Origin of the sequence: Novosphingobium aquae (genome assembly GCF_037572715.1) — a bacterium.
Taxonomy (GTDB): domain Bacteria; phylum Pseudomonadota; class Alphaproteobacteria; order Sphingomonadales; family Sphingomonadaceae; genus Novosphingobium; species Novosphingobium aquae.
Genome location: NZ_JBBHJY010000012.1, coordinates 1 through 115343, shown reverse-complemented (window position 1 = coordinate 115343; position 115343 = coordinate 1). Strand labels below are relative to the sequence as shown.

General features: G+C 64.9%; 97 protein-coding genes (1 of these 97 running past the window's edge). 64 read left to right on the top strand and 33 right to left on the bottom strand.

Annotated elements, in window-relative coordinates:
• Positions 1-1974, top strand: the 3' portion of a protein-coding gene (locus WG900_RS19115) for a PKD domain-containing protein (RefSeq protein ID WP_339969808.1). 138 nt of this gene lie to the left of the window's left edge; the window shows 1974 of its 2112 coding nt (coding positions 139-2112); the start codon falls outside the window, past its left edge; it ends in the stop codon at positions 1972-1974.
• A 6-nt stretch (positions 1975-1980) separates the two neighbouring features.
• Here WG900_RS19115 and pbpC read toward each other — a convergent pair whose 3' ends face one another.
• The 3 genes from pbpC to WG900_RS19100 all read right to left on the bottom strand — a co-directional run bounded on the left by pbpC (position 1981) and on the right by WG900_RS19100 (position 10383).
• Positions 1981-4212 (bottom strand): penicillin-binding protein 1C, encoded by a 2232-nt coding sequence (pbpC, locus tag WG900_RS19110; RefSeq protein ID WP_339969806.1) that lies wholly within the window; start codon positions 4210-4212, stop codon positions 1981-1983.
• A gap of 43 nt (positions 4213-4255) precedes the next feature.
• Positions 4256-10000, bottom strand: coding sequence for an alpha-2-macroglobulin family protein (locus WG900_RS19105; protein ID WP_339969804.1), 5745 nt, complete (start codon positions 9998-10000; stop codon positions 4256-4258).
• A 137-nt stretch (positions 10001-10137) separates the two neighbouring features.
• Positions 10138-10383, bottom strand: a complete 246-nt coding sequence (locus WG900_RS19100; protein WP_339969802.1) for a GlsB/YeaQ/YmgE family stress response membrane protein — start codon at positions 10381-10383, stop codon at positions 10138-10140.
• A gap of 728 nt (positions 10384-11111) precedes the next feature.
• Here WG900_RS19100 and WG900_RS19095 point away from each other — a divergent pair.
• From WG900_RS19095 to WG900_RS19080, 4 genes are all read left to right on the top strand, one after another.
• Positions 11112-13040 (top strand): ribonucleoside-diphosphate reductase subunit alpha, encoded by a 1929-nt coding sequence (locus tag WG900_RS19095; protein WP_339969800.1) that lies wholly within the window; start codon positions 11112-11114, stop codon positions 13038-13040.
• Between the two features lie 275 nt (positions 13041-13315).
• Positions 13316-13711, top strand: coding sequence for a PepSY-associated TM helix domain-containing protein (locus WG900_RS19090; RefSeq protein ID WP_339969798.1), 396 nt, complete (start codon positions 13316-13318; stop codon positions 13709-13711).
• On the top strand, positions 13708-14154 hold the full coding sequence (locus tag WG900_RS19085) for a cupin domain-containing protein (protein WP_339969797.1): 447 nt from the start codon (positions 13708-13710) through the stop codon (positions 14152-14154). Before WG900_RS19090 ends, WG900_RS19085 begins: the two co-directional genes overlap by 4 nt.
• Positions 14151-14603 (top strand): cupin domain-containing protein, encoded by a 453-nt coding sequence (locus WG900_RS19080; protein ID WP_339969795.1) that lies wholly within the window; start codon positions 14151-14153, stop codon positions 14601-14603. Before WG900_RS19085 ends, WG900_RS19080 begins: the two co-directional genes overlap by 4 nt.
• A 108-nt stretch (positions 14604-14711) precedes the next feature.
• Here WG900_RS19080 and WG900_RS19075 read toward each other — a convergent pair whose 3' ends face one another.
• Positions 14712-15131 (bottom strand): DUF2171 domain-containing protein, encoded by a 420-nt coding sequence (locus WG900_RS19075; protein ID WP_339969793.1) that lies wholly within the window; start codon positions 15129-15131, stop codon positions 14712-14714.
• Positions 15132-15449: 318 nt separating this feature from the next.
• Here WG900_RS19075 and WG900_RS19070 point away from each other — a divergent pair, with 318 nt between their 5' ends.
• The 3 genes from WG900_RS19070 to WG900_RS19060 all read left to right on the top strand — a co-directional run bounded on the left by WG900_RS19070 (position 15450) and on the right by WG900_RS19060 (position 17713).
• Positions 15450-16520 carry a ribonucleotide-diphosphate reductase subunit beta gene (locus WG900_RS19070; RefSeq protein ID WP_339969791.1) on the top strand — a complete coding sequence of 357 codons (1071 nt, stop codon included), beginning with the start codon at positions 15450-15452 and terminating at the stop codon, positions 16518-16520.
• A gap of 352 nt (positions 16521-16872) precedes the next feature.
• Entirely contained in the window at positions 16873-17385 is a 513-nt protein-coding gene (locus WG900_RS19065) for a DUF1993 domain-containing protein (protein WP_339969789.1), read from the top strand.
• Between the two features lie 82 nt (positions 17386-17467).
• On the top strand, positions 17468-17713 hold the full coding sequence (locus tag WG900_RS19060; protein WP_339969787.1) for a DUF1294 domain-containing protein: 246 nt from the start codon (positions 17468-17470) through the stop codon (positions 17711-17713).
• A 25-nt stretch (positions 17714-17738) separates the two neighbouring features.
• Here WG900_RS19060 and WG900_RS19055 read toward each other — a convergent pair whose 3' ends face one another.
• Positions 17739-18140 carry a hypothetical protein gene (locus WG900_RS19055; protein ID WP_339969785.1) on the bottom strand — a complete coding sequence of 134 codons (402 nt, stop codon included), beginning with the start codon at positions 18138-18140 and terminating at the stop codon, positions 17739-17741.
• Positions 18141-18243: 103 nt separating this feature from the next.
• Here WG900_RS19055 and WG900_RS19050 point away from each other — a divergent pair, with 103 nt between their 5' ends.
• On the top strand, positions 18244-18558 hold the full coding sequence (locus tag WG900_RS19050) for a TFIIB-type zinc ribbon-containing protein (RefSeq protein ID WP_339969783.1): 315 nt from the start codon (positions 18244-18246) through the stop codon (positions 18556-18558).
• 296 nt (positions 18559-18854) lie between these two features.
• Complete coding sequence (locus WG900_RS19045; RefSeq protein ID WP_339969781.1) at positions 18855-19337, top strand: PA2169 family four-helix-bundle protein; 483 nt, start codon at positions 18855-18857, stop codon at positions 19335-19337.
• Positions 19338-19391: 54 nt separating this feature from the next.
• On the opposite strand, the gene WG900_RS19040 is transcribed toward WG900_RS19045, so the two are convergent.
• Positions 19392-19778, bottom strand: coding sequence for a hypothetical protein (locus WG900_RS19040; protein WP_339969779.1), 387 nt, complete (start codon positions 19776-19778; stop codon positions 19392-19394).
• 101 nt (positions 19779-19879) lie between these two features.
• On the opposite strand from WG900_RS19040, the gene WG900_RS19035 reads away from it, so the two are divergent.
• The 4 genes from WG900_RS19035 (at position 19880) to WG900_RS19020 (ending at position 23128) form a co-directional block, all read left to right on the top strand.
• Positions 19880-20185 carry a TFIIB-type zinc ribbon-containing protein gene (locus WG900_RS19035; protein WP_339969777.1) on the top strand — a complete coding sequence of 102 codons (306 nt, stop codon included), beginning with the start codon at positions 19880-19882 and terminating at the stop codon, positions 20183-20185.
• Positions 20186-20267: 82 nt separating this feature from the next.
• Positions 20268-21515, top strand: coding sequence for an MFS transporter (locus tag WG900_RS19030; RefSeq protein WP_339969775.1), 1248 nt, complete (start codon positions 20268-20270; stop codon positions 21513-21515).
• Between the two features lie 109 nt (positions 21516-21624).
• Positions 21625-21939, top strand: coding sequence for a hypothetical protein (locus WG900_RS19025; protein ID WP_339969774.1), 315 nt, complete (start codon positions 21625-21627; stop codon positions 21937-21939).
• 250 nt (positions 21940-22189) lie between these two features.
• Positions 22190-23128 (top strand): ribose-phosphate pyrophosphokinase, encoded by a 939-nt coding sequence (locus WG900_RS19020; protein ID WP_339969772.1) that lies wholly within the window; start codon positions 22190-22192, stop codon positions 23126-23128.
• 41 nt (positions 23129-23169) lie between these two features.
• Here WG900_RS19020 and WG900_RS19015 read toward each other — a convergent pair whose 3' ends face one another.
• Positions 23170-24114: a helix-turn-helix domain-containing protein gene (locus WG900_RS19015; protein WP_339969770.1), complete on the bottom strand. Its 945-nt coding sequence runs from the start codon at positions 24112-24114 to the stop codon at positions 23170-23172.
• A gap of 159 nt (positions 24115-24273) precedes the next feature.
• On the opposite strand from WG900_RS19015, the gene WG900_RS19010 reads away from it, so the two are divergent.
• The 9 genes from WG900_RS19010 (at position 24274) to WG900_RS18970 (ending at position 33348) form a co-directional block, all read left to right on the top strand.
• The gene (locus tag WG900_RS19010; protein WP_339969768.1) at positions 24274-25056 is read left to right on the top strand and encodes an inositol monophosphatase family protein; all 783 of its coding nucleotides are present in this window, start codon (positions 24274-24276) and stop codon (positions 25054-25056) included.
• Positions 25057-25078: 22 nt separating this feature from the next.
• On the top strand, positions 25079-25600 hold the full coding sequence (locus tag WG900_RS19005) for a DUF1993 domain-containing protein (RefSeq protein WP_339969766.1): 522 nt from the start codon (positions 25079-25081) through the stop codon (positions 25598-25600).
• A gap of 258 nt (positions 25601-25858) precedes the next feature.
• Complete coding sequence (gene rpmI, locus WG900_RS19000; RefSeq protein ID WP_310533579.1) at positions 25859-26062, top strand: 50S ribosomal protein L35; 204 nt, start codon at positions 25859-25861, stop codon at positions 26060-26062.
• A 13-nt stretch (positions 26063-26075) separates the two neighbouring features.
• Positions 26076-26435, top strand: a complete 360-nt coding sequence (gene rplT / locus WG900_RS18995; RefSeq protein WP_339969764.1) for a 50S ribosomal protein L20 — start codon at positions 26076-26078, stop codon at positions 26433-26435.
• A gap of 258 nt (positions 26436-26693) precedes the next feature.
• Entirely contained in the window at positions 26694-27485 is a 792-nt protein-coding gene (locus WG900_RS18990; RefSeq protein WP_339969762.1) for a helix-turn-helix domain-containing protein, read from the top strand.
• 104 nt (positions 27486-27589) lie between these two features.
• Complete coding sequence (gene pheS, locus WG900_RS18985) at positions 27590-28687, top strand: phenylalanine--tRNA ligase subunit alpha (protein WP_339969760.1); 1098 nt, start codon at positions 27590-27592, stop codon at positions 28685-28687.
• On the top strand, positions 28684-31080 hold the full coding sequence (gene pheT / locus WG900_RS18980; RefSeq protein ID WP_339969758.1) for a phenylalanine--tRNA ligase subunit beta: 2397 nt from the start codon (positions 28684-28686) through the stop codon (positions 31078-31080). The genes pheS and pheT overlap by 4 nt, the downstream gene beginning before the upstream one ends.
• Positions 31077-31811 carry an SDR family NAD(P)-dependent oxidoreductase gene (locus WG900_RS18975; protein ID WP_339969756.1) on the top strand — a complete coding sequence of 245 codons (735 nt, stop codon included), beginning with the start codon at positions 31077-31079 and terminating at the stop codon, positions 31809-31811. The genes pheT and WG900_RS18975 overlap by 4 nt, the downstream gene beginning before the upstream one ends.
• Before the next feature lie 16 nt (positions 31812-31827).
• Complete coding sequence (locus WG900_RS18970; RefSeq protein ID WP_339969754.1) at positions 31828-33348, top strand: peptide chain release factor 3; 1521 nt, start codon at positions 31828-31830, stop codon at positions 33346-33348.
• An 88-nt stretch (positions 33349-33436) separates the two neighbouring features.
• On the opposite strand, the gene WG900_RS18965 is transcribed toward WG900_RS18970, so the two are convergent.
• From WG900_RS18965 to WG900_RS18955, 3 genes are read right to left on the bottom strand one after another with little or no spacing between them, the layout of a single operon-like run.
• The gene (locus WG900_RS18965) at positions 33437-34030 is read right to left on the bottom strand and encodes a hypothetical protein (protein WP_339969752.1); all 594 of its coding nucleotides are present in this window, start codon (positions 34028-34030) and stop codon (positions 33437-33439) included.
• Positions 34027-35397: a sensor histidine kinase gene (locus tag WG900_RS18960; protein WP_339969750.1), complete on the bottom strand. Its 1371-nt coding sequence runs from the start codon at positions 35395-35397 to the stop codon at positions 34027-34029. The genes WG900_RS18965 and WG900_RS18960 overlap by 4 nt, the downstream gene beginning before the upstream one ends.
• 4 nt (positions 35398-35401) lie before the next feature.
• Positions 35402-36088: a response regulator transcription factor gene (locus WG900_RS18955; RefSeq protein WP_339969748.1), complete on the bottom strand. Its 687-nt coding sequence runs from the start codon at positions 36086-36088 to the stop codon at positions 35402-35404.
• Between the two features lie 616 nt (positions 36089-36704).
• On the opposite strand from WG900_RS18955, the gene zwf reads away from it, so the two are divergent.
• The 5 genes from zwf to WG900_RS18930 are packed head-to-tail and all read left to right on the top strand — an operon-like array spanning position 36705 to position 44336.
• A complete protein-coding gene (gene zwf / locus WG900_RS18950) occupies positions 36705-38144 on the top strand; it encodes a glucose-6-phosphate dehydrogenase (protein WP_339969746.1) in 1440 nt (479 codons plus the stop codon).
• Positions 38137-39951 (top strand): phosphogluconate dehydratase, encoded by a 1815-nt coding sequence (gene edd / locus WG900_RS18945; protein WP_339969744.1) that lies wholly within the window; start codon positions 38137-38139, stop codon positions 39949-39951. Before zwf ends, edd begins: the two co-directional genes overlap by 8 nt.
• Positions 39952-39955: 4 nt before the next feature.
• Complete coding sequence (locus WG900_RS18940) at positions 39956-40930, top strand: glucokinase (protein WP_339969742.1); 975 nt, start codon at positions 39956-39958, stop codon at positions 40928-40930.
• A complete protein-coding gene (gene eda, locus WG900_RS18935) occupies positions 40927-41541 on the top strand; it encodes a bifunctional 4-hydroxy-2-oxoglutarate aldolase/2-dehydro-3-deoxy-phosphogluconate aldolase (protein WP_339969740.1) in 615 nt (204 codons plus the stop codon). Before WG900_RS18940 ends, eda begins: the two co-directional genes overlap by 4 nt.
• The gene (locus WG900_RS18930; protein ID WP_339969738.1) at positions 41538-44336 is read left to right on the top strand and encodes a phosphoenolpyruvate carboxylase; all 2799 of its coding nucleotides are present in this window, start codon (positions 41538-41540) and stop codon (positions 44334-44336) included. Before eda ends, WG900_RS18930 begins: the two co-directional genes overlap by 4 nt.
• 1 nt (position 44337) lies before the next feature.
• On the opposite strand, the gene WG900_RS18925 is transcribed toward WG900_RS18930, so the two are convergent.
• Entirely contained in the window at positions 44338-45441 is a 1104-nt protein-coding gene (locus WG900_RS18925) for a phospholipase D-like domain-containing protein (RefSeq protein ID WP_339969736.1), read from the bottom strand.
• 195 nt (positions 45442-45636) lie between these two features.
• Between WG900_RS18925 and WG900_RS18920 the strand changes: the two genes are divergently transcribed.
• Positions 45637-46266, top strand: coding sequence for a L,D-transpeptidase family protein (locus WG900_RS18920; RefSeq protein WP_339969734.1), 630 nt, complete (start codon positions 45637-45639; stop codon positions 46264-46266).
• On the opposite strand, the gene tilS is transcribed toward WG900_RS18920, so the two are convergent.
• From tilS to WG900_RS18895, 5 genes are all read right to left on the bottom strand, one after another.
• Positions 46267-47217, bottom strand: coding sequence for a tRNA lysidine(34) synthetase TilS (tilS, locus tag WG900_RS18915; protein ID WP_339969732.1), 951 nt, complete (start codon positions 47215-47217; stop codon positions 46267-46269).
• Complete coding sequence (locus tag WG900_RS18910; protein ID WP_339969731.1) at positions 47208-48248, bottom strand: tetratricopeptide repeat protein; 1041 nt, start codon at positions 48246-48248, stop codon at positions 47208-47210. The genes tilS and WG900_RS18910 overlap by 10 nt, the downstream gene beginning before the upstream one ends.
• Positions 48249-48354: 106 nt before the next feature.
• Positions 48355-49080 (bottom strand): helix-turn-helix domain-containing protein, encoded by a 726-nt coding sequence (locus WG900_RS18905; RefSeq protein WP_339969730.1) that lies wholly within the window; start codon positions 49078-49080, stop codon positions 48355-48357.
• A 170-nt stretch (positions 49081-49250) separates the two neighbouring features.
• Positions 49251-51524, bottom strand: coding sequence for a phosphoenolpyruvate--protein phosphotransferase (gene ptsP / locus WG900_RS18900; RefSeq protein ID WP_339969728.1), 2274 nt, complete (start codon positions 51522-51524; stop codon positions 49251-49253).
• Between the two features lie 102 nt (positions 51525-51626).
• Complete coding sequence (locus WG900_RS18895) at positions 51627-51779, bottom strand: YdcH family protein (protein ID WP_339969726.1); 153 nt, start codon at positions 51777-51779, stop codon at positions 51627-51629.
• 234 nt (positions 51780-52013) lie between these two features.
• Here WG900_RS18895 and WG900_RS18890 point away from each other — a divergent pair, with 234 nt between their 5' ends.
• Together WG900_RS18890 and WG900_RS18885 are read left to right on the top strand one after the other, a co-directional pair.
• On the top strand, positions 52014-52211 hold the full coding sequence (locus WG900_RS18890; protein ID WP_339969724.1) for a YdcH family protein: 198 nt from the start codon (positions 52014-52016) through the stop codon (positions 52209-52211).
• A gap of 326 nt (positions 52212-52537) precedes the next feature.
• The gene (locus tag WG900_RS18885) at positions 52538-52993 is read left to right on the top strand and encodes a DUF1465 family protein (RefSeq protein ID WP_339969722.1); all 456 of its coding nucleotides are present in this window, start codon (positions 52538-52540) and stop codon (positions 52991-52993) included.
• A 50-nt stretch (positions 52994-53043) separates the two neighbouring features.
• Here the strand turns inward: WG900_RS18885 and glpK are convergent, their stop codons facing one another.
• Positions 53044-54519, bottom strand: a complete 1476-nt coding sequence (gene glpK, locus WG900_RS18880) for a glycerol kinase GlpK (RefSeq protein ID WP_339969721.1) — start codon at positions 54517-54519, stop codon at positions 53044-53046.
• A 63-nt stretch (positions 54520-54582) separates the two neighbouring features.
• Between glpK and WG900_RS18875 the strand changes: the two genes are divergently transcribed.
• The 3 genes from WG900_RS18875 to nadA all read left to right on the top strand — a co-directional run bounded on the left by WG900_RS18875 (position 54583) and on the right by nadA (position 57301).
• Positions 54583-55458: an MBL fold metallo-hydrolase gene (locus WG900_RS18875; RefSeq protein WP_339969719.1), complete on the top strand. Its 876-nt coding sequence runs from the start codon at positions 54583-54585 to the stop codon at positions 55456-55458.
• A gap of 72 nt (positions 55459-55530) precedes the next feature.
• Entirely contained in the window at positions 55531-56253 is a 723-nt protein-coding gene (locus tag WG900_RS18870) for an adenylate cyclase (RefSeq protein ID WP_339969717.1), read from the top strand.
• Between the two features lie 61 nt (positions 56254-56314).
• Complete coding sequence (nadA, locus tag WG900_RS18865) at positions 56315-57301, top strand: quinolinate synthase NadA (protein WP_339969716.1); 987 nt, start codon at positions 56315-56317, stop codon at positions 57299-57301.
• Here nadA and WG900_RS18860 read toward each other — a convergent pair.
• Genes WG900_RS18860 through WG900_RS18850 form a run of 3 tightly spaced genes read right to left on the bottom strand, consistent with a single transcriptional unit; the run spans position 57298 to position 59523 of the window.
• On the bottom strand, positions 57298-57489 hold the full coding sequence (locus WG900_RS18860) for a hypothetical protein (RefSeq protein WP_339969714.1): 192 nt from the start codon (positions 57487-57489) through the stop codon (positions 57298-57300). The two genes, nadA and WG900_RS18860, sit on opposite strands and share 4 nt — an antisense overlap.
• A gap of 16 nt (positions 57490-57505) precedes the next feature.
• Complete coding sequence (locus WG900_RS18855) at positions 57506-58426, bottom strand: prephenate/arogenate dehydrogenase family protein (protein ID WP_339969712.1); 921 nt, start codon at positions 58424-58426, stop codon at positions 57506-57508.
• Positions 58423-59523 (bottom strand): pyridoxal phosphate-dependent aminotransferase, encoded by a 1101-nt coding sequence (locus tag WG900_RS18850; protein WP_339969710.1) that lies wholly within the window; start codon positions 59521-59523, stop codon positions 58423-58425. Before WG900_RS18850 ends, WG900_RS18855 begins: the two co-directional genes overlap by 4 nt.
• A 77-nt stretch (positions 59524-59600) precedes the next feature.
• Between WG900_RS18850 and metX the strand changes: the two genes are divergently transcribed.
• The 7 genes from metX to WG900_RS18815 all read left to right on the top strand — a co-directional run bounded on the left by metX (position 59601) and on the right by WG900_RS18815 (position 65716).
• The gene (gene metX / locus WG900_RS18845) at positions 59601-60710 is read left to right on the top strand and encodes a homoserine O-acetyltransferase MetX (protein WP_339969708.1); all 1110 of its coding nucleotides are present in this window, start codon (positions 59601-59603) and stop codon (positions 60708-60710) included.
• Complete coding sequence (locus tag WG900_RS18840; RefSeq protein WP_339969706.1) at positions 60707-61138, top strand: GNAT family N-acetyltransferase; 432 nt, start codon at positions 60707-60709, stop codon at positions 61136-61138. Before metX ends, WG900_RS18840 begins: the two co-directional genes overlap by 4 nt.
• Positions 61135-61725 carry a methionine biosynthesis protein MetW gene (metW, locus tag WG900_RS18835; RefSeq protein ID WP_339969704.1) on the top strand — a complete coding sequence of 197 codons (591 nt, stop codon included), beginning with the start codon at positions 61135-61137 and terminating at the stop codon, positions 61723-61725. The genes WG900_RS18840 and metW overlap by 4 nt, the downstream gene beginning before the upstream one ends.
• A gap of 41 nt (positions 61726-61766) precedes the next feature.
• The gene (locus tag WG900_RS18830; protein ID WP_339969702.1) at positions 61767-62180 is read left to right on the top strand and encodes a hypothetical protein; all 414 of its coding nucleotides are present in this window, start codon (positions 61767-61769) and stop codon (positions 62178-62180) included.
• A 113-nt stretch (positions 62181-62293) separates the two neighbouring features.
• Complete coding sequence (locus WG900_RS18825) at positions 62294-64366, top strand: TonB-dependent receptor (protein ID WP_339969700.1); 2073 nt, start codon at positions 62294-62296, stop codon at positions 64364-64366.
• A gap of 123 nt (positions 64367-64489) precedes the next feature.
• Positions 64490-64960, top strand: coding sequence for a hypothetical protein (locus WG900_RS18820; protein WP_339969698.1), 471 nt, complete (start codon positions 64490-64492; stop codon positions 64958-64960).
• An 84-nt stretch (positions 64961-65044) separates the two neighbouring features.
• Positions 65045-65716 carry a glutathione S-transferase family protein gene (locus WG900_RS18815; protein WP_339969696.1) on the top strand — a complete coding sequence of 224 codons (672 nt, stop codon included), beginning with the start codon at positions 65045-65047 and terminating at the stop codon, positions 65714-65716.
• A gap of 64 nt (positions 65717-65780) precedes the next feature.
• Here WG900_RS18815 and WG900_RS18810 read toward each other — a convergent pair whose 3' ends face one another.
• Positions 65781-66737, bottom strand: coding sequence for a complex I NDUFA9 subunit family protein (locus WG900_RS18810; RefSeq protein ID WP_339969694.1), 957 nt, complete (start codon positions 66735-66737; stop codon positions 65781-65783).
• 148 nt (positions 66738-66885) lie between these two features.
• Here WG900_RS18810 and WG900_RS18805 point away from each other — a divergent pair, with 148 nt between their 5' ends.
• Positions 66886-67281 (top strand): ribonuclease HI, encoded by a 396-nt coding sequence (locus WG900_RS18805; RefSeq protein ID WP_339969692.1) that lies wholly within the window; start codon positions 66886-66888, stop codon positions 67279-67281.
• A 13-nt stretch (positions 67282-67294) separates the two neighbouring features.
• Here WG900_RS18805 and WG900_RS18800 read toward each other — a convergent pair whose 3' ends face one another.
• Positions 67295-68944 (bottom strand): M20/M25/M40 family metallo-hydrolase, encoded by a 1650-nt coding sequence (locus WG900_RS18800; RefSeq protein WP_417598536.1) that lies wholly within the window; start codon positions 68942-68944, stop codon positions 67295-67297.
• Positions 68945-69169: 225 nt separating this feature from the next.
• Between WG900_RS18800 and WG900_RS18795 the strand changes: the two genes are divergently transcribed.
• The 11 genes from WG900_RS18795 to WG900_RS18745 all read left to right on the top strand — a co-directional run bounded on the left by WG900_RS18795 (position 69170) and on the right by WG900_RS18745 (position 85256).
• Complete coding sequence (locus tag WG900_RS18795) at positions 69170-72118, top strand: TonB-dependent receptor (protein WP_339969690.1); 2949 nt, start codon at positions 69170-69172, stop codon at positions 72116-72118.
• A gap of 103 nt (positions 72119-72221) precedes the next feature.
• Positions 72222-73766, top strand: coding sequence for a tryptophan halogenase family protein (locus tag WG900_RS18790; RefSeq protein WP_339969688.1), 1545 nt, complete (start codon positions 72222-72224; stop codon positions 73764-73766).
• Positions 73763-74482: a SapC family protein gene (locus WG900_RS18785; RefSeq protein ID WP_339969686.1), complete on the top strand. Its 720-nt coding sequence runs from the start codon at positions 73763-73765 to the stop codon at positions 74480-74482. Before WG900_RS18790 ends, WG900_RS18785 begins: the two co-directional genes overlap by 4 nt.
• On the top strand, positions 74475-75506 hold the full coding sequence (locus WG900_RS18780) for a cupin-like domain-containing protein (protein ID WP_339969684.1): 1032 nt from the start codon (positions 74475-74477) through the stop codon (positions 75504-75506). Before WG900_RS18785 ends, WG900_RS18780 begins: the two co-directional genes overlap by 8 nt.
• A complete protein-coding gene (locus tag WG900_RS18775) occupies positions 75506-77005 on the top strand; it encodes a tryptophan halogenase family protein (RefSeq protein WP_339969682.1) in 1500 nt (499 codons plus the stop codon). Before WG900_RS18780 ends, WG900_RS18775 begins: the two co-directional genes overlap by 1 nt.
• 32 nt (positions 77006-77037) lie before the next feature.
• Positions 77038-77946: a glycoside hydrolase family 16 protein gene (locus tag WG900_RS18770; RefSeq protein ID WP_339969680.1), complete on the top strand. Its 909-nt coding sequence runs from the start codon at positions 77038-77040 to the stop codon at positions 77944-77946.
• 3 nt (positions 77947-77949) lie between these two features.
• A complete protein-coding gene (locus WG900_RS18765; protein ID WP_339969678.1) occupies positions 77950-79014 on the top strand; it encodes a LacI family DNA-binding transcriptional regulator in 1065 nt (354 codons plus the stop codon).
• Entirely contained in the window at positions 79007-80209 is a 1203-nt protein-coding gene (locus WG900_RS18760) for an MFS transporter (RefSeq protein ID WP_339969676.1), read from the top strand. Before WG900_RS18765 ends, WG900_RS18760 begins: the two co-directional genes overlap by 8 nt.
• 79 nt (positions 80210-80288) lie before the next feature.
• Positions 80289-82721, top strand: coding sequence for a glycoside hydrolase family 3 protein (locus tag WG900_RS18755; RefSeq protein WP_339969674.1), 2433 nt, complete (start codon positions 80289-80291; stop codon positions 82719-82721).
• A 17-nt stretch (positions 82722-82738) separates the two neighbouring features.
• Entirely contained in the window at positions 82739-84037 is a 1299-nt protein-coding gene (locus tag WG900_RS18750) for a sugar MFS transporter (RefSeq protein WP_339969672.1), read from the top strand.
• Positions 84038-84047: 10 nt separating this feature from the next.
• A complete protein-coding gene (locus tag WG900_RS18745) occupies positions 84048-85256 on the top strand; it encodes a cation:proton antiporter (protein WP_339969670.1) in 1209 nt (402 codons plus the stop codon).
• A gap of 7 nt (positions 85257-85263) precedes the next feature.
• On the opposite strand, the gene WG900_RS18740 is transcribed toward WG900_RS18745, so the two are convergent.
• Entirely contained in the window at positions 85264-85734 is a 471-nt protein-coding gene (locus WG900_RS18740; RefSeq protein WP_339969668.1) for an Lrp/AsnC family transcriptional regulator, read from the bottom strand.
• A 98-nt stretch (positions 85735-85832) separates the two neighbouring features.
• Between WG900_RS18740 and putA the strand changes: the two genes are divergently transcribed.
• A complete protein-coding gene (gene putA / locus WG900_RS18735; RefSeq protein WP_339969666.1) occupies positions 85833-89441 on the top strand; it encodes a trifunctional transcriptional regulator/proline dehydrogenase/L-glutamate gamma-semialdehyde dehydrogenase in 3609 nt (1202 codons plus the stop codon).
• Between the two features lie 105 nt (positions 89442-89546).
• Here the strand turns inward: putA and WG900_RS18730 are convergent, their stop codons facing one another.
• Both WG900_RS18730 and WG900_RS18725 read right to left on the bottom strand, forming a co-directional pair.
• Positions 89547-90569, bottom strand: a complete 1023-nt coding sequence (locus WG900_RS18730) for a LacI family DNA-binding transcriptional regulator (RefSeq protein ID WP_339969664.1) — start codon at positions 90567-90569, stop codon at positions 89547-89549.
• 229 nt (positions 90570-90798) lie between these two features.
• Positions 90799-91695 (bottom strand): ROK family protein, encoded by an 897-nt coding sequence (locus tag WG900_RS18725; RefSeq protein WP_339969662.1) that lies wholly within the window; start codon positions 91693-91695, stop codon positions 90799-90801.
• Positions 91696-91800: 105 nt separating this feature from the next.
• On the opposite strand from WG900_RS18725, the gene WG900_RS18720 reads away from it, so the two are divergent.
• Both WG900_RS18720 and fghA read left to right on the top strand, forming a co-directional pair.
• A complete protein-coding gene (locus WG900_RS18720; RefSeq protein WP_339969660.1) occupies positions 91801-92055 on the top strand; it encodes a hypothetical protein in 255 nt (84 codons plus the stop codon).
• Positions 92055-92912: an S-formylglutathione hydrolase gene (gene fghA / locus WG900_RS18715; RefSeq protein WP_339969658.1), complete on the top strand. Its 858-nt coding sequence runs from the start codon at positions 92055-92057 to the stop codon at positions 92910-92912. The genes WG900_RS18720 and fghA overlap by 1 nt, the downstream gene beginning before the upstream one ends.
• On the opposite strand, the gene WG900_RS18710 is transcribed toward fghA, so the two are convergent.
• Positions 92883-93569 (bottom strand): pentapeptide repeat-containing protein, encoded by a 687-nt coding sequence (locus tag WG900_RS18710; RefSeq protein ID WP_339969656.1) that lies wholly within the window; start codon positions 93567-93569, stop codon positions 92883-92885. The genes fghA and WG900_RS18710 overlap by 30 nt on opposite strands.
• Before the next feature lie 60 nt (positions 93570-93629).
• Entirely contained in the window at positions 93630-94514 is an 885-nt protein-coding gene (locus WG900_RS18705; RefSeq protein ID WP_339969654.1) for a LysR family transcriptional regulator, read from the bottom strand.
• Positions 94515-94610: 96 nt separating this feature from the next.
• On the opposite strand from WG900_RS18705, the gene WG900_RS18700 reads away from it, so the two are divergent.
• From WG900_RS18700 to WG900_RS18680, 5 genes are all read left to right on the top strand, one after another.
• Positions 94611-96932, top strand: a complete 2322-nt coding sequence (locus WG900_RS18700) for an arylsulfatase (RefSeq protein ID WP_339969652.1) — start codon at positions 94611-94613, stop codon at positions 96930-96932.
• A gap of 142 nt (positions 96933-97074) precedes the next feature.
• A complete protein-coding gene (locus tag WG900_RS18695; RefSeq protein WP_339969650.1) occupies positions 97075-98229 on the top strand; it encodes an alpha-hydroxy acid oxidase in 1155 nt (384 codons plus the stop codon).
• Between the two features lie 150 nt (positions 98230-98379).
• Positions 98380-99420 carry an efflux RND transporter periplasmic adaptor subunit gene (locus WG900_RS18690; protein WP_339969648.1) on the top strand — a complete coding sequence of 347 codons (1041 nt, stop codon included), beginning with the start codon at positions 98380-98382 and terminating at the stop codon, positions 99418-99420.
• The gene (locus tag WG900_RS18685) at positions 99417-100622 is read left to right on the top strand and encodes an ABC transporter permease (protein WP_339969646.1); all 1206 of its coding nucleotides are present in this window, start codon (positions 99417-99419) and stop codon (positions 100620-100622) included. Before WG900_RS18690 ends, WG900_RS18685 begins: the two co-directional genes overlap by 4 nt.
• Positions 100619-101305, top strand: a complete 687-nt coding sequence (locus WG900_RS18680; RefSeq protein ID WP_339969644.1) for an ABC transporter ATP-binding protein — start codon at positions 100619-100621, stop codon at positions 101303-101305. Before WG900_RS18685 ends, WG900_RS18680 begins: the two co-directional genes overlap by 4 nt.
• 105 nt (positions 101306-101410) lie before the next feature.
• On the opposite strand, the gene WG900_RS18675 is transcribed toward WG900_RS18680, so the two are convergent.
• The 4 genes from WG900_RS18675 to WG900_RS18660 all read right to left on the bottom strand — a co-directional run bounded on the left by WG900_RS18675 (position 101411) and on the right by WG900_RS18660 (position 107089).
• Positions 101411-103285, bottom strand: coding sequence for an AMP-binding protein (locus tag WG900_RS18675; protein WP_339969642.1), 1875 nt, complete (start codon positions 103283-103285; stop codon positions 101411-101413).
• 15 nt (positions 103286-103300) lie between these two features.
• Positions 103301-103810 (bottom strand): GNAT family N-acetyltransferase, encoded by a 510-nt coding sequence (locus WG900_RS18670; protein WP_339969640.1) that lies wholly within the window; start codon positions 103808-103810, stop codon positions 103301-103303.
• Between the two features lie 98 nt (positions 103811-103908).
• On the bottom strand, positions 103909-105642 hold the full coding sequence (locus tag WG900_RS18665) for an MFS transporter (protein ID WP_339969638.1): 1734 nt from the start codon (positions 105640-105642) through the stop codon (positions 103909-103911).
• 28 nt (positions 105643-105670) lie between these two features.
• The gene (locus tag WG900_RS18660) at positions 105671-107089 is read right to left on the bottom strand and encodes a DcaP family trimeric outer membrane transporter (protein ID WP_339969636.1); all 1419 of its coding nucleotides are present in this window, start codon (positions 107087-107089) and stop codon (positions 105671-105673) included.
• A 184-nt stretch (positions 107090-107273) separates the two neighbouring features.
• On the opposite strand from WG900_RS18660, the gene acs reads away from it, so the two are divergent.
• The gene (gene acs, locus WG900_RS18655; protein ID WP_339969635.1) at positions 107274-109223 is read left to right on the top strand and encodes an acetate--CoA ligase; all 1950 of its coding nucleotides are present in this window, start codon (positions 107274-107276) and stop codon (positions 109221-109223) included.
• Positions 109220-109852, top strand: a complete 633-nt coding sequence (locus WG900_RS18650; protein WP_339969634.1) for a response regulator transcription factor — start codon at positions 109220-109222, stop codon at positions 109850-109852. The genes acs and WG900_RS18650 overlap by 4 nt, the downstream gene beginning before the upstream one ends.
• Here the strand turns inward: WG900_RS18650 and WG900_RS18645 are convergent.
• Positions 109835-113176 (bottom strand): hybrid sensor histidine kinase/response regulator, encoded by a 3342-nt coding sequence (locus tag WG900_RS18645; protein WP_339969632.1) that lies wholly within the window; start codon positions 113174-113176, stop codon positions 109835-109837. The two genes, WG900_RS18650 and WG900_RS18645, sit on opposite strands and share 18 nt — an antisense overlap.
• An 18-nt stretch (positions 113177-113194) precedes the next feature.
• The gene (locus tag WG900_RS18640; RefSeq protein WP_339969630.1) at positions 113195-113788 is read right to left on the bottom strand and encodes an IS110 family transposase; all 594 of its coding nucleotides are present in this window, start codon (positions 113786-113788) and stop codon (positions 113195-113197) included.
• 369 nt (positions 113789-114157) lie between these two features.
• Here WG900_RS18640 and WG900_RS18635 point away from each other — a divergent pair, with 369 nt between their 5' ends.
• Positions 114158-115309, top strand: a complete 1152-nt coding sequence (locus WG900_RS18635) for a cupin domain-containing protein (protein WP_339969628.1) — start codon at positions 114158-114160, stop codon at positions 115307-115309.
• Positions 115310-115343: the final 34 nt, after the last annotated feature.

Below are 115343 nucleotides of genomic sequence, written 5' to 3'. Positions count from 1 at the left end.
TATGTCGATATCGACGAATGGCGCGACAAGCCGGTGCGGCACCGCTACGTCCACGGCGGCTTCAAGGGCACCGAAGCGCGGTTTTCGCTTTATATGCCGCCCAAGGAAAAGTTCGAGCGGCGCTTCTTCCAGTATGTCACCCCGGTGCCGGATAGCGAAAATCTCGCGCCCACGAATGGCCTCGACCAGATCGGCTTCTCGATCGATTCCGGCGGCTATTTCGTCGAGACCAACAGCGGCGGCACCAATGCCACGGCCGGGCCAGCGTTCAACACCGATCCCAAGATTGCCGCCTTCCGCGCCAATGCCGCCGCCGCGCAATATTCGCGGGTGATCGCCAGCGAAATGTACGGCGCGGGCAAGATCTATGGCTATCTCTACGGCGGATCGGGCGGCGGTTACCGCACGCTCGGATCGATGGAAAACACCAAGGGCGTGTGGGACGGGGCCGTGCCTTTCGTGCTCGGATCGCCGATGGCCGCGCCCAACAGCTTCACCATCCGCATGCACGCCATGCGCATCCTGAACGCCAAGTTCCCGCAGATCATCGACGCGGTGGATGCGGGCGGCAGCGGCGATCCCTACAAGGGACTGAATGCCGAGGAGGCCGCCGCGCTGAAGGAAGCGACCGCCATGGGCTTCCCGCTGAAGGCCTGGTTCAATTACGACAAGTTCGGCGTCCACGCCTTCACCGCGCTCTATCAGGGCATGGTGATGGCCGACCCCACCTATTTCGAGGATTTCTGGACCAAGCCCGGCTACCTCGGCTTCAATCCGCCGGAATCGCTGAAGAAGGCGCGGCTGCAGTTTGTCACCAAGATCCGTGATCCGCTCGACGAGGATGAGGCGACTGCCAAGGGCATGCCCGACCTGCGCATCCCCGGCACTTCGCGCGGAACGGCAGAAGACGCCTGGCGCATCGCGGTGAACGATGGATCGAAGCGCACGGTCGCTTTTGAACTCGAAGGCACGCCGCCCGACGTCGGCTTTCTGGGCGGCGATCTTGTTGTTCTTTCGGGCGAGGCCAAGGGCGCGAAGATCGCTATCCGCCTGCTCAAGGGCAATATTGCCACTCTCGGCGTCACCCGGCTGGGGACCGTGGCCAAGATCAAGCCGGGCGACGAGGTGCGGGTCGACAATTCGAACTTCCTTGCCGCGCAGACATTCCACCGCCACCAGGTGCCCGACGCCAGCTACAAGGTTTACGACCAGTTCCGCGGTCCCGATGGTAAGCCGCTATACCCGCAGCGCAAAATGTTGCTTGGGCCGATGTTCGCGCAAGGGGCGGCGGGAACCGTGCCGACCGGGCGATTCAACGGCAAGATCATCACCGTCAATTCGCTACTCGACCGTGAAGCCGTGCCCTGGCATTCGGACTGGTATCGCCGCAAGTTCGACGAGCACTACGGTGCGGATGCCGTCAACCGCTACCGCATCTGGTACACCGAAAACGCGCTCCACGGCGCGCAGCAGTTCTCCGAAGATCCGACCCGGGTGATCAATTACAACCCGATGCTCGAACAGGCGCTGCGCGACGTTGCCGCCTGGGTGGAAAAGGGCGTAAGTCCGCCGCAGAGCACGAATTACAAGGTCATAGACGGACAGGTTATTCCTGCAGCAACGGCGGCCACGCGAGGCAGTGTCCAGCCGGTCGTGACGCTAAAAGTCAACGGCGCGGCAAGGGCCGTGGTCAAGGCTGGGCAGCGGGTGAATTTCGTCACGACCATTTCCGTGCCGCCGGGCACCGGCAAGGTGGTCGGCGTGGAATGGGACTTCGATAGTTCGGGCAAATTCGCCGAAAAGGCCTTGCTCAAGGCGGCGGCGCAGACGGTGACGCTCACCGCCAGCCATGCCTTCGCCAAGCCGGGGACGTACTTCGTGGCGATGCGGGCCTTCTCGCACCGGACTGGCAACATGACCACGCCCTATGCGCGGATTCCCAACCTCGGGCGGGTGCGGGTGGTGGTGAAGTAAGCGCCGCTATCGCACGGTAAAGCGCACCTGGTCGACCTTCTTCCCGCCCTCGTCATGCAGGGCGAGGAGGTGGCTGCCGGGCAGCATCGGCAATTGCAGTCCATCCGGGCTGCCCTGAATAATGCGCCCGTCAAGCGACAGGGTGTAGCCCGTCACCGCGCCGCTGACCTGTACGCCGAGCGACTGGCGATCGGGCGGGATATCGGGGTCATAGGCATAGACCGATCCCGACGCCGGGTTGGTGATGCGCGGGCGGCGCGAGAACTCGGGTGCAGGGGCGAGCGTCGCCTGCCCAGTCCCGGCGATGAACCATTCGCTGCGCGCCGGTTCGCCCGCGCTGGCGAAGGTCACGCGCAGCGGCTCCACCCCTTTGGGTCGGGCCGGAGCTGCGCCGGGCTTGCCCGCGTGGAGCGCCAGCATCACATCGCGCCACACCGGCGCCGCGCCGCTGGTTCCGGACACTGAGCGCATCGAATCCCCCTCGAGGTTCCCCACCCAGACCGCCACCGTGTAGCGGTCCGAATAACCGACGCACCAGTTGTCGCGCATGCCCTTTGACGTGCCGGTCTTCGCCGCCGCCCAGAACGGCAGGCGCAGCGCGGAATCGACGCCGAACGTGCCGGCGCGGGCCGAAGGGTCGGAGAGGATGTCGCCGATAATCCACGCCGCCGCCGGGTCGATCACCTGCCGGGTGTCGCTGCCGGCCTCCCCGGCGCGCAGCTTCAGTGCCGACCAGCGCCCGCCGTTGGCCAGCGTGCGATAGGCATTGGCCTGTTCGAGTAGCGTCACCTCCGCCGATCCCAGCGCGAGGCTGAATCCATAGTACGCCCCGTCGCCCTCCAGCCCGTTGTAGCCAAGGTCCCACAGCCGGTCGCGGAAGTCCTGCACCCCGTCGAGCAGCAGCGCGCGCACGGCGGGGACGTTGAGCGAGTTGGCCAGCGCGCGGCGCACAGACACCGGGCCTAGGAAGGCATTATCGTAATTGCGCGGCACGTAGAGGCCCGATGCCGTATCGAGCTGCACCGGAGAATCGTCGAGGATCGAGGCGGCGGTGAGCCACTTGCGCTCGATCAGCTGGGCGAACAGGAACGGCTTGAGCGTCGATCCCGCCTGCCGTGCTGCGTCCGCCCCGTCGACATCGCTGGCGGTCGAGCCCAGCCCCACGCCGCCGACATAGGCGAGCACTTCGCCGCTGGCATTGTCGACCACGACCACCGCCCCGTCGCGCACGCGGGTCGGGCCGAGGCCCTGCAACTGGTGGCGCAGCGCCTGCGTGGCGGCAAGCTGCGCGCGCGGGTCTATCGTGGTCTTCACCCGCATCCCCGGTTCGCTGAGCAGTTTGCCGGCAAGGTGCGGGGCAAGATCGGGGTCCTGCGCCTTCATCCGCCCACGCGCGGCAATGTTGGCGGCCAGCGCCTCAATTGTCGTGCAGTCAGCCTCGCCCAGTTGGCGGCAGGCGCGCGCGGCCACCCGCTGCGGGCTGGCGGCGGGATCGGGCAGCAGCGCCGCCATCACCGCCGCCTCGCGCGGGGCGAGCTTTGCAGGCGGCTTGCCGAACAGCATCACCGCGCCCGCTGGCACCCCCTGCGCCTCGCCGCGAAACGGCGCGAGGTTGAGGTAGGCCTCAAGGATTTCGTCCTTTTCCCACTTGCTTTCCAGCGCCCAGGCAGCGCGCATCTGGCGCAGCTTGTCTCGCCAGCCGCGCGCGCCGGGGCGAGCGATTTCGGGCGCGAGGAAGGCGGCGAGCTGCATGGTGATGGTCGACGCCCCGCGCGCCCGCCCGCCTTCGATCCGGGTGCGGAGCAATGATCCCAGCGCCAGCAGGTCCACCCCTCCGTGGCTCGCAAACCGGCGGTCCTCGGCATGGATCACCGCCGCGCGCAGCGGCTCGCCCATCTGGTCCAGCGGCATCCACGCGAGCCGCCGCATCGTGAAATCGACACGCACTTCGTCCAGCAGCGCGCCTGTGCGGTCATAGAGCCAGGCGTCGCTGGCCTTCCATTCGGCCTTGAGGTCGTCGAAGTCTGGCGGCGAAGGCGGCAGGGTGGCGAAGTATAGCCATGCCAGTGCGACTAGTGGCAACGCCAGAAGCCCACGTTTCCAGCCGATTGCCCGAAGTTTCGGCCAGAGCCAGTCGCACACGCCCCGCAGCCTCGCCACCATGCGCCGCACGTGGGGCCACAGCGCATCCTCGGTGCGCGCGACCCATGCGGTGAAGCGGGAGAAGAGGCGTTTCACGTTCCATAGCCCCTCCCCTGTAGAGGAGGGGTGAATGTCCGCGTCACCCACCCCACACCGTCATCGCCGGCACCGGCAGTTGCGCCCGGATTGCAGGCGCGTACATCGCCTCGACCCGCGCCGGGGGCAGGGTGAACTGGCCTGAACCGTTGAGCCGCACGGTATATTCCACCGTGGTCGTGCCGCGCGGCAGCCAGTCGAAATAGGCGCGCCAGCTGTCTTTGGCGTTCTCGACATAGGCCGGCCATGCCCCTTCGCTGGCGGCACCTTCACCGCCGCGCAGCATGGAGGACTGGCCGCCAAGGCCGGACATGACCGTCGCCCCGGGCGGCAGCGGATCGGCGAGGACCACCCATGTGCGGTCAGCCGTGGCGGTGACCGTCAGCTTCACCCGCACGACATCGCCCGCGGTGAGCTTGCCCTTTTCGCGTGCCGAAACGACCGTGACTTCGCGGGCAAGGCGGTATCCAGCCATCAATGGCTCGCGCAGCGGCACGGCGGCGTGGACGCTAACTGTCGCCCAAGGGCCCGCCCCGCCGGCCTGCGACAGGGTCATCGGCCCCGCCACCAGCGGCAACTGCAATGGTACTGCAACGTCCTTGCGCGGCCATTGTACCGCCAGCGATTTGCCGCCAAGCGCCAGCGTGGTCGTGCCCGCGATCGCGCTTGCCGGATAGAGCTTGGCAAAGCGCCGGACCACGACCGCGCCCCAGGCATTGGCGGGGGTGGTATCCCAGTGGCCGCGTTGCTGGCGGCTGGCGATGCCGACCATCAGTTTCGGCGCCTCGGCCTGCCAGTCGGCTTTGCCGAGCGAGGCGTCGAGGACCTTGATCGCCATTTCGTCGGCGCTGACCATCATCCACCATGGTGCCCTATTGGCGTCGGACAGATCGAGCCGGGTGCCTTCATAGACCAGCCGCTTGCGCAGTTCGCCCTCGGCAGCGGCCTTGAGCATGGCGGCGCGGGGGGCCTTGGGCAGGCGGTCGAGCGTTACGATCCAGTCGGCCAGCGTGCCGGTGGGCATCTGCGCCGGCACCATGTCGACACGGGCGACGAGGCCCGGATCGGCAGCCCCGGCGCGGGCGAGCGCGGAGAGGGCAGCGACGCGGACCAGTCGCTCATCGGCAGCGAAGGGCCGGTCACGATTGACGCGTCCCTCGACCACACCCTTGAGCGCGGCGACCATCTTGGCGCGCGATTCCTCAGGAATCTTGAGGCCTGATGCGGAGCTGATCGCCAATGTATAGGCGGTCAGCTCGGTCGATCCGCGCATGTTGGCGACGGGCCAGTACCGCAGCAGTCCATCACCATCGAGGTAGGTCGGGATTGCGGCGGAAAGCGCTTCCCACGCGGCCAGATTGTCGGTGGCGACAATGCGCGACAGCTGTTGTTCGAAGCAATTGTAGGCATAGGCCTGCATGTAATCGCGCACGCCGCCGAGCGGCGGGGCAAGGCTGTCGCTGAGCGCAATGTCGACGAACCCGCCCGGCAATGCGCCCTGCGGCACCATGATCGACGGCGGTGTGCCCTCACCAACGCGGTACAGGCTGGCGGCCCAGACCTCGACCGGCACGGCGGGGGCAACCTCCTGCATGGCGACCACGGAATCGCGGTATTTGCCGTCCTTGCTCTTCGCTTCGACCGTCCACTTGAGCGTGCCGGGGACTTCCGGCGCCTTGACCGACCAGCGCACGCGGGTGGCGCCGCCGGCCGGGATCGTCACCGTCTGCGCCTCCCCGACCTTGATCCCACCTTCGACCTGCGGCCGGGCGGTGACCTTCATCGGCTTGTCCTGCCCGTTGCGCAGGGTGAACACCGCATCATAGGTGTCGCCGGTGCGCACCAGCGGCGGCAGACCGGGATAGACGGCCAGCTCCTGCCGGGTGCGGATCGTGCTTTCGCCGGTGCCGAACAGCTGCGCGCCGTCCGTCGCAATCGCCACCAGCCGGAAGCGGCTGAGCGCGTCGGACAGCGGCACTTCGACCACCGCCTCGCCCTTGGCATCGAGCGCAACGCGGCCCTTCCACAGCAGCACCGGCTGGAAATTCTCGCGGTTGACGCCCGAGGCATCGCCGCCGCCGCCGCCCGCTGCCACGGCCTTCTTGCCGTAGTGCCGCTTGCCGACGACCTGCATCTGCGCGGTCGATGTCGCCACCTCAAGGCTGCGCTCGCCCATCATCGCGTCGAGCAACTTCCAGGAATCGTTGGGCATCAGTTGCAGCAGCGCTTCGTCAACCGCGACGAAAGCGAGGTCGGCGCTGGGCGCGGGCTTGCCCGAGGGATCGCGCACGGTGACCTTGACCTGCGCCTTTTCGCGTACGCCGTAAGCCTCTTTGTCCGCCTTTACGTCGATGTTCAGCTTGTGGCCTTCCCAGCCCACCTTGAGCTCGGTCATGCCGATGCGGTAACTCGGCTTGGCAAGGTCAACGGCGGCTGTCGGCGGCAGACCTTCGCTGGTGAAGGGCAGGCCCAGCTTCTGCGCCATTTCGGTCAGCCACGGCCGCGCGCCGGTCACCCGCCCGCGCACCGCCATCACCGAGACATAGACGTTCGGCGCATAGGCGGCGGGCATTTTCACTTCGACGACCGGGTCCTTGCCCGACAGTTCGGTGACATAGCTCGAAAGCACGCCCTCGCGCTCGACCGTGACCAGTGCGGTCGCCTCGCGGTAAGGCATGCGCACCTGCAGCCGCGCGGTTTCACCGGCGGCATAAGCGGTCTTTTCGGGGACCACGTCCATGCGGTCGCCATTATCGCCGCCGAACCACCATTCGTCCGCACCGGCCAGCCAGACCGAGCGGGAGGAGCGCGCCACGCGGCCTTCTCGGTCGGTCGTTGTGGCGACCACGGTGACCTCGCCCGAAACGCCCGCGTCGATCACGCAGTCGGCCTTGCCCTGGGCATTGGTCGATGCCGTGCAGCCGGCAGCGATCCGCTCGACCTTCTGCTGATTGTCATAGGCGTAGAAGCCGCCGATCAGCCGGCGGCGTGCGGTGATGGTCTGCTTGGAGAACAGCTCCACTTTCACCATCTGGCCCGAGAGCGGCTTGTTCGTAAGGTCAAGCGCGGCAAAGTTGAGCCGCAGTTCGCTTGACCGCATCAGCCAGCCATCGGTCTTCATGCCCAGCTGCACCGCGCTGGGATACAGCGTCACGCGGCGGCCCGCGGTGAGCGTTTCGCCATTGGCGTCGGGATAGTCCATTTCGACCATCAGGGAGATGGTCTGGTTGATCGCGGCGCTGACATCGACCGCCGTCTTGGCCGTGCCATCGGCGCCGAGCGTGGCGGGGAGCGTCTGCGAATAGGGCAGCGGTTCGGACACTTCGCCGTCACCCTCGATCGAGAGCGGGCGCACGCCTTCCTTCACCAGCGCGCCGCCGAATTCATAGGCCTCCCAGCCCTTGGGCGCACGGCCCCAGCTGTTGAATTCGGTGCGCAATGTCACTGGCACCGCGCCCGCGCCCCCTCCCGAAAGGTAGCCGACGAACAGCGACAGCGGCACGGATTTTGGCTGCACCAGTGCCTGCTCTGGCCCGGTCACGCTCGCGCGCATGGTCGGCAGGCGGTATTCGTCCACCCGCACGTCCTGGCTGGAATAGATCGTCCGGCCATCGACCTCGAAGCGCAGCGAATAGGTGCCGAGCGGCGCGCCCTGCGGCACGGTCCACTCGTTCTCGCCCGATCCCATGCCATCGATCGTCACCGGCTGGCTGAATTCGGTTTCCGAACCGTTGTGGCGCAGCACGAACGTGCCGGTGAAGCCATTGGCATAGGTGAAGCCGGGGCCAATGGGCTTGCGCAGCACGTGCTTGAAGTGAACCGCCTCGCCCACCCGAACCAGCGAGCGGTCCATGATCGTATGGATGGTCTCGTTGCTGGCATTGACGCCGAATGACAGGTCGAAGTCATATGGCGAGATGCCGTTGTTCCACGTGGTCAGCGTGAAGCTCATGTCGCCACCCGCGCGGGCGGAGACCATCAGCGGATGGCTCTCATCCTCGCCGCAGCCGCCGCTGGTTTCTGGTTCGGGCAGGCCTTGGCGGGCGAACAATGCGCCTGCCTTGTCGGTCGTCCCGCTGGCGAGCAATTTGCCCGAGCAGGAATCGCTGATCCGCACGCTGGCGCCTTCGACCGGCTTGCCGGTGGACAGGCTCGTCACCCAGACAAAGCTGGACTCGCGCCCCCACTTGAAATGCACCGCCATGTCGGTGACTAGCGCGGCGGCGGGGACATAGCGCGGCACGTTGCGGCCCAGCAGCGCGCGGCCGAGCGCGGGACTGGCGAATTCGACGACGTGGAAGCCCTTGGCTTTCACCGGCACGCCGATCACTTCGAAGTCCTTGCCCTTGCCGGGCAGCGGCAGTTTTAGCGCGGTGCCCTCGGCGGGCTTCAGCAGCGGCTTTTCGCCGGTGTGGTTGATCGCTTTCGAGGTGCCGTCCTTGAGCTCGATCCACTCGTAATCGCGCCGTGTTGCCTTATCGAGCCGGCGCAGCCAGTCGGCGATCACCCGGTCATCGTCGGCGATCCGGGCGGAGCGGCCATCGATTGTGGTCGCCTTGCCGATCAGGTCGGGCTCGACTGCGCGCACGGTGACGGGGAGCAGGCCCTCGCTTGCCTCGACAATGCCGAACTGCGCGGCGAACTTGACCAGCGGCGGCATGGCGTCAAAGCGCACGGCCAGCGGGAAGCGCGCTGCGTTGGAAAGGGTGCGACCCGACAGGTCCTGCACGCCCGCCGGCAGGATCACCTGCGCCGCCGTCGCGGCGGGGAAGGGGCCGGGGAATTCAAGGTCGGACAGCTCGCTATTGCCGCGCGTGTCGGGATCTAGTTTTGGCGCAATCATGGTGCCGTCGGCCATGCGCAGGCGCACCGCCATCGCCTTGTCGCGCGCGATCGGCGCGGTGAAGCGGACATAGGCGGGGGTGACCGGGTTGCAGCCGGCGCTGGCGTTGACCCGGCCGCAATCGAAGCTGGCGGCAAAGGCCTTGCGCACGGTAAAATCAAAGCGCTGGTCGGTGCCGGCGAGCTTGCCGCCTGCACCGGAAATCGTCTTGGGCCAGACCAGCGCCATGTCACGTTCGGGCGGCAAGGGGCGGCGGCATTTCAGTGCCATGACATTGCCCAGCGCCGCGGCGCGCGAGGCCGCATCGGCAGGGAGTTTCGCCGGCAGCCCGGCATCTTCCATGAAGCTGCGCCGCGCCCATGTATCCTCGCCCATGCCTTCGAGCACGCGGCCCACGGTGTCGGTGGGCAGTACGTCGATGGCCGCCGCTTCACCAATGCCGTCAACCGCGCAGCTGGCCTTGGCTGCGACCGAGGCCGGATCGGCGCGAACATTGGTGGCGACGAGGAACACCTGATCCTCGTCGATGTCACCGTCGCTGCCGGGGGCGAGCACGGCGCGCACCGAAGGGCCGCCGGTTTCGATCGGGAAGCTGGTGCTGCCGCCCACACTGACGCCGCGCAGGGTCGCCAGCTTGTCACGCAAAGTGACCTTGCAGCTCAGTCCGCCCGGGAGGGGCCTCGCAAAGTCGAGCACGAAGGTCTGCTGGTCGACCCAGCGTCCGGTGGCGGGAACAGGGCAATCGCTGGTCGCAGCTGGCGCGGCGCGCGGATCTCCGAGCGGCACCATGCTTTCGGAAAAGCGCAGAGTGAAGCGCTCAACCGCGCCGCCCGCTCCGCCGCCGGTGCCCGTGGTGGCCATGATGACCTGCGGCGTGGTGTCGCTCTGCGCGGCGAAGGGCAGGGCAGCGACGGCCAGCAGCGAAACAATCCAGCGCGCGCGCATATTATGTGCCCCCCATCCCGAGGTGATTCGTGGCCGCAGCTTCTCCTAAAGAGGCTGCGCTGTCCACGCCCGGGGCTGGGGGGCAGGTGACTTATTCTGTTAGGTTTTTCAAGTCGGCCCTGAGTTTCAAAATGAGGTCAGGCGCCAAGATTGAGCATCCGGCCCAGGAAGATCAGCACGATCGCGCCCAGGATCGAGGCAAGGATGCCCGCCCGGTTGAGCCCCGGCTTGCCGCGATTGGTGACCATGCCCGCCAGCAGCGAACCGGCGATGCCGAGGATCATCGTCCACAGCAGGCCCATATTGACCTCGCCGGGGTAGAAAAAGCGCCCGAGCGCACCGACGATGATGCCGACGATGGCGTAGGAAATGATGTTCATCATGGAATTGTACTCCCGTCCTTGTTGGGCAGGGCCTGAGCCTGCCCGATGACCAAGGGCTAACCCGCAAGGCGCCCATCGGCAACGGCAATCGCTGCGTTGCGCCAGTCATAACGCGAGTAGCACCGACAAGTGCCGATTCAACTGGGCGCAAGCAGGACTCGCTTCGTCGATGTGGAGAAAAAAAGTTGGTGGCCGCACTTTGACTCTTGCGCGGCGCACCAGCCTTGGATTTCCCGCGCGTCGCTGCGCCGCAAAAATCTTTGCGGGCCGCACCGGACCAGCCCCGAACGGGTTAGGCCAGCATTTACCCTCTTGCGCGCGATTCAGGATGAGGCACTATCAGTAGTGGTTCGACACTCGGGGGTACCCACAAGACCTAGATTTCACCGCAAGCCGCCAAATTCGGCGTGAACGGGTGGATTCGGTCCGGGTCAAGGGCGGAACGGCGCAGCTTGGGTGCGCAACGGGGGACAAGGCTGGGGAAAAACTTTCCCTTTTTGTTCTCCCAAAGATTGGGCGAGGCTGGTAGAAGGGGGTTTGCCCTTCGATTCGGTCCGCAAGCAGTGGACTTGGTTTGCCGCGTGTGTCGCGGCCGAACGGTTTGAACAGGGGCAGGCATAGTGGATTTCAGAAACGGGGACGCGTCCGTGTCGGACAATGATGTGATGGAAAACGTGGATCTGTCCGAAACGACGTCCGAACTCAGGGAGGCTCAACCGGCTTTGCCCATGACAGAAAAAAGCGATGCTGGAAGCGCGGCGCTGGTCGACAAGCTCGGCGCGGAGGCGCTGGCTGGCGCCCTGACTCAAGTTGCCAAGGCAGCAAAGAAGCCCAAGGAAGATTCGCATTCCATCCAGGCGCGCCGCTTCACCATCGTGACGGAAACGTCGCGCGATGCCCTGCTGACCGATTTCGGCAAGGACACGCTCGACGATCGCTACCTGCTGCCCGGCGAAAAGTACCAGGACCTCTTCGCCCGCGTCGCCGATGCCTATTCGGACGATCAGGACCACGCCCAGCGCATTTACGACTACATCTCGAAGCTGTGGTTCATGCCGGCAACCCCGGTGCTGTCGAACGGCGGCACGGGACGCGGCCTGCCGATCTCGTGCTACCTCAACTCGGTCGATGACAGCCTTGAAGGCATCGTCAACACCTGGAACGAGAATGTCTGGCTGGCCAGCAAGGGCGGCGGCATCGGCACCTATTGGGGCAATGTCCGCGGCATTGGCGAGCCGGTCGGCCTCAACGGCAAGACCAGCGGCATCATTCCTTTCGTGCGCGTGATGGACAGCCTGACGCTGGCGATTTCGCAAGGCTCGCTGCGCCGCGGTTCGGCCGCCTGCTACCTTGACGTGTCGCACCCGGAAATCGAGGAATTCCTCGAAATCCGTAAACCTTCGGGCGATTTCAACCGCAAGGCATTGAACCTGCACCACGGCGTGCTGCTCACTGACGAATTCATGGAAGCCGTGCGCGATGGCGCCGAATTCCACCTGCGCAGCCCGAAGGACGGTTCGATCCGTTCGACGATCGATGCGCGCAGCCTTTTCCAGAAGCTGGTCGAAAACCGCCTCGCCACGGGTGAGCCGTACATCGTCTTCTCCGACACCGTGAACCGCATGATGCCCAAGCATCACCGCGATCTCGGGCTCAAGGTCTCGACCTCGAACCTGTGTTCGGAAATCACCCTGCCCACCGGCCGCGACCACCTCGGCAATGACCGCACGGCGGTCTGCTGCCTGTCGTCGCTCAACCTGGAAACCTGGGAAGAGTGGAGCGGCGACGAGCGCTTCATCGAAGACGTGCTGCGCTTCCTCGACAACGTACTGCAGGACTATATCGACCGCGCCCCCGAAGAAATGGCCCGCGCCAAGTATTCGGCGATGCGCGAACGCTCGGTCGGCATGGGGGTCATGGGCTTCCACTCGTACCTGCAGATGAAGGGCGTGGCGTTTGAAAGCGCGATGGCCAAGGCGCTGAACTTCAAGATGTTCAAGCACATCGCCTCACGCGCCGACGAGGCATCGCTGATGCTCGCGCAGGAACGCGGCGCTTGCCCCGATGCGGCGGACATGGGCGTGATGCAGCGCTTTTCGTGCAAGATGGCGATCGCGCCGACCGCGTCGATCAGCATCATCTGCGGCGGCACGTCTGCCTGCATCGAGCCGATCCCGGCGAACATCTACACCCACAAGACGCTGTCGGGCTCGTTCGTCGTCAAGAACCCGTATCTTGAGAAGCTGTTCCAGTCGAAGTCGAAGGATTCCACCAACGTGTGGAATTCGATCCTCGAAAACGCCGGGTCGGTGCAGCACCTCGATTTCCTCAGCCCCGAGGAAAAGGCCGTCTACAAGACCAGCTTCGAGATCGACCAGCGCTGGCTGCTCGAATTCGCAGCGGACCGCACGCCCTACATCGATCAGGCGCAGAGCCTGAACCTCTACATCCCCGCCGATGTCGACAAGTGGGACCTGATGATGCTGCACTTCCAGGCATGGGAAAAGGGCATCAAGTCGCTCTACTACCTGCGCTCGAAGTCCGTGCAGCGCGCGGGCTTTGCCGGCGGAGTGGAGGCGGACAACACCGCCGATGCGCCGAAGATCGAACTCAGCGCCGGCCCGACCGACTACGAGGAATGCCTCGCCTGCCAGTAAGGCAGGCCGGGGCGCGTGATGCCGACCGGGCCAGTCGTACTTTGCATGGCGACCGTTCTGTTGGCGCTCGGGCAGCGGTCCAAAAGGCGCAGTGGAACGGGGCGGCCTTCTGGTCCTCACGGTTTTGATGACCCTGCAGGATGGGCGTACCGGACGGCTCTCCGCCGGCGGGCCGATCTGCCGTCCGGGTGCAACTTGCGACAATTTGCGCCTTGCGGGAGCGGCCGACTTCGGGTGGTTGCGGGTCGCTCTCAAATAACAGGGAATTCAATTCAATGCGTAAATGGCATCGCTGGCTTTCGGTCTTCTTCGGCGTCTTCCTCCTGTGGATCTCGGTGACGGGCGTCCTCAGCCAGATCCCGCTGTGGCAGGAGCAGTTCGGTGCCAAGGACCTGGCGGCTGAGGCCGCGCAGAAGGCCGCAATTCCGGCCGGTTTCAAGTGCCCCGAAACCATGATGTGCCGCCCCAAGCCAACGCAGACCAGCGGCCTCAACGTCGGCCTGCTGCATCACCTGCACTCGGGCGAAACCTTCGGCCCGTTCGGCACGATCATTGCCACGCTTTCGGGTCTCGCCATGGTGTTCTTCAGCTTTTCCGGCCTGTGGCTCTACATCCAGATGTGGCGCAACCGTAAGGATCGCGCGCTCAAGCCCGGCTGGTTCTGGAAGTGAGCGGCCGGCGCATCCTCACCGGGCTGGGCGAAGACGGCAAGTCGGCGATCCTGATCGACGAGCCACTGGACCATTCCGCAGGCGGCGCGGCCATGGTGTGGAGCGCGCCTGCGCTCCCCATCGACAATGCCCTGCCCGCCGATGCGCCGTTCCCGGTGTTCTCGTTCGACCAGATGCACGCCGGTGGTGCCAGCTTCATGGTGATGGAATACCCGGCCGAGATGGGCGAATTCTGGCACGCCACCGATACGGTGGAATGCGTCGCCATGCTCTCGGGCGAGATCGTGTTCATGACCGAGACCGGCGAGGTTACCCTGCGTGCCGGCGACACGCTGGTCGATCGCGGCATTGTCCACTGCTGGCGCAATGACACCGACCAGCCCGCGCGCGCCGCAATCGTCATGATGCCCGCGCACCCGGTGGGCAAGGGTCGCACAGTTTGAACCAGCCGCCCGTCCGGCGCGTGGTCACCGGGCTGGACGGGGCGGGCCGCTCCTGCGCGGTGATCGACGGACCAGTGCGCGCTTTCGATGGCGGCGGTTACGCATGGCGGACAGCCTCAGTCCCGGCAGACAATTCGGGCCGCGAAGACGCCGCGCCGGCCGCGTTTTCCTATGACTTGTTCCACGACGGCGGCTGCAATTTCTTCGTCATCGACCTCGCCCCCGGCGAGCGATCGAGCACGCACGCCACCGACACCATCGACTACATCGTGATGATGGCCGGCGAAGTAACGCTCGAACTGGAAGCGGGCGAAGTGCGCCTTGTTGCCGGGGATCTCGTCACCGATCGCGGCGTCGTTCACGCCTGGCGAAATGACGGCCCGCAGCCGGCGCGCTATGCCGTCGTCACCGTGCCCGCCCATCCCGTCGGCGCTGGCCGCACGGTCTGACCCACACGCAGAAACGCCCCTTCCGGCTGGGAAGGGGCGTTCCGCTCCGCCGGTCACCGCCTCAGGCGCGGGTCGGCAGGAGTGACGACTGTCTGGCTGCCCGAGCGGTCAGTTGTTCCAGTTGTCCGCCGCGTTCGAATCGGCGTCACCGGCCTGGCTCGTCGAATTGAGCCGCACCTGTCCGCCTTCGATGCCGGCGACCTGACCCATTTCGACATAGTGGTGCTGGCCGTCGGTTGAGTCCTTGCGGGTCAGCTTGATGCGGTCACCGTCGATCGAATCGATCGTGCCGCAGTGCTCGCCATTGGCGTCGACCACGTCCATCTGTTCACGCAGCTGGTCGCGGAACTGGCCGGCGTCTCCGGCATCGAACTGCTGCTGCTGGCCCGAGCCATAGCCGCCCTGCGCGGTGTCCTGGCGCTGGCCAAAGGTGCCGTCCGGCTGCTGGCCCGTTGCGGCGGCATCCTGCGACTGGTTCTGCATCGAAGTCTGGCTGGACTGTTGGGGGCGCTGGGTCTGGTCGGTCATGATCTCTCTCCATCGGGTTCATCGCCAGATCGTGCCTGGCGAACGTCGGATTAACCCTGCAGGCGGGCCAAAAGTTCCGCCGCCAGCCGCCGCCAGAGCCAATCCGTTTCCCGCCTGCGACAGACCGGGCGAGCGCCCGGTGCGGCCGTCCGCGTCTTTCCGGCGCGCACCACAACATATTGTGGATAATCGCCGAATGCCGCAGGAACGCGTAGCACATTTCGATGGCGGGAATCGCCGGATTTGATACTATGCAGAGCTTGGCCGCGCCCCGCGTGCGGCCCACTGATTCCCTCTCTGTTCTCAAGGTCCGATTCCATGCCCCTTCTCGAAGCCCGCAAGACCTACAAGCCCTTCGAATATCCCTGGGCCTACGATTTCTGGAAGCGCCAGCAGCAGATCCACTGGATGCCGGAAGAAGTGCCGCTCGGCGAAGACTGCCGTGACTGGGCGCAGAACATTTCCGAGCATGAACGCAACCTGCTCACCCAGATCTTCCGCTTCTTCACCCAGGCGGACGTAGAGGTGCAGGATTGCTACCACGAAAAGTACGCCCGCGTGTTCAAGCCGACCGAGATCAAGATGATGCTCGCCGCCTTCAGCAACATGGAAACGGTGCACATCGCCGCCTATTCGCACCTGCTTGACACCATCGGCATGCCCGAAAGCGAATACGGCATGTTCCTTGAGTATGAGGAACTGAAGGCCAAGCACGATTACCTGCACACTTTCGGGGTCGACACGGACGAGGATATCGCCCGCACCCTCGCCATGTTCGGCGGCTTCACCGAAGGGCTGCAGCTGTTCGCCTCCTTCGCCATGCTGATGAACTTCCCGCGCTTCAACAAGATGAAGGGCATGGGCCAGATCGTCACCTGGTCGGTGCGCGATGAATCGCTGCACTGCGAAGGCATCACCAAGCTGTTCCACACCTTCGTCAACGAACGCGGCTGCCTGACCAAGGCGGTAAAGGAAGACATCATCGACTGCTGCCAGAAGACCGTGCGGCTGGAAGATGCCTTCATCGACCTCGCCTTTGAACAAGGCCCGGTCCCGGGGATGAGCGCCAAGGAAATCAAGCGCTACATCCGCTACATCGCCGATTGGCGTCTCGGCCAGCTCGGCCTGCCCTCGGTCTACATGATTGAAGACCACCCGCTCCCCTGGCTCACGCCTTTGTTGAACGGGGTAGAACACGCCAACTTCTTCGAAACCCGCGCCACCGAATATTCAAAGGGCGCCACCAAGGGCGACTGGAACACCGTCTGGTCCAGCTTCGACAAGCGCCAGAAGGCGAAGTCGGCGAATGATGGCGACGAGGGCGAGGCGCTGGTCGATGCGGCGAGCGAGCCGGATATGTTCGGCAGCGCGGGTGTGGCGGCTGAGTGAGTGCTTAGCAACAGCCGGCATTCAGCCATATAGATCGGACCATGAAAACTATTGGTGAGATAAAAAGTTCTACGCGAAGGGGCGAAGAGCGCTAAGCGGTTCCGCTCTCCCTCGTCGGCCCGGACTTGATCCGGGCCTAGGCTTTTCTTCGGGGCGCTGCGCGGAATGAAGCCCAGCCCCGGGTCAAGCCCGGGGCGACGATCAGGTGGGCGGCTTGTTGATCCTTCGCGATCTTCACTTCTTTGCGGCCTTTGTGCGAACCCTTCTCCCACTCCGATCCCGCACAAACCAGCCTTGCCTCGCACCACGGCATCCACCACAAGCCGCGCACACCTCCACAGGAACCCCACCCATGTCCCTCTCCGTCTACGAATCCTCCATCCCCGTCATCATCCGCACGCTCACCGCGCTTTCGGGCGTGCTCGCCAAGGGGGAGGCGCATGCCGAGGCCAAGGGGACGGACGCGGCCAACTATCTGACCATGCGGCTGGTGCCCGATATGCTGCCGCTGTCCTCACAGGTGCGGATCGCTTGCGACGTGCCGCGCCGGGGCATGGTGCGGCTGGCCGGCGGCGAGCCGGCGCCGATGGAGGACAAGGAAGGCAGCTTTGCCGACCTGCAGGCGCGCATCGCCGATACCATCGCGGTGCTTGAAGGCATCACGCCCGAAAGCCTCGAAGGGGCGGAAACGCGCCAGATCACGCTCCCCAGCCCGCGCGGCGAGATGGAATTCATCGGCCGCGACTTCCTGTTCAATTTCATCCTCGCCAACCTGCATTTCCACAGCACCATGACCTACGCCCTGCTGCGCAGCGCGGGCGTGGAACTGGGCAAGGCGGACTACATGGGCGTTACGCTGCCCTGATCTGGGGGCTTTACGCGTCACACTGCCATGTCATTCGTGCAATTACCTGACGCCTGCCAACGTCGTCACGGCCCTTATCGCGATGAACTTCCTCGCCTTCGCCGCCTTCGGGATCGACAAGGCCAAGGCTGAGCGGGTCCACTGGCGGACGAGCGAGAATACCTTGCTCATGCTCGCGCTTTTCGGCGGCATCTTCGGTGCCTATGCCGGGCGGCGGGTATTCCATCACAAGACGCGCAAACAGCCGTTCGGCAACCGGCTTTTCAACATCGCGGTGTTTCAGACCGTGGCGTGTGGCTTGGCAATCGGCTGGTGGATCACCGGCTGAACGCGCGCGCGGGGGCGACGTTCGGTCAACAGGTGGGCTCGGCCTCCCAGACCAATCCCGGCACCAGCGCAAAACCAAGCTGCCCGGCCAGCCCCAGCGCTCCCACCGGGGCCGCAAGGCTTGCCGCCCATTCACTTGCGCTTATCCCGAAGGCTAGCACGGAGAGCGCCACTTCGGCCACGATCAGCAGGGCGAAGGCGATGGCGCCCATTGCGAAGGCCGAAGCTCGGCTGGGCAAGGAGCGGCGCTGCAAGAGCCGGCGCGCCCACCACCACGATGCGGCGAGGACCAGCGGCACCTCGCACAGCACCGCGCCGAATGCGCCGATCTGCGGCGCGAGCCACAGCGTCCGCCCGATGCCGAGCCCGAAGGCCAGCGCGAAGACGCCTGCCCAATAGACTGCGGCAAGGTGGAGGGTGCGGTTCATGGGGCAAGGGTAGCGCAGGTGGCGGGCATCCGATAGCGGCTTGAACCTTGGCGCGCGGCCCCCATCTGCATTGCAGTTCCCCCAAGCCCGAGAGGTTTCTTCCATGCGTTCTCCCGATCAAGTCGCCGCCATGCAATGCCCGGTCTGCCGCGTGCCTTTGGCGATGAGTGACCGGCAAGGCATCGAGATCGACTATTGCCCGCAGTGCCGGGGCGTGTGGCTCGATCGCGGCGAGCTCGACAAGATCGTCGAGCGCAGCGCTGTGCAGGTGGCTCCCGCTCCTGCTCCCGCACCCGCCGCGCCACCTCCGCAAGCGCAGGGATATGGCCATGCCGGCGCACCTGCCTATGGCTCGGACCATGGCCATTACCGCAAGCCCTACAAGCGCAAGTCCTGGCTCGAAGATATCTTCGACTGAGCTTCCGGGCGCGCGGCGAGGAGCCGGATTATCGCTGTCCTACAAGGGACGAACCTGCGATGATCCGGGCAAATCGCTCTTTCCTAACGTCCATCCCATCCCCCCAGAGCCGCGCCCACCCGCGCGGCTTTGCCGCATCTGGCGCACCCCCTTTGGCGGGAATCGCGCTTGAGCATGTATATCATCAACTAACCCGGCGGCAGTTCGTCAGGCCGCACTGGACTTGCGACCAGCCGAGAAGCCGCCGGGCGACATCAAGTGTTTAGGGAGCAGAACAACCCTCGAGGATAGCCCCGATGACTCAACACAATGAAACCACGACCACGCTCAACACCCTGATCGCCACGCTGATCGACAGCGTGGAGGGCTATCAGAAGTCGGCCGGCGACGTTGACAATCCCCGTTACGCCGACCTGTTCAACGCCCGGGCCCGCGAACGCCAGCAGGCGATCACCGGCCTGCAGGCGGCAGTCGCTGCAGCGGGCGGCAATCCGGAAGACGATGGCTCGGTCATGGGCACCGTCCACCGCGCCTTCCAGTCGCTGCGCGAAGTGGTGTCGACCCGCGACGACGCGGCGATTATCGCAGAGATCGAACGCGGCGAGGACTACCTCAAGGAGAAGTTCGAGGCCGCTCTGCGCCACGCCGACCTTTCGCCCGAGGCCCGCGATGCCGTGAACAAGGCTTGGGATTCGGTGAAGGCGGGCCATGACGAGATGTCGGCGCTGAAGCACGGCACGGAGCGTCACAGCCCGGCAGGCAGCAGCTATACGAACTGATCCCCGGCAACGTCAGAAGGAAGGGGCGGAGCGATCCGCCCCTTTTCCGATGCGCTAGTCCGCCCAGCCCAGGCCCAGGGCCGCCAGAAGGCCAGCCGTTCCCGCAAGGAAGGCATAGATCGCCGCCCACATCAGCGGTCGCGGCGGGCGGGCAAGGTCGGGGTGGCCGGCAGGATGGGTCAGCTCCACCAGCGTGCCTTTGGACGGCTGGCGGGTGGTGGCGATGACCTGGTCGATGACTTCGTGATGGCCGCCCTCGGTCTCGAAGGCATAGATCGCGGCATAGCCCGTTCCGTCGCCGTCGCGCTTTATGCGGTGGCCGGTGACACGGCCGATCACACGGCGGGATGGGAGGGTCAGGCGCAGCCAGTCACGCCGGGCGATGACCACCAGCGAAAACAGGCACAGCGCCACGCCGGCCCAGATGAACACCTGCCTCATCCCGCTGTTCTTAGGCGGCAAGAGTTAAGATCGAGGCGAAAGGAACTCAATGCCTGCACCCGTGTTTCCATTCCAATCCCAGCACTCCGAGAGACAATCCAATGCACTCCCCTTTCCCAAGCGCCGACGCAAAATGCCCCGCCTGCTGCGTCCCGCTGGAAACGACTGATCGGCAATGCGTACGGGTCGATCACTGCCCGCAGTGCCTTGGCCTGTGGCTTGATCGCGGCGCGCTCGACAGGCTGCTTGCGTCCAGCGGTGCAGCGCAGCAGACGTCCCCCGCGCCGCCACCGCCGCGCGAGCTTGGGGGCGGCGGAGGATGGCTGGGCCATTTCCAGCCTTCCTCGCCGGATCGCGGCTTTGGCCGCAAGCCGGTCCGTGTCTCGCCCTATGTGCAGGTCGACTGACGCGCGGGGAGCGCGGAATGCTCTGGCGGGAGGCGGTCTGATCGCATAGCACCTGCTCCGGGCAGACGGGGAAGGGCGGGGCATGCAGGCAGACGCGGCGCGGGATCAGCGGGCAATGGCGAACCGGGTGGTCACCCTGCTGGCGCTGGCGATCTTCATAAATGCGCTCGACCGGGGCAATTTCTCCACCGCTGCGCCGATGATCAAGGGCGATCTCGGCCTGACCAATGGCGAGATGGGTGTGCTGATCTCGGCATTCTTCTGGACCTATGTTCCGGGCATGGCGGCATCGGGCTGGCTGGTCGAGCGCTGGGGCGCTTACCGCGTGCTGGCGGCGGGGCTGGCAGTGTGGTCGCTGGCGACGATCCTCACCGGTTTCGCCGGCGGCTTCGTCTCGCTGCTGGTGCTGCGCGTGGTGCTGGGGCTGAGCGAGAGCTGCGCCTTTCCAGCGAGTTCAAAGCTGCTGGCGATGTACATTCCGCCCGAACGGCTGGCCACAGCGAACGCGTGGAACGGCGTGGGGCTGATGATGGGCAACGGCGTCGGCATCCTCTTGGGCGGACTGCTGATGGCATGGCTCGGCTGGCACGCGCTGTTCTTCGTCTTCGGCGGGCTGTCGCTGCTCTGGCTGATACCCTGGCTGCGAATACGCCAGCCCGAGGCGCTGCCCCATGCGGATCCCGACACGCCCGACACCGCCCCGCCCTTTGCCGAGATGCTGGCCCGGCGGGAGATGTGGGGAGCGATGCTGGGGCACTTTTTCTCGAACTATGCCTACTTCCTCGTATTGTCGTGGCTGCCGCTGTTTCTGGTGCGCCAGCACGGCTATTCGATCGTGACGATGGCCTGGCTGGGCGGCGCGGTTTACGTGATCGCCTCGCTGTCGGGGCTGGTCTTTGGCAAAATGGCCGACCGGCTGGTGGCGGGCGGCACCGATCCGGGCAAGGTGCGGCGGTTCTTCGTCCAGGCGTCGATGGTGGTGGCGGTGCTGTGCATGCTGGCCTGCGCCACCGGCGTGCCCGAACTCGCGATTGCCGGCCTGCTGGCTTACGGGCTGAGCAACGGGCTCGGCTACTTCTCGATCATGTCGATTGGCCAGACGCTCGCCGGACCACGTGCGGCGGGCAAATGGATGGGGCTGCAGAACGGCTTTGCGGGGCTTGCCGGGATGATCAGCCCGGTCGTCACCGGCTTCTCGATCGATGCGACCGGCGATTACCGCATTGCCTTCCTGATCGCGGCGGCGCTGGCCGTAGCGGGCATGGCCGCATGGGGCGTGATCATCCCGCGCATCGCGCCGCTGGCGTGGAAGCGGCCTGCGGCGAGTTGATATCACAAAGGCCAAGAACCTTTACCCCGCTCGTGCGTTCTTCCCTGCACAGGCGGCGCTGCGTTCGGTTCCTCATGCGGCGTCGCCAACCCTTGAAGGAGTACGCAGAATGAAGAAGCTGACTGCCGCCATCGCCGCCATGGTGCTAGCCGCATCGGGCGCTGCCTCTGCCGATCCTCCCGCCATGCGCGGCGGAACACATGCCGGAGCCCATGCCAACGTTCACGCCAACCCGAACGCCGGCGCCGTGCTCCACAGCCCGGTTCGCAATGCCAATGGCTATAGCCACGTTACCACGCGTGTTCAGCCGGCCAAGGCGCACAAGGGCTGGAGCAAGGGCAAGCACAAGGGCTGGACCCAGCGCTGCGGTTATCGCTGGAAGGACGGTCGCCGCTATCACTCGTGCTGGCGCGTTCGCCGCTAACCGGCGATCTATTTCGATAACCAGCCGGTTTGAGCGGGGACTGACCGGGTCGCGCGGGCCGGGAGGCGAGCACGGGGCTCGCCTTCCAACTCCGCTTGTTTCTTCGGCCATTTTCACATCGGCTATCCCCAAACCTTATCGCCATAGCGCCTGAACCGCGGTTGCAATCATGTCCCGGGCCGTTAAGGGCGCTTGAACCGGTCCGGCTTCGCGCATCGCGGCATCCAGTGGGCCAGCAGGGGAACAGGCCATGAAGATACTCACCGGCAACTCCAACCTCCCGCTCGCCCGTGCGATCGCCGACTATCTGGAATTGCCGCTGACCGACGCCTCGGTCCGCCGCTTCGCCGACGAGGAAGTCTTCGTCGAAATTCACGAGAACGTCCGCGGTGAGGATGTTTTCGTCGTCCAGTCGACCAGCTATCCGTGCAACGACAATCTGATGGAACTGCTGATCTGCATCGACGCGCTGCGCCGCGCATCGGCTGCCCGCATCACCGCCGTCACGCCTTATTTCGGATATGCCCGGCAAGACCGGAAACCCGGCCCGCGCACGCCAATCTCGGCCAAGCTGGTAGCCAACCTGATCACCGAAGCAGGTGCGGACCGCGTGCTGGCAGTGGACCTCCACGCCGGACAGATCCAGGGCTTCTTCGATATCCCGACCGACAACCTCTACGCTGCGCCGGTCATGGCGGCGGACATCATGGAGCGGTATGATGCGCAGTCGCTGATGGTCGTATCGCCCGACGTCGGCGGCGTGGTCCGCGCCCGCGCACTGGCCAAGCGGCTGGGTGAGAACGTGCCGCTGTCGATCGTCGACAAGCGCCGCGACAAGCCGGGATCGTCCGAAGTGATGAACATCATCGGTGACGTGAAAGACCGCGCCTGCATCCTGATCGATGACATCATCGATTCGGGCGGCACGCTGTGCAACGCTGCCGAGGCCCTGATGGCCGCCGGTGCGGCCAGCGTCACCGCTTACCTCACGCACGGCGTGTTGTCGGGCAAGGCGGTTGAGCGGGTGAACAATTCGGCGCTCAAGGAACTGGTGATCACCGATTCGATCCAGCCGACCGAAGCAACAGCGGCATCTGACCGTATCCGCGTGCTCAGCATCGCGCCGCTGGTGGGCGAGGCCATCCGCCGCATTGCCGATGAAAGCTCGGTCTCCAGCCTGTTCGATTGAGGCCGGCCGCCAGGAGCGCATGAACGCTCCTGCCAGACCATTCACTCCCAGGGCCGCGCGGCGCCCGGTTCGAGCCGTTTGATCGCTTCCAGGCGCCGCGCCTGCCGGTTTTCCAGCGTCAGCGTCATCAGCGGCAGGGGGCGCTGGACAAATTGGCGCGGGCTCATGCCGAACAGCTTGGTGAAGTCGCGGATCAGGTGGCTCTGGTCGTAATAGCGCAGCATGATCTGCTCGGCTTCTTCGTGGTCGGCCACGCCGCGCAGGTGGGCGGCCATGTCGAGCGCACGGGCGCGGCGCATGACCTGCTTGGGGCTCATCCCGAAATCACGCTGCACGATGCGTTCCAGCTGGCGCAGGCCGATGCCGCAGTCCTTGGCAAAGTCTTCGATCCGGGCGTTGGGATCGCGGTAGGACAGCACTTCGAAGCGCGAGGTGATCGGATCGGGGAAGCCCAGCTTGCGCCGCGCCACTTCTGCCCGAAGTACCGCCTCGATCACCAGAAGCCAGTCTTCCGCATCGCCTTCCGGGTCGATCTGGTTGAGGATTTCCGTCCCGGGCAGGCCGACGTCATCAAGGTGGAACAGCCGGTCGATGATATTGGCCGTACTGGCCCAGCCCATCGCCGCGCCGGTTCCGGGCCGCACGGCAAAACCGATCGAGATGAAGCTGCCGGTGACGCTGATCGGCATGGCTTTCATCTGCGGGCCGAACAGCAACGCCGACTTGCCCATTTCCATCACGCCTTTGCCGGTCACGGCCTTCCACTGTCCGGACAGCTGGATGCGAATCACCGCAACGTCGTTCAGCAGGCTGCAATCGAGGCGGTAATCGGGCGGCAGATCGACCGCGGTAACATAAAGCCGGCCGATCCAGGGTGCGAGATCACAGGCCGGGCCGCGGTTGTACGACATCGGCTGGCCGAGGCGCGTTACCCCCTGCCGCGGAGTCAGCGCTGCATCGATCGCCGGAATGGCCCTTTTATGCATACCCCAGTTGCGTCCCGTTTTGCCCCGGACCGACGTCGTTGCGCCAGCTTGTCTAGAATTGCATCGATTTACAGCTTTCTCAAAGGGCAAACTTGGCATTTTGCGCCAAAGCCGATGCATCTTGACCGCTTGCCCACCTAGCGGGCAGGAGGCTGTGCGATGAACCTTGAGCCCGATATTGCCCTAGCCCTTCGCCTCGCCGATGCGGCGCGTGAAGCCATCCTTCCCTGGTTCCGCGCCGACATGCAGAGCGAGCGAAAAGGCGACTCCACCCCCGTTACCGAGGCTGACCGCGCAGCCGAAGAAGCCATGCGGCGCATCCTCAAGGCCGAAGCCGGGCGCGATGCCGTACACGGTGAGGAATTCGGCGCGTCGCCAGGATCGACCGGGCGCACCTGGGTGCTCGACCCGATCGACGGCACGGCTGGCTTTCTGGCGGGCCGCGCGATGTTCGGCACGCTGATCGCGCTGGTGGTCGAAGGCTGGCCGGTGCTCGGGGTGATCGACCAGCCGGTGATGAAAGAGCGCTGGCTGGGCGTCAGCGGCCGCCCGACCACACTCAACGGTAACCCGGTGCGCACGCGTGCCTGCCGCAGCCTGTCCGATGCGACACTGGCGACCACGGGGCCGCACTATTTCGACGATCACGAAGGCGGGCACTTCATGGCACTGGCCGCCAAGACCGACCATCGCCGCATGGTCATGGGCGGCGATTGCTACAATTACGCCATGCTCGCCTCGGGCCATCTCGACATTGTCTGCGAGGCTGGGCTGAAGCTGCATGACTATGCCGCGCTGGTGCCGGTGGTCGAAGGCGCGGGCGGCACGATGTGCGACTGGAACGGCGATCCGCTTCACGCCGGATCGACCGGCCACGTGCTGGCGCTCGGCGATCCGGCGCGGGTCGAGGATGTGATCGAGGCGCTGGCCTGCGCGCACTGAACTTTTCGGGAGAGAGAATGCCATGACCCTATCGTTGTATCAGGCCACCGTGCCGTCGTTCCTGCAGATCCTCGGGCCGATCACCGGTCTCGTCGAAAAGGCGCGCGAGCATTGCATGGCGCAGGGCGGGTCAGAGGCGGACCTGTGCGACAGCCGGCTCGCGCCCGACATGTGGCCATTTGCCAAGCAGGTCATGGCGACAATCCAGCATTCCGCCGGGGCCATCGCCGGCGTCAAGAAGGGCGAGACCGGGCCGGATCTGACGCCGCCGCCCACCAGCTTCGATGCGCTGTCCGCCGAGCTGGCCGATGCGATTGCCGCACTTAAGGCCGTGACCCCGGAAGAGCTGAACGTCATCGCCGGAAACGACACCGCATTCGTCTTCGGCGAGCGCCGGATGCCCTTCACCGTGGAAGACTACCTGCTGTCCTTCGCGCTGCCCAATTTCTACTTCCACGCCTCGATGGCCTATGCCGTGTTGCGCAATCAGGGTGTGGCGATAGGCAAGATGGACTGGCTTGGGCCGATCCGCTTGAAGGTGTGAGAGTCGGCACCGGCCCGCTCCCCCGCCCAGCCACCCAGAGCATACAATCTCGTTGGGTGGCCGGGAGGGGGAGCGGGCTGGTGCCGGACCGAAATTCGCTCTTCCGCGAATTTCGCCAGAGACTCTTACCCCCGAATCGCTTGCATTTGCGGGCGCCCTGCCTTAGGGGCGCGCCCTTCATCGACACGATTTCGATGACTTGCCTGGCGACAAGGGCTGCCAGGGCAAGTCGACGTGTTCTCGAAACAGGAGACCAAAATGCCCAAAATGAAGACCAAGAGCGGCGTCAAGAAGCGCTTTCGGCTTACTGCTACCGGCAAGATCAAGCACGGTGCAGTTGGCAAGCGCCACCGTTTGATGAGCCACAATGCCAAGTACATCCGCCAGCACCGTCGTACCGACACGATTTCCGACGCTGATGCGAAGGTAATCAAGAAGTGGGCGCCCTACGGGCTTAGCTGAGGAGTTCTGAACTATGGCACGTGTCAAAAGGGGTGTTACCACCCGCGCCAAGCATAAGCGTCTTCTTGAACAGGCAGCGGGCTACCGCGGCCGCCGCAAGAATACCATCCGCGTTGCGCGTCAGGCAGTCGAAAAGGCTGGCCAGTACGCTTACCGCGACCGCAAGGTTAAGAAGCGGTCCTTCCGCGCTCTGTGGATCCAGCGCATCAACGCTGCGGTCCGCGCCGAAGGCCTGACCTATTCGCAGTTCATCCACGGCACCAAGCTGGCCGGCATCGAACTCGACCGCAAGACCATGGCCGATCTGGCGATGAACGAAGGCGGCGTTTTCGCTGCTGTCATCGCGCAGGCCAAGGCTGCCCTGCCGGCCTGAGCCGGCCCAATCGGGTAGTTTGCCGCAAGGTATTTGTAAAAGGCGCGGGAAAGGCTTTGGCTTTTCCCGCGCCTTTTTCGTTGCTTGACCGGTGCCTGCGATTGCCGAGCGGGAAACAATTGGGCTAGAAGTCCGAATTGAACCGGGGGTAATGTGCAGGTGTCGCAAACTGGCGAAGTAAAAGCCCATTTCTTTCGGCCACCCACGCCCTTGCTCCGGTACTTCACGACATTCTACTGCGTTGAATTCGCTACGGACGTGCGCGGCAATCGGTTTGACTATCTCCATCCCGAATGGGCCAACTTCCGCATTGTCGACACCCCGGAGCTGGTGGCGCAAAACCATGGCGGAACGCGGATCGGCGATACCGGGTTCTTTTTCACCGGCCCCAGCAGCCACGCCGTGCGCTTTGAATTCGACGGTGCTTTCCGCATGTGGGGCATCGGCGTGCTGCCACTTGGCTGGGCAAAGTTCATCCGCAGCGATGCTGCCAGTTGGGCCGATGCGCTGGTCGACGGCCATCGCCATCCCGCCATGGCCGAATTTTCCGGCATGGCGCGCGACCTTTTCCAGGGCGCTGCCGACCCTGAAGCTGAATTCGGGCGGATCAGCGCCTTCTTCCTTGACCGGCAGCACCTGCCCGTGGCGGATGAGGCGCGGATCCTGGCGATCCATGCCGCGCTGATCGATCCCGAGGTCGACAACGTGTCGGCGCTCGTCGAGCGGGCCGGAATCAGTCAGCGCACCCTGGAGCGCGTCTGCCAGCGCGCCTTCGGATTTTCGCCCAAGTTGCTACTGCGCCGCCAGAGGTTCCTGCGCAGCTTGGCCAAATATGTCCTCGATCCCAGCTTGAAGTGGATTGGCGCGCTCGACAGCCAGTATCATGATCAGGCCCAGTTTGTTCACGATTTCAAACAGTTCATGGGCATGTCCCCGCGCCAATACGGCCTGCTAGACAAGCCGATCCTGTCCGCCGTGATGCGCGAACGTGCGCGCTTTGCCGGCAAGGCGGTGCAGGGGCTTGATACGCCGGCAGGAGGTGGCGGCTGACGCGCGCCTTCGCGCAGGCTGCTCCCGCCACCGCGCAGGTTGCCCCTCGCCTTCCATCCCTCTAAAGGGCCGCGTTCAACCAGTTTCAGCAGGACGCAATCCCCGTGGACCACGCAAGTACAGGACAGGAAGCGCTCGCCCGCATTGCGGCAGCAAGCGATGTCGATTCCGTGGAGAAACTGCGGGTTGAATTTCTCGGCAAGCAGGGCTCGATTTCCGGCCTGCTAAAGACGCTGGGAGCGATGTCGCCTGAGGAACGTCAGGTCGAAGGGCCGAAGATCCACGCGCTGCGCGAAAGCGTGACGGCGGCGCTGGCTGCCCGCAAGGACGCGCTCGAAGGCGCGGCGCTTGAAGCGCGGCTGGCGGCCGAGCGGATCGACATGTCGCTCCCCGCCCCGCAGACCCCGCGCGGTTCGGTCCACCCGGTCAGCCAGGTGATGGACGAGCTGGCGGAAATCTTCGCCGACATGGGCTTCGCCGTCGCTACCGGGCCGGAGATCGAGGACGACTGGCACAACTTCACCGCGCTCAACATGCCGGAAACCCACCCGGCGCGCGCGATGCATGACACCTTCTATTTCCCGGACAAGGACGCCGAAGGCCGCGACATGCTGCTGCGCACGCATACCTCGCCGGTGCAGATCCGCTCGATGCTGAAGCAGGGCGCACCGCTGCGCATCATCGCCCCGGGCCGCGTTTACCGCTCGGACAGCGACGCGACACACACGCCGATGTTCCATCAGGTCGAGGGCCTGGTGATCGACAAGGGCATCCACCTCGGCCACCTGAAATGGACGTTGGAAACTTTCCTCAAGGCCTTTTTCGAGCGCGAGGATATCGTCCTGCGTCTGCGCCCGAGCTATTTTCCCTTCACCGAGCCTTCGGTCGAAGTCGATGTCGGCTTTGCCATCGAGAACGGCCGGCGCGTGCTGGGCGGTAGCGGCGATGCACCCGGCCACGGCTGGATGGAACTGCTCGGCTCTGGCATGGTCAACCGCAAGGTCATCGAATTCGGCGGGCTCGATCCCGACGAGTGGCAGGGCTTCGCCTTCGGCGTTGGCGTCGACCGACTCGCCATGCTGAAATACGGCATGGACGACCTGCGCGCCTTCTTCGACGGCGACGTGCGCTGGTTGCAGCATTACGGTTTCGCGGCGCTCGAAGTGCCGACCCTTTCCGGCGGCGTAGGAGCGGCGGCATGAAGTTCTCGCTCTCCTGGCTCAAGTACTTCCTCGAAACCGACGCTTCGGTGGAGGAGATTTCCGCGCGTCTCAACGCGATCGGCATCGAGGTCGAGGGCATCGAGAATCCGGCGGAAAAGCTGGCCGGCTTCCGCGTGGCCAAGGTGCTGACGGCGGAAAAGCATCCGCAGGCGGACAAGCTGCAAGTGCTCACCGTCGATACCGGTGAAGGTGCGGCGCCGCTTACCGTGGTCTGCGGCGCGCCCAATGCGCGCGCTGGCCTTGTCGGCGTGCTCGGCCTGCCCGGCGCGACGGTTCCGGCCAATGGCATGGTGCTCAAGGTCGCCGCCGTGCGCGGGGTCGAGAGCAACGGCATGATGTGCTCGACCCGCGAGCTGGAGCTCGGCGACGATCATGACGGCATCATCGAGCTTCCTGCCGATGCGCCCATCGGCACGCCCTTTGCCGATTACCACGGCGCCGATCCGGTGTTCGACGTTTCGATCACACCCAACCGGCCCGACTGCATGGGCGTCTACGGCATTGCGCGCGATCTGGCCGCGGCCGGGCTCGGCACGCTGAAGCCGGTCGAGGCCCCCCGCGCCGAGGGTTCGTTCCCTTGCCCGGTCGAGGTCCGCACCGACGATCCCGCCGGTTGCCCCGCTTTCTATGGCCGCGTCATCAAGGGCGTGACCAATGGTCCGTCGCCCGAATGGATGCAGGCCCGGCTGAAAGCTGCGGGCCAGCGCCCGATCTCGGCGCTTGTCGACATCACCAACTACGTGATGCTCGCCTTTGGCCGCCCAGCCCACGCCTATGACCTCGCGCAATTGAACGGCGCGGTCGTGGCGCGCAAGGCGCAGGATGGCGAGACTGTCGTCGCGCTAAATGAAAAGACCTACACGCTCGACAGCACGATGACCGTGATCGCCGATGACAGCGGCGTGCATGACATCGCCGGCATTATGGGCGGCGAGCACTCGGGCTGTTCGGAGAGCACCACCGACGTCCTCCTCGAAACCGCCTATTTCGACCCGGCGCACATCGCCTCGACGGGGCGGAAGCTTAACCTCACATCCGATGCGCGCCAGCGTTTCGAGCGCGGAGTCGATCCGCAGTTTCTCGATGCGGGACTCGACCTGCTCACCGACCTGATCCTGCGCCTGTGCGGCGGCGAGGCGAGCCATGTGATCCGCGCCGGAACGCCGCCTTCGGGCGCGAAGGCCGTGGCCTATGACCCCGCGCTCGCAGCGACGCTGGGCGGGGTGCCGATTGCCGATGAACGGCAGAAGGCGATCCTTGAATCGCTCGGCTTCAGCGTGGCGGCCGACTGGACCGTCACCACCCCCGGCTGGCGCTGCGACGTTGCCGGTGCGCCCGACATCGTCGAGGAAGTCGTGCGCATCCACGGGCTCGACAACATTGCCTCGGCGCCTCTGCCGCGCACGGACGGCGTTGCCCGTCCCACCGCCACCCCGTCGCAGAAGCTGGAGCGCCGTCTGCGCCGCGCCGCCGCCGCGCGCGGGCTGAACGAGGCGGTGACCTGGTCCTTCCTGCCGCAGGATGAGGCCAATCACTTCGCCGATGGCAATGGCGGCTTGTGGACGCTCGCCAACCCGATCAGCGAAGACATGAAGTCTATGCGCCCGTCTCTGCTGCCGGGGCTACTGTCGGCCTCGCGCCGCAATGTCGATCGCGGTGCGGACAGCCTGCGTCTGTTCGAAATCGGTCGCCGCTATCTGCGCGGTGAACACGGTCACAGCGACGAGCGCCTGTCGCTCGCCGTGCTGCTGGCCGGTGATCGCACGCCGCGCGGCTGGGCTTCGGGCAAGGCCGCGCCATTCGATGCCTTCGATGCCAAGGCTGAAGCGTTGGCCCTGCTGGCAGAGGCCGGCGCGCCGATCGACAACCTGCAGGTCATGGGCGAGGCGGGGGCTCAATTCCACCCCGGCCAGTCGGCCACGCTGCGACTTGGGCCAAAGAATGTGCTGGCCCGCTTCGGCATGATCCATCCGGCGACCGCCAAGGCCTTCGACATCGATGTGCCTGTCGCCATGGTCGAACTGTTCCTCGATGCCATCCCCGGCAAGAAGGGCGCCGCAACTTTCGCCCGCGCGCACTATGCTCCGCCGGCTTTGCAGGCGGTGACGCGCGACTTCGCGTTCCTCGTCGGTATCGACGTGGCGGCGGGTGATCTCGTCCGCATGGTCAAGGGCGCGGACAAGGCCAACATTGTCGCCGCCCGCCTGTTCGATGATTTTCGCGGGGCTGGCGTGCCGGAAGGACACAAGTCGCTGGCCATCGAAGTCACGCTGCAACCGGGCGAGAAGAGCTACACCGACGAAGACCTCAAGGGCATCGCCGAAAAGGTGACCTCGGCAGCGGCGAAGCTTGGCGCGGTGCTGCGCGGATGAAGACCGCGCTGGTCACGGGTGCAAGCGCCGGGATCGGCGAAGCCTGCGCGCGCGGGCTGATCGCGACCGGCTGGCGTGTGGCCGGCACCGGGCGCAACGCGGCGCGCCTGGATGAACTGGCGCGCGAACTGGGCGAGTCTTTCGTCCCCGCCGTGTTCGACATTCGCGATGAAGCGGCTCGCGATGAGGCGCTGACCGGATTCGAAGGCTTCGACCTGCTGGTCAACAATGCCGGATTGGCGCTCGGCACTGGCCCCGCGCAGGCGAGCGATCTCGACCATTGGAAGACCATGATCGATACCAATGTCACCGCACTGGTTTCAATCACCCACAAGCTGCTGCCCGGCCTGATCGAGCGCAGGGGCGCGATCATCAACCTGTCGTCCGTGGCGGCAACCTATCCCTACACCGGCGGCAACGTCTATGGCGGGACCAAGGCCTTCGTCCGCCAATTCTCGCTCGGGCTGCGCTCTGACCTTGCTGGCACCGGGGTGCGCGTCACCTCGATCGAGCCGGGCATGGTTGAAACCGGCTTCACCATGGTCCGCAACGGCGGCGACCGCGCGGCGCACAATGCGCTTTATGGCGGGGCCGATCCTTTAACCGGCGACGACATTGCCGAAAGCGTGGTGTGGATCGCCAATCTGCCGCCGCACTACAATATCAACACGATCGAGATGATGCCGGTAAGCCAGAGCTTCGCCGGTTTTCAGGTCGCCCGTACCTCCTGACGAATTGACCCAGCCTGTGACTTCCAATCGCCGCACCTTTGCCATCATCTCGCACCCTGACGCGGGCAAGACGACGCTAACTGAAAAGCTGCTGTTGCAGGGCGGCGCGATCCACCTTGCCGGGCAGGTGAAGGCACGCGGCGCGGCGCGCCGGGCGCGATCGGACTGGATGAAGATCGAGCAGCAGCGCGGGATTTCGGTGACCTCCTCGGTCATGACCTTCGAGCGTGACGGCATCACTTTCAACCTGCTCGATACGCCGGGTCACGAGGACTTTTCCGAAGATACCTACCGCACACTGACCGCCGTCGATTCCGCGATCATGGTGATCGATGCGGCCAAGGGCATCGAGCCGCAGACCCGCAAGCTGTTCGAGGTCTGCCGCCTGCGGTCAGTGCCGATCATCACTTTCGTCAACAAGGTTGACCGCGAAGGCCGCTCGCCGTTCGACACGCTCGATGAAGTCGCCGATGCACTGGCGCTCGATGTCTGCCCGATGGCTTGGCCGGTTGGGCTGGGCGGCGAATTCCAAGGCGTGCTCGATTTCGCCACGGGCGAGATTGCCCGGCCCGAAGGTGACAGCCGCGAATTCCTTGGCAAGCGCGACAAGGAGCCGCTGCCGGCGAACATCGCGGACGAGGTCGAGCTGGCGCAGGGCGGCTATCCGTCCTTCGACCTTGAAGCTTACCGCAATGGTGACCTTACGCCGGTCTATTTCGGCTCGGCGCTCAAGAACTTCGGCGTGGCTGAACTGATCAATGCCATCGCGACCTTCGCCCCGCCGCCGCGCCCGCAGCCCAGCAGTGCCGGGACCATCGATCCGTCGAACAAGGAAGTCACCGGCTTCATCTTCAAGGTCCAGGCCAATATGGACCCGATGCACCGTGACCGCATTGCCTTCATGCGGCTGGTATCGGGCACCTTCAAGCGCGGCATGAAGCTTACCCCTTCGGGTAGTGGCAAGCCGGTGGCAATCCATTCGCCGATCCTGTTCTTCGCGCAGGACCGCGAAATTGCCGATACCGCCGAACCCGGCGACATCATCGGCATCCCCAACCACGGCACGCTGCGGGTGGGCGATACGCTGTCGGAAACCAACAAGGTGCGCTTCACCGGCCTGCCGAACTTTGCGCCGGAAATTCTGCGCCGCGTTGCGCTGAAGGATCCGACCAAGACCAAGCAGTTGAGGAAAGCGCTGGACGACTTGTCCGAAGAAGGCGTTATTCAGGTGTTCTATCCCGAGATCGGTTCGGCATGGATCGTCGGCGTGGTCGGCCAGCTTCAGCTCGAAGTCCTGATCTCGCGGCTGGAAGCGGAATATAAGGTTGAGGCCGGACTTGAGGCCGCGCCCTTTGACACCGCGCGCTGGGTCAAGGGACTGGATGCGGCACTGAAGAATTTCGCCGATTTCAATATGTCGAACCTCGCCAAGGACCGGGATGGCGATCCGGTGTTTCTCGCCCGATCAGCGTGGGATGTCAGCTATCAGCAGGAAAAGAACCCGGACCTGGTGTTTTCGGCCACGAAGGAGCGGTAGAAGGTTGGGAGCCGTCCCCCGCGCATCGTCATCCTGAAACAAGTTCAGGATGACGGATCGAATTGGGTTCCGCGGGTTACGCTGAGACTTACTGCACCACCAGAAAATACCGCGCATCGCCAACGCCTCGGTTCATCACTTCGATGGTGTAGCGCTGGGTGAACAGCGGCACCCATTTGCACAGCCCGCCGCGCCCGCTCTCATCCGTGCAGATTGGCTTTAGCTGCGGATCGAGGACGCGCAGGGCCAGCTTGTCGCCGGTCGGGGCGGACAGGGCGATGGTCGCGCCGGTGCCTGACAGGAACAGCTGGCTGAAGCTTTCGCGCCCGCCGACGCCCAGCTTGCCGCTGCGATAGCCCGGGCCGAGCGGCCGGCCGCGATAGGGCGGGGTGGCTTCCCCGCGCGCGGCATCGCGCCATGCGGGCAGGGGATCGCTTGGTGAGGCTTCGAGCGGGTGCGGGCCTGACGCGTCGATCATCTGCACCGCCTTAGCCAGCGTTTTCGTATCGCCGCGCGCCTCGGCATCGGCGGCATCGGCCAGCGCATTGGCAAGCCGCACCGCGACGACCTGTTCGCCAGCAACGGCATTGGCGGCGCCATCGGACGAGCCAACCGCCGGCGCCGAAGCGCAGGCGCTGGCGGTGAGTATGGCGGCGAGCGAGAGGGCGTGCATTCGGTTCATGACTTGGTCTCCGGAGCAACGACAAAAGATGCGCCCTTGGGGCTGGGCACGAGGTTGAGGGTCAGGCGGTGGCGCTCGGCAATGGCGCGGGCGAGGGCGAGGCCGAGGCCGGCGCTGTGGCGGCGGCCGGATTCTCCTGCCTGAATGTTCGAGCGACCACGGCGGAAGCGGTCGAAGATATGGTCGCGCTCATCCTCGGGCACGCCGGGGCCATTGTCAGACACCGAAAGCGTCGGCCCCTGTTCGAGTGACAGGCGCACGGTGCCACCGGCCGGGACATATTTGAACGCGTTGTCGAGCAGGTTGGTGATCAGCCGCGTCAGCTGCATCTCCTCGCCCTGACAAGTGATCCCCGGCATGATCGAGCGGGTGAATACGTGGCCGCTATCCTCAGCGCTGTCGGCGTAAAGTTCGCCGATGCGGTTCACCAGCTGACTGAGATTGACTGGCGAAAGGCCCAGCCGGTCGCCCTTGCGCGCCTCGCTGGTAGCGATGTCGAGCAGCGATTCGAGCAAGGCGATAACGTGGCGGATCTCGGCCCGGGCATCGCTCAGCAGGCGGCGGTCGTCCTCGTCCTGCGCCTTGGCGAGCGCTTTCACCAGCCGGTTGTCGAGGTGCATCAGCGGCGTGCGCAGTTCGTGCGCGACCTGGTCGGTAGTCTCGCGGTGCGCGCCGACCATGCGCCGCAGATGCGCCAGCGCTTCCGAGGTGTGGCGGGTCAGTTCGCCGATCTCATCCGTCTCGGCGCTGCCTTCTTCAAGGGCCTCAAGGCTGGGCTGGTCAGGCTCGCGGAAGGCACGGTTGATCCGCCCGACCCGCCGCGCCAGCCGGTTGGCGCGCCAGCGGCCTAGCAGGCCCACGACGGCAGCCGCCAGCCCTCCGGCGGCAAGGAAGGCCCAGCTGATCCGGCGGGCGAGCGCGGAATCATAGCCATATTCGCGCGCAACGAGCAGCTTGAGATCGGGAGCGAGCTGGGTGGCGCGGGCATAGGCCGGAACATTGCCGGACAGGGTAATATATCCCGCCTCGGACAGCCGCGCGTCCAGTTTCGGCCAGACGGCAATATCGCCGGTGATCCGCTGGCCGGCGTTGTCGGCGACGAGGTAGTGCGAGGCGTTGCCATCGTCGGTGGCGAGCGCCAGCCGGTCCTCTATGCGCTTGGCCAGTTCGCCCTGGCCGCCGCTGGCGTGGATATCGGCCATGCCGGCCAGATCGACATCGACCGCGCGCACCAGCGCCGCGCGGCTTGACCGGTCGAGCGTGGTATAGGTCACCGCCCAGAGCAGCAGAGTCACGCCCACGGATACGAGCATCGCCCAGACCACCAGCCGGGCGAAGATCGAATCGCGGAAGCGGACCTCGCTCATGGTCTTACCGCCCTTCAAGCAACCGGTAGCCGGTGCCCCAAATCGTCTCGAGTGCGGGCGAAGTGAAGCCGTCCTCCAGCTTGCGGCGCAGGCGGCCGATGTTGACGTCGACGACATTGGTCTGGGGGTCGAAATTCATCTTCCACACATCGCGCAGCAACATCTCGCGCGTCACCACTTCGCCGGCGTTCTCCATGAAATAGCGGAACAGCTCGAACTCCTTGGGGCTGAGCGCGATGTGGCGATTGGCGCGGAAGGCGGTGCGTGCCTTGGTGTGGCATTCGAACTGGCCGTAAATGATGACGGCAGCATGTTCGCGCCCTGAATTGCGACGGTGCAGGGCACGCAGGCGGGCGATCAGCTCTTCGGCCTCATAAGGCTTGGCGAGGTAGTCGTCGGCCCCGGCATCCAGCCCTTCGGCGCGGTCGGTGGTGCGGCCCAGCGCCGAGAGCATCAGCACCGGTGTGCCGACCCCGCTTTCGCGCAGGCGTTTCAGGATGGTCATGCCGTCGAGATCGGGCAGCATCCGGTCAAGGATGATCACGTCGAACCGGTCCCGCCCGGCACGCAGCAGGCCGGCCGATCCCGTGCTTTCCCAGATCAGCGTATCGCCGTTGGAGTGTGCAAGTTCCTGCACCTCCTCAGCCGCGCGCTGATCGTCCTCGACGTAGAGTATGTTGATGCCCGCCATTGAATCCCCAAGTCCTGTGCAAGCTGCCAGCCTGTCATCTTGCTGACAAGCCGCGTCATCTTGTTAACGGCCTCTAATCATCGGGTGAATTTCCTCCAGACACTTGGTTTGTCATGTTGATGACATTGGTTGTTAGGTCGGAAAAGCCATCCGGTTTCTCATTGCTGTGCCATCCCGCTCCCCCGCCCAGCAACCCATTCCAGAATATCCTGCCGGTGGGTGGCCGGGCGGGGAGCGGGATGGCACAGCAAAAGCTATTCGCGGATGCGAATAGCGCACCAGACAAAAACTCCGGGCGGATGCCCGGCGCGCACCCAACAAAAACGAGCCGCGCCGCCGGAGGTTGGCGGCGCGGCCCTATCGCCCGGTCCTGTCTTGGGGAATGCAGGGGCCGGGCGATCCGAGGGGTCTGGCATCAGTCTGCGCAAAGCTTGGCCGCCTGTCCGCTGACAAATTCCGTTATGTGCGTGACAATTTTCGTGCCGCATCGCAGCATGGCGACTAGCCAGATCGTCACGGCGATGCTAACCCGAATCCGCTTGGTATTGCGGGATTGCAATCGATTGCATTTCAATTATGACCTTGCCAGACTTCCGGATCGAGGGGCCCCGCACGAATGTCATTTACTGCTGACAGCCTGTTGCTGTTCGGAGCGACCGGAGATTTGGCCCAGCGGATGCTGCTGCCGTCGCTGTGTGCACTTGGCGCGGATGGCCTGATCTCGCCCAACCTCAAGATCATCGGCACGGCCCGTCAGGATCTCGACGATGCGGGCTACCGCAACGTCGCCCGCGCCGCCCTGGAAAAGTACCTGCCCGCCGAACGCCGCGGCTCGATGGCGGAGTTCCTCAACCGGCTGCACTATCAACCGCTCGATGCCAACGACATCAGCGGCTTCACCGCGCTGGCGGACAAGGTTGGCCCGATTGGTGAGGGGCTGGCGATCTTCCTGTCCACCGCTCCCGGCCTGTTCGAGCCGACCATCGCGGGGCTGTCGGCCAGCGGCCTTGCCGGTGACCGGGTCCGCATCGGCCTTGAAAAGCCGCTCGGCACAGACCTCGAAAGTAGCCGCCACATCAACGACGCGGTCGCCAGCGCCTTTCCCGAGGATCGCACCTTCCGCATCGACCACTACCTTGGCAAGGAGACGGTGCAGAACCTGCTGGCGCTGCGCTTTGCCAACATCCTGTTCGAACCGCTGTGGAACGCCGCGCATATCGATCACGTGCAGATCACCGTGGCCGAAACGGTCGGGCTGGAATCGCGCGTCGGCTATTACGATGGCTCGGGCGCGCTGCGCGACATGGTGCAGAACCACATGCTGCAATTGCTCGCGCTGGTGGCGATGGAGCCGCCGGCGAATTTTGATGCCACGGCCATCCGCGATGAAAAGGTCAAGGTCTTGCGCTCGCTGCGCTATGTCGCGGGCGAGGAGTCGGTCACCGGCCAGTACCGCGCCGGGGCCATCTCCGGCCAGCCGGTCCCCGGATACGACGACGAACTGGGCAAAGACAGCGACACCGAAACCTTCGTTGCGATCAAGGCTCATGTCGACAACTGGCGCTGGAAGGGCGTGCCGTTCTACCTGCGCACCGGCAAGCGCCTGCCCGAGCGCGTGACCGAGATCGTCGTCCAGTTCCGCCCGGTGCCGCACTCGATCTTTGCCAGCAAGGCGGCCAAGACGGTGCCGAACAAGCTGGTGATCGGCATCCAGCCCGAAGAGAACATCACGCTGCAGGTCATGGCTAAGGTGCCCGGGCTTGACCGGCAAGGTATCCGTCTGCGCCCGGTCGAACTCAACATCGCAATGAGCGATGTCTTCGCCGGCCCGGTCAAGCGCATCGCCTATGAACGCCTGCTGCTCGACCTGATCGAGGGCGACCAGACCCTGTTCGTCCGCCGCGACGAAGTCGAAGCCCAGTGGGACTGGATCGACGCCATCCGCGCCGGCTGGACCGAACACGGCATCACGCCGAAGACCTACAATGCCGGCTCGTGGGGTCCTTCGGCGGCAATTGCGCTGGCCGAGCGCGATGGAGTGACCTGGCATGAGTAACCTGAACTCCATCGTCGAACGCGTCACCCAGCGGATCATCGAACGCTCGAAGGTGGGCCGCGCGCGCTATCTCGATCTGATGAAGCGCGAAGGTGATGCCCACGGCAACCGTTCGTTCCTCGGCTGCTCGAACCTCGCCCATGGCTTTGCCGGGGCCGAGAGCGATCAGGCGACGATTGCCTTCACTAAGGCGGCGAACCTTGGCATCGTCACTGCCTACAACGATATGCTGTCGGCGCATCAGCCCTATGGTCGCTACCCTGAGGCGATGAAGCTTTACGCCCGCGAAGTCGGCGCGACGGCGCAGGTTGCGGGCGGGGTGCCGGCGATGTGTGACGGGGTGACCCAGGGCTACACCGGCATGGAGCTGTCGCTGTTCAGCCGCGATGCGATTGCCCAGGCGACCGCCATCGCGCTCAGCCACGCGATGTTTGACGGCATGGCGCTGCTCGGCATCTGCGACAAGATCGTCCCCGGCCTCGTCATGGGCGCGCTGCGCTTTGGCCACTTGCCGGCGGTCTTCGTGCCCAGCGGTCCGATGCCCAGCGGCATTGCCAACAAGGAAAAACAGAAGGTCCGCCAGCTCTATGCCGAGGGCAAGGCGAGCCGCGAGGAGCTGCTCAAGAGCGAGATGGGTTCGTACCATTCGCCGGGCACCTGCACCTTTTATGGCACGGCCAATTCGAACCAGATGATGATGGAGCTGATGGGGCTCCACATCCCCGGCAGCGCCTTCGTGCCGCCCAACACTCCGCTGCGTTCCGCGCTGACCCGCGCCGCCGTTCACCGGCTCGCCGCGATCACCAAGAAGGGTGATGACTATCGCCCGATGGCGCAGGTCGTCGATGAAAAGGCGCTGGTCAATGCCGCTGTCGGCCTGCTCGCCACTGGCGGATCGACCAACCACGCCATGCACCTGCCCGCGATGGCGCGTGCCGCCGGCGTGACGATCGACTGGCAGGATCTGGACGAATTGTCCGGCGTCGTGCCGCTGATCGCCCATGTCTATCCCAACGGCGCGGCGGACGTGAACCACTTCCACGCGGCGGGCGGCATGGGCTTTGTGGTGTCCCAGCTCCTCGGTGCGGGGCTGATCCACGGTGACGTGCTGACGGTGAGCGAACAGGGCATGGCTGCCTATGCGCAGGAGTCGGTGCTCGATAGCGATGCGTTGGTCTGGCGCGATACCCCCTCGGCCAGCGGTGACGATACGATCCTGCGCCCGGTTGCCGCACCGTTCAGCCCCGATGGCGGGATGCGGCTGGTGCAGGGCAACATTGGCCGCGCGACCTTCAAGACCAGCGCGGTCGACCCGGCGCGCTGGACGATCGAGGCCCAAGCCCGCGTGTTCGACAGCCAGGACGGCGTGCAGGCCGCCTTCAAGGCCGGTGAACTGGACCGCGACGTCGTTGTCGTCGTCCGCTTCCAGGGGCCGCGCGCCAATGGCATGCCCGAACTGCACAAGCTGACCCCGCCGCTCGGCGTGCTGCAGGACAAGGGGTTCAAGGTGGCGCTGGTTACCGATGGGCGCATGTCGGGCGCATCGGGCAAGGTGCCCGCCGCGATCCATGTGACGCCCGAGGCGCTTGGCGGCGGTGCACTCGCCCTGCTGCGCGATGGCGACGTGGTGCGGCTTTGTGCCAACAAGGGCAGCCTTGAAGTGCTGACCGATCTGACCGGCCGCGAACCCGCCAGCCCGCCGCCAGCCGGCGAAGGCATGGGGCGCGAGCTTTACAACCTCTACCGCCTGAACGCCGATGGCGCAGAGCGCGGCGCTTCGCCCGTGCTTGCGGCAGCGGAGCTCTAGGGCGGTGGCCGATCTCGTCACCGTCGATATCGGAGGCACCCATGCACGGTTCGCGCTTGCTTCGGTGTCGCCGGACGGAGTGATCGAACTGGGCGAGCCGGTCACGCTGCACACTAGCGACCACGCCAGCTTCCAGACCGCGTGGGAAGACTATGCGGCGCGCAGAGGAGGCAGCCTGCCGCGGGACTGCGCCATCGCCATCGCCGGCCCGGTCGGCGGAGAGGTCATCCGCTTCACCAACAATCCGTGGATTATCCGCCCGGCGCTGATCCCCGAAAAGCTGGGCGTCGACCGCTTCACGCTGGTCAACGATTTCGGCGCGGTCGGCCATGCTGCCGCGCGGGCGCCCGGTGACCAGTTCGTCCACCTCTGCGGGCCGGTAGGCGCGCTTCCCGCTGAAGGCACGCTCTCTGTCGTGGGCCCCGGCACCGGCCTTGGCGTTGCCCATGTCTGGCGCGATGGTGCGGGCGGTTACCGCGTGCAGGCGACCGAGGGCGGACACATTGCATTCGCCCCGCTCGATTCAATCGAAGAGGCGATCCTCGCCCGCCTGCGTCAGCGCCATTCGCGCGTTTCGGTGGAGCGGGTGGTTGCCGGTCCCGGCATCGTCGACATCTATGAAATGCTTGCCGCCATGGAAGGCCGCGCGATATCGCCGCTTGATGACCGGACGATCTGGCAGCTTGGCGCTTCGGGAGAGGACAGTCTTGCCGCTGCCGCCGTCGACCGGTTCTGCCTCGCGCTCGGTTCAGTCGCGGGCGACATCGCGCTGGCTCAGGGCGCGAGCGCCGTGGTCATCGCTGGCGGTCTTGGGCTGCGGATCAAGGACAGTCTGCTGGCCTCGGGCTTTGCCGACAGATTCCGCGCCAAGGGCCGCTTTGAAACGCTGATGGCCGGACTGCCGGTCAAACTCATCACCCATCCGCAGCCGGGCCTGTTCGGTGCCGCCGCTGCCTTCGTGCAGGAGCATTTGTCGTGAGCAACCCCGAAGCGGTCATGAAGCTGGCCCCCGTGATCCCTGTGCTGGTGATCAACGATGTCGCCTACGCCGTGCCGATCGCGCAGGCGCTGGTCGCCGGCGGCCTGCCCGCGCTGGAAGTCACACTGCGCACGCCCTGCGCGCTCGACGTGATCCGCGCGATGAAGCAGGTTCCGGGTGCAGTCGTTGGCGCGGGCACGGTGCTGAACCCGCGCGATCTGGATGCCGCGCTTGAAGCTGGGGCGGAATTCATCGTCTCGCCGGGCCTGACAGCCGATCTTGGCAAGGCGGCGATTGCGGCGGGCGTGCCGTTCCTGCCCGGCACGGCAAATGCCAGCGACATCATGCTCGGGCTCGATCTGGGCCTGACGCGGTTCAAGTTCTTCCCGGCAGAGGCTTCGGGCGGGATCAAGGCGCTGTCAGCCATCGCAGCGCCGTTCGGCATGGCCAAGTTCTGCCCCACCGGCGGCATCACCCCGGAAACAGCGCCGAACTGGCTGGCTCTCGATGCCGTGCTTTGCGTCGGCGGATCGTGGATGATTCCCAAGGGCGAGCCTGACGTGGCCAAGATCGAAGCCGCCGCGCGGCAAGCTGCAGGCCTGCGCGGATGAGCGCCGGCCTGCCGGTAACTGGGCCGGTCACTGTCGCCGCGCTGGAAGAGCGCCTCCAGCAGCTGCACCCGCGCACCGCCGAAACGCCGCTGTTCAACCCGGTGTTCCAGCTCAGCCTCGAACTGTCGCGGCGGCTGGAGGACGGCTCGCTCAGCCTCGACGAGGTTGGCGCGCTGGTCAGCGAACTCGAATGCGATTCGCTGCAATCGCGGGCACGGCAGTTGCACCGGCTGGTCAGTCCGGTGGAGCATGAGGCCAACGGCGCGGCGATAGGCGCGCTGGCGCAGGCGAACAGCTTCGATGCCTTCACCGCGCGCTGGCAGCGGCCCGCCGCCCACGTCGTCTTCACCGCGCATCCCACGTTTCTGCTCAGCGGCGCGCAATCCGGCTCGGTCGCCTCGGCAGCGGCGAGCGGCGACATCGGCGAGGCCACCGTCTGCCTCGCCCCGCATGACCGCGATGTCATCACACTCGATTACGAGCACGAAGCGGCGATGAAGGCGCTGGCTAACGGTCAGGCCGCGCGCGATGTCATCGTCGGCCACTTGCTCGATGCCGCACGAAGCCGCTGGCCCGATCAGTGGCGCGCCGCGCGGCCGGTGCCGTTCCGCTTCGCCACCTGGGTCGGCTATGACATGGACGGGCGCACCGACATCGGCTGGCACACCTGCCTGCGTTACCGCCTGTCCGAAAAGGCCCAGCGCCTTGCTGCCTATGCGGCGATGCTGGCCGATGCTGCCAGCGACATCGCCGGCGACCTCACGCGCGCCGGTGCTTATGCCGCCGAGATGAGCGCGCTCTTCGCGCAGGACCTGTCGGGCCCGGCAGCCCTGTCAGACGTCGCTAACCGCTTTACCGCCGGCCACGCCGACAAGCTCGTCTCGCTCGAACCGATTATCGCCGAGCTGGAATACCGCGCCATTGACGCGGACGATGCGCTCGCCCGCGCCTTGCTCACCGCCGCCGCCGCCATGCGCGCGGACGGTCTGGGCATGGGCTGGGTCCACTTCCGCGTGAACAATTCGCAGCTGCAGAACGCGGTGCGCCGGCGCATCGATCCCGAAGGCCTGCTCGATCTAGACAGTCAGGCTGCGCTTGCTCGGCTGCGTGAATTGCTGGGCGAGGTAAAGCCCCTGCGCTCGAACCTCGCCGCGCTGGCGATCGAGAACAGCACCGCGATCCGCCAGTTCCTGATCATGGCGCAGGTCCTGCATCACGTCGACGCCGATACGCCGATCCGTATGCTGGTGGCCGAATGCGAACAGCCGAGCACGGTGCTTTCCGCGCTCTACTTCGCCAAGCTGTTCGGCGTCTCTGACAAGGTCGACGTATCGCCGCTATTTGAAACCGAAACCGCGCTCGAACATGGCGGGCGCCTGCTCGATGCGGTTTTGTCGGAGCCGCACTATCAGGCCTATGCCCGGGTACGCGGGCGCGTTTCGATCCAGACCGGGTTTTCCGATGCCGGGCGCTTTGTCGGGCAAATCCCGGCAGCGCTGGCGATCGAGCGCCTGCAGGGCCGGCTGAGCGAGGCGATGACCGCCAATGGCCTGACCGATGTCGCCGCGCTGATCTTCAACACCCACGGTGAATCGATGGGCCGCGGTGCTCATCCGGGGTCTTTTGCCGACCGGCTCGAATGGCCGCTGTCGCCGTGGTCACGCCGCCGTTTCGTGCGCGCCGGCATTCGGCTCGAGCCTGAGGTGAGCTTTCAGGGCGGCGATGGCTACCTGTTCTTCGGATCACCCGAACTTGCGCTCGCCACGCTCACCCGGATGGCCGAGAATGCGCCGAGCAGCGCCGATGCCGATGCCCCGGTCGATCCGTTCTATCGCCGCACCGACCTCAGCCTCGATTTCTATCGCGCCATCCGCCGCGTTCAGCAGCGGCACCTCAATTCGGCGACCTACCCGCGCGCGGTGACTGCCTTTGGCCTTGGGTTGCTCAACGATACCGGCAGCCGCAAGTCCCGCCGCCAGTCGGACCTTGCCGCCGACCGCGCGATGAACCTGCGCCAGATCCGCGCGATCCCCCACAATGCCGTGCTGCAGCAGCTCGGATATCCGGTCAACGTGATTGCCGGGTTCGGCACGGCGGCCGAGGGAAATTACGAGGAAATCCGCGCGCTATTGCAGTCCAGCGCACGCGGTCGGCAGATGCTGCGCCTAGTCCGCTCGGCCAATGCGCTCGCCTCGATCAAGACCGTCGCGGCGTTCGGCGAGCTGTTTAACTCGGCCTACTGGGCCAGCCGTCCCTATCGCGGCGGGGAACAGCAGATCGCCGATGCCTGCCTTGTCCTCGCTGAAACCTTCACCACCGATGACCGCACCGGCGTGTTTCGTCGCCTCGCCTCACGCCTGCGGGTCGATGCGCTCAAGCTGCACCGGCTGATCGATCCGATCGCTGACGAAGCACCGCTGGCGGGGCGCGAGCAGATGCGCCGCTCGCTCGGCGTGGCGCAGGCGCTGCGGCTGGCACTGTTCCAGCATATGTTCATCCGCGTCGTTTCGGTCCCGGGCTTCAGCCGCGCCAACGACATCGCGCGCGAGGACGTGTGGGAAATGGTCTTCACCCTGCGGATCGAGGAAGCCCTGGCCCAGTTGCGCCGGGCCTTCCCCACCTCCATGCCGGCGCTTGGCGATTTCTCGGTGAGGGAACCGAGCGATTATCCGGACAGTGGCGCGAGTGGTTATCAGGCGATCCACCGCGATTCGATTGATCCGATCGAGCAGGCGTGGAAGCTGTCGCTGCGGATCGGCCTGACGATTGCCAACGAGTTCGGCGCGCACGGATAGTTCAGGCCGGCCGCACCCATTCGCCCACGCGCGGTGGATGGCGCAGGCCGTGGACCAGCACGTCGGCGGCGCGCAGAGCGACCGATGCGTGCCATGACCGCCAGCGCGAGAAATCCTGCGGCAGGGGATCGCCCGAACTCTCCCGCGCCGGGGCGAACAGCAGCCGCTCGAAGTCCGCCACAATCCCGGCTTCGCGCAGGACGGCGTAGTATTCCGCGCTGACCCGGTAGCCGACGAAATCGAAGTTGCTCGATCCGGCAACCACCGTTTCGCCATCAACCAGCGCCGCCTTCACGTGGGTCATGTCTGGCAGCAGGCGCAGCTTGATCCCACTGCGGGCGCCCACGCCCAGCAAGTAATCGCGCACGATCGGTTTGTTGTTCGGGCGCGGCGTGTAGATCGATACGGCCACCCCGCGCTGCGCCGCGCGGGCCATGGCGGTGACGAAAGGGAAGGTCGGATAGGCGCTGATCACCTCGATCGAATGGCGGGCATTCTCGAACAGGCGCAGCAGCGGCAGCGAGCCTTCTGCATTGTGCAGACCGTCGAGCGAATAGACATCCATGGCGCCAAAACTGGCCTGCGCGGGGGCGGTCTGGCCGTGCCAGTCCTTGTCGAATTCGCCGGCGAACCAGTCCGCCACCTCGGCGCTTTCGACCCTCACCATCATGTCGTGCCAAGCGAAGTTATGGTCGGAAAAGTTGATCCCGCCGATCCACACGGCATCGTCCATCACCAGCAGCTTGCGGTGATTGCGCAGGACATAGTTGAACGGATTGCCGCCGACCGGGTTGGTCACTTTTACCTGCGCGCCGGATGCAATCAGGCCGTCGAACATGTCCCAGGTCGAGCGCGCTTCGGCATGGAGCGCGGCGTCCTTTGACAGCGAAAGGAACGTGTCGTTGATCACGTGGCGGGTGTAATCATCGACCAGCACGCGGCGCTCGGGTGCAGTCGATGCAGAGATCGCTTCGGCTACGCCAAGGCCCGCAGCATCGCCTTCAAAAGTCATCGCCTGAATCAGCACGCGGCGGCGAGCGTGGGCGATATCGTTGCTCGCGGCCTGCCAGAAAGCTGCCGATCCGACAAAAATTTCGCAGCGCAAAGTTCGTCAGCCCCTACCGATACCCGGATTGGCGGTGCCACCGGTCCGGCCGCTTGGCAAGACGTGCAACAACCCGTGGCAATTAACCCAATCGCCACGCCCGGTCCCGTATAGGGACGCAGCAGCCGAAGGGCTGGATTTCGCGGCGCTTCTGCCGTTTGATCATCGGGGCAAGTCAAAGGAATGGGCGCGGCGATGGTTCTGGGTGCGAAAGGTTGGGGCGCAGTGGTTGCGGCGGTTGGCGGCGTGGTCGTCGCCGGGGCGGCATTGATCTCGCTGGAAAACCCGGCTTCCAACCCGCCGCAGGCCATTGCCTCAGCGCCGCCCGCTGTGCCGGCAAACCCAGCGCCAGTCGACGAACGCTTCGTTATCAAGCGCGTCCTGCCGATCACCGGCCCAATCAAGTACGGTGAATGGCACTGGGACGAGGCGGGTGTGCCGGATGGCCCGCTGGTGATGACCGTCGACCTTGAAGCGCGGGTCCTTTCAGTGTTCCGCGGCGGCTATGAAATCGCGGCGACGGCGGTGCTGCTCGGCACGACCGAAAAGCCCACCCCGCTTGGCGTGTTCCCGGTCAACTGGAAAAAAGCCGATCATTATTCGCGCACCTATGACAATGCGCCGATGCCTTTCACCCTGAACCTGACCACCGATGGCGTGGCGATCCACGGCACCAAGGTGGAAAACGGCTATGCCAGCCACGGCTGCATCGGCGTGCCGACACCTTTCGCGCAGAAACTGTTCGCCTTGGCCAAGGTGGGTGACAAGGTTTACGTCACACGCGGCAAGCAGACCGGCGTTGGGCAATCGCTGACCGAAAGCTGATCACGTCCGCCGTGCGGGGGCCTTCGTAAAGGACCAGCCATCGTGCCCGGTGCGCGCAACCAGGCCGCCGATCGAGGCCGGCTGGCGGGCGACCAGACTGTCGAACAGCCGCGCCACGGCTGATCCGCGAGGTTCGGTGCCATCGAGCTCGCGCACCACGCGGGCGATCACACGCAGCGCAACCGCGCGCGGGGCCTGCGGGCGATAGACCAGCCCCATCGGTGCTTTCGTCACGCATTCGGACCATTCGCGCGCTGCCGCCCAATCGAGCGCGGCATCGGCATCAGCAAGGTGCGCGGCGCTGGCGGCCAGCGCCGGAACATCGAGCCAGCCGGCCTGTGCGAGGTTCTTGCGGAGCCGGGCGCGGTCATACTTCGGATCGGCGTTCGAAGGATCATCGGCAGCGGTGATGCCGATCTCGGTAATAACCTCGGCGAGGTCGCTGCGCCGCCAGTCGAGCAGTGGGCGCAGCAGCGGGATGCGCGTGCCGGGAACGCGGCCGACGGCGCGAACGCCAGCCAGCCCGCCAACGCCGCTGGCGCGGTTGAGGCGCAGCAGCAGCGTTTCGGCCTGATCGTCGGCATGGTGCGCAGTGAGCAGGGCCGCGAGGACCCGACGCTCGGTCCACTCCGCCAGCGCGGCATAGCGCGCGGTGCGGGCCTCGGACTGGACATTGCCGGGTTCGACATCGACCGCCAGAATTTCGTGAGGCACGCCAAGCTGGGTACAGACTTCGGCCACCATTGCAGCCTCGGCACCGCTTTCAGCACGTAGCTGGTGATCCACAGTAGCGGCTTCGATCTGGCCGGGAAGCGCCTCGGCGGCGAGCAGCAACATGGCCATGCTGTCCGACCCGCCGGACACGGCCAGTCCCAACTTGCCCTCGCCCGGCCAGATGGCAGCCAGTGACTGCCGGAACCGGGCGCTGGCGGCTTCGTGGGTTAGCTGCACTTCACTCCGCGCCGAGTGGCTTCGTATTGCGTCTTCAGGCGGCCGGCAGCCTCTGCGGCAAAGGTCTCGCCAAATTCGGCAAGCGCGATGCAGGCGCGGTTGGTGTCCTTGAGCTGGCGCATCGATTCGGCGAGGTACAGCAGGCTGTCCGAGGCACGGGCGCCGTTCTTGTCAGCCTGATAGTTCTTGAGGAACCACTGCGCCGCTTCGCGCGGCTTGCCTTCATCGAGATAGGCGCGGCCCAGCAGGTTGCGGGCAAAGCTGACGCGCTGGTGCTTGGGATATTTTGTCAGGAACAGCTGCAATTGCTGCTCGGCCTCGGGGAAAAATTTTGCTTCCCACAGGCGGTAGCCATAGGAATACTCATCATCCCCGGCATCGGCGGTCTTGGGCTTTTCGACCGCCTTGACCGCCGCGACGCGCTGCGCGGAAGGTGCGGCCGGCTTGGCGGCCGGGGTGGCTGTTGCCGCTGCGGGCTTGGTCGTGGTTGCCGCCGGGCGGGTGATCGTTACCGGGGCGGGGGTGGGGAAGCTGGCGGCCGGTGTCGTCGCAGCCGGTGACGTCGCGGCCGGTGTGGTTGTGGCCGGAGTGCTGGTCGATACCACTGCGGTCGTTCCAGCAGGGACGGTCACAGTGGTAGCAGCCGCCGGAGCAGGTGCCAGTGCGGCCAGCTTTGCTTCAAGCTGGGCGATGCGGTTGGCGCTTTCCTCGTTGGCGGCGGTGATGCGGGTCAATTGCAGTTCGACCGCGTCCATGCGGGTCAGCAGGTCGGTCACCGGCGTGGTTGCCGGGGTTCCGGTGGTTGTCGTCGCACCGGCGGGCTTGTTGATTTCGGGCGGGAAATACTTGCCGTCAGCGCCCGGGAAAACCTGGCGCTGCAGGGCCTTCACCTCGGCTTCAAGCTTCTTGATGCGGGCTTCGGCACCGGCCTGGGTCGACGTATTCTGCGCCGGTGCGGCCACGGTGCTCAGGGCAAAGGACAGGGCAATCAGGGCAAGGCCCGGACGTTTCCAAGCAGACAGGCTTTTCATCGCAGCGCGCGCGCTCCCCAAAACAGTTGGCCCAAGACAGATAACCCGCAACGGGCAGATTTAACCACGTTTCTACCCCTGACCGGGCTGACGTGTCGAGAGGAGATCAGTTCGAAACGGTGGAAGGTGGCGGCTGAACCGAACCTTGCTCAGTCGCCGGGGGCGGCGCGGGAGCCGGCTGCGGACTAGGCGAGGGGCTGGACGATGCCCGCGTCGTGGGCCGCACCGAAGGGCGCGATTCCGCGCGGCGCGGCGCGGCGGATTGGCCCACCTGTGCTGCCGCCTCGGTCGGCAGCAGGGACCCATCTGCTCCCAGACTGGGATAGATCGCGGGAACCGTGGCTTCGGTGGTTACCACCACCTCGGCGCTGGCGGTCTCAATCGGCAGCGTTTCCGGCAGGACGACAGCCGGTGAGAACAGCGTGCGGAAGGCGAAATAGCCGCCTACCGCCAGCACGATCGCCAGCAAGGCAAGCCCCCAGGCGAATTTCGATCCCGGCACGCGGGCAGGGTCGCCCGGTTCAAGCGAAGCGGCGCTGGCGCGGTATTCGACCGGTTCGGCCAGGCCCATTTCGCGGCGGACTTCGGAAACGATCGCCTTTTCGTCCAGCCCGACGGCGCGGGCATAGGAGCGGGTGAAGCCGGTGGCATAGGTGCGCGAAGGCAGCGCATCCCAGTCCCCCGCCTCGATCGCGGCGATCAACCGTTCGGCGATGCGCGTCTTCTGGGCCATCCCCTCTCGAGTGATTCCCAGCTGTTCACGTGCGGCTTTCAACCGCGGACCCACGCCTGCAAGCGGCAGTTGCGGCTGATGGGCTTCCTGCTCTGACATCCCGTACCGATTTTGTTAGTGTTGCGACCAAAGGAGTTGGTAACCAAGGGCTGCACCGCAGTCTTGTCAAGCAAAACGATGTTACAATAAGGTGACCTTGGCGGCCTACGCGGCAGGGTGCGGCCTGCGCGCGGCCAATCGCTTGGCCAGTGGCGCTACCCGCTGCCAGTTCAGTCGCAGTCGATGCCGCGCGCGCTGGCCCAGGCGACCAATTCGGCGCGCATGCTGGCCGGGGGATTGGCTAGCCAGCCCTGCATGGCCTCCGTGATCTCGCGCGTGTCGACCTTAGTCAGCAGTTCCTTTATCGGGCCGACCGATGCCGGGGTGATCGACAGGCGTCGCACGCCCACGCCGATCAGCGCCAGCGCTTCCAGCCGGCGGCCGCCCATTTCGCCGCAGACGGCAACGTCGACCCCCTTGCCTTCGACGTTTTTCAGCACGCGGGCGATGAAACGCAGGATCGACGGGCTGACCCAGTCGTAGCGCTCGGCCAGCTTGGGGTTCGCGCGGTCGGCAGCGAAGAGGAACTGGGTGAGGTCATTGGTGCCTATCGACAGGAACGAGATCTTCGGAGCCAGCACGTCAAGCATTTCCGCCAGAGCCGGCACTTCGAGCATCGCGCCATAGCGGATTTCCTGCGGCAGCATCTTGCGCTGACCCTTGAGCCATTTCAGCTGGGCATCGAACACGGCCTTGGCGGCATCGAATTCCCATGGCTCTGACACCATCGGGAACATGACGTTGAGCGTGCGACCCCCGGCGGCCTCAAGCAGGGCGCGGGCCTGAGCCTTGAGCAGGCCCTCGCGTTCGAGCGCGACGCGCAGCGCGCGCCAGCCCATCGCTGGGTTCTCCTCGTCGCCGTCGTCGTCATGGCGCAGGTAAGGGAGCGCCTTGTCGCCGCCGATGTCGACCGTGCGGAACACCACCGGCCTGTCGCCCGCTGCCTCCAGCACGTCGCGATAGAGCCGTGTCTGGCGTTCGCGTGCGGGCAGGGTAGCGGAAACGAGGAACTGGAATTCGGTGCGGAACAGTCCGATGCCGTCGGCGCCGGTCATGCTCAGCATCGGCATGTCATCGCGCAGGCCCGCGTTCATCATCACGGTGACGCGCACGCCGTCCTTGGTGCGCGGTTCGACATCGCGCAGCGCTGCCCATGCCGCCTGCTTTTCGCGGTTGCGGGCGAAGCGGGCGTTGAAGGCTTCCTCGATCGCCGGGGTCGGCCGGACGGTGGCAGTCCCCATGTCAGCGTCAAGCAGCAGCTCGTCGCCTTCGCGCACCACGCCGCGCAGGCCAGCCACGCGGCCGAGCACCGGCACGCCCATTGCCCGCGCCACGATCACCACGTGGGCGGTGAGCGAGCCCTCCTCAAGGATCACGCCTTTAAGCCGGCGCTTGTCATATTCGAGCAGTTCCGCCGGGCCAAGGTTGCGTGCAATCAGGATCGCGTCCTGCCGCAGGCCTTTGGAGGCCGCCGTGCCGAGCTGGCCCGAGACCGTGCGCATCAGCCGGTTGGCCATGTCCTCAAGGTCATGCATCCGGTCTGCCAGCAGCGGATCGTCGATCTGGCGCATGCGCATGCGGGTGTGCTGCTGGACACGCTCGATCGCGGCTTCGGCGGTCAGTCCGGAATCGATCGCGTCATTGATGCGCCGCTTCCAGCCTTCGTCGTAAGCGAACATCTTGTAGGTTTCGAGCACCTCATCATGCTCGCCGCCGCCGCCGAACTCGGCCTGGGCGGCCATCTTGTCGATCTGTTCGCGCATCCGGTCAAAGGCGAGGTAGACGCGCTGGCGCTCTGCCTCGGTATCTTCGGCTACGGTGTGTTCGATGGTGACGCGCGGCTGGTGGAATACGGCCACGCCGCTCGCCAGTCCCTTGACCAGCGTCAGCCCGTGCATCTGCGCCGGGCCGGACTGGGCGGCGGTAAGCCCCCACGCCTCTTCCTCGTCGACAAGGCCGGCGCTGGCGATAAGTTCGGACAGCACCATGGCCACGGTCTGCAGCGCCTCGATCTCGACATCGGCATAGCGGCGCGGATCGGCGTGCTGGACGCAGAGCACCCCGACCGCGCGTTCGCGGTGGACGATGGGTACCCCGGCGAAGGAGTGATACTTGTCTTCGCCGGTTTCCGGGCGATAGGAAAAGTCCGGGTGCGCGGTCGCCTCGGCCAGGTTGAGCGTTTCGACATTGCCCGCGATGGTGCCGACCAGACCCTCGCCGATGCCCATGCGCGTAACGTGGACGGCATCCTGCGACAGACCCTTGGTGGCGAACAGTTCCAGCATGCCTTCGCGCAGCAGGTAGATCGAGCAGACCTCGCTATCGAGGCCGCCACCGATCACATCTACCACGGTGTTAAGCTTAGCCTGCGCGGCGCTGCGCGAGGCCATCACCTCGTGAAGGCGGGTCAGGATGGTCCGTGCGGAAGCAATCGCATCAAGCATGATGCGCTGCTAGCCTACTATGACGGGAATTGAAACGGATGGCTGCGGTTTCCGACCGGGATGGATCCATCCCGGCCGACCACCTTATGCCCAGATCGCCGATCAGTGCGACAATTCTTCCTTGATGCGGAGTTTGCGCTTCTTGAGCGCCTGGACTTGGGTAAAATCAGGCGAAGGCCTGCTCATTTCCTGCTGGATGCGGCGTTCAAGGCCTTCGTGCTTGAGCTGTAGTGCACTGGCATGCGACTGTTGCATGAGCTACTCCTTAGGTTGCTCCCCCCGTTTTCTCCGGGTGTCACTGCAGAACTTTCCTCTCCGACCGACTCAGGACCGGTGTTGTCCTGCAGTGCGATTGTCAGGAAAGCACATTACCATTATCTTGCGAAGCGTAACCGATACTATACCGGAGCAATCGCCCCGGACACGCGGCGGGCGGTTAACCGTATTCGCCGGTCATTTCGTCGGCACTGGTGAAGGGATTGAGGCGGCGTGACCGAAGAGGAAATGCGCAAGCGGCTGGAAATGCTCAGGATCGAGCATCGCGATCTCGATGCTGCCATCGACGCGCTGACCGCTGCGGGCGCCAACGACCAGCTGCAGATCGCCCGCCTGAAAAAGCGCAAGCTGAAGCTGAAGGACCAAATTTCGATCATCGAGGATTACCTGATCCCGGATATCATCGCGTAATTGTCCGCCTGACGGCAGTGCGGCCCGGGCGTCCGCCCGAGCCTACGGCATCAGCCCAGAGTCTTTAAGTGGGTGCGCTATTCGCATCCGCGAATAGCTAGCTGTGCCATCCCGCTCCCCTTCCCGGCCACTCATCCCAGAATATCCTGCTGATGGGTGGCCGGGAAGGGGAGCGGGATGGCTCAGCCAGGAAAGCCCGGACGGGCTTTCCGAACCGCCGTGAGGCGGACGAAACCGTTCCGTTCCGGCACAGTCCCGAATTGGCCTGTGCATCACCGCTCAGCGCAGTTGAAACGCGCGGATTCACGGGTCTATCGCAATTGGCGATGGAGAGACCAGCCAACATGAACCCGCGCATCATCGAAGCGCTCTATGGCGAGGGGCTTGTCCTGTCGGACGAAGTGCGGGCGATGTTCAGCTTTACCGATCATGGCGACCGCAGCCCCGAGGATGAAGCACGCATTGCCCTGTCGTGCGAGGCGCTGCGCACGACAACGCGGATGATGCATGCGGTGGCATGGCTGCTCAATCACCGCGCCTACTTCCGCGGCGAGATCAGCGAATTCCAGCTCCGCCGGTACGGCAAGCTGCAGTCCGATTTTCCCCCCGCCGATCCAGACCGGCTGGCCCTGCTTTCGCCCACGGTTTGCGAGCTGATCGGCGCGACTGAGCGGTTCTATGCGCGGCTGTCCCGGCTCGACCGGGGCTGGCGCGATAACGTGCCGATGCAGGTGCCGGCGATCCGCCGCCTGCGCGACCGGCTCAGCGGCATGGTTGGCTGATTTAGAGCGGCCTTCGCCGGGATGACGGCAGTGAAGATTCTTCGCAAATCCTAGACCGCCAACAAGGCTTTTCCCCAGGCCTTGATCCGCGCGGCGCGGGTTGCCTCGTTCATTGAAGGCAGGAACCGCTGCGTCGTGCCGCGCATGGCTGTCGCCGCTTCGCCGAGCGTAGCGAACAGACCTGCGCCGACGCCCGCCAGCATCGCCGCGCCGAGCGCTGTCGTTTCGACCATGTCGGGGCGCTCGACCTCCAACCCCAGCAGATCAGCCAGGTCCTGCGACATCCAGTCGTTCGCGCTCATCCCGCCGTCGATCCGCAGGTGCCGCCAAGCCGCGCCGTCTGCCGCAAAGGCGCGGGCGAGGTCCTGTGTCTGCGCTGCCATCGCTTCCAGCGCCGCGCGGGCGATGTGCGCCTTGCCGGCAGCGAACGACAGGCCGGTGACCACCCCGCGCGCCTCGGGCTGCCAGTGCGGCGCGCCAAGGCCGGAGAGCGCCGGGACGATGACCACGCCCGCACTATCTTCCACTGACCGTGCCAGCGCCTCTGTCTCGGCGGAACTGGCTATCAGCCCCAGCCCGTCACGCAGCCACTGGATCAGGCTGCCGGCGACGAAGACCGATCCTTCCAGCGCATAGGTCCGCTTGCCACTCTGCTGCACCAGCACGGTGCCCAGCAAGCGGTGCGCAGATTTGGGCAGGCGCGGCCCCATGTTGGCGAGGACGAAAGCCCCGGTGCCATAAGTCGCCTTGACCTGCCCGGGGGCGAGGCAGCCCTGCCCGATCGTCGCCGATTGCTGGTCACCGACCATGCCGGTGAGCGGGATAGCGCGACCGATCCATTCGGGAAGCGCTGTGCCGAGCGCACCGGCGCAGTCGGTGACTTCACCTAGCGCCGCTATCGGCACGCGGAACATGTCGCACAGCCCCGCGTCCCATGTCGGCGCATCGAGCGGCAGCAGCGCGGTGCGGCTGGCGTTGGTGGCGTCCGATATGTGCAGGCCGCCGGTCAGTTTGAAAGCCAGCCACGTTTCCACCGTGCCGATCGCCAGCGTTCCGGCAGCGGCGGCTTGGCGCACATCGGCCACGTTTTCGACCAGCCATGCCGCTTTGGTGGCGCTGAAATAGGGGTCGAGCAGCAAGCCGGTCCGCGACTGCACGTGCTCCTCAAGCCCGCGAGCCTTCAGCGCCGCACACCGATCCGCCGTGCGCCGGTCCTGCCACACGAGCGCGCGGTGGAGCGGCTCGCCAGTGGTCTTGTCCCAAGCGACGATCGTCTCGCGCTGGTTGGTGATGCCGATGGCGGCCACGCGATCCGCGCCGCCTGCCGCTGACACCGCTTCACGCGCGCAGGCCAGCGTCTTGTCCCAGATCTCGGCGGCGTCATGTTCGACCCAGCCGGGCTGGGGATAATACTGCGTCAGGTCCTGCTGCGCCGCGCTGATCACCGCGCCATCGGCGGCGAAGACGATCGCCCGCGTTGAGGTCGTGCCTTCGTCAAGAACCAGAATCAACGGATCATGTGCCATTCCGCTCTCCCCAGCGAGAAGCCTAGCCGCTCGACATGGCCGTTGGGAATACGCATAGCGCTAATGATGAATATCCCCGAGCGTCCCTGGCCTACCGGAACAAGCGAAGTGGTGGAACCGCTGGTGCGGCGCGTGCTGGCGCCCAATCCCTCGCCCTTCACCTTTACCGGCACGCAGACCTATATCGTCGGCGCCGGCGCGCGCGTGGCGGTGATTGATCCGGGGCCGGACGAAGAGCTGCACCTTGCGGCGCTGATGGCCGCGATTGGTGACGCCGAGGTCGCGGCGATCTGCTGCACGCATACGCACCGCGACCATTCGCCCGCTGCCGGGCCGCTCTCGCGCCTGACAGGCGCGCCGGTGATCGGCTGCGCGGCTCTCGCTTACGAGGACGAAGGCCCGCGCGCCGATGCCGCCTTCGATACCAGCTATGCGCCAGACCGCGTGCTGCGCGATGGCGACAAGCTTTCCGGCCCTGATTGGACGCTGATCGCGGTCGCCACGCCGGGCCATACCTCGAACCACCTGTGCTTCGCGCTGGAGGAAAGCGGCGCGCTGTTTACCGGGGATCACGTGATGGGGTGGTCCACCTCGGTCGTCGCACCGCCCGACGGCGACATGGCGGCTTACATGGCCAGCCTCGACAAGCTCTACGCCCGCGAGGACCGCGTCTATTACCCGGCGCACGGCCCGCAGGTGGACAAGACCCGCCAACTGGTGCGCGGCATGATCGGCCACCGCCGCCAGCGCGAACGGCAGATCCTGAAATTGCTGGTCGAGGGACTCGCGGAGATCACCGCCATGGTGCCGCGCATGTACAAGGGCGTTGATGAACGGCTGTGGCCGGCGGCGGGGCGCTCGGTGCTCGCCCACCTGATTGATCTTGAGCAGCGCGGCAAGGTTTCGCGCGTTCATGAAAGCTGGTCGTTGCTGGACTGAGCCTGTCGAAACCCTCTTGTTACCAGTGTTAAGTATTGTAACTTAGAGCCGGGTGATAGGGGAGTTTTCCAAATGGATTCAGTGGCAGTTCCGACGATGGACAAAGTGGGCGATGCGGCATGGTTCCGCAAGTTCACGACTGTTCTCGCAGTCTTCATCATCGCGTGTTTTGCGCTCAACGCCCTGCTGGGCCGGGCGAGCTATAGCTACACGCTGATCTGGCCGCACGTCCACGGGCTCGTGATGGTTTCGTGGCTCGCTCTGCACGTATTTCAGGCGCGTCATGCTGCCGGAGGTGATCTGGCTCGCCATCGCAAGCTTGGCTGGATCGGCGCATACCTTGCCGTCGCGGTCGTCGGTACAATGTCGTTCTCGGGCGTCGCGGCGCTGCGCGGGGGCTACGTTCCACCATTCTTCACCCCGGCCTATTTTCTCGCGCTGACGCAGGTCGGCGCGGTGGTCTTTGGCGGCCTTGTCTTTGCGGCGATCACCCGGCGCAGCGAAACCGATTATCACCGCCGCCTGATGACGGGCGCATTGATCGGGCTGACCAACCCGGCGCTCGGGCGCCTGCTGCCCATGCCCTTGATCGTGCCGTGGGGCGGCTGGCTTACGCTCGCGATCCAGCTGGGTCTGGTTGGCGTGATGGCGCTGCATGATCGCCGCACAATGGGCCGCATTCATCCCTCGACCGCCACGGTCGGGGGCATTCTGGCGATGACCGAAGTGCTGGTATCGCTCGCCGCCACCAACCGCATGGTGCAGGAACTCGCAGCTTCCATCGCCGGGGGATAGATTCAGGCGGCGTTAGTCCCTATCTGCCCTTTCGCACCACTTGCCCAAGGGACGCGCCACGATGACTGCCCAGCCGACCAACCTCACCGGCCTCGACATTCGCGCCGAGATCGACCGCCTGCGTAAAGAGCGCAATGCGGTGATCCTGGCGCATTATTACCAGAAGCCGGAAATCCAGGACCTCGCCGATTTTGTCGGGGACAGTCTGGAGCTGAGCCGCAAGGCCGCCGAATCGAGCGCCGATGTCATCGCCTTTTGCGGCGTGAAGTTCATGGCCGATACCGCCAAGATCCTCAGCCCGCAGAAGATTGTCGTCCTGCCCGACATGAACGCCGGGTGCAGCCTTGAAGACGCCTGCCCGCCCGACAAGTTCCGCGCCTTCCGCGAGGCGCACCCCGATCACATCGCGCTGACCTATATCAACTGCTCGACCGAGGTGAAGGCGCTGTCCGACGTGATCGTCACCAGCTCCAGCGCCGAGACGATTCTCGCCCAGATCCCGGCGGACCAGAAGATCATCTTCGGCCCCGATCGCCACCTCGGCGGCTATCTCAACCGCAAGTTCGGGCGCGACATGCTGCTCTGGCCGGGCGTCTGCATCGTCCACGAGGCTTTCAGCGAGACCGAGCTGCTCAAGCTGAAAGCGCAGCACCCCGGAACGCCGGTCGCCGCGCATCCCGAATGCCCGCCGCACATCATCGACCATGCCGATTATGTCGGTTCGACCAGCGGCATCCTGCAATTCGCCAAGACCTTCCCCGGCGACAAGCTGATCGTCGCGACCGAGCCGCACATCATCCACCAGATGGAAAAGGCGCTGCCGAACAAGACCTTCATCGGAGCGCCCGGTGCAGACGGCAACTGCAACTGCAACATCTGCCCTTACATGGCGCTCAACACGCTGGAGAAGCTCTACGTCGCGCTGCGTGACCTGCAACCGCGCATCGAGATCGAGGAAGGCCTGCGCCTGCGCGCTCGCAAGAGCCTCGACCGGATGCTGGAGATGGCAAGCGGGACCGTGGGCAAGGGGGACTTGGGGCGGGCTTAATCGCCGCCGCCGTCTCCACCGCCGCAGCTTCCGCCATCGCTGGCATCGCAGGACGAATCGCTGCTTGAGGTCGACCCGGCATCGCCCGAGCCGTCACCCTTGCGCTCCTTGGCGCGGGCGCTCTTGATGATCGGCGGGATCACGGCGATCAGCACGACGGCGAGGGCAATCCAGACAGCATAGCTCATCGTTTGATCCTTCGGTTCAGGGTTCGGTGCCGCCGTGGTCGCTGCGGCCGAAATCGGGGCGGGCGTCGTCCTGGCCAAGCTCGATGATTGAGCGGCGGATGGCCCGGGTGCGGGTGAAGTGGTCGAACAATTGGTCGCCGTCGCCGACACGGATTGCGCGTTGCAAAGCGGTGAGGTCTTCGCTGAAGCGCTGCAGCATCTCGAGCACCGCGTCCTTGTTGGTCAGGAACACGTCGCGCCACATGGTCGGATCGCTCGCGGCGATGCGGGTGAAATCGCGGAAGCCGCCGGCGGAATACTTGATCACTTCGCCCTGCGTCACGCCTTCGAGATCAGAGGCCGTGCCGACGATGGTATAGGCGATAAGGTGCGGCAGGTGGCTGGTCACTGCCAGCACGAGATCGTGGTGCTGCGCCGTCATCAGTTCGACATTGGCGCCCAGCGCGGTCCAGAATTCGGACAGTGCCTTGACCTTGGCCGGGTCGGCGCCCTCGGGCGGAGTGATGATGCACCAACGGTTGCGGAACAGGCTGGCAAAACCGGCGTCCGGACCCGAATGTTCAGTGCCCGCGACCGGGTGCGCCGGAATGATCGCTGCGCCGGGCAGTGCATCGGAGAGCGCCTTTGCCACGCTTTCCTTTGACGAGCCGACATCGCTGACCAGCGCATCGGGCCGCAGCGAACCGGCCACCTCTGCGGCAGCGGCAGCCATCGCGCCAACGGGGACGCAGAAGATCACTAGGTCGGATTGGCTTACAGCTTCGGCGGCAGTGTCACTGATCGTGCCGGCAAGGCCCAGCTCGCGCGCCCGCGCCCGGGTGGCCGGATCGGCGTCATAACCGGTGGTCGCCACGCCCGGCAGGTAGTCCTGCACGGCAAGGCCGATCGAACCGCCGAGCAGGCCAAGGCCGATGATGGCAACGCGCTCGAAGCTCATCGCGCGGCTTCCGCCATGTCGCGCAAGCCAGCGGCGATCTCGTCCATCTGCTCTGCCGTGCCAATGGTGATGCGCAGGCCCTGCGGCAGGCCTTGCCCCGGCAGCCAGCGGGTGATGTAGCCGCGCTCGGCGAGGCCGTTGTAGGCCATTTCGGCAGTCAGCTTGCCTGAAAAAAGGATCAGCACGAAGTTCGCTTCGCTCGGCAGCGGGCGCAGGCCGTGGTTGCCGAGAGCCTCCAGCGATGCGACGAAGCGGGCGCGTTCACGGGCGTTGTGTTCGCGCGTGGCGGTCACGAAATCGCGGTCGCCCACGGCGGCCAGCGCCATGGCCTGCGCGGTGTTGGTGACGTTGAACGGCCCGCGGATGCGGTTGAGCGTGTCGACGATGCCGGGCGCGCCGGTACCCCAACCCACACGCTCGCCGGCGAGGCCGAAGATTTTCGAGAAGGTGCGGGTCACCAGCACGTTGCCGTGCGCCGCAGCGAGGGCAAAAGCGCCATCGTCGTCCGCCGGCGCGACATATTCGGCATAGGCCTGATCGATCACCAGCAGCACATCGGCGGGCAGGCCAGCATGCAGCCGCGCCAGTTCGCTTGCAGGCAGGTAGGACCCGGTCGGGTTGTTCGGATTGGCCACGAACACCACGCGCGTGGTCGGGCTCACCAGCGCCAGCAGCGCGTCGACATCAGTGCCGAAATCGAGGTCCGGCGCGATCACCGGGGTCGCGCCGCAGCGCCTTGCGGCAATGTCGTAGACCGAGAAGCTGTAACGCGAGAACAGCACTTCATCGCCCACACCGGCATAGCCCTGCGCGGCAAGGTTGAGCAATTCGTCCGAGCCGGTGCCCATGACAAGTCGCGCCGGATCGATGCCGTGCACTTCGCCGATGGCGGCGCGCAGGGCCTTGCTGTCAGGATCGGGATAGCGGTGTGTTTCCGCCGCCTCGCTGCGCGCCGCTAGCGCGGCGGGCGAGGTGCCCAGCGGGTTCTCGTTGGCGGAGAGCTTGATCAGCGGACGGCCGTCTGCGCCCGCGCTCTTGCCGGGGACATAGGCATGGATCGCGGAGATCCAGCTTTTCGGGATCGGACCTTGGCTCATTTCGGGCGGGCCTTAGCACCGTGGCGCACGATTGAAACCCCATTGACTGGCCCACAGCAGGCTCTAGTCCGCTGGCCATGGCCAAAGCCGCACCTGTAACTGCCAGCACCGTGCTGGAATTGACCGAAGCCCTGCCGCTCGATTGCGGGCAGAGCCTTGCCGGCGTGCGCATCGCTTACGAGACTTACGGCAGCCTCAACGCGGCGGGTGATAACGCCGTGCTGATCTGCCACGCGACCACCGGCGACCAGTATCTGGCGAGCACGCACCCGATCACCGGCAAGCCCGGCTGGTGGGACCGGATGGTCGGCCCGGGCAAGGGCATCGATACTGACCGGTTCTATGTCATCTGCCCCAATGTGCTGGGGTCCTGCATGGGCACCAGCGGGCCATCCAGCCCTGCGCCTGATGGCCAACCCTGGGCGATGCGCTTCCCCGTCATCACCATCCGCGACATGGTCCGCGCGCATCTGGCGCTGCTCGATGCGCTGGGCGTGGGGCAATTGCACGCCGTCGTCGGCGGATCGATGGGCGGGATGCAGGCGCTCAGCCTTGCCGCGAACTGGCCGGACCGCGCCCGGCGTGTGCTGGCGATTGCCGCCACCGGCGAGATGCCGGCGCAGAACATCGCCTTTCAGGAAGTCGGGCGCCAAGCCGTGATGGCCGATCCGAACTGGCAAGGCGGTGCCTATTACAACACCGGCAAGGCCCCTGACGCCGGACTGTCCGTGGCGCGCATGGCCGCGCACATCACCTACCTGTCGCAGGCCACACTGTCGGAAAAGTTCGGCCGCCGCCTGCAGGACCGTGAGGCCAAGAGCTTTGGCTTTGACGCCGATTTTCAGGTGGAAAGCTATCTGCGCTATCAGGGCGAGAGCTTTACCGGGCGCTTCGATGCCAATTCCTACCTCTATATTACGCGCGCCATGTCGTACTTCGATCTGGCGGAAGAGTGCGGCGGATTGCTGGCCGATGCCTTTACGGACTGCAAGGCGCGGTTCTGCCTCGTCTCGTTCGACACCGACTGGCTTTACCCGACCATCGAATCGCGCAATCTTGCCCACGCACTCAACGCGGCGGGCGCTCCGGTGAGCTTCGTCGAACTGGCCGCGCCGTTCGGGCATGACAGCTTCCTGCTGGAAGTGCCCGAGCTTGACCGCGTGATTGCCGGGTTCCTCGATCAATGATCGAACTCGACGATAACCCGGCCCGACTCGATCTCGCCCGTGTCCATGGCTGGCTTGCTTCCAGCTATTGGTCGCCGGGCATCGAACGGACGCTCGTCGAGCGGGCGATTGCTGGATCGCATCCGCTGGGAGCCTATCAAAACGGCGAACAGGTTGGCTTCGCACGCGCAATAACCGACCATGCAACCTTTGCCTGGATCGCCGATGTGTGGATCGACCAGCCTGTTCGCGGCAGCGGACTGGGGCGCCGGATGGTGAACTGGTTTCTCGACCATCCTGACTTTGCCGGAATTCGCCGCTTTGCACTGACGACCAAGGATGCCCATGGGGTCTATTCGAAACTGGGGTTCCATTCCCTCATCCGGCCCCAAAATCTCATGGAGCGCCTTGCCCCGGACTATGCCGCCAGCTTGAGGGGCGCGTCATGAACCTTCGCCCCGATCTTGCGATTATCGCCGCCAACGTGCGCCCCGGTGCGCGGGTGCTCGATGTCGGCTGCGGCGATGGCGACCTGCTCGCCGTCTTGCGTGACGAGCGGCAGTGCGATGCCCGCGGGATGGAGATCGATTCCGCCTCGGTCGCCAATTGCGTGGCGCGCGGCCTGTCGGTGATTCAGGGCGATGCCGATAGCGATCTGGCGATCTATCCCGACCAGTCGTTCGACTATGCGATCCTCAGCCAGACGCTGCAGACCACCCACCGGCCCGATCAGGTGCTGGAGCATCTGCTGCGCATCGGCGGCAAGGCCTTCGTCTCGTTTCCCAATTTTGCCCACTGGCGGGTGCGGCTGTCGCTGCTGTGGAACGGACGGATGCCGGTGACGCGGCTGCTGCCGGTGGCATGGTACGAAACGCCGAACATCCACCATGTCACCGTGGCAGACTTCCGCGATCTGGTTGCCGCGCGCGGGATCACGGTGGAGGAATCGTGGTACCTGTCGGGTGACAAGCTGTGCTCGCCCGCGGCGGCTGCCTTCCGGGCCGAACACGCGGTGTTCCTCATTTCGCGCCGCTAGGCCAATCAATTGCTATGCTGCGTTCAGGTTGAGGTAGGCACATGAGCACGATGAACCGCATTCTCCTTGGCTCCGCCCTGTTGTTTTCCGCGCTGCCGGCTGCTGCCCAGACGCCGGCTGCCTCCCCCAGGCTTAACCTCGCGCAGGAGACCTCGCTGCGCTGTTCAGCGGCGTTCGGACTGATCGCCTATGACCAGAAGCGCGGCGCTCCCGGGGCCAATGTCTTCCCGCCGCTGGGCGAGCGTGGGCGCGAATTCTTCGTGCACACCACCGCACGGCTGATGGACGAAACCGGCGCCACGCGCGAGGCCGTGCAGGCCCTGCTCAAGGTTCGCGTCGATGAACTGCAGAAGGGCGCGATTGCCTCTGTTAATCCGTCGGAATTCGTCGGGCGCACGGTCCGCGCCTGCCTGCCGCTGCTTGACGCCGAAGTACCTGCCACCGCCAAGCGCTGATTTATTTGACCGAATCCGTTCGTCGGACCGGGTTCGCTCCCGGTCGAGGCTCCCTGTCAAACGCCGCTCCCCCCGCTACCTGATGGCCCAGCGGGACGATTGGGAGAACCTTCATGGCGATACGCCATCTCACGTCCTGTGCGCTCATTTCCTTGATCTTCGCTGCCCCGGCGCTGGCTGAAGAAGCCGGCGAGGCCGCGCCTGAGGCGACCGAAGCGGTCGCATCCAAGCGCAGCTACACCGCCGCCGATTTCGCCCGCTTCGCCCCGCGGTCCGCGCTCGACATGCTGAACCAGATTCCGGGCTTTTCGATTGCCCAGGCCGATCAGGGCTCGCGCGGACTGGGTCAGGCATCGGGTAATGTGCTGGTCAATTCCGAGCGCCTGTCTTCCAAGTCCGATGACATCTTCACCCAGCTTGCCCGCATTCCGGCGGGCAACGTCGTGCGGATCGACCTTGTCGACGCGGCAACGCTCAAGGTGCCGGGGCTGACCGGCGTGGTCGCCAATGTCATTTCGAAGTCGGACAGCTTTTCGGGCCAGTTCAGCTGGAACCCGCAGGTCCGCGCCCATTACGCCCATCCCAGCTGGTATGATGGCTCGGTCTCGGTCACCGGGAAGCTGGGCGCGGCGGAATATTCGCTCAGCCTCGTCAACGATGCCAATCGCGGTGCGGCGGGCGGGCCGACGATCATCCGCAATGCCGCGGGGAGCATCACCGAACGCCGCGAAGATATCTGGACCTATGATCGCGACGCGCCAAAACTCTCAGGCACGCTCAAGTTCCGCGGCCCCGGCACATCGGTGGGCAATATCAACGCATCCTACCAGCGCGTCTGGGAACGCTTCGACGAGGAGGGCCTGCGCACGCCGACCACCGGGACACCGCGCACCCGGCTGGTCTCGTCCCGGCTCAGCGGCTGGAACCGCGAATTCGGCGGCGATTTCGAATTCGCGCTCGGACCTGGCCGGCTCAAGCTGATCGGCCTCGACCGGGCGAGCCACGAACCTTACTGGCAAAGCGTGATCTCCGTACCGTCCACCGGTGCCGCCGCAACCGGCGACCGGTTCGAGCAGATCGGCGAGCGCGCCGAACATATTGCCCGTGCCGAATACAGCTGGAAGATGCTGGGCGGCAGCTGGCAGGCGGCGGGTGAGGCGGCGTTCAACCGGCTCGAAACCAGCGCCACCCTTGGCACGCTAAATGCGGCGGGCACGTTTGACATCGTACCGTTCCCCGAGGCGGGCGGCGGGGTGAAGGAGGACCGCTACGAAGGTTCACTCAGCTTCTCGCGCCCCTTGGCGAAGAACCTCACCCTGCAGGTGATCGGGGCGGTGGAGCGTTCGACGCTGGCGCAGACCGGGCCAGGCGGCCTTGTGCGGAGTTTCGTGCGGCCCAAGGGCTCGTTGTCGCTGGCGTGGAAGCCGTCGAAGGACTTCGACATCAACATCAAGCTGCGGCGTCAGGTCGGCCAGCTGTCGTTCTACGATTTCCTCGCCCGCGTATTCCTCGATAACGGCAATGCCAATACCGGCAACAACCAGCTGCGCCCCCGGCAGGACTGGACGTTCGAGGGCGAGATCAACAAGGGCCTTGGCCCCTGGGGTTCGACCAAGCTGCACTGGATATTCAAGGAAACGCAGGATTATGTCACGCTGATCCCCATCGGCGGCGGGGAATCGGTGGGCAACGTGCCGCGCGCGCGGGTGCGCTTCATCGAGAATGTCAGCACGATCAACCTCGATCCGCTGGGCTTCAAGGGCGCCAAGGTGAACTTTCAGGCCTTCTACCAGAACGCCGCCTACAAGGACCCGCTGGGCAGCGGCCGCATCCCGTTCAACGGCTATACCAAGCTGGGGATCGAGGCGAACCTGCGGCACGATATCCCCGGCTCGCAGATCGCATGGGGTGTGGGGATCGGGCATTTCGAACAGTCGATGAGCTACCGCCTCACCGAGTTCGGCCATGATTACGAAGGGCCGTTCTGGGGTTCGGCCTTCATCGAGCACAAGGACGTCATGGGGCTGACCATGCGGCTGCAGGCGAACAACCTGCTGGGCGCGCGCCAGCACTGGAACCGCACGGTGTTCACCGGCCCGCGCACCACCGCGCCGATCGCCTTTACCGAGGAACGCAATCGGCTGATCGGGCCGATCTTCACGTTTCAGGTAAAGGGCAGCTTCTGAGCGGGTGCATCTTGTCTCACCTTGAGTGCGACCAGCCGCGAATCCGCCGTTCATTCAGCCACCTGAAAGCGTACCGCGCCTATCCGGACGGGCTAACTTGGTCCCAACAGCAGGAGGTTCGGGATGATATCACGCATATCGCTCACCGCAGCACTCGCAGTCGCGGCGCTGGTTCCGTCTTCTGCCATGGCGCGCCCCGCCGGCCATGGTCCGTATCATAATTCGCGCGTTGCCGAACGGCTCACCGACCCTGCCCTGCAGGCGCGGGCATCGGCCATGGCGGCAATCATGAGCGAGATGCTGCTCGACCTCAGGGTCGGGCCGCTCGCCCGCGCCATGGGCGAATGGGGCGATCCCGAGCTGCGCGATGTGCCCTATGACGCGCGGGTGCGCGACTTCGCCGGGCCGGACCTGCGCGAGCTTCCCCGCGACATCGCTCGAGAAATGCCGCGCGCCATGGGCCAGATGGGCCGCACTGCCGGCGCGATCGAGGGCATGATCCCCGAATTCGAACGCATGGCTGACGAGATGCGCCGCGCCATCGACCGCGAGGATCGCCGTGCCGACCGCTATTCTGACCCCCGCGACTACTGATCCGGCTTTTGCACAGATAAAATAGCCCTACTGTGGGCCTTATGGCTTGGAGCAGGGCGGTGCTTTGCGCCATTGGGGCAGGTCATGTGGCAGCTTTACCAATTTCCCCTGTGCCCCTTCAGCCGCAAGGTGCGCCTGCTCATGTCCGAAAAGGGCGTGGGCTATGAATTGTGGCGCGAAAATCCGTGGGAAGGGCGCGACGAGTTTCTCGGCCGCAACCCGGCCGGACGCGTGCCGATGCTCCACGATCCGGACAAGAAGCTGACGCTGTGCGACAGCCGGGCGATCTGCGAATATTTCGAGGAAACCTCGGAAAAGCCGCAGATGATCCCCGGCAATGCCTCGGCCCGCGCCGAAGTGCGCCGGCTGGTCTCGCTGTTTGACGAGAATTTCTACGAGGACGTCTCAGGCCCGCTGCTGCTCGAAAAGATGAAGAAACGCGTGATCCTGCGCCAGCCGCCGGACAGCCGCGCGCTGCGCCAGGCTATGAAGCTGGCGCATGAGCACCTGTACTATGTCGATTACCTGCTAGACCGCCGCCCGTGGCTAGCCGGCGCGACGATGAGCCTAGCCGATATTGCCGCCGCTGCGCACGTTTCGGTAGCGGATTACCTCGGCGGGATCGACTGGGCCGGTCACGACCAGTCACGCAGCTGGTACGCGGTGATGAAAAGCCGCCCGAGCTTCCGCCCGCTGCTGGCCGAACGGCAGGACGGCATCCAGCCGCCCTCGCATTACGGAGATGTGGACGGGTAAGGAGTTTTTTCCAGACTGTCGTCTGGTGCCGCAAGCCCATCACGGATGTGATGGGCGCACTAAACTAAACGCTGGCCTTGCTGCCGAACCGGCCATGCTTGCGATAAGCCACCATCCAGCGATCCAGAAACAGCGAGAGCGGGCGCGGATTGACGCCCAACGCCTTGATGCCGGGGCCGCCCGAGGCGATGTTCCCGGCCTTCAACAGCTTCCACTGGTCCGTGCTGAGCGGCGCACCGGGCAACCAGCCGGTGGCGGCGGCGATCAGGCCGGAGAAGGCATCGGGCAGCTCGGCGAATAGCGGCTTGCGGTTCTGCGCGGCGGCGATGCGGTGGTTGAGCTCGCCCATGGTGATCACGTCGGGACCGGCAAGGTCAAAGGTCTTGCCGCCAAAGGCTGCCGGATTGGCCAGCGCATTGCCCACGGCCTCTGCCGCATCGTCAACGAAGACCGGCTGCAGCTTTGCCTCGGGCCCGAACACCGGCAGCACCGGCAGGCGTGAGATCAGGCCGGCGAACATGGTGATGAAGGCATCGTCCTGTCCGAACAGGATCGAGGGGCGCAGGATCATCGCCTGCGGGAATTCTTTGCGGACGGCGATTTCGCCTTCGGCCTTGGTCCGCGCATAGTCGACGTCGCTCTCGGCATCGCAGCCCAGCGCGGAGATGTGGACGAAGGCGCCGACACCGGCTTCGCGCGCGGCGCGGGCCAGCGCGGCGGGGGCGCGGACGTGGAGCGTATCGAGATCGCCCTTGAACGCGCCGACGAGGTTCACCACTCCGTCAGCCCCGGCGACGATTGCAGGCAGGACCGAACGGTCGGCAAGGTCAGCGCGGACGAACTGGATCTGGCCAAGATTGGCGAGCGCTTTGAGCCGGTAAGCCTTCTTCGGGGTGCGGCACACAACCCGCAGGCGTGCGCCGCGCGAGAGCAGGTCCTGCGCCACGTGGGCACCGAAAAAGCCGCTGCCGCCCACCAGAACCACCAGCTTGCCGTTCAGCTCGTTTCGCGAAGTCGTCATGTCGGTTCCGGACCTTAAGAATCTGATCGCGCCCCTTTGCCCCAAGCCGGCATTCTGGGCAACAGGGGAAGGCCCGCGGTCTGCGCTTGGCGCGGGAGGCATCCTCGCCGGTTTCAGGCCGCTGGCTTATCAGGTAGCAGCGATCCGAATGGAAACGTCCAAGTCCCGCCGCCGGACCAAAGTCTATTTCGATGGCGGTTGCCGTCCCAATCCCGGCATGATCGAGGTTGCGGTGGTGATCCGCGGCGCGACTTACCTGTTCGACGATCTGGGGCAGGGAACCAACAGCGATGCCGAGTGGCTGGCGCTGATCTGCGCGCTACGGCAGGCCCTATCGCTCGGACTGGATGACATCGTGCTGATCGGCGATGCCCGCGAAATCATCGACCACGCGGGCGAGGCCTTGCGAACAGGCCAAGCCCCGCACGCCCATGCCGCCGCCGTGCTGGACCTTGCCAAACAGGTCCCCGGCACGCGAATTCGCTGGATCAAGCGCGCGCAAAACCTCGCCGGGATTGCCTTGGCCGCGCGGCACCCTCGCTAGGGCCGCACTACCGCTAGCGCCCGTCCTTGGCCCGAATCTGGCGGAATTCGGAGTCCTCGCTCCACTGCGGCCAGCGCGCCGATGCGGCGAGGTCGCGGCCCACGCGGTAGGCCAAGGCAACGTCCTGCGCCGCGCTGCCGAAGTCCAGCGCCTCGCTCCATTCGTCACAGGTCTGGTGATAGCAGCGCATATAGCCATCGAGCCACGCCTGACCGGCGGTGCGGCCACCCTTGGCCAGATCGGGCGCGCCGCTGATCGCCATGAACAGCAGGGTCGGCACCCCGCGCTTGGCCAGCGGGAAGTGATCGGCGCGGTAGAATAGTCCGCGCTCGGGCAGGGCCTCGGGCGTGACCACGCGGCCCTGCCGCGCCGCAGCGGCGGCAAGGTCGTCCTCAAGGCTGTTCTGGCCCTGACCAACCAGCATCACGTCGCGGGCCGGACCGCCGGTCTGGAGAATGTCGAGCGTGATGTTGGCCACCGTGTCTGCCGCACGGTAGACTGGACGCGTCGCATAGGTTTCCGAGCCGAGCAGGCCGCGCTCCTCGGCGGTCCAGAAGGCGAAGACTAGGCTGCGATCGGGCGCCTTGCCCTGTTTGAAGGCGCGCGCAATCTCGAGCAGGCCAGCCACGCCGAGCGCATCGTCATTGGCACCGGGCCGCACGGTGCGCCCCTGTGCGTCAGGCGCGCCCTGGCCATAGGCGTCCCAGTGGGCGCCAAACATGACCACTTCCTTGGCCCGCTTCCTGCCGTCGATCCGGGCGAGGACATTGCGGCTCATCAGTGCCTCGTGCGTGACGGGCAGATCCGCCGATAGGGCCATGCCCAGCTCGACCGGGCGAAAGTCGGCCGACCGGGCCTTCACGCGCTGGGCGGCAAGATCGAGGCCGGCGGCGGCGAACAACCGGCTGGCGGCACCGCCTTCGAGCCAGCCCTGCAGGGCCACCCGGTTCGGCGCACTGGCAACGTCATAGTTCTCCCCGCCGGGAGCGGTAACCGTGCTCCAGCCATAGCCCGCGCCGGGGCTATCGTGGACGATCAGTGCGGCAATCGCGCCGCGCCGGGCGGCTTCCTCGAACTTGTAGGTCCAGCGTCCGTAATAGGTCATCCGCCGTGCGCCGAACTTGCCCGCGACCGGTTCGCCCGCCTTGGCTTCGAAGTCCGGGTCGTTGATCAGGAACACTGCGACCTTGCCTTTGAGGTCGACGCCCTTGAAGTCGTCCCAGCCGCGCTCGGGGGCGGTGACGCCGTAGCCGACGAAGACCAGCGGGGCCGAGGCAATCCGCACCTGATCGGCGGCGCGCACCGTGCTGAGGTAAATGTCGCGCTTCTGGGTGAGGGTCAGCGACTGGGCCGCGCCGGCAGCGGTAATCGTGCCTTCGCCAAGCTGGGTGCGGACCAGCGGCACCGGCTGGGTCCACGCGCCGTCGGGACCGCCGGGCTTCAGGCCGATCGCCTTCAGACGGCCGACCAACCAGTCGATGGTCTTGTCCTCCCCCGCCGTACCCGGTGCGCGGCCGGCAAAGGCGTCCGACGCCAACGTCTTCACGTCATCCGACAGGCGCTGCGGAGAAATCACCGTTGCCTCGGGATGTGATGGCTTTGCGGCGGCACTGGCAAACGGCATCAGGGCAAGGGCGAGAAAGGTCAGGAGTGGTCTGGTCATCTCCGCTGTCTAAGCCCATCGCGCCAGCCAAGCCATCCCCCAGTTTGCTTGACCATAGGCCGGTTCAGGCCTGTTGGAAGCGCGGTGTTTCTGCCACTATGCAGGCCGCATAATTTGAAATGCGGGTGGCACCGGCTTGACGAAGTGAACGTTATCATTTAGGTGAACGTTCACAACAAGCATGACGAGCGCACAATCGCGCCGTTTTCTGGGGGAGAATCGTTGATGAAGGCCTTCCGCAATCCGATGATCGGACGCTTCCTTTTGGGTACGTCGATTGTTGCGCTTGGCACTGCCGCCCAGCCCGCCATGGCCCAAAGCGCCGAGGCCGAAGCCGAGCCGGACGCCATCGTCGTCACCGGCATCCGCGCCAGCCTTGCCAAGTCGCTGGAAATCAAGCGCGACGGCCAGGGCGTTGTCGATGCGATCTCCGCTGAAGACATCGGCAAGTTCCCCGACACCAACCTTGCCGAATCGCTGCAGCGCATCACCGGCGTGTCGATCGACCGCAACAGCGGTGAAGGCTCGACCGTGACGGTTCGCGGCTTTGGTCCCGATTTCAACCTTGTCCTGCTCAACGGCCGCCAGATGCCGGCTTCCAGCCTTGGCGGCAGCAGCGGCGCTCCGGCATCGCGCAGCTTCGACTTCGGCAACCTGGCATCCGAAGGCATCGCCGGCGTCGAAGTCTACAAGTCGGGCCGCGCCACTCTGGCCACCGGCGGCATCGGCTCGGTGATCAACATCAAGACCGCGCGCCCGCTCGATCGCAACGGCTTCACCGGCAGCATCGGCGTGAAGGGCGTCTACGACACCTCGCGCTTTGAAGGCAGCAAGATTGCGCCGGAAGTCTCGGGCATCATCAGTGACACCTTTGCCGACGGCCGCATCGGTGTGCTGGTCAGCGGTTCGTACCAGCGCCGCAAGGGCAGCCAGGCGCAGTTCAACGCTGGCTGGCGCGAAGGCTACCTTGGCAACGAAAACAACTGGGGCTCGTTGCCGGTCGACGCCAACGACTGGCGCGGCAACTTTGCCCAGACGCAGAACCGCCCCGGGCCAACCACGGTCTATCAGGTCACGCAGAACGCCGGTTACGACTTCACCAGCTTTGATCGCGAACGGATCAACGGCCAGGTCGTGCTTCAGGTCAAGCCGACCGATACGCTGACGGCTTCGGTCGATTACACCTATTCGCAGAACACCATCGACGCGCGGACCAATTCCATCGGCGTGTGGTTCAACCATGACCAGACCAGCAGCAGCTGGACCGATGGCCCCGCCGCCGGCCCCAATTTCTATGCCGAGAACTTCGGCCCGGGCAAGGATCTGGCCATCACCGGCGCGGTTGCGGCCAACCGTTCGGTCAACCGCTCGATCGGCGGCAATCTCAAGTGGGACGGCCCCGGCGGCCTGCGGCTTGAGCTTGATGGCCACCACTCGACCGCCGAAAGCAAGCCGACCCTGCCCTATGGCAGCGGCATTGCCGTGGGCAGCGCGATCTTTGGGGTGAAGTCGCAGAAGGTCGATTTCACCACCGATATGCCGGTGATTTCGGTCTCGATGTATCCGGGATCGGAAATCAACGCGGGCAACATCCGCCCGGCAGGCAACGCCTTCCGCAACGCCTATATGCGCGACGAGCTCAACGAGTTCACGCTGCGCGGCGGCTATGATTTCGACGCCTCGTTCATCGACAGCCTCGACTTCGGCGTGACCTATACCGACAACGAAGTTCGTTCGGCCTTCGGCGTCATCCAGAACGATACCTGGGGCGGCACCCTGACTGCGGCGAACACGCCCGACAGCCTCTATTCGCCAACGGACCTGCCCAACGACCTCAAGGGCATGGTCGGATCGAACGGCGCAGGCATCATCCCGACCTATTTCAAGGTCGACACGGTTGCCCTGATCAAGCTGCTCGACAGCCAGCTCGGCATCTGCGCCTCCTCGCAGGCGGCGGGCACCTGCCTTGCCAAGTTCACCGCCGACCGCACGGTCAAGGAAAAGACCTGGGCGCCCTATATCCAGAGCTCACACACCTTTGACCTGTTCACCAACCCGGCGCATCTGCGGATGGGTCTGCGTTATGAAAACACCAAGATCGATTCATCGGCGCTGGTCCCGATCCCCAACCGCACGGTCTGGACCGGCGGCAACGAAACCGCGATCATCTATGGCGCGGCATCGGCCACCGCCTCGCTGAAGGGCAAGTACGAGAACTGGCTGCCGGCGTTCGACTTCGACATGTCGCCGGGCGGCAACATCAAGCTGCGCGCATCCTACAGCCACACGATCACCCGGCCTGACTATGGCTCGCTGCAGGGCGGCACGACGCTCGATTCGCCGATCCGCATCGGTGGCAGCACCGGCGCCAGCGGCAACCCCGGACTGCTGCCCTACAAGTCGAAGAACATCGATCTTTCGGCTGAGTGGTACTACAGCAATGACAGCTACATTTCCGCCGGTTTCTTCCACAAGAAGGTCCGCAACTTCATCAGCCAGACGCAGGTCAACCAGCCCGCATTCGGCCTGACGAACGCCGCTGCCGGCCCCTATGCCACCGAAGCCCGCAATGCCCTGGGCTCGGGCGCCACCGCCGCGCAGATCGTCGCCTATATCGCTGCCAAGTATCCTTCGTCCTATGACGCGGCCAATGGCGGCATCATTGGCGGAGCGGGCGATCCGCTGGTCAACTTCATCATCACCCAGCCGACCAACAGCGCCCAGCAAGCCAAACTGTGGGGCTGGGAATTCGCGATCCAGCATCGCTTCTGGGAAACCGGCTTCGGCGCGATCCTGAACTACACGATCGTCAAGAGCGATACCAAGTTCGACAACGCCCTGCGCTACACCGTGCCGCAATTCGCGGTAAACGGGGTCAGCGACAGCGCCAATGCCGTGCTCTACTATGACAAGAACGGCCTGCAGGCCCGTATCGCCTACAACTGGCGCGACGGCTTCCTCGCGGGCTATGGCTTCGACCCCTATTACGTGAAGCCCTATGGCCAGTTCGACGTCAGCATGAGCTATGAACTGCGCAAGGGCCTGACGGTCTTTGCCGAAGGGATCAACATCACCAACGCCGATCGCCGCGGCCATATGCGCAACGACCAGACCGTGTTCTTCTCGGCCCCCGGTTATGCGCGCTATGCAGCGGGCGCACGGTTCTCGTTCTGATGTGAAGCCATTGTCTCCTCCCTGAGACACCTTGAGCCGCACTGCCCCCCAAAGGCAGTGCGGCTCTTTTATCCTCTGAGATGCACTCTAAGGTGCGTGAATAATGTCCAGCGCGGTTGAACAGGTCGTGATCGTCGGCGGAGGCACCGCAGGGTGGCTCTCGGCCGCATTGCTCGCCGCGCGGCATCCTCAGTTGGCCATCACCCTGGTCGAGGCGCCCGACATCCCGACCATCGGCGTGGGCGAGGGCACCTGGCCGACCATGCGCGAGACGCTGGCGACCATCGGCATTCCCGAAAGCGAATTCCTGCGCGAATGCGACGCCTCTTTCAAGCAGGGCTCGCGCTTCGATGGCTGGCTCGATGGCAGAGCGGGGGACAGCTATCTCCACCCCTTCACCCCGCCGCCTTCAGGTGACATGCGTGACCTTCTGGCCGCATGGCAGGCGTCGGTTCCGGACCGCTGCTTTGCCGAGGCGATGACCGCGCAGCACGCCGCCAGCGCCCGCAACCTTGCCCCGCGCCAGCGCGCCATGCCGCACTATGCCGGCGCGCTGAACTATGGCTACCACCTCGATGCCGGCAAGTTCGCCGCCCTGCTGGCCCGTCACGCCGTGGGCCGGCTGGGCGTTCGCCATGTCTCTGCCGCCGTCACTGGCGTCGTCGCGGGTGAGGGCGGGGATATCGCTGCCCTCGAATTCAGTGGCCACGAACCGCTGGCCGGGGACCTGTTCATCGATTGCTCGGGGCAGGCGGCGATCCTGATCGGCGGGCATTGCGGGGCCGCATGGATCGACCGTTCAGACGTGTCGTTCAACGACCGCGCACTGGCGCTGCAAGTGCCGGTCGCGGCAGACAGCGCGGTCGCATCGCAGACCAATGCCACGGCGCATGAGGCTGGCTGGCTGTGGGACATTGCCTTGCCGAGTCGCCGGGGTATCGGCTGCGTCTATAGCTCGCGCCACTTGTCGGATGATCGTGCCGCGCAGATCCTCAAGGACTATGTTGGCGCCAAGGTTCCGGGCGTTGATCCGGCAAGCCTGCACCCCCGCAAGCTTGCCTTCGCCACCGGGCACCGCGACCGGTTCTGGGCCGGCAACTGCCTTGCCGTGGGCCTGTCCGCCGGGTTCATCGAGCCGCTGGAGGCGTCGGCCATTGTCCTGATCGAACTGTCGATCAAGGCACTGGCCGACAACTTCCCGCAAAGCCGCGCGGCGATGGACATCCACGCCGAGCGCTTCAACGATCTGTTCCGCTATCGCTGGGACCGCATCGTCGAATTCCTCAAGCTGCATTACGTGCTCAGCCGCCGCAGCGAACCCTACTGGCTGGCGCAGCGCGCGCCCGAGACCATTCCCGCGCGGCTGGCCGAGTGCCTGACATTGTGGCGCGACCAGCCGCCATCGACCTGGGACCTGCCGCGCGTCGACGAGATATTCTCTGCCGCCAGCCAGCAATACGTGCTCTACGGCATGGGCTTTGCGCTGCCTGCCCATGCGGGTAATCCTTCACCCGCCGCGCTGGCCAAGCTGGCCGAGGTGCGCGATCGTTCCCGCGCGCTGGCAGCGGCGCTGCCGGCGAACCGGGACTATTTCACTGCCGCAGCCGCACAGATGCGCGCGGCACAGGGAGAACTTGCCAGCCAATGAGCAACCACCAGATCCTCAACAGCGGCGACCATGCCGGCCTGCGCGTCCATGTCGATGCCGGCGCGGCTTACGGCGATGCGACCATGGCCTGCCTCACCGTGCCGGCCGAATTCCGGCAGGTGCAGGCGCATTTTCCCATCGTCTTTCGCCGCGACATTGCCTCTGGCCGGATGTCGGCACTGGCACTGTTCGGATTCGAGGACGGGGAAAACCTGTTCCTTGTCAGTGACCGCTGGGACGCCGGATACCGCCCGCTGGCGCTGTCGATCCAGCCCTTCCTGATCGGCCGCCCGGCCAGCGAAGGGGCGGAGGCGCAAGTCCATGTCGACATGGATCACCCGCGCGTATCGTCCAGCGGCGAAGGCACGCTGGTGTTCGATGAAGAGGGCAAGCCGACCCCGCACCTTGAAAGGATCGCCGCCATGCTCGGCGATCTCGACCATGCCCACCGCGAGGGTGAGGACTTCTTTGCCGCGCTTGAACGCCATGCGCTGATCGAACCCTTCACGCTGGAAGTGCCGCTGGGGGACGGATCGAAGCATTCGCTGGTCGGCTTCCAGACGGTCAATGAGGAAAAGTTGGCGACGCTTGATGGCGATGCCCTGCGCGATCTGCTCGCCGCCGGGCACCTTGGTCCGCTGTACATGGCGCTGGCCTCGCTCTCGCAATTCTCGAAGCTGGTCGACCGCAAGAACGCGAAGGTCATGGGTGGCTGAAGCCGACGCCTCGATCTATGCCGCGCTGACGGCAGTGGAGGAGCGCGAGGCATCCGATGCCGCCGCGCTGGACAGCCTGCTGCGCGGTGCGACCACGCCTTTCGTGATCCGCGGCCTCGTGCGTGACTGGCCGCTGGTCCAGGCCGGCCTGCGCTCGGCAGCAGAGGCGCGGGGCTACCTCGTCGATCACGCCCGCCCGGTTCCCTTCGCGGTATCGATCGGCGCGCCCGGCGGCGATGGCCGGCTGTTCTACGACGCGGCCATGCAGATGAATTTCCAGATGGCGAAGGGCAAGCTGGCCGACATCTTCTCCGGCATCGACGCCAACGAAGGCCGCGCCGATGCGCCGATGATCTACCTCGGCTCTATCGACGTGCCGACCCATTTCGATGGGCTTGAGGCTGACAACCGTTTGGGTCTGGGAACCCGCGAGCCGCTGGTCAGCCTGTGGATCGGCACGCCGACGCGCATCGCCGCGCATAACGACTTTCCCGATAACCTCGCCTGCTGCGTCGCGGGCAAGCGCCGCTTCACGCTGTTCCCGCCCGACCAGTTCCGGAACCTTTACCTCGGCCCGATCGACAACACACCCGCCGGCCGCGCGGTCAGCATGGTCGATTTTCATGCACCCGATCTCGCCGCCCACCCGCGCTTTGCCCATGCGCTGGAGCACGCGCTGGTGGCCGAACTGGAGCCGGGCGATGCCCTGTTTATCCCGTCGATGTGGTGGCACCATGTCGAAGGGCTGGCCTCGTTCAACGTGCTGATGAACTACTGGTGGCGCGAAACGCCGCGTTTCCTTGGCCAGCCGCAGGACGCGCTCAACCACGCGATCCTCTCCATCCGTGATCTGCCCGCAGCCGAAAAGGCGATCTGGCGCGATCTGTTCGATCATTACGTTTTCGGCAACGGGCCAGAGGCCACCGACCACATCCCGGCAGGCGCGCGCGGCGTGCTTGATCCGCTCGACGCCGAATCCGCCGGTCGCTTGCGATCCTTCCTACTCAGGACACTGAGCCGATGATGAGTGAATACAAGAAGCGCCGTATCGTCGTTGCCGGTGGCGGCACCGCAGGCTGGATGACCGCCGCCGCGCTCGCCCGCACCATGGGGGATTCGATCGAGCTTACTCTCGTGGAATCCGACATGATCGGCACGATCGGCGTTGGCGAAAGCACCATCCCGCCCTTGGTCAATTACAACCGCCTGCTCGGCATCGGCGAGGCGGAATTCATGGCGGCCACACAGGCCACGTTCAAGCTGGGCATCAATTTCGAAAACTGGAAGCTGGACGGCGACACCTACTTCCACTCCTTTGGCCTCACCGGGCGCGATCACTGGTCGGCGGGGTTCCAGCACTTCTGGCTGCACGGCCTGACCAAGGGGCACCAATATAGCTTCGATGACTACTGCCTTGAGCTAAAGGCCGCCCATGCCGGCAAGTTCGCGCACCTTCCGGAAAACCGGATGAACTATGCCTACCAGCTCGATTCCACGCTTTACGCCGCCTATCTGCGCAAGCTGGCAGAGGCGGATGGCGCTGTCCGGATCGAGGGCAAGATCGGCCGGGTCGAACTTGATGGCGGAAACGGCAACATCGCCGCGCTGGTGCTCGATAATGGGCAGCGCATCGAAGGCGACCTGTTCGTCGATTGCACCGGCTTTCGCGCCCTGCTGATCGAAGGCGCGCTGCATGTCGGCTTCGATGACTGGACGCATTACCTGCCCTGCGATTCCGCCATCGCTGTCCAGACCGCCTCTGTCAGACCACCCATTCCCTACACCCGCGCGATTGCCCATGATGCCGGCTGGCAGTGGCGCATTCCGTTGCAGCACCGGCAGGGCAATGGCATCGTTTATTGCAGCCGCTACCTCGATCGTGATGCCGCGCTCGACCGGCTGATCACCACGCTGGAAGGCGAACGGCTGACCGAGCCGAACTTTATCCGCTTCACCACCGGCGCGCGGCGCAAGCAGTGGCACCGCAATTGCGTTGCAGTCGGGCTGTCGGGCGGCTTCATGGAGCCGCTGGAATCGACCAGCATCCACCTCATCCAGCGGGCGATCCTGCGCCTCATCCGCATGATGCCGATGAGCGAGGTGAGCGAGCGCGACGTGGCCGAATTCAACGAGCAGCAGCACACCGACATGCTGCAGGTCCGCGATTTTCTCATCCTCCACTACAAGGCTACCGAGCGCCGCGACAGCCCGTTCTGGCGGCAGTGCGGCGATATGGAGATCCCCGAGAGCCTCACCCAGAAGATCGAACTGTTCCGCGAAACCGGCCGCGTCTTCCGCAAGAACGAGGAGCTTTTCGCCGAGAACAGCTGGGTTCAGGTGATGATGGGGCAGGGCATCATGCCCCAGGCTTACCACCCGATCGCCACCAAGCTGTCGGACAAGGAGCTGGATCACCTGCTCTCCGGCCTGCGCGACAGTGTTGCCAAGACGGTCGCCAGCCTGCCCGAACACCACGCCTATGTCGCCAGCTATTGCGGCGCGCGAGAGGCGGAAGCGGCGTGAAACTGCGGGTTTTGGTATGGCTTGCGGCGGGTTTGATCCTGGCTTCCGCGCGGCCGGCACTCGCTGACGACTGGAAACTGGTCTGGTCCGACGAATTCGACCAGCCGGAGATAGACCCGGCCAAATGGGGCTTCGATGTCGATTGCTGGGGCGGCGGCAATGACGAGCGGCAATGCTACACGGCGCGGCCCGCCAATGCCGCGATTGCCGATGGTAAGCTGGTGATCACCGCGCGGCGCCAGCGCTTCACCGGTCCGGCCCTGCCCGAAGCGCAGCGCAAGACCGCCGCCGATCCGCGCGCGCAGGCCACCCGCGAGTTCACTTCCGCGCGGCTGACGACGCGGGGCAAGGCCGCCTGGCGCTATGGCAAGATCGAGGTTCGCGCCCAGTTGCCGCAAGGGCAAGGCACCTGGCCGGCGATCTGGATGCTGCCCGAAAAGGACACCTATGGCCCCTGGGCGGCATCGGGCGAGATCGACATCCTTGAGGCGGTTAACCTCGGCGTCCCCTGCAGGGCCTGCAACAGCGGGCGTGAAGACACCATCCTAGGAACGCTGCATTTCGGCGAGAAATGGCCGAGAAACGTCCATTCGGGTGACGAGGTTCATGCCCCGCAGGTGCTGGAAGGCTTCCACACCTATGCCATCGAATGGAGCTCCGATCGCATCGTCTGGCTGCTTGACGGGCGCGTCTATGCCCAGCGCAAGGCCAGCGACTGGTGGTCGGCCGGATCAAAGACCCCCGGTGCGCCATTCGATCAGCAGTTCCACCTGATCCTCAACCTCGCCATCGGCGGCAAGTTATCTGAAACGCGCGGGGTTGGCGGCGTATCGCGTCAGGATTTTCCGAAGCGCTATGCCATTGATTGGGTTCGCGTCTGGCAAAAAGACGCAAAGCCCGTTACCGCCGCCGTGGATCGACCCACGGGGAAGGGCGAGTAGGGAATGGCGAGGCGCCGGCAGGCAGTCACGATCAAGCATGTTGCTGCGGATGCGGGGGTTTCCCTGCAGACGGTGAGCCGCGTCATCAACAATGAACCCAATGTCCGCCCGGAAATGAAGGAGCGGGTGCAAGAAGCGATTGACCGGCTGGGCTATGTCCCCTCGATCGCCGCCCAGCGCATGAGCGGATCACGGTCCTACCTGATCCTCGCGCTCAATGACCGCGACCGCACGATTGCCGATTGGCGCGCGCGGCAGGGCACTGACTGGGTCGACCAGATGCTGCTCGGCGGTATGCTCAAGTGCGCCGAGCACGGCTATCGGATGATCTTCGAGCTGGTCGATACGCACAGCGACCATGTCGAACGCGAAATTCTGGCGGCGATTGCCGCGCTGCAGCCCGACGGGATCATCCTTACCCCGCCGCATTCAGACAACCCGCAGCTGGTGCGCTTTCTTGCCCAGCAGAAGATTCCCTTCGTCCGCATCGGCTCGCAGGAGAACGGCGAAGGCATACCGATTTCGATGGACGACGAAGGCTCGGCCCGGACCGCCACGCGTCATCTCATCAGTCTGGGCCACAGCAAGATCGGCTTCATCTCGGGCGATCCGGATTATGCGCTGAGCGGCTGGCGCGTCGATGGCTGGCAGGGCGAGATGGCAGCGGCGGGGCTGCCGACCGATGGCCTCCTCGAACCCGGCGATTTCACTTATGCCTCGGGCGAACGGGCCGCGCGGCGGCTGCTGGAATCCGCGAACCCACCCAGCGCGATCATCGCAAGCAATGACCAGATGGCGCTGGCCACGCTCGAAGTCGCGCGCTCGCTGGGGCTGGAAGTGCCGCGTGACCTGTCGGTCATCAGCTTTGACAATACGCCACTGGTGCACTTCACCCAGCCGCCGCTGACCGCGATTGACCAGCCGATTGCCGCCACCGCGTCGATGGCGGTCGAACTGATCATCGCGGCGAAAAAGGGTGATCCGCGGCCAGAAGCGCTGACGGTGATTTCCGCAGACCTCGTCGAGCGCGGATCAGTCGCCTCCTGCACTGCCGGCACCCGTGGCTGATCCGCTGCCGGCTGCCCGGCAGTCGCAGCGCTTCCTCTTGCTCTATGCGCTGGCCTGGGCCGGCGGATCGGTCGCCTACGTTCCTTTCCTGACGATCCTGCTGCCGGTGCGGGTTTCCGTGCTGGCCGGGGACGCGGCGGGGGTGAGCTGGCTGGCCTATATCGCCTTTGCCGGAGCCATTGCCGCCAGCGCGGCCTTCATCGGTTTCGGCTATCTCAGCGACATCACGCGGCGGCGCAGGGAATGGGTCTGGTTGGGCCTCGTGCTGTCCTGCGGCCTGCTCGCCCTGTTCCGCGAGGCCGAGACATTGCCCGCGCTCATCGCGATCATCATCGTCTGGCAACTGGCGCTCAACATGATGCTTGCGCCGCTGGCGGCATGGGCGGGGGACTGCGTGCACGATGCGCAGATGGGCTCGCTGGGCGGCCTGCTGGCTTTTGCGCCGGGGCTGGGGGCGCTGGCCGGGGCCTTTGTCACCCTGCCCGGGCTGGCCTCTGCCGATACGCGGCTGGTGCTGGTCGGGGTACTGGTGACCTGCTGCGTGGTGCCGGTGCTGCTGGTCACGCCGCCGCCACACGTGCCCGATCCGGTTTCTGACGATGCCGCAGCGCCTGACCCTTTAAACCCCGCCGCCGCCGGGCGCGGGGCCATGCGGCGCATGTGGTTTGCGCGGCTCGCCGTCCAGATCGCCGAGGCGGCGCTGTTTTCCTACCTCTACTTCTGGTTCCGCTCGATCGATCCGGACATGGGCGACAACCGCACCGCGCGCGTGTTCAGCGTCGTGCTGATCCTGTCCGCGCCGATCGCGCTGTGGGCGGGCCGCTGGGCTGACCGGACGAGCCGGCCCTTCACGCCGCTGGTGGCCTGCGCCTTTGTTTCGGCAGCGGGACTGGTGGGTATGGCACTGGCACCGAGCCTGCCCTTCGCCATCGCGACCTATGCCGTGTTCGGCTTTGCCACCTCGATCTTCCTCGCGCTGCATTCGGGACAGACCCTTCGCGTCCTGCCGCGCTCCGACCGGCGTGGGCGCGATCTCGGCCTGTTCAACCTGACCAATACGGTGCCGTCACTGATCATGCCGTGGTTGACGCTGGCCTTGGTGCCGCAGTTCGGATTCGCCGCGCTGTTCCTGCTGTTTTCCGCCCTTTCGCTCGCCGCTGGCCTGCTCCTGAAGCCCTTCGCACGGCAATTCTGACAGCCCGCTTGATTTTGCCTGTGTCTCATGTCAGTTAGCGTTTGAGAACGTTCACAGACGGGCGGGGTAGAGGGATCCTATGAAGTTCAAGCGCTGGCTTATGGCGGCAACATTGCTTGCTGGCGGATGTGCTGCGGCGCTTCAGGCGGCCACGCCGGCGGTTGCCGCCAAGGCGAACGGACAGGCGCACCCAGCCGCATGGCCGGTGGCGAAAAGCCCCGCCGCCGTGACTGATCCCGCGACCGAGGTGGCGATCACCCGGATGCTCGCAGGCATGACCGTCGAACAAAAGGTCGGCCAGATGATCCAGGCGGACATCAGCGCGATTACCCCTGCTGACCTTGCCCGCTATCCGCTCGGCTCGATCCTCGCTGGGGGCAATTCCGGGCCCTATGGTGACGAGCGCGCCGATGCCGCCAAGTGGCTGCGCCTCGTTGAAGAATACCGCGCGGCCTCGCGCAAAAGCGGCGCGGGTGTACCGATCCTCGTCGGCGTCGATGCCGTCCACGGCCATTCGAACTTGCCGGGCGCAACGATCTTTCCGCACAACATCGGCCTTGGTGCGGTGCGCGATCCGGCGCTGATCCGGCGTATCGGCGAGGTCACAGCCGCCGAAGTTGCCGGCAGCGGCATCGACTGGACCTTCGCGCCAACCCTCGCCGTGCCGCACGACCTGCGCTGGGGGCGCAGTTATGAGGGCTATGCCGCCGATCCGGCGCTGGTCGCCAGCTATGGCCGCGCGATGACGCTGGGCTTGCAGGGTCCGCTCGCCAGGGGACGGCAGCTGGGTCCATTGCAGGTGGCAGCTACGGCCAAGCACTTCCTTGCCGATGGCGGCACGTTCGGCGGCAAGGATCAGGGCGACGCACAGATGTCCGAGCGCGCACTCGTGGCCGGCCATGCCGCCGGTTATCCCGCCGCAATCGATGCTGGCGCGCTCACCGTCATGGCGAGCTTTTCCAGCTGGCAGGGGGTCAAGCACCACGGTAACAAGAGCCTGCTGACCGATGTGCTCAAGGGCCGCATGGGCTTTGCCGGGCTGGTCGTGGGCGATTGGAACGGCCACGGGCAGGTTCCCGGTTGCACCGTCACCGATTGCCCGCAGACCTTCAACGCGGGCCTCGATCTCGCCATGGCACCTGACAGCTGGAAGGGACTTTACGAAACGACCTTGCGGCAGGCGCGCGATGGCACCCTGCCGATGGCGCGGATCGATGATGCCGTGCGGCGCATCCTCCGCGTCAAGGCCAAGCTGGGCATGCTGGGCGCAAAACCGGTGTTCCGCGGCGATCCGGCGCAGGTCGGCGCGCCCCAGCATATCGCGCTTGCGCGTGAGGCGGCGGCGCGCTCGCTGGTGCTGCTCAAGAACAACGGCGGCGTCCTGCCGCTGCGCCCCGGTGCGCGCGTGCTGATCGCCGGGCCGGGCGCGGACAACATGGCGATGCAGGCAGGCGGCTGGACCATCACCTGGCAAGGCACAGATACGAGTGCAGCCGATTTCCCCAATGGACAGACGATCGGACGCGCGCTCGCCTCCGCCATCGGCGCATCGGGAGGGAAAGCCGTGCTGTCGCCCGACGGCGGCTTCACCGACCGGCCGGACGTGGCCGTGGTGGTCTATGGCGAGGAACCCTATGCCGAATTTCAGGGCGATCGCCCCGATCTCGCCTTTCGCGGCCACATGGGTGAACAGCAACTGGTGAGCAAGCTGAAGGCCGCTGGCATCCGCGTGGTGTCCGTGTTCCTTTCGGGACGTCCGATGTTCACCGGCCCGCAGATCAATGCCTCCGACGCCTTTGTCGCGGCATGGCTGCCGGGGACGCAGGGCGCGGGGCTGGCCGACGTTCTCGTGGCAAAGCCCGATGGCAAGGCCAAGCGCGACTTCGCCGGCCGTCTGCCGTTTGCATGGCCGGCCGATGCCAGATCGCCGGTCGCCAAGCCGCTGTTCCCGGTGGGCTACGGTCTCACTTACGCTCGGCCAGCCAAGCTCGGCAGGGTCAATGAAGATCCCCGCGTGGACCTCGCCGCCTCGGCCAGCGAAGACACCTACATGACGCGCGGCGCCGTGCCTTCGCCGTGGCGGCTTGGCCTCGACAGCACCGTGACCGCGCGGGCCATGGACCTCGCCGCGCAGGAAGATTCGCGCCAGTTCACCTGGACCGATCGCGGATCCATCGCCATCGACGGGCCATCGGTCGACCTCACCCGGCAGCTGGGCGGCGACTATGCCCTGCTGCTCGAATGGCGCATCGATGCGGTCCCCGTTGGCGCGGTCGACCTGTCGTTTGCCGGGTCCGGGATCGATATAGGCTCCATGGCCCGTGCGGCACCCATCGGGCAGCCAACCGAGACCCGCGTGCCGCTGCGCTGCTTCAAGGATGCGGGCGCCAACCTTTCTGCGGTTGGCACCCCCTTGCGGATCACCGCCAACAAGGGCTTTACCGCAACCCTGCGCAACGTCCGGATCGAACCGGTCGGATCGCCCATTCCCTGTCCGGGCAAGGCCGGCTAGTTTCAGGAGCACATTCCATGGCACTTGGTCCCACGGCCGCCCCCCTTACCGATGCCTCCGCAGATCAATCGAGCGTCGATGCGCCGCAGCTTCGCCTGTTCGTCATGGGCCTGTTCTTCATCTTTGGCGGCATCACCAGCCTCAACGATGTGATCATCCCCAAGCTGAAAGAGCTCTTCACGCTCAATTACACGCAGGCCATGCTGGTGCAGTTCTGCTTCTTCACCGCCTATGCCGTGATCGGCATCCCGGGCGCGCGGCTGGTCAAAAGGATCGGCTATATGCGCGGGGCGGTCGCCGGTCTGCTCATCATGATGACCGGCTGCCTGCTGTTTATCCCGGCAAGCCAGACCGCAACTTACGGCGTCTTCCTGTTCGCGCTGTTCGTGCTGGCGAGCGGGGTGGTGATTGTCCAGGTGGTCGCCAATCCGCTGATCTCGATGCTGGGCAAGCCTGCCACGGCGCACAGCCGCCTGACCTTCGCGCAGGCGTTCAATTCGCTTGGCACCACGCTCTTCCCGATTTTCGGGGCGATCCTGATCCTCGGCAGTCTCGCGACAGTGAACATGGCGGATTTGCAGGGCGCCGAGCTCGATGCCTATCGCACCGCCGAAAGCCAGGCGATTGTTCACGGCTACCTTGGCCTCGCCTTAGCGCTGGCACTGGTCGCCGGCGCGGTGTGGTACTTCCGCAATGCGCTGAAGGGTGAGCGCCATGAAGAGAGCCAGGGCCTTGCCGGGCTCGACCTGCTGAAGCGTCCGCGTTTCGGCCTCGGTGCGCTCAGCATCTTCCTCTACGTCGGAGCGGAAGTCGCAATTGGCTCGATCATCGTCAATTACCTCCAGCTGTCCGATGTCATGGGCCTCAATTCCGAGGCGGCCGGCACGATGATCGGCATCTATTGGGGCGGGGCCATGGTCGGACGGTTCATCGGTTCGGCCCTGCTGCGCTTCCTCAGCCCCGGCAAGGTCCTCGCCGGCGCGGCGCTGGGCGCGGTGGCCTTGCTGGCCATCTCGACCCAGACGACCGGTGCGCTTTCGGGGTACAGCCTGCTGGCAGTCGGCCTCGCCAATTCGATCATGTTCCCGACGATCTTCTCGCTCGCCTGCGAAAAACTCGGCAGCCGCGCAGCTGACGGTTCGGGCATCATCAACGTGGCGATCTTCGGCGGTGCAGTGATCCCGCTGATCACCGGGATGATCGCCGACCTCACCGGCAGCCTTGGCATGTCTTTCATCCTGCCGGCCATCTGCTACGCGGTGATTGCCGGCTTCGGATGGTACGCCCGCCGTCCGGCGCTCGGTGAACCAGCATAGAAGACTACCGATGACCAGCGCCCCCCCCGTTACCGAGCTTTTCCTGCTGGCGTTGATCCTGATCTTCAGCGTGCCTTATCTGGTCTGGCGGCTGTGCAGGACGGATCACTGGGCGCCGCTGGTGGTGGTGCAGATTGTCGCCGGTATCCTGCTTGGCCCGGGCGTGCTCGGCGCGGCGCTGCCGGGGTACTATACGCTGATTTTCACGCCGCAGGTCATTGGCGCGCTGAACGGCATCGCCTGGTGGGCGGTGATGCTGTTCGTCTTCGTGGCCGGGCTTGAACTGGACTTTCGCGAGGCGTGGCGCAGCCGCCGCGATACGGTGGTCACCGCAGGGCTGGCCATGGTCATGCCGATGGCTCTGGGCGCGGCTGTCGCCGCTGCGCTATTGCGCTTCGGCAATCCGGCAGCGTGGATGGGGCCAAAGGGGCAGGACTGGCAGTTCGTCACCGGCATCGGCATGGCCTGCGCTGTCACCGCCTTGCCGATCCTGGTCCTGTTCCTGACCAAGCTTGGCATCCTGCGCAGCCCGCTGGGGCAGCGCATTTTGCGCTATGCCAGTCTGGATGACGTGATCATCTGGGGCGTGCTCGCGGTGATCCTGCTCGATTGGGAGCGGATGGGCCGGCAAGCCGGCTTTGTCATCGGCTTCGGCGCTGCGGTCTGGGCCGTGCGCCGGTTGATGATCGCCATTCCCAAGCGGGACCGCTGGTATTGCGCGCTGGTCTGGCTGGCCGCCTGCGGGTTCCTTGCCGACTGGTCAGGCCTGCACTACATGGTCGGCGCGTTCCTCGCAGGTGCCGCGCTCGACGCCAGCTGGTTCGATCTGGACGAAATGGACCAGTTCCGCGACGTGGTATTGCTGGCCTTCATGCCGGTCTTCTTCCTGTCGACCGGGCTGCGCACGAGCTGGGAAATCGGCGGCTACGCCATCTTTGGTGTCGGCCTGATCCTGCTGGCTGCGATGGTGATCGGCAAGCTGGCGGGCGTTGGCCTCGCGGGCCGGATCCTCGGCTGGAAGAAGGGCGATGCCACGGTCATAGGCTGGCTCCTGCAGACAAAGGCGCTGATCATGATCATCTTCGTCAGCGTATTGTTCGACAAGCAGCTGATCACCAGCGCAACGTTCACCGCGCTGTTGCTGGCGGCCTTGGGCAGCACGATGCTGACCATTCCCATGGTGAGTTCACGGATCTTGCAGATGCGGCCCGAGGAGTAGGTGCACCTTAGCCGGAAGCATCCTTGATCGTTTCCATCGCGACGAAGGTTGAGGTGCTTGCCACGTGGGGCAGGCTGGTGATCCGCTCGCCCAGCACGATCCGGTAGCGCCGGATGTCGGCGGTTCGCACCTTGAGCAGATAGTCGAAGCTGCTGGCGATCATGTGGCATTCCTCGATCTCGGGAATGCGGCGGACGCCGGCGTTGAACGCCTCAAGCGCCTGCTCGCGGGTGTCGGACAGCTTGATCTCGGTAAAGGCGACATGATCGAGGCCCAGCTTTGCCGGATCGACGACCGCACGAAAGCCGAGGATGACGCCGCAGTCGATCAGCTTGCGCAAGCGTACCTGGCAAGGTGTCTTGGACAGACCGACGCGCTGCGCCAGATCGGTGACGGTGATCCTGCCGTCCGCCATAAGGACGGCAACAATCTTGCGGTCGAAATCATCCAGTTCGACTGTGTTTGATGATTTGGGCATAATCACTGCCTATCAGAACGTCCAAATTAAGTCGATATTCCTTTCTATAGGTCCGCATTAGGGCAGGTTGACCAGGGCAAATGCGATAGGATGACGGCATGACCCAGCCCGCAGCTTTCTCCGCCTTCGCCCCTGCCATCCGCGCCCCGTCGCCGCAGCGCACAGCGATCACTGCTGCCTATCGCCGCAACGAAGCGCAGTGCCTTGCGCCGCTGCTTGCGGCGGCGACGCTGGACGATGCCCTGCAGGCGCGGATTCGCGAAACCGCGCGGCAGCTGGTCACCACCCTGCGCGCCAATCACAAGGGCAGCGGCGTCGAAGGGCTGGTCCACGAATATTCGCTGTCGAGCGAGGAAGGCGTGGCGCTGATGTGCCTCGCCGAAGCGCTGCTGCGCATTCCCGACCACGCCACGCGCGATGCGCTGATTCGCGACAAGATCGCCGATGGCGATTGGGGCGCGCATCTGGGCGGCGGCAAATCGCTGTTCGTCAACGCTGCGACCTGGGGACTGGTCGTCACCGGCAAGCTGGTCGGCAGCGTCGATGATCGCGGGCTGGGGGCGGCACTGCAACGGCTTGTCGCGCGGGCTGGCGAGCCGGTCATTCGCCGCGGCGTCGATCTGGCGATGCGGATGATGGGCGAACAGTTTGTCACCGGCGAGACGATTGGCGAGGCGCTGAGGCGCGCAAAAACGCTGGAGGCGAAAGGCTTCCAGCACAGCTATGACATGCTGGGCGAAGCGGCGGCCACGGCGGCCGACGCGGCGCGCTATTACCGGGATTACGAGGCCGCGATCCACGCCATCGGCAAGGCATCGAATGGGCGCGGCATCTATGGCGGGCCGGGCATTTCGATCAAGCTATCGGCGCTGCATCCGCGCCATTCGCGCGCGCAGGCCGAGCGGGTGATGGGCGAGCTGTTACCGCGGGTGAAGGCGCTGGCCGTGCTGGCCAAGGGTTACGACATCGGCTTCAATATCGATGCGGAGGAGGCCGACCGCCTCGAACTGTCGCTCGACCTGCTGGAAAGTCTGGCGCGCGATCCTGATCTGGGCGGGTGGGACGGGCTTGGCTTCGTCGTTCAGGCCTATGGCAAGCGCTGTCCCTTCGTCATCGACTGGATCGTCGATCTGGCTCGCAGCGCCGGCCGCCGGATCATGGTGCGGCTGGTCAAGGGCGCCTATTGGGACGCCGAGATCAAGCGCGCGCAGGTCGATGGGCTGGCCGATTTCCCGGTCTATACGCGCAAGGTCCACACGGACGTCGCCTACATCGCCTGCGCAAGGAAACTGCTTGCCGCGCGCGATGCCGTATTCCCGCAATTCGCCACGCACAACGCGCAGACGCTGGCCACCGTCTATCATCTGGCGGGGCCTGATTTCGCAATTGGCGACTATGAGTTCCAGTGCCTCCATGGCATGGGCGAGCCGCTCTATGAACAGGTCGTCGGCAAGGGCAATCTCGATCGACCCTGCCGGATCTATGCGCCGGTCGGCACGCATGAAACGCTGCTCGCCTATCTGGTGCGCCGCCTGCTGGAGAACGGCGCGAATTCGTCCTTCGTCAATCGCATCGCCGATCCGGCGGTGCCGGTCGAGGCGATGATTGCCGATCCGGTCGAGGTTACGCTGGCGATGCCGCAACCGGGCACCCGGCACGAGGCGATTGCGCTGCCGGGCGATCTCTATCCGGGCCGGCGCAATTCGGGCGGGATCGACCTGAGTGATGAGACTGCGCTGGCATCGCTGACCGAGAGCCTGCGACAGAGCGCGGAGATCCAGTGGGAAGCCGCGCCTGCGAACGGCGAGGGGCCATCGCGGCCCGTGCTCAACCCCGCCGATCATCGTGATGTAGTCGGCGTGGTGATCGAGACATCGCCCGAGGCGGCAGCCTTGGCCGTTACCCGCGCGGCGGCCTCCCGCTGGTTCGATACCCCGGTTGCGGAGCGCGCCGCGATCCTCGAACGCGCCGCCGATGCGCTGCAGGCGCGGATGCCGCTGCTGCTCGGCCTGATCGTGCGTGAAGCGGGCAAGTCGGTGCCCAACGCCATTGCCGAAGTCCGCGAGGCGATCGACTTCCTGCGCTATTACGCGCAGCAGGCCCGCGCCACGTTTGGCGCGGCGCAGGTGCCGCTGGGGCCGGTCGTCTGCATCAGCCCATGGAATTTCCCGCTGGCGATATTCACCGGACAAGTCGCTGCGGCGCTGGTTGCGGGCAACCCGGTGCTGGCCAAGCCGGCGGAGGAAACCCCGCTCATCGCTGCCGAGGCCGTGCGGCTGCTGCATGAAGCGGGCGTGCCAGCCGATGCCCTGCAGTTCGTTCCCGGCGATGGCGCGATTGGCGCGGCGCTGGTGGGATCGGCGGACGCGGCAGGCGTGCTGTTCACCGGTTCGACCGAGGTGGCGCGACTGATCCAGCACCAGCTTGCCACCCGCCTCTCGCCAGCGGGCAAGCCGATCCCGCTGATCGCCGAAACCGGCGGGCAGAACGCGATGATCGTCGACAGCTCAGCCCTGACCGAACAGGTCGTTGCCGATGTCATCGCCTCGGCTTTTGACAGCGCCGGCCAGCGCTGTTCGGCGCTGCGCGTGCTGTGCTTGCAGGAAGAGGTGGCGGACCGCACGCTGGACATGCTCAAAGGCGCGCTCGCCGAGATGAGCGTCGGGCGCACCGACGCGCTCAAGGTCGATATCGGCCCGGTCATCACCGCCGAGGCGCAGGCGACTATCGAGCAGCACATCACGGCGATGCGCGCGCTCGGACGCAAGGTAGAGAGGCAGGCGCTGCCCGACGCCACCCGGCACGGCACCTTCGTGGCCCCGACGATCATCGAACTCGATTCTATCGCCGACCTGACCCGCGAAGTGTTCGGCCCGGTGCTGCATGTCGTGCGCTTTTCCCGCGAGCGATTGGAGCAACTGATCGATGCGATCAACGCCACGGGTTACGGGCTGACCTTTGGCTTGCACACCCGGCTTGACGAGACGATTGCCCATGTCACGGCGAGGGTGAAGGCGGGGAACCTTTATGTGAACCGCAATATCATCGGCGCGATTGTCGGCGTCCAGCCTTTTGGCGGGCGCGGATTGTCAGGCACGGGGCCCAAGGCGGGCGGGCCGCTCTATCTGAGCCGGCTGGTCACCGTGCCGCCGGTATTCGGCGCGCGCGCCGGACATCTCGAAACGCCGCTGCACGATTTCATCGACTGGCTGGACTTGGCGGGCGAGACTGACGCGGCGGCGACCGCGCGCCGCTATGGCAAGGCTTCGGCGCTGGGCGCCCAGATGGAACTGGCGGGGCCAGTCGGGGAGCGCAACCTCTACCAGTTGCATCCGCGCGGCCGGATCCTGCTGCGGCCGGCAACCCGCGCAGGGCTGTTCGCCCAGATCGCCGCAGTCCTCGCGACCGGAAATCGAGCGACTGTGGAAGGTGTGGCCGTTCCCGAAGGACTTCCGGCGAGCGTGGCCGCCGTGCTTCACAGTTCCGGCAGTGAACCCTACGCCGCCGCTCTTGTCGAAGGAGGACCGGCCCGCGTGGCCGCCATGACCGAGACGGCGGCAGCGATGCCGGGGCCGATCTTCTCGGTCCACGCCGCGCGCGATGATCAGCCACTGGCCTATCCGCTCGAATGGCTGGTCGAGGAAGTGTCGATCTCGATCAACACCGCCGCCGCGGGGGGCAATGCCAGCCTGATGATGATTGGTTAGACTGATTTTTGATGGACCGCCGCGATCAGCCTGACGGGCAGCTGCGATGGCGAGAGTTGTGACTCGATGCCGGATCGATCGAGGTCATGACCCTGTGCGACCCGGTCAGGCGGTATCGCGCAGGATCAGCTGCGGTGCCATCTCCACCGAACCGGTTTCCGTGCCGGCGATCCGTCCGAACAGCAGGCCGACCATTTGCTTGGCCCCTTCGGCGATGTTCTGGCTGATCGTGGTTAGGCGCGGCACTGTCTGTTCGGCCAGCGGCAAGTCATCGAAGCCGGTCACCGAAATGTCGCCCGGCACCGCAATGGCCAGATCGGCGAGCGCCCGCACGGCATGCATGGCGATCAGGTCGGACCCGCAGGCGATCCCGTCAATCCCGGCGCGGATGCGATCGATATGTCCGGCGATCTCTTCAGCCATCGTGTCCGAGGCGAGGTGGACGTGAAACTGCTCGGGCGCGGGCAGGCCGGCGGCCTTGGCGGCATCGCACAGGCCCAGATAGCGGTCGCGCAGTTCGGGCACGTCAGTCTCGCCCAGAAAGGCGAGACGCTTCCGACCTGCGCCGATCAGGCATTCGCCCGCCAGCCTGCCGCCCGCCCGGTTGTTGATGCCGACGGTGCAATGACGTTGCCCGGGGTGGAGGCTGCCCCAGACGACCATAGGCTTGTAATAGTCCGCCACGCGTTCCAGCGCCTCGATCTGGTTCGACTGGCCGATCACCAGCACGCCATCGAGCATGCCCGATTCGACGATCCGCTCCAGCCAGTCATCGGCATTGGGGATGACGCGGCTTAGCATGATGTCATAGCCGCTTTCGGTCAGCGCATCGGCCAGATGGCCAAGGATCGCCATGAAGAAGGGGTCGGACAAGTGCTGGCGCTGTTCGTGGCCCAGCGGCACGACCACGCCGATGACCTTGGTTTCCTGTACACGCAGCCGCCGCGCCATCTGGTTGGGACGAAAGCCGTGTTCGCGGGCGATCGCCTGGATGCGCTCGCGGGTTTCCTTGTTGACCAGCGACTTGCCGGCGAGCGCGCGCGACACGGTGCCAGCCGAAACACCTGCGATCTTCGCCAGTTCAGCAATATTGCGAATTCTTGCAGGGGGATTTGAACCGTCTGCCATTTACCCTACCATTGCTTGCGCGATCTCAGATGCCCGATTTTTCCAACCGGTCAAAGCAATCGATATCATTGCCTTGTGGCTAGCCGCGCCGGCCATCGTGGAAATCCCCGATTTCACGATGACAGGCGGCGGGCCGCCCGTTCGTTGGCAACACGAAGGTCATTCGCGATCGGTTGTTGTGCCTGTGATCTGAACCTGCGACCTGCTCAGCGCGCCGCCCGACGGGACATTAGCCCAGCGCGCGTTTGCCCAGCAGTACCGCGCCAGTGATTCCCGCCTCATCGCCAAGGCCCGGGGTGACGATATAGCGCTCCAGCCCCGGATCGAGCTGCGGTGCCTGCACATAACCGCCCAGCCGGCGCTCGGTCGCCAGCCGCAGCGCTTCGATCAGCCCCGGCGCTTTCATCACCCCGCCGCCGAACACCAGCCGGTCAGGCATGTGCAGCAGGACGAGGTTCGCGGCCAGCTGGGCAAGGTATCCGGCGATCAGATCGATCTGCTCTGCCGGACTGGCCAGCTTGGACAGGCTGGCACCCCAGCGCTCTTCGATGGCGGGGCCGCTCGCAAGGCCTTCGAGGCAGTCGCCATGATAGGGGCAGCGCCCCGGGAAGGGGTCACGCGCGGGGTCGTGTGTCACGGGTATGTGTCCGCTTTCGAAGTGCGAAAATCCGGCAAGCGAATGCCCGTCCTGCACCACGCCCGTGCCAATGCCTGTGCCCACGGTCGTATAGGCCAGCGTCCGGCAGCCTTGCCCCGCACCCAATGCCCATTCGCCCAGAGCCGCGCCGTTGACATCGGTATCGACAATGATCGGCCCGCCGAATTCTCCCAGCGCATCGTGGAACCGCGCGCCGGCCCAGCCGGGTTTGGGCGTGGTGGTGAAGCGGCCATAGTCTGCCGAGGCCGGGTCAATGTCGATCGGGCCAAAACTCGCCACGCCGAAAGCCGAAATCGCCCCATGGGCGTGGGCAACATGGCGAAAGAATGCCACCATTTCCCGGAAGCATTCTTCCGGCTGGCGCGTGGCGATGCGGGTTTCGGCGATCACGCTGCCATCCTCGCGCGCGCCGGCCAGCACGAATTTCGTGCCGCCAGCCTCAATAGCTCCAATCAGACGTCCGGTCATTTTCGCTCCAGCCATAGCCTGTTCTCATAGCTGATGTTCGCGCCGCGTCCCATCAGATGCGGCCGACATAGGGTGAGCGCGCTTGGAATCGTCACCCGGAGCATCATGCACCATGCCGACGCTCTTGACACAGGTCCGGGAAATCCGGCCAATGGACAAGCCAGTTCGCCGCCTAACCAACACCCTATTCCGCGCTGGGCTCGCGCCCAGTCGAACTCCATTCAACTTGAGGTTCTTATGAAAATCCGCGCCGCTGTTGTTTTCGAAGCCAAAACGCCGCTCGAAATGGCTGATCTGGAACTCGAAGGCTGCATGGCGACGGGCATTTCCCCTTCGATCCGCTCGCTCGAGGTGGTCTGATGGAACAGGTCTCAACATGGCGCAGCCACGGCGGCACGCAGGGCGTCTATAACCACCAATCGAAGTCTACAGGCTACCCGATGACCTTTTCCGTCTTTGTGCCCGACCACGACCCGGGCACAAAATTGCCTGTGCTCTTCTTCCTGTCCGGGCTGACCTGCACACACGCAAACGTCACCGAGAAGGGGGAATTTCGCGCCGCCTGCGCTGAGCACGGCATCGCCTTCGTCGCGCCCGACACCAGCCCGCGCGGAGACGAAGTGCCCGATGCCGAAGGCTATGATTTCGGGAAGGGCGCAGGCTTTTATGTCGACGCGACAGAGGCCCCTTGGGCGGCCAATTTCCGCATGCGCAGCTATATCGAACAGGAATTGCCGGAACTGCTGGCAGAGCAATTCCCCGTCGATCTGAACCGCCAGGGCATCACCGGCCATTCGATGGGGGGCCACGGGGCGCTGACGATTGCCTTGCGCAATCCTGACCGGTTCCGCTCGGTCAGCGCCTTTGCCCCGATTGTGAGCCCTCTGAATTGTCCTTGGGGTGAGAAGGCGTTGGCCGGCTATCTTGGCCCGGACAAGGCCGCATGGCTTGAATACGATGCCTGCGCGCTGATCGAAAATGGCGCCCGTATTCCCGACTTGCTGGTCGATCAGGGCGAAGGCGATGCCTTCCTGGCGGAGCAGCTCAAGACCCATCTTCTGACAGACGCCTGCGCAAAAGCCGGACAGCCGGCGACAATTCGCCTGCAGCCGGGATACGACCATTCTTATTACTTCATTTCGACGTTCATGGCCGAGCACGTCGCCTGGCATGCCCGGCGATTGGCGCTATCGCACGTTCAAGCCCATCTCGCTTAGAAGTTGCCCGGCCTGATCGCGGGAAATCGTCGCCCCGCGAAACAGATTGGCGTCGACCAGCCGAAACCCGCCGAGATCGGCGCCGCGCAGATCGGCCCCTTCAAAGCGCGAACCATCGACAATCGCACCGCGCAAGCTGCACTCGATCCAGGTGCTATGCCTGAAATCGCATTTGCGCAGATTGGCGTCAGAGAAATCCACCCGTTGCATGGTCGACTTGAGGAACGAATGGCCGGACAGATTTGCGTTGATCAGAAGGGTCTCGTCGAAGGTGATGTCCATTCCCTTGACGTCGCAGAGATTGGCCCCGGTCAACTTGCACTGCGTGAACTTCGCCGCCTCCAGAGCCGCCCGCGCGAATGACGCATTGTTGAAGTCACTGGACGTGAAGGTTGCGTCGGACAGTTCGCAGTCGTTGAAGTTGGCAAATGCGCCCCGGCACGATTGCCATGTCGTGCCTTGAAGATCGGCCCGGTGAAGGTCCGCCCGGCGCAGATTGCATCGCTCGAACGTCCAGCCGGACAAATCGAGCTCCGACAGATCGGCTTCCTCAAGATCGCAGTCGACCAGCGTCCTCGGCGATCCGGACAAGCGCGTGATGTCGCCGCACGTGAGGGTTTCGGCACGTATCGAATGATCGGAAGCGGGTTGGTCCATAACCGTCCCTAGCGCGCATCCAAGTCTATTTGAAATCGAAAGCATAACTCTCGATCATGCTTATGGGCGGCGGCCGTGCGCGGTCAGCAGGGCGCGCAAATGTTCCACCAGCGATTGGGCCGCAGGCGAGAGTGTGCGATTGCGGCGGCAGATCATCGCGACCTCGCTTTCGATATCGGGAAAATCGTCAACCTTGAGCGGCGCCAGTCGATTGGCGGCAATATCGTCGGCAAGGACGCTCGGGGCTGCCAGCCAGATGCAGTCGGTCTGGCTGACGAGTTCGCGCAGGACATGGAAATTGTCGCAGATGAAGCTTCCGGTTTCCAGGGGCAGCCCGGCGACGCTGGCCCCGGCAGCGCTCGCCTGCGGGTAGCGGGCCAGCATCCCTGTGGTTACCCTGGACTGCGTAGTGAGCGGATGACCGGCACGAACGACAAAGGCCATTCGGATGGAACCGACCGAGTAAAACTCGAGATCGGGAATGTCGCGAATGGCCCAGCTGTTGCCGAAGATCAGCTCGATCCGGTCATCGAGCAGTTCCTGCACCAGATGTTCGGGCGTGCGCACCGATGCACGCAGGTGAATCGCCGGGCATTCCGTCAGCAGGTGCCGGCCAAGGTCAGGCAGCAACATGGCGAGCAGCGGGCCGGTGCCGATCGCCAGATCGCCGCCCTCGCCCTTGGCATAGAGCCGCAGGTTGTGATTGAGATCGCGGGCAGCGCGCAGCACCCGCTCTGCCTCCTCGATCACCAGCCGGCCCATCGCGGTGGGCACCACGCCGGAGCGGTCACGATCAAAGATGCGCAAGCCAAAGCGCTTCTCGAAAGTCGCGATCGAGCGGCTGAGCGCCGGCTGGGTGATGTGCAGGTCGTCAGCAGCGCGGGAAAAGCTGCCGGTGCGCGCGATTGCGGTGATGTGGCGCAGGCGGGTGAGGTCGATATCCATAACCTCAAGGTATCAGTATCGGCATCAACTTGCATTAGACGTTATGGCTGTGCCTGATACGGCGGCCCCGGACAGGCCGAAACAGGCCCAAAGAGAATGGAGACAGGGTTGCAGCAATTGGGCAAGGCCGGGGCGCTTACACTGGCGCTGCTCGGCACGACATCGGCGCTCGCGCAAAGCGCGCGGACGGTGCTGCCGCAGCCGGCCCCTGCGTTCAGCGGCACGATCGGTGAGACCATCCAGCAATCCCGCCCGGGATCGCCGCACGCGGTGCGTGCGCCGCAGGGCGCGCCCAACATCCTCGTGCTGATGAGCGACGACGTCGGTTTTGCCATGGCCAGCACGTTCGGCGGACCGGTGCCGACGCCGAACATGGACCGCGTGGCGGCGCAGGGGCAGCGCTACAACCGCTTCCACACCACCGGGGTCTGCTCACCCAGCCGCGCGGCGCTGCTCACCGGTCGCAACCACCACAACGCGGGGGTCGGCTATCTCTCGGACCTGCCGGTGAACTTCCCCGGCTATGGCGGGCGCATTGTTCCCGAAACGGCGACCATGGCGCAGGTCCTGCGGCTCAACGGCTACAACACCGCGATGTTCGGCAAGCACCACAACATGCCGGCGAGCGATCGCAGCGCGGCAGGCCCCTTCGATGCCTGGCCGACCGGGCTGGGTTTCGAATATTTCTTCGGGTTCAACAGCGGCGACAATGATCAGTATTGGCCAATTCTGTTCCGCGGGACCAATCCTGTCGACCCGAGCGAAGGCAAGGGGCAGATGCTTGACCGCCGGCTGGCTGACGACATCATCCGCTACGTCCACAACCAGAATGCAGCATCTCCGGGCAAGCCGTTCCTGCTCTACTGGGCGCCCGGTTCAACCCACGCCCCGCATCAGGCCCCGCCCGAATATATCGCCCGTTTCAAGGGGCAGTTTGATCAGGGCTGGGACAAGCTGCGCGAGGAGAGCTTCAAGCGCCAGCTGGCCGGCGGGATCGTGCCCAAGGGGACGAAGCTGACCGCGCGCCCGGCAGAGATTCCGGCATGGGCATCGCTCAGCCCGCAGCAAAAGGCCTTTGCCGCCCGTACCATGGAAGTCGCCGCTGCGCAGCTGGCTATGCAGGACGAGCAGATCGGCCGCGTGCTCGCCGAACTGGACCGCATGGGCCTTGCGTCCAACACCCTCGTCTCGATCATTCAGGGCGACAACGGCGCCAGCGGCGAGGCGGGACCTCCCGGTACGATCAATGAATTGCGCTCGATCGAAACGCATGACGAAAACGAAGCCTGGATGATCGCCAATACCGAAAAGCTCGGCGGCCCGGATACCTATGCGAATTACCCGGTCGGCTGGGCCTGGGCGATGAATACCCCGCTGCGCTGGGTGAAGCAGATGCCATCGATGCTGGGCGGCGTCCGCAACGGCATGGTGCTGGCCTGGCCGAACCACGTTGCCCGACCGGGGTCGATCTGCCCGCAATTCGCGCACCTGGTCGACATCGTCCCGACCGTGCTGGAAGCTGCGAAGCTTCCCGCGCCGGACGTGGTTTACGGCGTGAAGCAAAAGCCGATGGACGGCCAGAGCCTGATGGCCTCATTGGCTGCCTGCGACGGCGCCAAGCCGCGCACGCAGTATTTCGAGATTGGCGGCAAGGTCGGCCTCTATCACGATGGCTGGTTCCTTTCCGGAGACGACGGGCGCCCATCGTGGGAGGCAGAAGCCGCCGCCAAACCGCCCAAGTGGTCGCTCTACAATCTGGACAAGGACTTCTCACAGGGTACAGATCTGGCCGCAAAAGAGCCGGCGAAGCTTTCGGAAATGCTGGCCCTGTGGAAGATCGAGGCAACGCGCAACAATGTCTTCCCGGTCGACAGCCGCCGGCCGATGGACCGGGTTGACCGCCAGTCCGCAGGATCGCCGCGCAAGCAGTTCGATTATTGGGGCAAGGACGTTTCAATGCCCGCAGTCGGGGCCGCGCCCTATCTTGCCGGGCGCAGCTTTACCGTTCGGGCGGAGCTAGTGCTCGACAAGGCCGATGCATCGGGCGCCGTGCTCGCCTGGGGCAGCAAGTTCGGCGGGATCAGCCTGTACCTTGACCACGGCCATGCTGCCTTTGTCTGGGCAAAATCAACCGATCCGGCGGAAATGGCGACGGTGCGCTCGGCCGCGACGTTGCCGAAGGGCAAGGTCACCGTGACCTTGCGTTTCGAGACGACGCCAACTGCTGCCATGGCTATCCTGAGCAGCAATGGCACTGAGATCGCCCGTGGCCTTTTGCCCGGTAAGATGCTGATGGCGGCAGGCAACGGTGAAAACCTCGATATCGGGCGCGATCTTGGCGTGCCTGTCGCGGCCTACACCACGCCGTTCGGCGAGATCGAGGGCGACGTGCCGCATGTTTCCATCACCTTCGATTAGACCCGGTGAGGTGCACACAAGTGGATTTGTACCGCGAATTCGCTTCGGCGAATGCCTGAATATTTCTGCCCGATCAAAACTTCTGCCATTTCGAGCTGACCACACCTAAGGATGGCGAGCGAGAAGGCGGCAGGGAAGCAAGATGCGACTTCAACGGGCAAACAATCTGGCCGACCTGCGCCTGATGGCCAGCCGCCGGCTGCCGCGGCCGATCTTCGATTATATTGACGGCGGGGCCGATGATGAAGTCTCGCTGCGGCGAAACGTCTCCGCCTTCGAGAGTTACGAGCTCATGCCCGATGTGCTCAACGATGTGTCGACGATCCGGACCGAAACCAGAATATTCGGGCAACCCTCGCGCTGGCCGCTGATGCTGTCGCCGACCGGGCTGACACGGATGTTCCACGATCATGCTGAACTGGCCGTGGCCCGCGCCGCCGAACGGCACGGCCTGATCTACAGCTTGTCGACGATGGGCACGACGCGGCTCGAAGGTCTCGCACAGGCCGTTGCCGGACCGAAGGTTTTCCAGATCTATATCTTCAAGGATCGCGGCCTGACTGCCGAGTTCGTCGCGCGCTGCAAGGATGCGGGCTATCACGGCCTCGCGCTCACGGTCGATACCCCCGTGGCCGGCAATCGTGAACGCGACCGGGTGAGCGGCCTGTCATTGCCCCCCAAGCTGACTCTCAGGTCAGTGCTCAGCTTCGCGCTTCATCCGTTCTGGTCGCTGCCCGCGCTGACGGGATCCAAGTTTGATCTGGCCAATGTCAGCCACAGGGTAGACGCGCTGGCTTCGGGGCCGATGAGCCTGTTCGACTATATTGCCGCCCAGTTTGATCGCTCGGTCGGCTGGCGCGATGTCGAGTGGCTGGCGCGCGAGTGGAACGGGCCGCTTGCGATAAAGGGCGTGATGACGCCCGAGGACGCCCGCAGGTCGATCGCCTCGGGGGCCACCGGCGTGATGATTTCCAATCATGGCGGCCGGCAACTGGATGGTGCCCCCGCACCGGTCGACCAGATCGAAGCCGTGCGCGAGGCCGTGGGCGATGCGCCGGACGTGATATGCGACGGCGGCATCCGGCGCGGCGCGGACGTCGTCAAGGCGCTCGCCCTGGGGGCCACGGCCTGCTCGATCGGACGGCCCTATCTCTATGGTCTGGCTGCCGGCGGGGAGGCTGGGGTCGACCGGGCGCTGACTCTGCTGAGCGAGGAGTTCGAACGCACGCTGACGCTGCTCGGTGTGAACGACGTCGCCGCTTTGGCCCGCCGTCACGTGCGGACCCATTTGGCCTGATTTCCTGCTTCGCCGCCGTCAAAGCGCGCAGCCACAATGAGGTGGCTCGATGGATTTGTGCTGGTCAAACACTAAACCCTGGTTTTGACTGGAACAACCAGACCCATAGTATGTTAAGCCGCCTGACAAATGGCCATAACTTCCCGCAGGATGATTCTTGTTGCGCTGGCCGCAGCTGCCCTGGCGCTCGCCGGCTACTGGTTCCTTGTGCCGCGCGATAAAACGGTTGCCACGCTGGTCATCAAAAGAGCGCCGGCCGACCGGGTCCTTGCGGTCAACGGCCGGGTCAGGCCGCGGCTCCAGATCGACATCAGACCATCGCTTGGCGGCCAGTTGGTGGCCTTGCCCTTCGATGTCGGAGACCGGGTTGCTGCGGGACAGATGCTTGCCCGGATCGACGACGCGCCCGAACAGGCTGCCATTGTCGAAGCTCAGGCGTCAGTCGCGACACAACAGGCAACGCTTGCCCAGGCCCGGCGGGAACTGGCGCGGTTTGTGGCTCTGGGCCAGTTCGCAACCCGGCGGGATGTCGAGCAACGCCGCCTCGCCGTGGTCGAGGGCGAACGCGAGCTCAGACGCCGTGAGGCTGCTGTCGTGCAGGCAAGCGAGCAGCGTGACCGCCGTGTGCTGCGCGCACCGTTTGCCGGGGTAATTCTGGAGCGGCCCGTCGATCCCGGCCAGGCAGTCGGGCTTGAGAATGTGATCTACCGGCTCGCCGATCTCTCGAGCCCGGAAATCAGCATCGAGGTGGACGAGGTCTATGCGGCGGAAATTCGCCGGGGAATGGAAGCCACGATTTCCATGCCGGGGCAGCCGCGCGCGCTGCGGGCGCAGGTGCTGCATGTTGAACCCCGTGTTGATCCGGCTACCGGCGCGCGTGCCGTGCGTCTGGGTCTGATCGGCGAAGCGATCGATGCACCGTCAGGGCTGACCGTCACCATCAATCTGCTGATCGAACGCCGGGTAGACGCCATCAGCGTTCCCAGAAGCGCCCTCATCTCATCGGGCAGTTCGGCCAAATTGCGTGTGGTCGGCAAGGACAATGTCGTGGTTGAACGGGCGATTGGCTTCATCGACTGGCCGGCCGAATGGGTGATCGTCACAAGCGGTCTCCAACCCGGTGAGCGCATTCTGGTAGAGCCCGACGCGGCGAAGCCGGGCGAGGAGGTCCGGGTGACCGACAGGAAATGAACCCCTATGCCGTCAAACTGGCCCTGCGGCATCTGCTGTCCCATCCTGGGCAAACCGCGCTGCTGATGGCCGGTGTGGCGTTGGGGGTCAGTGTCTTCATCTTCATGAGCGCGTTGATCGGCGGACTTGCCACATTGCTGACCATGCGCACCGTTGGCAGCATTCCGCATATCGTTCTGGAAATGCCCGATCGCGATCCGGCAACGCTTTCAGCTGGTCCCGGCGCGCAAGTGGTGCTGCAGAAAGATCTGAGCCGGCGCGACCAGATCACGATCTGGCAGCCAATGATCCCGATAATCGAAAAGACCGGCGGCGTGATCGCCGTCTCCCCGCAAATCAGGGGTTCCGCCTTTGTCGAACGCGGGCAGGCCGTGTCTCCCGTCGGGGTAATCGGCCTGATGCCGGGCAAGCTGTCGGACATCGCCGATATCGAGGCGGCTATTGTCGACGGGTCAAGCAGCCTGCCCGCCGACGGCATCCTGATCGGCAGCGTCCTGGCGCGCGATCTGGGGCTTCGGGTGGGCCAGGTGGTGCAGCTCACATCCGATCGCGGGCGTTCGCGCAGCTTCCGCATTGGCGGCATCTTCACGCTGGGGATCGCTAGCGCCGATCGTCAGGCCATCTACATGAACTTCACCACGGCGAGGGCCTTGTTCGACCTGTCGACGGGAATCTCCCGGGTCGAGATCAAGGTAAAGCCCGCAACCGATGCCGCAGCCGTCGCCGAACGCCTGCGCCGGTCGACGGGTCTGAAGGCCACGGCCTGGACCGAAGACAACCAGCAGCTTTTCGAAGGCCTCGATGCGCAGGCGCGAACCGGAACGATCATCAAGGCCTTCTCGCTGGTCACGATCATCGTCGGAATAGCCAGCGCGATGCTGCTGTCGATCGTGCGGCGTCAGGCTGAAATCGGGATCATGCGCGCGATGGGTGCCAGCCGGGGATTGGTGGTATCGATCTATGTTCTGGAAGGCACCCTGATCGGCCTTGTCGGCGCGATAACCGGTGCGCTTGCCGCCTGGCTTGTGCTGCTGCCGCTGCCGCCGGTCAGCGAAGTCAAAAGCGGGGGCCTGCCGATCGACAGACAGCAGGGCGATTTCCTGCTGGCGATTGCCTTGACCACGCTTGCCGCGACGTTGGCTTCGATCCTGCCGGCCCGCCGTGCGGCGCGGATCGATCCGGTTGAGGCGATCGGGGCATGAGCAAGGAGCAGATCCTTTCCGTAACCGGCCTGATCAAGGACTTTGGCGAGGGCGAAACCCAGAATCACGTGCTGAAAGACATCACCCTTTCGATGGCGGCGGGCGAGATGGCGGCACTGCTCGGTCCCTCGGGTTCAGGCAAGAGCACCTTGCTGACGATCCTTGGCACCCTCATGCGCGCCAGTGGCGGTACGCACGAAATGTTGGGGGTGGACCTGATCCACGCCAGTGAAGCCCAGCGGACCGAATTCCGCAGCAAGAATCTGGGCTTCGTGTTCCAGTTCCACCACTTGCTGCCGGATCTTTCCGCGCTGGAAAACGTGATGATGCCCGCCGCCTGCGCCGCAGGGCGGGAAACCGCAGCGATGCGCGACCGGGCGAGCGAATTGCTAGAAGCGGTCGGGCTGTCGGATCGCCGGGATTTCCGCCCGGCGGCCATGTCGGGCGGCCAGCGCCAGCGGGTCGCCGTTGCGCGCGCGCTGATCAACAACCCCGTGCTGGTTCTGGCTGATGAACCGACCGGCAATCTCGATCGGGAATCGGCGGATCACGTTATGGCCCTGATCCGTACGATCAATCAGACCATGGGCAGCAGCTTCCTGATTTCGACCCACGATGAATATATCGCATCGCACTGCCCGCGCCGGATCGAGCTGCTTGACGGCCGGATCGTGCGGTCCTGAACCATTGTGCCATGCGCGGGAGATACCCGCGCGATGTCAGGTCACCGCGCCACTGGCAGCATGACTGCCGCTGCTGTCTTGGCAGACTTCCTGCCCAAACCACGCTCAGACTGCAGCGATCACTTTAGCAATTGCCGCAGGAACCGATGGATCCTCGATCGTCGCCGGGGTCTCGAACTGTTCACCGTTGACGATCTTGCGCAGCAGATTGCGCAGGATCTTGCCTGAGCGGGTCTTGGGCAATTGCTGGACGATGTATGCCGTCTTCAGCGCCGCAACCGCGCCCAGTTCGGCGCGAACGGCGGCGATGACGCGTGGGTGCAGGGTTGCATCGTCTTCCGCGCCAGCGCGCGGGACCACGAAAGCTACCGGGATCATGCCCTTGATGGCATCATCCGCCCCGATCACCGCGCATTCCGCCACGCCGTGCTGCTGGGCGACGATCTGTTCCATCTGGCCGGTCGACAGCCGGTGCCCGGCGACATTGATGATGTCATCGGTGCGCCCCATGATGTTGAGGAAGCCCTCGCTGTCAAAATGCCCGGCGTCACCGGTTTCGTAATAGCCAGGAAAGGTGGCAAAGTTCCGGTCATAGCCAGCCGGGTTATTCCAAAGCGTGCGGAACGCGCCCGGTGCCAGCGGGGTCCTGATGACCACCGATCCGCTTTGCCCGGAAGGAACGGGCTTGCCATCATCATCGAGCACGGCGAATTCATAGCCTGGCACCGGAAAGCCCGCGCTGCCGCGCTTGCGGCGCAGATCGCCGAGCGCAAAGCAGCTTGCGACGCCGGGCCAGCCCAGTTCGGTCTGCCACCAGTGATCGATCACCGGCAATCCGCTGTGGTCTTCAAGCCAGTCGATCGTATCGGGATCGGCGCGCTCGCCAGCGAGGAAGATCGCCCGGCAGGCGCCAGTGCCGATTTCTTTGAGTAGCTTTGCCTCAGGATCTTCCTTGCGGATCGCCCGGATCGCGGTGGGTGCGGTGAAGAAGCTCTTCACGCCGTGCCGGACGATGGTCCGCCAGAATGTGCCCGGGTCCGGAGTGCCGACCGGTTTGCCCTCGAACAGGACCGTGGTCGCGCCAACCAGCAGCGGCGCATAGACGATGTAGCTGTGGCCGACCACCCAGCCGACATCGGATGCGGCCCAGAACGTGTCGCCTGCGCCGATGCCGTAGATGTTGGCCATCGACCAGGCGAGGGCCACCGCATGTCCGCCGTTTTCGCGGACCACGCCTTTGGGAACCCCGGTCGTGCCCGAGGTGTAGAGGATGTATAGCGGATCGTCGGAAGCCATCGCCGCTGCCTCGGGCACCGGATCGGCCAGCGTGCCGTCTCGCAGCCTGTGCCAGTCGAGATCGCGCGCCTGTCCGAGGTCTGCTTCAAGCCTGTCGCGCTGCAGGACCACGACCTGACTGACCTTGTGGGCTGCGAGGTCGACTGCTTCGTCGACCATCGGTTTGTAGGCAATCGTGCGGCTGCCTTCGATCCCGCAACTCGCGGTGAGCAGGACCTTGGGCGTCGCATCGTCGATGCGCTTGGCCAGTTCGAGCGCGGCAAACCCGCCGAACACCACCGAATGAACCGCGCCGATCCGCGCGCAGGCGAGCATGGCGAAAACCGTCTCGGGGATCATCGGCATGTAGACGATGACCCGGGCGCCCCTGCCCACGCCAAGCGAGGCGAGCATCGCTGCGACCCTGCCGACTTCGTCCTGCAGCTCGGTATAGGAGTAACTGCGCACGGTGCCCGTGACCGGACTGTCATAGATCAGTGCCGCCGCATCGCCGCGCCCAGCGGTGACATGGCGATCGATGCAGTTCGATGCCGTGTTGAGCGTGCCTCCGGCGAACCAGCCGCGCGTTTCGTTCCACGCGCTGGCAGGCTTGCTGATCCAGTCGATCGCCTCTGCCGCCCGGCTCCAGAAAGCTTCACGGCTATCAATGCTTTCGCGCCAGGCGCGCTCATAGGCTTCGCTCATCGCAGGGTTCCGAACTTATCGTAGAATCTTCGACAGGATCACAAGCGAAGGATCGCCATCGAAAGGTTCAGGGGTAAAGCCCTTTTCGCGTTCGAGTTCGATCGCGCCATGGTTTTGGCGGCTTTCGATGGCGATGACCCGGCGCAGCCCGCGCGCCTTTGCTTCGCTGCCGATGAAGTCGAGCAGCGCCCAGCCCACGCCCTTGCCTTTGTAGTCGCTGCGGATCGACACTGCGATCTCGCCGGTATCCATTTCCTTGTCGCAGGCCAGCAGCGCCGAAGCGACGAGATCGCTGGTGCTGCTGTCAAAGGCGAGAAAGCTCTCCGACTGGAAATGGTCGGCATGGATCAGCGGATCGAGCTGTTCGTGGCTGACATGTTTGGCCGCCGCGAAGAAACGAAAGCGGCGGTCATCGTCGCTGACCTTGTCGAAGAAAGCGGCCAGCGCCGGCTCGTCTGCCTCGGTGGCAGGGCGGACGCTCAACTGGCAGCCGGAACGGGTGGAAAGCTGGGAATGGTCGGTCATTTGACGCTCCGTGTGTAGGCCTGTCCGCCATGTTTGAATGCGTGACGCCGCGCCTTGATACCGCTCAAGGCGCGGCGCCTTTCCCGGGGGAGGCCGGGTTAGTCGTCGATATTACGCTTGTAGGTTTCGGGCAGGAACAGCAGCCCGATCACGACCGTGGCGATGGCGATCCCGACCGGGTACCACAGCCCGAAGTAGATATCGCCCCGCGCCGCAACCATTGCGAAGGCCGTGGTCGGCAGGAAGCCGCCGAACCAGCCATTGGCGATATGGTAAGGCAGCGACATCGAGGTGTAGCGGATCCGGCTGGGGAACAGCTCGACCAGCATCGCCGCAATCGGTCCGTAAACCATGGTCACCAGCAGCACGAGGTAGAACAGGATGCCGATGACCTTGGTCTTGTTGATCTGTGCCTTGTCGGCATAGAACACCAGCTTGGCCGCCTTGGGATCCTTGAGCGCTGCCGGGTTATCCTTGACCGGATAGCCTGCGTCCTTGAGCGCCTTGGTCACCCCGCCTCCGAAGGTCTTGATCGCCGCGTCCCGGTCCTTGCCGGTCACTTCTGCCGGGTTCGGTGCAACCAGCACGGTGGAGCCCACCGAGACAGTGGCAACGGTTCCGGCAGGAGCTTCGACGTTGACATAATTAAGGCCGTTCTTGGCGAGATAGCCCTTGGCAATATCGCAGCTTGTGGAATCGAACTTGTTCTTGCCGATCGGATCGAACTGGAACGAGCATTCGCCCGGGGCTGCGGTAACGGTAACCGGGGCGCTTTCGATCGCCGCGTTAAGTGCCGGATTGGCCGCGCCCGAGATCGCGTGGAACGCCGGGAAGTAAGTCAGCGCAGCCAGAGCGCAACCACCCAGGATGATGTACTTGCGCCCGATTTTGTCCGACAGCCAGCCGAAGAACACGAAGAACGGAGTGCCCAGCAGCAGTGCAGTCGCCACCAGGATATTGGTGGTTGCGCCATCGACCTTGAGAATTTTCTCAAGGAAGAACTGGGCATAGAACTGACCGCCATACCACACGACCGCCTGGCCCATACCTGCACCGAACAGGCAGATCAGCACGAATTTCAGGTTGCTCCACTTGCCGAAAGCTTCGGTCAGCGGGGCCTTCGAGGTGGTGCCTTCGTCCTTCATCTTTTGATAGACCGGGCTCTCGTTGAGCTGCAGCCGGATCCACATCGAGACGCCGAGCAGGATGATCGAGATCAGGAACGGCAAGCGCCAGCCCCAGTCACCGAATGCCTCTTCACCCATCCAGGTGCGGAACCCAAGTACGACCAATAGCGCCGCAAACAGGCCGAAGGTCGCGGTAATCTGGATGAAGCTGGTATAGAGCCCGCGCTTGTTGTCAGGCGCGTGCTCGGCCACATAGGTCGCCGCGCCGCCGTATTCACCGCCCAGCGCCAGGCCCTGCAGCAGCCGCAGGGCAACCAGGATGATCGGCGACGCAATACCCCAGGAGTTGTATCCGGGGAGCAGACCGACCGCAAAGGTCGACAGGCCCATGATGCCCATCGTGACGAGGAAAGTGTTCTTGCGGCCCACCAGATCGCCGATCCGGCCGAAGAAGATCGCCCCGAAAGGGCGCACGGCAAAGCCGGCGGCAAAGGCGCCCAGTGCCAGGATGAAACCGGTGGTTTCATTGACCCCGGCGAAGAACACCTTCGAGATGAAGGTGGCCATGAGGCCGTAAAGATAGAAGTCGTACCATTCGAACACGGTGCCGAGGGACGAAGCGGTAATCACCAGCTTCTCGTCTTGGGTCGGCTTGTGATGCTTTGGTAAGGCGGCGACATCTGCCGCAGTTGATTGGAACTCCATGATCCCTCTCCTTCTTATGTTTTGATGTTCAGAAGCTGTACTTGGCAGCGAATTCGATCCGGTCGGTCGCGCCATCGGCGGCGTTGACCAGTTTGCGCTCACCATGGCGGTATTCGATACCAAGATCGATATTCTTCACGGGCGTGTAAAACAGGTTGATCGCCCCGCTCCATGCACGCTGGTTGTAAGTGCCGATGGAAGCGAGAGCCAGCGCGCTGGAGTAGTCGACGCTCTGGTAGCTGCCCATCACGTTGACGCGCAATTGCGGTGTAAGCGGAACCCGGACCGCACCGATCGCCGCGAATACGTTGACGTCCTCGAACGTGTTGGTGGCAGGAACATAGACTGCGTCGGGTGCGAAGTTCAGGCCGACGTAACGGCTGATGTTCTTTCCGTAAGTGACCATGAAGCGCACATCGCCGCTCTTGGCCTCGTTAAGGAACAGCTTTCCGCCAGCGCTGACCCCGTAGCCGCCTTTGCTGGCCGAAACCCCGGCCGTTTCACTGTGCACCTGACGGACCAGACCGGCGAACGATAGCTCGCCCAGCGTGCCGGCATAGGCCAGTCGCGCGGTGAAATCGGGCATCCGGTCATCGCCGTTCTCGACCAGTGTCGGCGAGCCGAGCGTGGCCGTGCCTGATTCCGGATTCTCGATGCCCAGATGCAGCGTCACTTCCTTTGACAACGGCGCGCTGTAACGGACCAGCGGCTGACGCACGAAGACGGTACCCTCGGCCCCGCCGACGTAGTCGGTGCTTTCGGGCAGCGCGCCGGTGTACTGGAACGTGCTCCAGTCCTCCCCGAAGGTCCACTTGTCGAACTGCATGTAGGCCCGGCGCAGGGCCAGGTTGTAACCGTTGGTGGTGCGCTGCGAGCCTTGCGTTCCGGGCGAGGTCTGGAAGTCGGTCTCGACATAGCCCTTGAGGGTGTGGCCCTTTACGTCGGTCGCGAAATTGAGCCAGAAGCGCGATTGCTTGGCGGTGAAGTCCTGTACCCTGCTCGATGGTCCGGCTCCGGTCGGGACCGCCTGGGGCAGATAGAAGTCGCGGCCGAGCGAGTTCGAGGCAACCTCGCCTTCGCCGTAATGCGTGTTGGCCGCGAGGAGCTTGATATAGCCACCGATCTTGATCGTGCTCGATCCCGAGCGCATTCCGTCCGGAGTTGCGACCGGCGCCGGGGCCGGCTTGGCCTCGATGGCTGCGACGCGCGTCGCGGTAGCCTGGCTTTGCGTGGCTGCGGCCTGCGCGGCGGCTGCGGTTGCTTCCTGTGAACTGCGCGTTGCCGCCATTTCGCCGCGGAGCGCAGCCAGTTCGCTTTCGAGCCGTTCGAGCCGTGCCTCAAGTGCTGCCTCACGCGATCCCGCTGGCGCGGCAAGCGCAAGCTGCGGCATGGCAAGCGCGCTGGCGACCAGCAGCGCCTTGAGGCAGTTGATTCTGCCTTTCTGCATAAACCCCTCCTATTCCCGTCCCGATGTCGATCCCCGTGATGGTGCAGCACTGGCGCCTGCATCGAGGTTGAACCATCCCGACTATGGTCGAGCGTCTACGACCATTGTCTATGCTCGCGCCCGGCGACCCCTTGGGCTATGGATTTGGCGAACGGCTCAGCCGGAGTTGGAGAGGAAGCGGAAAATGAGCGAAGCGCTCTATCCTGTGCCTGCGCAATGGGCGCAGGACGCACTAGTCGATGATGCTGGCTACCAGGCGATGTATAATCGTTCGGTGGAAGACCCTGAGGGATTCTGGCGCGAAGCGGCACAGCGGATCGACTGGATCGAACCATTCGTCACGGTCAAACAGACCAGCTTCCATGAAGCGGACTTCGGCATCAAATGGTTTGCCGAAGGTTCGCTCAACCTTTGCGCCAACGCTCTTGACCGCCACCTGGCCGAGCGCGGCGATACCGTAGCCATCCTGTGGGAGCCGGACGATCCAGCCGATCCCGAGCGCCGCATCACCTATCGCCAGCTCCACGAGGACGTCTGCCGCTTTGCCAACTTGCTCAAGAGCAGAGGCGTCAAGAAGGGCGACCGGGTCACGATCTACTTGCCGATGGTGCCCGAGGCCGCGGTGGCCATGCTGGCCTGCGCGCGGATCGGCGCGATCCATTCGATCGTCTTCGCCGGCTTCTCACCTGAGGCACTCGCCGGGCGGATTGTCGACTGCGACAGCACCATCGTGCTCACCGCCGACGAGGGCCTGCGCGGCGGCAAGAAGGTCCCGCTGAAGGCCAATGTCGATGCTGCCCTGGCGCACTGCCCGGCGGTGGACACGGTCATCGTATACCGCCGCACCGGGGCCGACGTGCCCATGGCGCCGGGTCGCGACGTGGATTGGGCGGGGGAAGTGACCGCCCAATCCGCGGACTGCCCGCCCGAGGCAATGAACGCCGAGGACCCGCTGTTCATCCTCTATACCTCAGGCTCCACCGGCAAGCCCAAGGGCGTGCTGCACACCACTGGCGGCTATGCCGTCTGGGCGGCGATGACGCATGAATATGTGTTCGATTACCGGCCCGGCCAGATCTATTGGTGCGCCGCTGATGTCGGCTGGGTGACCGGCCATTCCTATGTGGTCTACGGCCCGCTGATGAACGGCGCGACAACAGTGATGTTCGAAGGCGTGCCCAATTTTCCGGATCCCAGCCGGTTCTGGCAAGTCGTCGACAAGTTCGGGGTCGAGATCTTCTACGGCGCCCCCACGGCCCTGCGCGCGCTGATGCGCGAAGGTGACGACTGGGTGACCAGGACCAGCCGCAAGAGCCTGCGCCTGCTCGGCTCGGTCGGCGAACCGATCAATCCCGAGGCTTGGGAATGGTATCACAAGGTCGTTGGCGAGCGGCGCTGCCCGATCGTCGATACCTGGTGGCAGACCGAGACCGGCGGCATCATGATCACCCCCCTGCCCGGCGCGACCGCGCTCAAGCCCGGCTCGGCCACACGGCCGTTCTTCGGCGTGCAACCGGCGCTGGTCGATACCGAGGGCAATTTCCTTGAAGGTGCGACTGACGGCTGCCTTGTCATCAAGGATTCCTGGCCCGGCCAGATGCGCACCGTCTGGGGCGATCACGAGCGCTTCTTCCAGACCTACTTCAGCACCTTCAAGGGCCTCTATTTCACCGGCGACGGCTGCCGCCGCGACGCGGATGGCTATTACTGGATCACTGGCCGCATCGATGACGTGATCAACGTTTCGGGCCACCGCATGGGCACCGCCGAGATCGAATCCGCGCTCGTCGCCCATGCCAAGGTGGCCGAGGCGGCCGTGGTCGGGATGCCGCACGACATCAAGGGGCAGGGCATCTACGCCTTCGTCACGACCAACGCCAATGTCGAGCCCGATGAGGCGCTGCGCAAGGAACTGGTGCAATGGGTGCGCCACGAAATCGGCCCGATCGCCACGCCCGATGTGATCCAGTTCGCCCCCGGCCTGCCCAAGACAAGGTCCGGCAAGATCATGCGCCGCATCCTGCGCAAGATCGGCGAGAATGATGTGTCGAACCTGGGCGATACTTCGACTCTGGCCGATCCCTCGGTCGTCGATCACCTGCTCGCCAACCGTCTGCAACTGAACAAGGTGTGACCGGAACAATCCTTGTCGCCGATGATCACCCGCTGTTCCGCCAGGCGCTGACGCTGGCGGTTGCGCGGGTTCTTCCCGAGGCGAAGGTGATAGAGGCGGGAACCCTTGCCGCGGCTGCCCGCGCGGTGGGGTCGGCAGACCGGCTGCGGCTGATCCTGCTCGACCTCAAGATGCCGGGGGCAATCGGCTATTCCGGAATTGCCATGCTCCATGCCGAATGCTCCGAGGTGCCTATCCTTGTCATCTCAAGCGCTGAAGGAAGCGCGGCGGCCGAGGAAGTGCGCGCCTTCGGAGCTGTGGGCTTCCTGCGCAAGGATAGCGATCTCGCTGCGATCGAGCAGGCCATCGCCGATGCGCTTGGCGGCGGCCGGCCTGCCATCAGATCCGCGCCCGAAGGGCAGCCGCTCGATTCGATCCGGCGCGAAGTGGCCGGGCTGACCCCCACGCAACTTAAGGTCCTTCTCGCCGTGCTTGACGGCCTGCTCAACAAGCAGATCGCCCATTCGCTGGGTATGAGCGAGGCGACGGTCAAGGCGCACATGACCGCGATCATGCGCAAGCTTGACGTGCAAAATCGCACCCAGGCCGCACTGGTTGCCCGCTCGTTAGGGCTAGACCTCAAGCATTGAGGAATTGGCCAGAATCTGCATCAAGGCTTGTGGATTGACCGGCTTGGCGAGGATCCTCACGCCCATCGCTTCAGCGCGCTTGATCATCTCCCGGCCATTTTCAGCCGTAACCAGAACGGCGGGCAATCCGGGGCGCAGCTCGCGCACCTGTTCGATCAGGGTCAGCCCGTTCTCTCCGTGATCGAGCTGGTAATCGACAAACAGGATGTCGGCCATGGAACACTGAGCAAGGCAACCGGCGCTATCGGTTGCGACCATGACCTTGTGACCAAGCCCCTCCAGCAAGACCCGGCTTGCCTCCACGATGCGTAATTCATTATCGACAACCAGAACCTTCAGAGGGCCGGCGGTGCTCGCACTGGTCCTGACTTGCTCGGGTTTATGCGGCGGCGTGTTGCCGGGGTGAGCCATGGGAAGCAGCAGGCTGAACCGGCTGCCTTTGCCCAGCACTGACGTGACTTCCACATGACCGTTCAGGATCCGCGCGATGCGCTCAACCAGAGCCAGGCCAAGGCCAAGGCCTTCGACCTCGACCTGCCCAAGCCGGGTGAACTCGCCAAAAATCGCCTCCAGCTTGCCCTCTTCGATACCAACACCTGTGTCGACCACATCGATGCGCCAGAACTCGCCGCGGCGCCTTACGCCAACCACGACGCCGCCGGCTTCGGTATAACGCAAGGCATTGGTCAGGAAGTTCTGCATGACCGAACGCAGCAATCCGGGATCGGTCTCGACCGTTCCGGGAAGCGCAGCCAGCCGAATTGCAAGGTTGTTTTCCTCAGCGAGCGGTCGAAAACTTTCGACCAGATCCGTAAGGAACGGCCGCAGCGTTATCGCTTCGAGTTGTGGCTGCACTCCCCCGGCATCCAGCTTGCTGATGTCGAGCAAGGCGCGCAGCAAGTCTTCGGCCGCGACGATCGCGTCATCCACACGGTGGACTATGGCCTTGGTCGCCGGGCTGGCCTCGCGGTCAAGCGAAGCGGTAAAAAGCCGCGCGGCGTGGAGCGGCTGGAGCAGATCGTGGCTGGCGGCGGCGAGGAAACGCGTTTTTTCGCGGTCAGCCTTGGCAAGGCGGCGGTTGGCCTCGCTAAGCTCACGCGTCCGGTCGGCGACGCGCTGTTCAAGCTCATCGAGCGTGTGGCGCAGCTCCTCGCGCACCCGGGCTTCCTCGGTAATGTCGGTAAAGCTCATGACATAGCCGCCGCCCGGCATCGGCCCACCCACCGTCTTGATCACCCGGCCATCCTTGCGCTGCCGCTCGAAACTGTGTTCGAGCGCGCGGCGCATGTGATCGAGCCGCTTGGCAACGTGGAACTCGGCATTACCGGTCCCAAAATCACCGCGCCGGGCATTGTGACGGATCAACTCGGCCACCGGCACCCCGACGCGGACCATTCCGGCGGGATAGTCGAACAGTTCCAGGTAGCGAGTGTTCCATGCCACGAGGTTCATTTCGGCATCGACCACGCTGATGCCGGAATCGATGTTTTCGAAAGTTGAGGCGAGCATCTGGCGCGAGAAGCGCAGGCTTTGTCCACCCTCATCAAGCAGCCGGGCTACCTCGGGCAGGCTCATGGTCCCGCCTGCCAGCGCCGAAGTAACCAGCGCGCGGGCCGAAGACGCCCCAACGACCCGCGCGATCAGGTCCTGCGCGTGCTTGGCCGACTTGCGGTCGATCCGCATTCCTTTGGCCGCGCGGGGAAACTCCGCTTCGGCCCGTTCACGCCCGACGAACCGGGCGGTGAGCGCGACCAGTTCGCCAAGGTCACTGACCTGCCGCTGCCCCCGCAGGAAACGTGGCAGGCCAGGCGCTTCCATCCGGCGCGCCACGAACAGGCCATAGACCGCAAGGTTGGCCCCGAGACTCCAGAATACGCCGTGAACCAGCGGCGAGGCAGAGCCAATGCCGAACAGTTTCAGCGGATCGAACGGCCCGTTGGTCAGGATATCGAGCCACCCGCGGGGCAGAATCGGCGGCAGTGCCAAAGTGTACACCCAGAATACCAGGCCGGTGGCCAGACTGGCCCGGGCAGCAATCGGGTCTCGCGCGCCGCCTGCTGTTGCGAGCAGCAGGTGAGGTGTGAACTGGGCCATCGCCGCGAAGGCGATCAGCCCGATCGAGGCCAGCGAATTGGCCGGCGAAACCGCCATGGCCCAGCTCAGCGCCAGCACCATGATCACAAAAATCGAGGCCCGGCGGACCTGCAACATGCGGCGCCCGATTTCACCCTCGCTTCTGGCCGATTCGGCGCGCAGAACGCTGGGGAAGACAATGTCGTTGGACACCATGGTCGCCAGCGCCGTGGTATCGACGATCGCCATCGAGGCGGCAGCGCTGACACCGCCGAGCAAAGCCATGGCCACAATCAGGCCGGTGCCAGCGACCGCCGGCAGCATCAGCACATAGCGGTCGGGCGGGACGGCACTTCCAAGGACGGTTACCCCGGCAAGGGCAATAGGTATCACCAACAGGGCCATGGCGCCGACATAGGCGGCCAGCGGAAGTCGGGCCCTGACAAGATCACCGGGCTCTCGCGCCTCGACAAGGCCCATATAGAACTGGCGCGGCAGCGCGATGATCGCGAGCGCGGAAAGCATGGCGATCACCGCCGTTTCCAGACCGAGGTGTTCTGGCTGAAACTGCTCGCGGAGCTGCTCCGCACCCGTGTTGATGGCAACCGGATCGGCATTCCACAGCACCACGACCGCAAGCCCTGCGACCGCGGCAAGCGCGAGCAACTTGACCAGCGAGTCGAGCCCGATGGCATAGACAAGGCCCTCGCTGCGCCCGGCAAGCTCATAGCGCCGCGCGCCGTAAAGCACCGCGAACAGAGCCAGAAGCAGCGCTGCCACGATCATGACTGGCACTTCGACCGCATTGCCCGAGACAATGGCCATTGCCGCACCGATCGAGCGGAGCTGAAGGGCGACATAGGGGATCGACCCCAGCAAGGCGATGATCGTCACCAGCCGCGCGACCACCACGTCATGTCCGAACCGGGCGGCGATAAAGTCAGAAACAGTGGTCGCCTGTTCATCGGCAACGGCCTGGGTCAGCCGCGCCAGAAACCGCGGCGCGGCAATCAGTACAAGCATCGGCGCGGCGTAGATCGGGAGGTAGTTCCAGCCCTCGCGCACGGCAGAGCCGACCGCGCCGTAAAACGTCCAGCTGGTGCAATAGACCCCGAGGGCGAGGGTATAGGCATAATGCCGCAGGCGCACGCGTTGATCGAGCCAGGGCTGCCGGGCCTCGACATATGCCGCGAGGGCGAAAAGTCCCAGAATAAGGGCCAGCGCCAGCAGCGCAGCCACCCACAGTGTCATCAAGCTTGACCTAGCCCACTACTCCCAAGCCTTGCGTAGCGATTGTGATGGCTTGCGCAAGGGTGGTGAGGTGGCGGGCCATGGTTCTGGTTCAACGGCAGCCTGTCGGGCTCCGTCGTGGGGCTTGCCCGGCGTGTGAGCAGCACCCAGGCGCAACCCGAAGAACTTCAGAAGTCGGCGAAGCTGGTTGCCCATAGCGACCCGCGCGGTGATCAACTGGGCCCGAATGCGCAGCGCAGCGCGATCGATGTGCGTCGCGGATGCCTTCATGTTCACGCGCTTAAACCAACCCGTTCGTGCAAGCTGCGCCAGCCCTTCCGCAACGTGCACGTCACTCTTGTTCACGCGAGTTGCCAGCACGCCTTTGGCATGACGGGCGCAGATACACACAATCGGAACGCCGCGCTCAACCATGCCGTGGTAAAGCAAGGTCGATAGCGGCCCTGTCTCCAGCACGACCCGGGCTAAACCGTCGCAATGCTTGACCAGCCACTTGGCCAGTGCGTCCGGATCGCTGGCGACAACATCGCGCTTCAGGATCGCACCATCATCGTCAACCACGCATACGTGGATGGTCTTGTCACTTACATCCAAACCAGCAAAGATCGACATCGGTCACCCTCCTGCATTGAAGCGCCATGGCGACTTCGTACCATCCAGGAGGGTCGCTAAATCAATTACGCGGTGTCCAACTTGGCAGACATCAGTAAGGATGGGATTAGTTCGGGGGGGGCAAGCCGGCGTGCGTGATGTAGCTATGACTGTTGTCAGTGAATCGCGGCTCTGAGGCTGATACCGCAGCCCTGGCTGACAGAAACCTGCGTTGCGCGATCTGCACCCGCAAGGCATGTCCTAATCGCTCACGGCTTCATCGATCGACGTTGTTGTACAAGCTCCCATCCGCCATAGCGGGATCTTCGTCAGGCCGGTTCCCGCAACAATCGTGCGGCATGCTCGACAATTCCTGGAGGTTATGACGCCGTGCAAGTTCGTGATTTTCAGGTCAACGATTTTCTGCGTGACAGCTGGCAGAAGAAGCCGCTCATGATCAGGAACATGTGGACTTCGTGGAGCAACCCACTTGAGCCCGACGAACTGGCTGGCCTTGCCTGCGAAGACGGCGTCGAAGCCCGCCTTGTCATGCAAACCTCAGGCACCCTGGCTGTCGAACACGGACCTTTTGTCGAGACCCGCTTTGACAAGCTTGGCCATGAGCCGTGGACCCTCCTTGTCAACGCGGTCGACCATCATGTGCCGGAAGTCAGCGCATTGCTCAATTCTTTCCGCTTTATTCCCAATTGGCGGATCGACGATGTCATGGTGAGCTACGCCGTGGACCAGGGCGGTGTGGGCCCGCACTTCGATCAGTACGACGTGTTCCTGATCCAGGGCCTCGGCAGGCGACGGTGGCAGGTCGGCGCGCCGTGCGATGATGCGACCGAACTTCTCCCGCACGATGACTTGCGACTGCTCGCCCAGTTCGAACCGACGCAGGAGTGGGTTCTTGAGCCTGGCGACGTTCTCTACGTCCCGCCCGGGCTTGCCCACAACGGCATCGCCGTCGGCGACGATTGCATGACGTACTCGATCGGCTTTCGAGCGCCATCGCGCAATGAATTGATCGCCGGGTGGGCAGAGCATCTGGTTGAGCAATCCGATGACGGAGATCGTTATGCCGACCCCGCCCTGGCTTTGCAGGACAACCCTGGCGAGATCACAGCGGAAGCGCTTGACGGCTTGCATGCCATGCTCACGGAAAAACTTCTGGACCGGCGCGCATTCGCGCACTGGTTCGGCCAGTACAATTCCGCCCCCAAGGACCCGGATATCGATTGGACCCCGGAAGTCCCGGTTGCCGCCGCGGACCTTCGTGAAATGGTCCCGGCTCGATCCTCGTTGATCCGCAACCCCGCAAGTCGATTTGCCTTCGTTCGTGAGAGCGCCCAGTCAGTGATGCTGTTCGTTGATGGGCACTGTTTTGCCTGTGCGGGCAAGACGGCGCTTTTCGCCGAACGTTTGTGTGCGCTCGATCACATCACAATCGCTTCTTCAGACCTGAGGTCGCAAGGCACAACCACGCTCATCGCCGCGCTCACCAACCTTGGTAGCGTCACGATTGCTGATGAGGGCTGAAATGCTGGCGTATTTAAGGATGTCGTCGCATCGA

Bases quoted from the DNA above. Each gene is read 5' to 3' on its own strand.
- WG900_RS19020 (WP_339969772.1), top strand. From the start codon at position 22,190: ATGAAGATACTCACCGGCAACTCCAACCTCCCGCTCGCCCGTGCGATC.
- WG900_RS19105 (WP_339969804.1), bottom strand. From the start codon at position 10,000: ATGCGCGCGCGCTGGATTGTTTCGCTGCTGGCCGTCGCTGCCCTGCCC.
- WG900_RS19055 (WP_339969785.1), bottom strand. From the start codon at position 18,140: ATGAACCGCACCCTCCACCTTGCCGCAGTCTATTGGGCAGGCGTCTTC.
- WG900_RS18815 (WP_339969696.1), top strand. From the start codon at position 65,045: ATGTGGCAGCTTTACCAATTTCCCCTGTGCCCCTTCAGCCGCAAGGTG.
- WG900_RS18965 (WP_339969752.1), bottom strand. From the start codon at position 34,030: ATGAACCGAATGCACGCCCTCTCGCTCGCCGCCATACTCACCGCCAGC.
- WG900_RS18705 (WP_339969654.1), bottom strand. From the start codon at position 94,514: ATGGATATCGACCTCACCCGCCTGCGCCACATCACCGCAATCGCGCGC.
- WG900_RS19010 (WP_339969768.1), top strand. From the start codon at position 24,274: ATGAACCTTGAGCCCGATATTGCCCTAGCCCTTCGCCTCGCCGATGCG.
- WG900_RS18870 (WP_339969717.1), top strand. From the start codon at position 55,531: ATGGATTCAGTGGCAGTTCCGACGATGGACAAAGTGGGCGATGCGGCA.
- rplT (WP_339969764.1), top strand. From the start codon at position 26,076: ATGGCACGTGTCAAAAGGGGTGTTACCACCCGCGCCAAGCATAAGCGT.
- WG900_RS18850 (WP_339969710.1), bottom strand. From the start codon at position 59,523: ATGAGCCAAGGTCCGATCCCGAAAAGCTGGATCTCCGCGATCCATGCC.
- WG900_RS18645 (WP_339969632.1), bottom strand. From the start codon at position 113,176: ATGACACTGTGGGTGGCTGCGCTGCTGGCGCTGGCCCTTATTCTGGGA.
- WG900_RS18740 (WP_339969668.1), bottom strand. From the start codon at position 85,734: ATGCCCAAATCATCAAACACAGTCGAACTGGATGATTTCGACCGCAAG.
- WG900_RS18785 (WP_339969686.1), top strand. From the start codon at position 73,763: ATGAGCAACCACCAGATCCTCAACAGCGGCGACCATGCCGGCCTGCGC.
- WG900_RS19050 (WP_339969783.1), top strand. From the start codon at position 18,244: ATGCGTTCTCCCGATCAAGTCGCCGCCATGCAATGCCCGGTCTGCCGC.
- WG900_RS18930 (WP_339969738.1), top strand. From the start codon at position 41,538: ATGAGCGCCGGCCTGCCGGTAACTGGGCCGGTCACTGTCGCCGCGCTG.
- edd (WP_339969744.1), top strand. From the start codon at position 38,137: ATGAGTAACCTGAACTCCATCGTCGAACGCGTCACCCAGCGGATCATC.
- WG900_RS18755 (WP_339969674.1), top strand. From the start codon at position 80,289: ATGAAGTTCAAGCGCTGGCTTATGGCGGCAACATTGCTTGCTGGCGGA.
- WG900_RS19070 (WP_339969791.1), top strand. From the start codon at position 15,450: ATGCCCCTTCTCGAAGCCCGCAAGACCTACAAGCCCTTCGAATATCCC.
- WG900_RS18790 (WP_339969688.1), top strand. From the start codon at position 72,222: ATGTCCAGCGCGGTTGAACAGGTCGTGATCGTCGGCGGAGGCACCGCA.
- WG900_RS18975 (WP_339969756.1), top strand. From the start codon at position 31,077: ATGAAGACCGCGCTGGTCACGGGTGCAAGCGCCGGGATCGGCGAAGCC.
- zwf (WP_339969746.1), top strand. From the start codon at position 36,705: ATGTCATTTACTGCTGACAGCCTGTTGCTGTTCGGAGCGACCGGAGAT.
- WG900_RS18840 (WP_339969706.1), top strand. From the start codon at position 60,707: ATGATCGAACTCGACGATAACCCGGCCCGACTCGATCTCGCCCGTGTC.
- WG900_RS19095 (WP_339969800.1), top strand. From the start codon at position 11,112: ATGACAGAAAAAAGCGATGCTGGAAGCGCGGCGCTGGTCGACAAGCTC.
- WG900_RS18710 (WP_339969656.1), bottom strand. From the start codon at position 93,569: ATGGACCAACCCGCTTCCGATCATTCGATACGTGCCGAAACCCTCACG.
- ptsP (WP_339969728.1), bottom strand. From the start codon at position 51,524: ATGCTTGATGCGATTGCTTCCGCACGGACCATCCTGACCCGCCTTCAC.
- WG900_RS18730 (WP_339969664.1), bottom strand. From the start codon at position 90,569: ATGGCAGACGGTTCAAATCCCCCTGCAAGAATTCGCAATATTGCTGAA.
- WG900_RS18910 (WP_339969731.1), bottom strand. From the start codon at position 48,248: ATGAAAAGCCTGTCTGCTTGGAAACGTCCGGGCCTTGCCCTGATTGCC.
- WG900_RS19090 (WP_339969798.1), top strand. From the start codon at position 13,316: ATGCGTAAATGGCATCGCTGGCTTTCGGTCTTCTTCGGCGTCTTCCTC.
- pheT (WP_339969758.1), top strand. From the start codon at position 28,684: ATGAAGTTCTCGCTCTCCTGGCTCAAGTACTTCCTCGAAACCGACGCT.
- WG900_RS19075 (WP_339969793.1), bottom strand. From the start codon at position 15,131: ATGACCGACCAGACCCAGCGCCCCCAACAGTCCAGCCAGACTTCGATG.
- WG900_RS18660 (WP_339969636.1), bottom strand. From the start codon at position 107,089: ATGCAGAAAGGCAGAATCAACTGCCTCAAGGCGCTGCTGGTCGCCAGC.
- WG900_RS18820 (WP_339969698.1), top strand. From the start codon at position 64,490: ATGATATCACGCATATCGCTCACCGCAGCACTCGCAGTCGCGGCGCTG.
- WG900_RS19040 (WP_339969779.1), bottom strand. From the start codon at position 19,778: ATGAGGCAGGTGTTCATCTGGGCCGGCGTGGCGCTGTGCCTGTTTTCG.
- WG900_RS18810 (WP_339969694.1), bottom strand. From the start codon at position 66,737: ATGACGACTTCGCGAAACGAGCTGAACGGCAAGCTGGTGGTTCTGGTG.
- WG900_RS19065 (WP_339969789.1), top strand. From the start codon at position 16,873: ATGTCCCTCTCCGTCTACGAATCCTCCATCCCCGTCATCATCCGCACG.
- WG900_RS18855 (WP_339969712.1), bottom strand. From the start codon at position 58,426: ATGAGCTTCGAGCGCGTTGCCATCATCGGCCTTGGCCTGCTCGGCGGT.
- WG900_RS19035 (WP_339969777.1), top strand. From the start codon at position 19,880: ATGCACTCCCCTTTCCCAAGCGCCGACGCAAAATGCCCCGCCTGCTGC.
- WG900_RS19025 (WP_339969774.1), top strand. From the start codon at position 21,625: ATGAAGAAGCTGACTGCCGCCATCGCCGCCATGGTGCTAGCCGCATCG.
- WG900_RS18800 (WP_417598536.1), bottom strand. From the start codon at position 68,944: ATGACCAGACCACTCCTGACCTTTCTCGCCCTTGCCCTGATGCCGTTT.
- WG900_RS18765 (WP_339969678.1), top strand. From the start codon at position 77,950: ATGGCGAGGCGCCGGCAGGCAGTCACGATCAAGCATGTTGCTGCGGAT.
- WG900_RS18775 (WP_339969682.1), top strand. From the start codon at position 75,506: ATGAGTGAATACAAGAAGCGCCGTATCGTCGTTGCCGGTGGCGGCACC.
- nadA (WP_339969716.1), top strand. From the start codon at position 56,315: ATGACTGCCCAGCCGACCAACCTCACCGGCCTCGACATTCGCGCCGAG.
- WG900_RS18695 (WP_339969650.1), top strand. From the start codon at position 97,075: ATGCGACTTCAACGGGCAAACAATCTGGCCGACCTGCGCCTGATGGCC.
- glpK (WP_339969721.1), bottom strand. From the start codon at position 54,519: ATGGCACATGATCCGTTGATTCTGGTTCTTGACGAAGGCACGACCTCA.
- WG900_RS18885 (WP_339969722.1), top strand. From the start codon at position 52,538: ATGGAGAGACCAGCCAACATGAACCCGCGCATCATCGAAGCGCTCTAT.
- rpmI (WP_310533579.1), top strand. From the start codon at position 25,859: ATGCCCAAAATGAAGACCAAGAGCGGCGTCAAGAAGCGCTTTCGGCTT.
- WG900_RS19030 (WP_339969775.1), top strand. From the start codon at position 20,268: ATGCAGGCAGACGCGGCGCGGGATCAGCGGGCAATGGCGAACCGGGTG.
- WG900_RS18670 (WP_339969640.1), bottom strand. From the start codon at position 103,810: ATGACCGACCATTCCCAGCTTTCCACCCGTTCCGGCTGCCAGTTGAGC.
- WG900_RS18640 (WP_339969630.1), bottom strand. From the start codon at position 113,788: ATGTCGATCTTTGCTGGTTTGGATGTAAGTGACAAGACCATCCACGTA.
- WG900_RS18960 (WP_339969750.1), bottom strand. From the start codon at position 35,397: ATGAGCGAGGTCCGCTTCCGCGATTCGATCTTCGCCCGGCTGGTGGTC.
- WG900_RS18675 (WP_339969642.1), bottom strand. From the start codon at position 103,285: ATGAGCGAAGCCTATGAGCGCGCCTGGCGCGAAAGCATTGATAGCCGT.
- WG900_RS18745 (WP_339969670.1), top strand. From the start codon at position 84,048: ATGACCAGCGCCCCCCCCGTTACCGAGCTTTTCCTGCTGGCGTTGATC.
- WG900_RS18725 (WP_339969662.1), bottom strand. From the start codon at position 91,695: ATGACCGGACGTCTGATTGGAGCTATTGAGGCTGGCGGCACGAAATTC.
- WG900_RS18665 (WP_339969638.1), bottom strand. From the start codon at position 105,642: ATGGAGTTCCAATCAACTGCGGCAGATGTCGCCGCCTTACCAAAGCAT.
- putA (WP_339969666.1), top strand. From the start codon at position 85,833: ATGACCCAGCCCGCAGCTTTCTCCGCCTTCGCCCCTGCCATCCGCGCC.
- WG900_RS19045 (WP_339969781.1), top strand. From the start codon at position 18,855: ATGACTCAACACAATGAAACCACGACCACGCTCAACACCCTGATCGCC.
- WG900_RS18795 (WP_339969690.1), top strand. From the start codon at position 69,170: ATGAAGGCCTTCCGCAATCCGATGATCGGACGCTTCCTTTTGGGTACG.
- WG900_RS18680 (WP_339969644.1), top strand. From the start codon at position 100,619: ATGAGCAAGGAGCAGATCCTTTCCGTAACCGGCCTGATCAAGGACTTT.
- WG900_RS18860 (WP_339969714.1), bottom strand. From the start codon at position 57,489: ATGAGCTATGCTGTCTGGATTGCCCTCGCCGTCGTGCTGATCGCCGTG.
- WG900_RS18830 (WP_339969702.1), top strand. From the start codon at position 61,767: ATGAGCACGATGAACCGCATTCTCCTTGGCTCCGCCCTGTTGTTTTCC.
- WG900_RS19060 (WP_339969787.1), top strand. From the start codon at position 17,468: ATGAACTTCCTCGCCTTCGCCGCCTTCGGGATCGACAAGGCCAAGGCT.
- WG900_RS19005 (WP_339969766.1), top strand. From the start codon at position 25,079: ATGACCCTATCGTTGTATCAGGCCACCGTGCCGTCGTTCCTGCAGATC.
- WG900_RS18920 (WP_339969734.1), top strand. From the start codon at position 45,637: ATGGTTCTGGGTGCGAAAGGTTGGGGCGCAGTGGTTGCGGCGGTTGGC.
- WG900_RS18825 (WP_339969700.1), top strand. From the start codon at position 62,294: ATGGCGATACGCCATCTCACGTCCTGTGCGCTCATTTCCTTGATCTTC.
- WG900_RS18720 (WP_339969660.1), top strand. From the start codon at position 91,801: ATGCACCATGCCGACGCTCTTGACACAGGTCCGGGAAATCCGGCCAAT.
- WG900_RS19015 (WP_339969770.1), bottom strand. From the start codon at position 24,114: ATGCATAAAAGGGCCATTCCGGCGATCGATGCAGCGCTGACTCCGCGG.
- WG900_RS18805 (WP_339969692.1), top strand. From the start codon at position 66,886: ATGGAAACGTCCAAGTCCCGCCGCCGGACCAAAGTCTATTTCGATGGC.
- fghA (WP_339969658.1), top strand. From the start codon at position 92,055: ATGGAACAGGTCTCAACATGGCGCAGCCACGGCGGCACGCAGGGCGTC.
- WG900_RS18685 (WP_339969646.1), top strand. From the start codon at position 99,417: ATGAACCCCTATGCCGTCAAACTGGCCCTGCGGCATCTGCTGTCCCAT.
- acs (WP_339969635.1), top strand. From the start codon at position 107,274: ATGAGCGAAGCGCTCTATCCTGTGCCTGCGCAATGGGCGCAGGACGCA.
- WG900_RS18875 (WP_339969719.1), top strand. From the start codon at position 54,583: ATGATGAATATCCCCGAGCGTCCCTGGCCTACCGGAACAAGCGAAGTG.
- metX (WP_339969708.1), top strand. From the start codon at position 59,601: ATGGCCAAAGCCGCACCTGTAACTGCCAGCACCGTGCTGGAATTGACC.
- WG900_RS18895 (WP_339969726.1), bottom strand. From the start codon at position 51,779: ATGCAACAGTCGCATGCCAGTGCACTACAGCTCAAGCACGAAGGCCTT.
- WG900_RS18955 (WP_339969748.1), bottom strand. From the start codon at position 36,088: ATGGCGGGCATCAACATACTCTACGTCGAGGACGATCAGCGCGCGGCT.
- WG900_RS18700 (WP_339969652.1), top strand. From the start codon at position 94,611: ATGGAGACAGGGTTGCAGCAATTGGGCAAGGCCGGGGCGCTTACACTG.
- WG900_RS18750 (WP_339969672.1), top strand. From the start codon at position 82,739: ATGGCACTTGGTCCCACGGCCGCCCCCCTTACCGATGCCTCCGCAGAT.
- WG900_RS19100 (WP_339969802.1), bottom strand. From the start codon at position 10,383: ATGATGAACATCATTTCCTACGCCATCGTCGGCATCATCGTCGGTGCG.
- WG900_RS18905 (WP_339969730.1), bottom strand. From the start codon at position 49,080: ATGTCAGAGCAGGAAGCCCATCAGCCGCAACTGCCGCTTGCAGGCGTG.
- metW (WP_339969704.1), top strand. From the start codon at position 61,135: ATGAACCTTCGCCCCGATCTTGCGATTATCGCCGCCAACGTGCGCCCC.
- WG900_RS18690 (WP_339969648.1), top strand. From the start codon at position 98,380: ATGATTCTTGTTGCGCTGGCCGCAGCTGCCCTGGCGCTCGCCGGCTAC.